Genomic DNA, 115,343 nt, shown 5'->3' with positions numbered 1-115,343 from the left:
CGTTACAAGCTGAATTAGCGGCCGCACAGGCAACCATTGATGGGCAAAAAGAGAGCGTTTTGCGTGCTCGCGCTGATATGGAGAACGCAAAGCGCCGAGCTGAAGCCGAAGTATCTAAAGCTCGTAAATTTGCACTAGAGAAATTTGCTGGTGAGCTGTTGCCCGTGATCGACAATCTGGAGCGAGCTATCCAAGTCGCTGACGCTGAAAACGAGGCCATTAAACCGTTACTCGAAGGCGTTGAACTAACAATGAAGTCTTTCTTGAGCACGGTAGAGAAAAACGGGCTGTCGCTGATTGATCCGCAAGGAGAAGCGTTTAATCCAGAGCTGCATCAGGCAATGTCGATGCAAGAGTCTGCGGATGTTGCGCCGAACACGGTCATAGCCGTGATGCAAAAAGGCTATCAGATCAATGGTCGCTTATTACGCCCAGCGATGGTCATGGTTTCACGCGCACCTGACGGTGGCGTAGACACTCAGGTTTAATTGATTATTTAGCAACTTTTTTTGTGGGACAGATTGAAATTAGTGCAAAAGGCCCCACAACTAATGCAGGTATTTGAAACAGTTTTTGGAGACACACAATGGGTAAAATCATTGGAATCGATTTAGGTACAACAAATTCATGTGTCGCAGTTCTAGACGGCGACAAAGCGAAAGTTATTGAAAACGCCGAAGGCGATCGCACAACCCCATCGATCATCGCTTATACAGAAGACGGTGAAACGTTAGTGGGTCAACCGGCAAAGCGTCAGGCTGTTACTAACCCGAAAAACACTTTGTTCGCGATCAAGCGCTTGATTGGGCGTCGTTTTGAAGACAAAGAAGTGCAGCGCGATATCGACATTATGCCTTTTAGCATTGTTAAAGCAGACAATGGCGACGCGTGGGTTGAAACCAAGGGCGACAAAATGGCGCCACCACAGATTTCTGCTGAAGTCTTGAAGAAAATGAAGAAGACGGCTGAAGATTTTCTGGGTGAAGAAGTTACGGGTGCAGTTATCACTGTTCCTGCTTACTTCAATGACTCACAGCGTCAAGCGACTAAAGACGCAGGTCGCATCGCCGGTCTTGATGTGAAACGTATCATTAACGAACCAACGGCCGCAGCCCTTGCTTACGGTATGGACAAAAAGTCTGGCGACAATGTAATTGCCGTTTATGACTTGGGTGGTGGTACGTTCGATATTTCAATCATCGAAATTGATGAAGTTGACGGCGAGCATACCTTTGAAGTACTGGCGACCAATGGTGATACGCACTTAGGTGGTGAAGACTTCGATAACCGCATGATCACTTATTTGGTTGATGAGTTTAAGAAAGACCAAGGCGTAGATTTACGTAAAGATCCATTGGCGATGCAGCGCTTAAAAGAAGCCGGTGAGAAAGCCAAGATCGAGTTATCTTCTGCGCAGCAAACCGAGGTTAACCTACCGTATATCACTGCTGATGCATCAGGTCCTAAGCACTTAGCGATAAAAGTGACGCGCGCTAAACTTGAATCTTTGGTTGAAGATATGGTGAAAGCGTCGCTTGAGCCAGTTAAACAAGCACTTGCTGATGCCGACCTATCGGTCAGCGATGTAAAAGACATTATCTTGGTTGGCGGTCAAACGCGTATGCCATTAGTGCAAAAGTACGTGACTGAATTCTTTGGTAAAGAGCCACGTAAAGACGTTAACCCTGATGAAGCGGTTGCGGTTGGTGCTGCGATCCAAGGCGGCGTATTGTCGGGAGAAGTTAAAGACGTTCTCTTGCTTGACGTTACTCCGCTGTCGCTGGGCATCGAAACCATGGGCGGCGTAATGACTGCGCTGATTGAGAAAAATACGACCATTCCAACCAAGAAGTCGCAAACGTTCTCAACGGCTGAAGACAATCAGTCAGCAGTAACCGTACATGTATTGCAAGGTGAGCGTAAGCAGGCACAAGGGAACAAGTCTTTAGGGCAGTTTAACCTTGAAGGTATTCGCCCTGCAGCGCGCGGTGTGCCGCAGATTGAAGTAACTTTCGACATCGACGCCGACGGTATTTTGCACGTCTCTGCCAAAGATAAAGACACGGGCAAAGAGCAGAAGATCACAATCAAAGCGTCTTCTGGCTTAAGTGATGATGAAATCGAAAAAATGGTGCAAGACGCAGAAGCTAACAAGGAAGCGGATAAGAAGTTTGAAGAGTTAGTGCAAACCCGTAACCAGGCCGACGGTATGGTTCATGCGACGCGCAAGCAAGTTGAAGAAGCTGGTGAAGCATTGTCTGCAGATGAAAAGGCGAAGATTGAAGAAGCGATCAGTGATTTAGAGTCTGCAATCAAAGGTGAAGATAAAGAAGCCATTGATGCCAAGACCCAAGCATTGGTTCAGGCCTCAGCTAAGTTGATGGAAATCGCCCAAGCGAATGCTCAACAAGCCGGTGCGGAGCAAGCCACTGATGCCACTCAAGAGAAGTCGCAAGACGATGATGTGGTTGACGCCGAGTTTGAAGAAGTTAAGGACGACAAAAAGTAATCGCGAGTCGGTAAGACTTACGAAACAGTTGCAAACACAGGCGTAGCAGATTTCTGCCTACGCCTTTTTGCTGAAATAAGGGCGAAGCCAGTAGTACAAGGTAGGATAAGCACGAAATATGTCAAAACGAGATTACTATGAAGTTTTAGGTGTTGATAAAGGCGCTAGCGAACGCGAGATTAAAAAAGCGTACAAAAAGCTCGCGATGAAATATCACCCTGACCGCACGGCAGGGGACAAAGCACTGGAAGAAAAATTCAAAGAAATCCAAGAAGCTCATGAAGTGCTTACGGATGAACGCAAGCGTGCCGCGTATGATCAGTATGGTCATGCCGGCGTTGATCCAAACCGCGGTGGTGGTGGTTTCGGCGGTGGTGCCGATTTTGGTGATATCTTTGGTGACGTCTTCGGTGACATCTTCGGTGGTGGACGTGGTGGTCGTCAGTCGCGAGCGCGCTCTGGCGCGGATTTGCGCTACAACCTTGAAATGACTCTTGAAGAGGCTGTACGCGGCAAAGAAGTTGAAATCCGCGTGCCAACGCTGGTGGGTTGTGATGTGTGTGATGGTTCCGGGGCGAAAAAAGGTTCGAGTCCAACAACCTGCCCAACCTGTCATGGTAACGGCCAAGTACAGATGCGTCAGGGCTTTTTTGCCGTTCAGCAAACCTGTCCGACATGTTCGGGTAAAGGCAAAATTATCAGTGACCCATGTAACAATTGCCGTGGTCATGGTCGCGTAGAGAAAACCAAGACGCTATCAGTGAAAGTACCAGCAGGTGTTGATACGGGTGACCGTATTCGCCTCAGCGGTGAAGGAGAGGCAGGGGAGCATGGTGCTCCAGCCGGTGACCTGTATGTGCAAGTGCATGTAAAGGAACATAAAATCTTCACACGCGATGGCAATAATTTGTATTGCGAAGTACCACTTAGTTTTACTACGGCAGCGCTGGGTGGAGAGCTACAAGTACCGACATTGGACGGTAAGGTGAAACTGAAAATAACACCCGAAACCCAAACCGGTCGCATGTTCCGTTTACGTGGCAAAGGGGTTAAATCTGTGCGCAGCGGTGCAATTGGCGACTTGATGTGTAAAGTGGTGATTGAGACGCCAGTGAACCTGTCGGCACGCCAGAAAGAGCTGTTGAAAGAGTTAGACGAATCTATGGGTAGTGGCTCAGATGCTGCTAAGCACCGTCCGAAGGAGCAGGGCTTTTTTGATGGCGTGAAGAAATTCTTTGATGACCTCACCAACTAAAGTGGTGTTATGAATGGCTCTAGAAGGCACCCCAAGGGGGTGCTTTTTTATTTCAAGTTCGTGCATCAATGAAACTTCGACCAGTTGTATAGGGTAATTTATCGTTAGCGTTAACCCAAATCGAAGAAAGTTGAGTAAAAGCTTATACCCCTGTAATCTTTCGCAATAATTACTAATCAGTTAAGGAAAAACGATGAAAAAACGTTCGGCACTAATACTCTCAGGTTTAATCGCCGCACTCTCATTCACGGTGAGTTCAACAGTTTCTGCGGAAATGGCAGCTAATGAACGTCAAGCGGCAAATGCAGTTAAGTTTCGTCAAGCACTATTGCAACTAGTTCGCAGTAATATGCGGCCACTCGGCGGTATGGCCAAAGGTCAAATTCCCTTTGATACCGAAGTGATGCAAACCAATGCTGTTCGATTAGAACAGTTAGGCATGATGATGCCAGATTACTTTGCTCTGAATACAACTGCTTTTGAGCTTGATACCGGTGCGTTGCCAAAAATTTGGGACAACATGGACGACTTTAACGCTAAATCAGCTGAGATGGTGAGTGCAGCACAAGCCTTGCAAACGGCCGTTGCTAGTGGTGATGAGGGAGCTTATCGCAAAGCCATTGGTGGTGTAGGCGCTACCTGTAAAGGTTGTCACGATAGCTACAAAGCTGATTAATTTCGGATAGCAGGTTCACCTGTAATTGTTATCAGCAGTTCCTAGAGTTTTTGGAATTGCTGACATTACTCTATCGAATGCGTCAGCCAATGAAACACCGTGGTGTAAAAGGTGTCCAAATGCAGGGGTTTGGTCACGAAGCCATTCATTCCTGCTGCCAAGCATGTGCGTTTGTTTTCCTCAAACGCATTACCTGTGAGTGCTACTATCGGCACGGAGGTGCCTAACGGTAATTCACGTATGCGGCGAGTCGCCTCTAGGCCATCCATACGGGGCATTTGAACATCCATTAATATAAGGTCGACGTGCTGGTTTTGGACGTACTCTATGGCTTCCACTCCGTTACTTGCAGTGCTGCTATCAATATCAACGAGGGTCAAAAATTCTGCAAGCAGTTCAGCGTTCATATCTTCATCATCTACAATCAAGACATGTTTGCTATCTAACGCGAGCAATTGCTCTTTAGGGTCGAATGCGTGTTCCAAAACTTCGTACTGAACTGATGCGGTTTTGTCGAGGCTTATATCAAACCAAAAAGTACTGCCCTTTCCCACAGTAGAGGTTGCCCCAACATCGCCGCCCATTAAGTGGGCGATACGCTTGGTAATCGACAAACCTAGTCCGGTACCTTGATATTGACGAGTTAGTGAGTTGTCGGCTTGTTCAAATTCATTAAACAGGCGCGGCAGCACTTCGGGTTTGAACCCTATGCCAGTATCTTCAACTTCTATACGAATATTAACGCTAGATTGAGTATCCGCGACTACACGAACACGCAACGTTATTGTGCCCGAGTCAGTAAATTTTATGGCGTTACTTGTTAGGTTTAAGATTGCCTGTTTAAGGCGAATTGCGTCACCTTTTACGTCCGTAGGCAACTCACCCAAATCGGTGATAAAACTCAATCCTTTCTCGTTTGCTGAAACGGACATTAACCGATAAATATCATCAAATACTTCCTGCAGGTTGATAGGCTCGTGGGCGATATCAAATTTACCGGTCTCAATTTTGGAGATATCAAGCACCAGATTGAGGATTTCAAGCAAATGTCGACTCGCTGTTTCAATAGTATCAATGCGAGTTTGTTGCGCCCCAGAGAGGCCATCCTCGCGCAGGAAATGAGCCATTCCGATGATGATATTTAGCGGTGTGCGGATTTCATGGGTAATATTCGCTAAAAATGCAGTTTTAGCTTTACTTGCTGATTCTGCTTGAGTTTTGGCAAGTTCCAGTTCTTTTGTGCGTGCAGTTACTTCTTGTTCTAACGCTTGTTGGCGTGTCGCCCGCTCTTGCTCTGCCTTTACCCGTTCAGTGATGTCACGTGTGCTACAAAACAGCATTGGTTGGCCACTAATCTCTAGTGGAAAGGCACTGACCTCTACAGGATATTCTTGCCCGTTGGCGTTACAGTGCTGTGTTTCAAATTGAACACGCTCACCATTTTTTTGTATGTCTGCAATAATGTTCGCTATTTCAGCTGAAGAGTATTTTTTGTCCCATGCACTAACCGGCATGCCGATCGCTTGTTGGCGATTAATACCTAACATATCGCACCAGGAATCACTGCATTCTTGGGTTACTCCATGGCTATCCAGAATCGTGATCGCATCACTGGCATTGTGTAAGATGGCTTGATAGCGTGAGGTTTGCTCCTGCAGTTGTTGTTCGATCGCTTTTTGTGGTGAGATGTCATGAAAGTTAATACTCACGTGACTCAGATTATTGGCGTTATCAAACATCGGGACTGCGTTTACAAGGACCCAAATGCATTCCTTGTTCAGTGGACTAATGATCCCAACAGTCATATTGTCCACATTTTTTAAGGTTTTCAGTGCCTGCGATATTGGATATTGCTCGACGGGCAAAGCATCACCAAATTCATCTACAAAATGCCATGTGGGATCAAGCGCAGTACGCCCCCACATTTGATCTTCTGTTAATCCCAATAATTCCGATGCGCGTGGATTGCAGTACATAACACTGCTGTCGGGCGCATGAATAACAACCCCAGTTCGAAGTGTTGATAATATGTAAGATTCACTAACTGCTTTTTGTAGCGCCATCAGCTCGCATACTCTATTGTGGGGGCTACGTAGCCCATTCCAGCATAAGCAAAAGATACAGGCAGACTAACCTCATTTAATAGATATAGATCAATTTGGGTAGATATGAAACCCTTACATGCTTGGAAATGTCTGCTGATAGTCCATTTGCTCTATATAAACTCAGTAATAAAATTCAGGTTCAGGTGGTAAAACCTCGATGACGAAGTACACAATTGCAGCTACTACGATGGCAACTAAAAAAGCTCGAAGCAGTTTCGAAGAAACAATGCCAACGTCTTCTTTGAGATATTTCTTACCATTCACCATTGCTGTAATAATCGCTTGGCGCTTATAAAACTGGTAACCGAGTGCCGCGATAATGTGCAGAGCAATAAAGATCAAGAGTAAATCAAACAGCTGGAAATGAATAAACTCCATCACGGCGAGCCATTCGCTACTCGCCACGCTACGATAGGGGCCTTCGGTGAATATATCGTCACTAACAAAAAGTCCGCTAATGGCCTGCAGCGCAATGAGTAAAAGCATACAAATAACAGCCCAGCTACCGATAGGGTTGTGTCCGGGAAATGTGGGAGAATCTCGGTGCAACAATGTTTTACTATACGTCAGTCCCTGGGTAGGAGAGAGCCTGAGTTGATTGAACTTAGCATAGCGAGTACCCACCACTCCCCATACCAACCGGAACAAAATTAAGCCGAGTAAAGCATAACCTATCCGAACATGCCAGATGATAGCGTTATCAAACCATTCAGCCGATGCCCATTGGAACGCAATACCAATAATCAATAAACCGTGGAAGAGTCGGGTAGGAAGATCCCATATTAATTGTGCTTTCATTTATTTCTCTTCATTTATTGCTTAAGCCATTTAAGTCTACGGATGCATCAGCCAAACGCCAAGGTGTTTGAACATTGAATGCCGGCCTTATTCAATTAGCCTTGCAATTCTAATAGTGCCTGCTGCGCTTTTTCTGCGTTATTAGCATGTACAAAGATATGGTCATGGAAGTATCCGGCTATTACGTTCGCACTTATCTCGTATTTTGCTAACTGCTGCGCGATAGCAGCCGTCAGTCCCACTGCATCTAAGCTAGAGTGAACTTTAAGCGTTATGCAACGAAACACAGATGCGTAGGCGAGATGGTGCCTAATGGCTTGCAGTTTACTGATCACCAACGTCATGCCTTCATCTTCCATAAACATGGCTTTAGGTTCAAGCTCTGCATAATCACCATACTTGCCGTTCTCAATAGTAACGAAAACATAATGTTCATGCGTCAAAGTAGGCCGTATCGTCTGCAACATTTTTTGTAGGTTAGTTTCACCCGGCATTTGAAATCCCGTAAGTCGTCAAATTTAAGTCTTTATCAAGGCGCATATTCTATTTTTTAAATGGAATATCCTTGCCGTGCATTTCACGTTGCACAGCGATACGTTGGTTTTTACCTAAAATAATCCGGATCTGATTAAAGGTTTCTTGGGCCAGAATACGTCGCTCCCGTCCATTCCAAATTTTTTGGTACAGGCGTTTCACTGTTTTATTGGTATCTGGCGAGCGATTAACCAACGCATTGGCTAACGTAGTTGCGGCATCAAGCGGTTGCTCATGAACCTGGGTAATTAGGCCAATATGTAGTGCCTCATGTGCACTTATGGTGTCACTCGTCATGGTCAAGCGCATGGCTTGATCCAATCCAACGCATTCGCGCAGCGCGGGCGTGCCGCCCATATCAGGGATTAAACCCCAGCGACTTTCCATGATGGCTAATGTGCAATCCGAAGACGCGATACGAAAATCGCCGCCAAGTGCGATTTGCATACCGCCACCCCAACATTTGCCATGTAAGGCCATGATCACAGGTATATCTAAGCGCCGCCAACCGATACTCACACGTTGTGCCAAATTGGCGTTTCCGGGTAACCATTTCCACAGTAGCCGCAGCGCATTTTGACCACTGGATAATACCGATTTTATATCCAGTCCAGAACAAAAGCTGGCCCCTTCGCCGCTAACAACAACAGCACGAATCGATTGGTTTTTGTGAATACGGTCAATGGTTGTATCGATGGCAAAGAACATGTCCATATCTAATGCGTTATGTTTATCAGGACGGTTCAATTTAACATAGGCGAGTGGACCTTCAATGGTTAAAGTAACACGCTCTGGCATTCTCAAAGCTCCTTTATTTGATCACAATCAAGTCGGTTTGCGGCGCGATCAAATATTCGGCCCCAACTGGAGTTACCACTACCATTTCTTCAACTGAGATGGTTTTGGTTTTACCATTGGCTAAATGCCAACTATGAAAACCGTCAAACGCAAACGTCATTCCAGCACGTAATTCGCGTTGTGCCGCTGGTCGCACACTGACAGCTTTGGAGCCGCCCAAATTAGGGCCTGTATCATGTGCTACATAGCCGACAGGATGGCCGGTACTCCACATGACAGAAAGTGATCCGTTTGCCTCCATCACCTCTCGTTGGGCTGCATCAACGTCGATTCCCTTGACGCCTGGACGCATGGCTGCAAATGCAGCATCGCGACCCTGCTTTGCGCTTCGCCAATAGTAAGCGATGTCTTCTGGTAATGTTTTTTCACCCTCTTTTAGGACATATGCGAAGCGCTGAATATCAGTGACCCAACGATCGAATACACGAATACCGAAGTCAGTTTGGATGACATCGCCCGCTTGAATAATTTTGTTTGTTGCGTGCGAATGACCACGATCGCTCCCTGAATTCACATTCGGATTTTGATCCGGCGCCCACGCATCAGTCACTCCGGCATCACGCATTTTTTGCTTCAGAAAGGCAGCTACGTCAGCATCGGTGGTTTTACCGGGTATAATGGTCGCATACGCTTCGAATTGCCACTGCGCGGTGAGTGCAGCAGCTTGCCGCATAATCGCAACTTCGGCAGGAAGTTTTATCGAAAGCCACTGATAAACAAGTTCGTCGGAAGACATCAGACGATCGATAAATTTGGGTTTGAGTGCCTGAGTGAGTGCTAAATATTGGCTGTGACTTAAGCCGTCGGCTTGAGCGTTTTTCGCTGATGTATTGATTGCAATTCGTTGAAAATCTTGCTGATGGATGAACTCAACCGCAGTTGCAACGGCTGAACCACTGCGCGCGATCGGTTGCACTTGATCGAGTAACTGTAAATCGGCAAGTGCAGTAGCTTCCCCGACCGGTGAAAAGGCGATGGAATGAAATTTGTCGCCATTCAAGTAAAAAAGAAAAACAGCGGTTTGCCCGGCGTTTTCACAGCCAATATGGTCGGCGAGAGGGTCGTTATTATTTTCTCTGCACACGACTAACCACGCGTCCACATTTGCTGTCTTTAAAGCGTTCGGTAGAAGCTGTTGGATCCGCTGCTTACGGATCTCCGGCCAAGGCGAAGGACCTTTAAAATTGAAACTAGTAGTAATATTCGCTTGAGCTGAAGCTGAATAAATAAACATTAATCCGATAACGAACATCACCAGTTGGCGCAATCCCATGGCAGCAATCCTCCATAAACAGTTGTGGGAAATCTCAAGAAACCGCTGAGGCAATGCAGGCGGTAAAATCTTGTGGTTAAACGTAAATGTGTCAGTTTATGTTGATAGCTGCAAGCACAAACCAATCACAGCCAATTACATCCACCGTTGGTTCGGGTTTGCAGCCGCCTTTAAGGCCTTTTCAAGTAAAAGAATAGCGTCAGACTGTTTTAGCATCGGAATGGTAATTGGCGCTGAGGCGAAGCCAAGCTGGGCGGTGGCAAGTTGATGGCGTTGTTGCAGCCAACTGACATTAAGTTGCGTGTATTGCATTTTATGCCAAGGGGCAACAACAATGGTATGACCGAAAAGTCCAGAGCGCACATAAAGCTGCTTATCGTCAAAGGCAAAGCCCCAGCGATACCAACGCAGGATAACCAATCCTTGCAAGATTATTGGGACTAATAAAAGCGCGACAAATGGCAGCTTAAAATTAACCTCTAGATTGATACCTAGTGCAAGCAGTGCTGAAAGGCCAGTGAAAACGAGTGAGTGTTTGAGCATAAAGCGGCGGCTAATAGGCTGAAAAGAAATATTCTTTGGTGGTGTATGGTTAAACGCGAGTTGGCCTAAGTCCTCGGCCTGAGCCGGCGTAATGGAAGGTACCAGCAGCGACTGTTTTTCGTCGCCTGGCATGGCAACCGGACGAGCCAATTGTTTGTAGGTTAGGTTTACGCGGCCAAACAGTCCATCGAGCCAAGTTTGACGGTACTCTATATGTTGAATACGCAACAAATTCAGGCTCACTTGCCGGCGCGTGAAAAGGCCACTCTGCTGTTGCAAGCGCTGTGCCCGTAAGGAAAGCCTGAAGCCATAAAAGTTGATAATTGCGCCAGCAACAGAAAGTAGGGTGACGATAACCAAAAGCAACATGCCGGTTAATGCTACGGTCAGACTTACTAATAGCAGGCCGTGTTCATTGATCGCGTATAGGGAGCGCAAATCAATGGTGGTCATTGAGCTATCCATGTACTTCACCGCATCATCAATAAACGGGGATAACAAGCCTAAAAAGATCCACACTCGATTATTGCTCATGCCATGAATAATTAGATCAGAAATGTGGCGTTCTAAAAGCTGCCTATTAGTGTCGAGAGTATTCTCTTTTGGATCGGAAGCGGCGTCCGTAGAGTTGCCAGAATACGCGGTTATCCAATCACTTAGCTTATCTGCCTGTTCTTTTGCCATTGCCACAATGACACCCTCATCTTTGCCAGAGCCTGCGGTATCCAGAGTAACTACACGCATATCATGCAAACGGTAATAGATGGGTTGGCTTAAGCGAACATCTTGAATTTTATCGAAGGGTAGGTTGAGTTTTACCCGTTTGAGCAGGCCCTTGTGGATCTCTACATGTTGCTCATGGACTCGAAATCGGAAGGCCAAATAATTAGCAATAATTATCCCAATGCCTACAGTCACAATCATGCCAAGCAGCAGCAATACTCGCGTCGGGTTTTCAGCAAAGGTTGAACGTAGTGCTATGGCCAGTGGGATCAAAAATACTAAATTACTCACGCCAATTCGTAAGGCTTGTTCAGTAAAATATAACAATGCCACAGGGTGTACGCGCTGCCATTGCATTAGCATTTTACTGATTACCTTGCACTTCAGCACTACTGATTTGATCAGCCTGTTGTGAAATTTGGGTGCGCAACTGATGTGCAGTGTCGCTTGGTAAACCGGGTACGGTAAAGCTTTGCCAGCCGCTGCCTGCGGAGTAAATATGCAATCTAGCGAGGTCTAGCCAGCGCTCAAGCGGTCCTTGGGTGACTTCCACGTGTTGCACCCGCCCAATAGGTTGAGAAATAACTCGGCTAACCCAAAGCCCAGTTGAAAAGTGAATATCATGCTCACACACTGCGTAATATTTGCGCTTGTCAGCAAGCCAGCCAAGACTAATGATGAGCACACCGATTGAAGCAGTCAGATTAAACCAAAGTAGAGGGTGCTCGGATAAAATGCTGGGAATGCGAAACCATGTTTGATTAAAAACAATGACTAAGGCAAGTAACAGGGTGAGTAAACTTACCACGCGCAGTCCCAAGCGAGCTAACGCATAAGCTGGATTTAATGCCTGTCTAGGTAGCTCAGATAAAGTTGTATAGTTAGCTGATTGAGTTGGCGTTCCGGACATCATGCGATGGTCATTAGCGGTTACATTCAAGATAGAGTGACTATATCAGTAATTCATAATTTGAACGTAAACAATACTGTAAAATAGTGTTTTTTTAGGCACAATAAAGAAAAACAGAAGGAAGCGTAATGAATATTGCAATTTTAGGTGCGAATGGCAGGATGGGCAAAGCCTTGCTTGATGTCGTGAACGAGGATCAGCAAGTGCGGCTGAGCGCTGCATGTGTGCGTGCAAATTCAACCTATTATCAACAACCTATTGCGCAATCTTCGCTGCATTACACCACCATCAACGAAGCATTGTCTGAGGATGTTGACGTAGTTATCGATTTCACTCTTCCAGATGCTTTGCAGGGACATTTACAGCAATGTGTTGAAGCCAATAAGCCAGTGGTAGTTGGTACCACCGGTTTACTATCTCAACAATCCGCAGCCTTAGTCGCCGCGGCGCAACAAATACCCGTGGTTTTCGCCGCAAATTACAGCGTTGGTGTAACGTTAATGACTAAACTGAGTCGAATGGCAGCTAGTGCGTTAGGAGATACTGCGGATATTGAGATTATAGAAGCACATCATCGGCATAAACGCGATGCGCCATCGGGTACAGCCAAAGCAATTGGTGAAGCAATTGCCGATGAATTACAAATTGACCTGGAGCAACACGCAATATACGGCCGTGAGGGCGATACTGGTGAGCGTGATCAGAAGACCATCGGCTTTTCAACCATTCGCGGTGGAGACATCATTGGTGAGCACACGGTATTATTTGCTGATAATGGCGAACGTCTGGAAATTACTCATAGAGCCAGTAGTCGTCAAACCTTTGCCTTAGGGGCCGTAAGGGCGGCAAAATGGGTGGTAGGAAAAACACCAGGTTTGTATGACTTAGAAGACGTATTAGGGATTAAATAACCGCTGGTTTTGGGGGTTTTGTTAAAAAGTTTTTAATAAACGCTTATTTTTAATAATTATCTCGATTAACCTAGATCTGTCCAGGTGCTTGCTATATACTCAGCGGAATTTGCCAAAAATCTGCGTTTTGCGCCATAAAACGTGTTTTGATTAGCTGCAAAGACCCTTAGTAAGTAACGGATTCGTTACTTATGAACTGTCACGTATCGGGTTTAGCTGGCCCGGTGCATGAGTTAACTTATGCTTGGAGGTTGACTTGGCTAATTCTGCCCTGCTAGTGCTTGAAGACGGTTCCGTTTTCAAAGGCACTGCCATCGGAGCTGACGGGCTCACGGTAGGTGAAGTGGTATTTAATACGTCTATGACGGGTTATCAAGAAATACTAACTGATCCATCTTATACCGAACAAATCGTCACTTTAACGTATCCCCATATCGGAAATACCGGAACCAATGAAGAAGACGTTGAATCAGACAACGTTAGTGCCAAAGGCCTTATCATTCGTGACCTCCCACTTCTTTCCAGTAACTTCCGCAGTACCCTTTCTCTCTCCGATTACCTTAAACAACACAATATTGTGGCCATTGCCGATATCGATACACGTCGTTTAACGCGGATCCTACGCGATAAGGGTGCACAGAATGGCTGTATTATCGCGGGTAGTAATCTGGATGAAAAACAAGCGCTAGCCGAGGCTAAAGCCTTTCCCGGTCTTAAAGGGATGGATTTAGCCAAAGTTGTTACGATCAAAGAACAACAAGCTTGGACGGGTAATACATGGGAATTGGGCGTGGGTTACAAGCCGACGCCAGAGGTTACCAATTATCATGTAGTAGCCTACGATTTTGGGGCTAAACATAACATTTTACGAATGTTGGTGGAACGGGGGTGCAAAGTGACTTTAGTGCCCGCCACGACATCTGCAGAAGAGGTATTGGCGCTTAATCCCGATGGCGTATTCCTATCTAACGGACCGGGAGACCCTGAGCCTTGCGATTATGCAATAGCTGCGATTAAAGTCTTCTTGGACAAATCGGTACCTGTATTTGGTATTTGTTTGGGGCACCAACTGTTGGGCCTAGCATGCGGTGCAAAGACGGTAAAAATGAAATTTGGTCATCATGGCGCAAACCATCCAGTTAAGGATTTACGCCGCGGTGTGGTGATGATCACCAGCCAAAACCATGGTTTTGCAGTCGATGAAGCGAATTTACCAGACTGTCTTGAAGTCACTCATGTGTCGCTATTTGATGGTTCTCTACAAGGGATAGAGCATAAAACAAAACCTGCCTTTAGTTTTCAGGGGCATCCTGAAGCAAGCCCAGGTCCACAAGATGCTGCTCCCTTGTTCGATCACTTTATTGAATTAATGTCTAATCAACATCGTCAGGACAAATAACGCATGCCAAAACGTACCGACATAAAAAGTATTCTTATCATCGGCGCTGGCCCGATAGTTATCGGTCAGGCCTGTGAGTTTGATTATTCAGGTGCGCAGGCTTGTAAAGCCCTGCGTGAAGAGGGGTATCGAGTTATCTTGGTGAACTCAAACCCTGCTACAATCATGACTGATCCCGAGATGGCTGATGCAACCTACATTGAGCCTATTCATTGGGAAGTTGTGCGCAAGATCATCGAAAAAGAGCGTCCTGATGCGGTATTACCTACCATGGGTGGGCAAACGGCACTTAACTGCGCACTTGATTTGAACAAGCACGGTGTGCTTGAAGAGTTCAACATAGAATTGATTGGTGCTTCTGCTGAAGCAATCGATAAGGCAGAAGACCGCGAACAATTCGACAAGGCAATGAAATCCATTGGTCTGGAATGTCCACGCGCTGAAATCGCGCATACGATGGAGCAAGCCCATGATGTACTGACGCGGATCGGCTTTCCTTGCATTATTCGTCCTTCATTTACTATGGGCGGCACCGGTGGTGGGATCGCGTACAACATTGATGAATTTAATGAGATCTGTGCGCGTGGTTTGGACCTATCACCCACCAGTGAACTCTTGATTGATGAATCATTAATTGGCTGGAAAGAATATGAAATGGAAGTGGTACGCGACAAAAACGATAACTGTATTATCGTGTGTACCATTGAAAATTTCGATCCTATGGGCGTGCATACTGGTGATTCAATCACCGTAGCGCCAGCACAAACCTTAACGGATAAAGAATTTCAGATTATGCGTAATGCTGCGATGGCAGTACTGCGTGAAATCGGCGTAGAAACGGGTGGTTCAAACGTACAGTTTGGTATTGATCCTAATACTGGGCGTATGGTTATTATTGAAATGAATCCACGGGTTTCTCGTTCTTCGGCCCTGGCATCTAAGGCGACCGGTTTCCCAATCGCTAAAGTAGCAGCCAAGCTTGCTGTCGGTTTCACCTTGGATGAACTTGCTAACGATATCACTGGCGGCGCTACACCGGCTTCGTTTGAACCGGCGATTGATTATGTTGTGACTAAAATCCCACGTTTTAACTTTGAAAAATTTGCCGGTGCAAATGACCGCTTAACCACGCAAATGAAGTCTGTGGGTGAGGTGATGGCGATTGGTCGGAATCAACAAGAGTCTTTGCAGAAAGCGTTGCGAGGATTGGAAGTGGGTGCCAATGGACTCACTCCTATATTGGATTTAGAAGACCCAGATGCACGTACCAAAATTGTATACGAGTTGCGTGAGCCGGGTGCTGAACGAATTTGGTATATCGCTGACGCGTTTCGCATGGGTATGAGTATCGATGAAGTCTTCGAGTTAACTAACATTGATCGCTGGTACTTGGTGCAAATTGAAGAACTAGTGCAACTAGAAGCACTGGTTGAGCGTATTGGTATATCAGCCATGGACGCAGATTTAATGCGCAAGTTAAAGCGCAAGGGATTTGCTGACTCACGTTTGGCAGAGCTAACCAATGTTGCGGAGAGCGACATTCGCGATATTCGTGCTAAATTCGATATCTTCCCCGTGTATAAGCGAGTGGATACCTGTGCAGCAGAGTTTTCGACCAGCACAGCCTACATGTATTCGACCTACGATGAAGAGTGTGAATCACAACCCAGTGATAAAGACAAAATCATGGTGTTGGGTGGAGGCCCGAACCGCATCGGACAGGGTATCGAGTTTGATTACTGCTGTGTGCATGCAGCATTATCGATGCGTGAAGATGGTTATGAAACGATTATGGTTAATTGTAACCCTGAGACTGTTTCCACTGATTATGATACCTCTGATCGTTTGTATTTTGAGCCGGTTACACTCGAGGATGTGCTCGAAATTGTCCGGGTTGAACAGCCCAAAGGGGTGATTGTGCAATACGGTGGTCAAACGCCGTTAAAATTAGCCCGTGCGTTAGAAGAAAATGGCGTTCCAATTATCGGCACCAGTCCCGACGCCATCGATCGCGCTGAAGATCGTGAACGTTTCCAGCAAATGGTTAATAAGTTGGGCTTAAAACAGCCAGCGAACGCGACCGTTAGTAATATGGAAGAAGCACTGGTTAAAGCTGAAGAAATTGGCTTTCCGTTGGTGGTGCGTCCGAGTTATGTATTGGGCGGTCGTGCGATGGAAATCGTGTATGACCTTAAAGATCTGAGACGTTATTTGAACGAAGCGGTAAAAGTCTCGAATGACTCGCCAGTACTGCTGGACCGCTTCTTGGACGATGCCATCGAGGTTGATATCGACGCAGTATCAGACGGTGAAACAGTGGTCATCGGTGGGATCATGGAACACATCGAGCAAGCCGGCGTTCACTCAGGTGATTCGGCATGTTCTTTACCTCCTTATTCTTTGCCTAAGACCATTCAAGATGTCATGCGTGAGCAAGTGCGCGCCATGGCATTGGAACTCAATGTTGTTGGCTTGATGAACACGCAATTTGCGGTCAAAGATGGTGAAGTGTACTTGATTGAAGTCAATCCGCGTGCGGCACGCACTGTACCGTTTGTGTCTAAGGCTACAGGCGTTCCTTTAGCTAAGATCGCCGCGCGAGTGATGGCGGGTCAATCGTTACAAGCACAAGGCTTTACCGAAGAAGTGATCCCACCATTTTACTCAGTGAAAGAAGTGGTCCTACCGTTTGCCAAGTTCCGCGGTGTAGACCCATTGCTAGGGCCTGAAATGCGCTCTACCGGTGAAGTCATGGGAGTTGGTGATTCTTTTGAAGAAGCTTATGCTAAGGCCAATCTTGGAGCCGGTTCACCTGTGCCACAAAATGGTAAAGCCTTGCTTTCAGTACGCGAGCATGACAAACAGAAAGTCATTGAACTGGCCAAAGAGTTAGTGGATAAAGGTTTTGCTATAGAGGCCACACGTGGTACAGCTACAACCTTATATGACGCTGGTATCATGAGTACTGTAGTGAACAAGTTATCAGAGGGTCGCCCTAACATTGTCGATGCCATTAAGAACAAGACATATACCTATGTGGTTAACACCACCGAGGGGCGTCAAGCTATTAATGACTCGGTGTATATTCGTCGTGAGGCACTTGCAAGCAAGACAACCTATACCACCACGTTGAATGCGGCATTCGCTACTATCCGCGCGAAGGACTTTGATGACCGCACTAAAGTGGCGTCGGTGCAAGAACTGCATGAACGGGTAAAACATCGCTCGTAGAAGAGTGACAACGTAGTAAAATCAGAGTATTCTACTGGTCGTGGAAGTGCGCTTTTTTAAGCGCACTTTTTTATGAGAAGAATAAAGAGAGAGAAGCAATGAGCCAATACCCAATGACCGCAGAGGGTGCACAAAAATTACGTGATGAACTGCATGAATTGAAGACCGTACGTCGGCCGAAAATCATCGAAGCAATTGCTGAAGCACGTGAGCATGGCGACTTAAAAGAAAATGCCGAATATCACGCCGCGCGGGAGCAGCAAAGCTTTTGTGAAGGGCGTATTCAGGATATTGAAGGTAAGCTCTCTAATGCACAAATTATCGATGTCACCAAAATGGAAAACACCGGAAAAGTCATATTCGGTGCGACTGTGACTATTCTGAATTGTCAGACAGACGAAGAGACAACCTATCGTATCGTGGGTGATGATGAAGCAAATATTAAGAAAAACTTGATTTCAGTGAATTCACCTATTGCCCGCGGTTTGATCGGGAAAATGGTCGACGATGTAGCGAATATCCAAACTCCGGCGGGAACTGTAGAGTTTGAAATAGTGGAAGTGGAATACATTTAATTAGCTTTGCATACTAGGCAAAAGCACAAAATGTTTGCCTAGCTTGATGTATATTTTTAGGCTACTAGATAACAGCAGCTCTATTGAAAGTCCGATATGCGTATGCGCTATCGGGCTTTTTTATGCTCTGCACATTGTGTTGCACTCTAGCGCACTGCATTCAAAGTTATTAGCAATTCGAGCTTATAAAGCAGGCTTGTTGCCTTTACCTGAGTGCAAAGAATGATCCCTGCGAATAACCCCAACACCAATTATACTGGCACAGACAATCGCAGCATAACTCAGGATCGGTTCTTGCGCGTTAACCAGCCATTGTTGTGTTTGAAATAATAGCATGCCGATACAAACGCTCATCCACAGCATAATTTTAGATTTTAGGTCACGTGACTTTGCCATTATTAATGTGACAAACAGTAAGGCTATGCAGTAAAAAAAGGGAATTAAAGCCACCAAAAATGCAGTATATTCGTTGCGCAAAGTGTTTGTCTCTTGAACGAACAAGTGCATAAAAAATGCAGCAAAAATGCTTAGTGTTAGTAAAGTTATAGTAAGGCTTTTTTTCATTGAGTTTACACGGCGGTTTGCACCACCATTCTTCCATAGTTAAAGACGGTTTTTATCCAACGCCATATTATGCTGCTCCATAAGGGCAAATCCTCCGTTATTCGCGGCATAACCCAAGGCATTCATGCCAAGTCCGAACGCCCAACCGCCGATAATTCCACCCGAGCCAGCACCCGAAACGGCTTCAATCGCTGTGTTATCAATTTCTTCAATCGTTGTGTTGTTAGTATTCATAATAAATCCTTTTAAGTTTTAATGGGTGCTCATTCACCCATCGCTAATACTATGTATTATGCTCAACTATAAAACTGATCTAATGGCTAGATTTTTTTGGATCCTGCAGTCTCCCCTTAGCAAGGAAGCCCATGTAGCGTGTAGTCTCTCGTTTGTCTAGAGGTACAAGGTCTGAGTTTTATTTATGCAGCCTAAATTGTCGCTGGTATGCCTATAGCTTACTCGGTAAAGTATTCGCAATTGGGTTAGAAAATGGTACGCGCATATTGACTACTACCTTTGACTGTTTCTTGCGTTATTTACGCAACTTACAGGTTTTAATAAACAAGATTGAAAGAGCAACACCAGAGCCTGATAGCCTATTGTCAGCACGTCTCCACCCAAGCATGTTGCCACTACGTAATCAGATCCAAATCACGGCGAATTTCCCGTTGCGGGCCTTGTGTCCGCTCCTTAATACAGCTGTAGTGTCGTTTGATAATCAGGCGCGAACCTTTACCGATATGCAATTGCAGGTGGCCGAAACGATACACTATATTGAGTCCCATGCAGGCAATATCTCAAACACTAATGTGTTGATCAAAGACTCCGCTGGTTCAGCGACCATTGAGATGCCAGCGATGGAATACTTGAATTTATTTGCCTTACCTAATTTTTATTTCCACTTTTCCATGGTGTATGCCATTGCTAGGGCAGAAGGTATTGCGCTGACGAAGGGGGATTTCGATGGGATCCATGCATATCCCACGGGGTTTAGTTTTGCATGATTGGTTATCTAATTAATAACAATATGTGAACTAACGTAGATGAATGAAATAGCATCAGAAGCGCTCCAGCAAAACATCGAGAAATTAGGCTTTCACGTGCAGCGTAATTATTTTGATGCTAGCGAGCTCAATGTCTTAACCAATATAGTCGAACGTTTTCATCAGGCATGGATCCAAGATAATCAGGCGTTTTATCACCAGCGAGCAATAAACTCTGCGCATTTAACAGCGGCAAAATATCTGAACGAGTCAGAACGCTTGATTCTTTTTCAGTTTATTGGCAGTGAAAAGGTTAACCGCATAGCACAGCAAATAATGTCGCAGGGTTATGCCTTTATGAATACTCAATTATTTTTCAATCCAGTGAATGCAGACCAACCCAACTATTGGCATAGAGATGGACAGTATCATTTGAACCTAGAGCAGCAACAAGGGAGTTTGCAGGGACCTGAGGTGTATCACCTGCGTATTCCGCTCTTTGCTGAACCGGGTATTGAGCTGGTTCCAGGCACTCATCGACGCTGGGATACGCCACACGAATTAGCGGTGCGTTTGCAGCAGAAGGGGCATTGCAATTATGAGCCATTACCTGATGCTCAGGCTCTTCCACTCGGTCGAGGTGATTTGCTGATATTTAATGGTAATTTGATCCACCGTGGACTGTATGGAATGAACCGGATGGCACTGGATATTCTATTTTGCCATCCTTGTCCCGAACTTTTGCAGTTTGTAGATGATGATTGCTTACCCCCGCAAAGCCTTATTAATAAACTCGAGAATCCAGCAGCATTTATAGCGACTCAGCGCGCGCGGAATGGTTTATTGATTAACCGTCATGGCGTTTAGCAGTACGCGAGCACGCTTGGCTTCATTCTCAGGAAAATGCTGCGATAACCATTTTAATTGTTCATTCTCCGCAATCGTTGAGTATGCTCCATATAGAGATTTAACTCTTTGGGTAAAGTTGCCTCTTTGCTCCCACTGAGTGGCTACACGGTTAGCAACTTCATCGCCAAACTCAGCTTGTACTAATGCAAGGCGGTGCTCATTAGATCCACTCTCTGATTCTAAAGCTTGCAATGACTGAACTGCTAACGTGGGTTCAAAGGCTTGCTTTTGCTGCGAAGGTAAGGTTGCGAAGTGCTGTTCAATCAACCCGGTTTTCTGTTCTCTGTTCAACGTTGGATCTGCAGCAATCTGTAAACGTTGCAACGCTTGCGCATCAATAGCGTTGTCTTGACCGAATAATACCTCGACTTCATGTGCGGAAAAGTGTTGATATTGCAAGTCAACAACTTGCTGCAAGCGCTGTGCGACTTCAGTATAGACCGCCGAGTAATTTACACTGGACTGCTCAACGTTAAATAGTTCAGCTTTGTAATCAATATAACGAGAAAATAAAGCCAAAAATTCAGAGCAGGCGGCGATAGTCAAGTTTTGTCGGTCGCAGTACTGCTTAGCGTGGTCTAATAATATTATCTTGGTGGTAGCATTCGCATTTAACAACAAACCATCATAAACATCTTTTAGTTCACTACTCAGTTTGAATGGTTGGCCTTCAGTTACTTGCAAACCCGGTAACACAGCGACGTCTGTTTTGTGAGGTGGAGTAACGCGCTCGTTTGCAACTGTTAAGCTATTAATGGCGACAGTTTCAGGCGTCCTTACTTTCACGATAACTAGCGCAACGAGCACTAAGCTCGCTGCGCTAACAATCAACCGGAAACGCATAATGTTTACAGTCCCATCTGTTTGAGACGGTTGCCGTGGCGTAAGAAAACGCTTACTGGATCTGTCTCAAATAAGTGATGAATGCCTAGTGTTTGGTTTACTTCATCCAGATGATTCATACGATAGTTATCTTTTAACACGTAGCCTAAATGAGAACTACAGGAAGACACCAATCCATCGCTGGGTTCATTGAAAGCGAGACCAAGGATTGCCAAAACCGGGTCAGCAATATCAAATACATTGGTGTATGTGGATGCACCGCTCCATGAGAAGTAATAAACGCCATTCTCTGCCAATAAGTCACCGTCGTTGGCGCAATATGCCGAAGGCATTCCCTCCGGATAGCGTTGATTAAATTGTAAAGTGCGCTCGGTGGTTAAGGCCTCTAGCGCAGCGATGGTATCTGTCGGTAAATTTCCAGGATTGCTACCAGAAACTAATTCCAAAAAGTTAGTAAATGCATTGGCAACAGTACCGGCTACAGACTCTAGGCCCGAACCACTAGGAATTTTATTGCGTACAATGTCAGCAACGTTTGACCCCCAATTCACGCCTGCAACAGAGCTAGCTGAAGCCACATATTGTGGTGCTACACTGGCAACGTAGCGAATTGTAGGGCCGCCGTGACTATGGCCAATTAGATTGACTTTTTCCGCGCCTGTGTAGGCCAATACCGCCTCCACGTAAGCTAATAATTGTTCACCACGGATTTCCGTTGAATTCGCGGGTGAAACAGTTGCAACAAATACCCGGGCACCGTTTGCAGCTAGTTTGTTGGGAACTTTGTAGAAATAATCAGCCCACAGAATGTCATCAAAGCCGAACAAGCCATGGACTAAAACAATCGGATATTTCGTTTTTGCATAGGTGCCAGCCATGCTGGTTGGTGCTGCGACAACCAGCGTAAGCGTCATGACTAACAGAATAAATAGCTTTCTCATTGGTATACCTTTGTTCTAATTATGTAGGGTTTGGTGGTATGACGTCTGACCACCAGTTGTTAATGATTCGTTATTTTGTTAACAAGATCAATACAAATTGATCTTAATAACGCTTCAATTGAAGTGGCGCAGGATAAATGGAGGGTAATTCAGGTAAAAAAACGTGCTTTTTGGCGATTTTCTGATATACAGCAGATTCTTTCTCTCGGTAATTTTACCGGGTAGTTTATTTTGCTGTTTATGAGAATACTGTGTCAGCGATTTTTGACTTACATGCACACCTTGGTGGCAATACCACGCACGACGATCTTTTTGCTGCGATAGCGACTGATATTGAGCAACAAGGCTATAGTATTCGACCTGGCGCTTTACCACTTGAGATTGGAGATGCTCTGTTAGAGTGCCAACAATCCTTAAGTCAGCAAGAATACACTGATGCGGGTATTGGGCGTCGCGACGAGTACACTAAAAACGACTTTGTGCGAACGGACGAAATCTGTTGGATCACCGGTGAGTCAGAGGCGGGACAGCGCTGGCTCAATTGGGCGTCTGGTCTACAGCGGTATCTTAATCGACGCTTGTTCTTAGGGCTTTTTTCCTTTGAAAGTCATTTTGCCCACTATGCCCCCGGTCATTACTACAAGCGGCACTATGATGCTTTTCGCGGTGAAATGAATCGAGTGTTGAGTGTCGTCGTGTATTTGAATCCTGGTTGGGGTAATGAAGATGGGGGGGAATTGGTACTTTATGGTGACGATAATGACCACACAGGTACTAAAGTCGTTCCTTTGTTCGGTACTGTTGTAGTATTTCTTAGTGAGGAATTTCCCCATGAGGTATTACCAGCGCTACGCGATCGCCACTCTGTCGCAGGTTGGTATCGCGTGAACGCCTCTATTAACAACAAAATCGATCCACCCAAATAAGATGTCATTGCTTTGGCTGACTCCGGGACGCACCTGTGAGAGATGTGACCAACTGGTCAGCCAATATCACGAGAAAACTAGCGATTAAGATCCTGAATCGCTTTTTCTAAAGCAATGGTACGATCGTTGGTAAAAGCATCCTCACCGAGCAGATCTTCTAAACCCAAACGTTTCAGCTTTTCTTCTGCTTTACGCGTTTTCATCACTACATAGACAGCTTTATCCAGCTCTTTTGCTTCCTGTACCACGTTTTCAATCGACAGCGAGATGGTGTCATCGAGCATCGACACGTCACTTAGATCAATAATAATGACATCGTGATCAGGAATACTCGCGCGTTCGCGAGCCAATGCTTTTGATACGCCGAAAATCATCGCGCCACTGAGGTAAAAGAATAAAATCCTTCCATCACCTAAGTTTAACAAGCGTTTTTGTTCGCGGGTGAGTGGCAGTTTGTCATCCATATCACTGATGGCTCGAATGTTTTTCGATTGGCTGGCACTTAACTTTTCAATGGTAATCACATTGGCAATGAACACGCCAATACCGACCGCAATAATCAGATCGACAAAGACAGTTAAGAGCATGACCGCGTACATGATCAAGGTAGAATGGAAAGACACCCGATGCGCTCGTTTGATAAAGCTCCAGTCAAGGATATCAACCCCCACTTTAACCGCGATACCAGCTAGTACAGCGAGAGGAATATTGCCGATAAGTGACGCCGCTCCAAAGATTGCAACGACCAAAACACCCACACGAGTCACACCTGACAGGGGCGTTTTTGCTCCGCTTTGAATGTTGACGACCGTACCCATGGTGGCACCTGCACCAGGCAAACCGCCAAACAAACCAGACATAATGTTACCCAAGCCTTGACCAATCAACTCTTTATCAGACTTGTGTTCGGTACGTGTCAGGTTATCAGCGATCACTGACGTGAGCATCGAATCGATACATCCCAACATACCCAAAACCATCGCATCGACGAGCATGGTTTGAAATTGTTCAGCAGTGAACGTAGGAAGCACTAAAGAGGGGAGGCTGGCATTAATCTCACCAATCCGCTGAATCCCATCGTAATCAAAAAATATCACCGAAATGAGTGAAACTATGACTAATGCATAGAGCTGTGGCGGAACAAATTTACGCCAGCGCTGTGGTGTGAGGAATAAAATGGCTAAGGTGATAACCGCTAATGACAATTCGCCCCAGTGAATATTGGCTAAAAGACTTGGCAGATTTAGCAAGGTGCCGCTAACACCACCTGCGGGTGCAGATTGGCCTATCAGAGGAGCAAATTGAATGATGATAAGGATACAGCCTATCCCAGACATAAATCCGGAGATAACGCTGTAGGGCATCAAAGTAATGTATTTCCCTAGTTTTAATAGGCCAAAGGCAATTTGAAATAAACCAGCCATCATCACGACGGTAAAGGCCATTGCCAAACCGTTGTCGGGATTGTCGGCAATCAATGTAGTTACCACGGCGGCCATCACTACCGTCATAGGACCTGTTGGCTCTGAAATGAGGGTCGATGTGCCCCCAAATAATGCGGCAAATAGACCAACCAGGATAGCACCATATAAACCAGCTTCTGCACCAGCGCCCGACGCTACACCAAAAGTCAGCGCCAGAGGCAGTGATACAATGGCTGCTGTTACTCCACCTAAAACATCGCCGCGTAAATTTCGCGTATGCAGCTGATTGATAAAACTCATCACGCTCTCTTCTGGTTTTCGTTGTCACCAATTATAAAGACTGGCAAATATAAATCTATATAAATTTAATCTTATTTTATATTTATAAATATAAATTCAATGGGTTTACTTACCTTTTACCACTACGCCATCTTTCATAACGAATGGCACATTTTCCAGCAAGCCAATGTTGTCCAATGGATTACCCGCCACCGCGATGACATCCGCATACTTGCCAACAGATATGCTACCCAGACTGTCTTGTTGCTTAAGCAGGGTGGCAGAATTGATGGTGGCGGCTTGAATGGCTTGCAGGGGTGTCATGCCGAAGTCGACCATGCGCTTAAACTGTTTTCCATTGTCACCGTGAGGGTAGACGCCTGCGTCTGAACCAAACACCATGTTCACGCCAGCATTAACGGCTTTTTTAAAGTTGTCGCGTTGACGTTTCCCAACAATTCGTTCTTTGGCTAAGCTTTCTTCGAGTATGCCGGCCTTGGCACCTTCACCAAGGATGTACTCGGTAACGTAGATGTCCATAGAAAAATAAGTACCATGCTTTATCGCCAATTCAATACCTTCATCGTCCAACAAACTGACGTGTTCTACCGAGTCAACCCCGGCCTTTATGGCTGTCTTGATCCCTTCTGTTCCGTGGGCATGCGTAGCAACTGTTAGCCCGCGCATATGCGCTTCTTCTACAAGGGCTTGCATTTCGGCCAAGCTATATTGCTGTACGCCAACCTTAGTGCCTTTTGACAACACTCCGCCGGTGGCACAAAACTTAATCACGTTAGCGCCATATTTAATGTTCTCTCTGACTTTTTCACGCACCGCCCATGGACCATCAGCGACACCTTGCCCCTTAACCGCGTATTCGGCTGGCAACAAATTGTTATCACAATGCCCACCAGTTACACCAATCGAAGGGCCAGCCACAAACATGCGCGGCCCAATGATATCGCCGTCTTGAATCGCATCACGCAGTGCAATATCGGCATAGCCCGGAGCGCCGACATTGCGCACAGTGGTAAAACCTGCAAGCAGGGTTTGTTCAGCGTGTTTGACCCCAGTAATAGTGGCTCGTGGCGTAGAGACGGCTAAACGTTTATAGCCATGCAAAGCAGCGTCACTGGTTAAGTGCACATGCATATCCATCAAACCCGGTATTAAGGTATGTCCACTAAGATCAACTACGCCGACATCCGTGGGGATAGGATCTTTCTTGTGGTTACCCACCGCAACAATCTTACCTTCTCGAATAATCACCAGTGGGTTGTTGACGATTTCGCCGTTGATGACATCAATTAACGCGGTTGCTTTAATTGCGGTGTTCGCAAAGGCTGAATGGCAGAGAAAAAGCGTAATAATGAGTGCGATGATATATTGCATGGTGACCTTAATTGCAAAGTGCTGACATAAGTTCAGCAGTATAGCAGTCGACCGATGATCAACAATGGGTTAACTGGTACGACGATCCAGCCAAATAGCAATGGCAGCAAAGATCAGAAAAATCAGCCAAGCACTGGCATCACCAAAGTATCGATAAGGTGTAGTGCCTTTGACTAATCGAATAGTATGTTGAGTCGTAGCTCTTTCAAATTGGGGAATGCTAGCTTCAATTTCTCCACGGTGATTAATATAACCGCTGATCCCATTATTCGTGGAGCGGATCACCGGCAGGCCGAGCTCTTTCGCTCTGATTTGCGCAATCTGCATGTGTTGAGATGGGCCATGGGAGCGGCCAAACCAAGCATCATTGCTAACCGTCAAGATGACATCAGTCGCAGGATATAAATTAGCGCGGACTTGCCGCGGGAATGCGATTTCAAAACAAATGGCAGGCGCAATGTGATAGCCATTGGCAATGAGATTGCGCTGTTGAAAGTCGCCGCGATCAAAACTCGACATTGGTAAATCAAAAATCGGGGCTAACGCACGTAACACAGACTCGAAGGGCACAAACTCACCGATTGGCAGCAGATGATGCTTGGCGAACCGGTTATTATGATTGTATCGATAGTGCCCAGCGCTATCTTGTGGATCCTTTTTTCCGAGCACAATCAGGTTATTAAAGACTTGCTCGGTTTCGAAATTGTAATTCACAATCCCGGTCACCAAGGCGGAGTTATGTGCTGCGGATATCTGATCTATTTCATGAATGTAATCTTGTGCTAAAGATTCCAATTTCGGTATTGCGGCTTCCGGCCATACAATAAGTTCATTGCCCAACAAGGGTAGAGTTTGTTCGGCATAGGTGCGCATGGTCGGAGCGTCTTGCTCGGGGACCCAGCGTAATTCCTGTTTGATGTTGCCCTGTACCATTGCAGATTGAATTGTCTTACCTGATAGGGGAGTCCAATTAATTTGGTCGAGTAGATAGCCACTGGTGAATGGTATAGCGAATACAATAGCCATGGGCAACCAGCGCTTGCGTAACAACAGCTGTGCATTGCCTGCGCACACAAGAATGATGAGCGCACTCACACCGGTTTCACCGATGACCGGTAACCAACCCGCCAGTGGTGAGTTCAATTGGCTATAACCAAGAGATAGCCATGGAAAACCAGTCAATACCCAACTGCGCAGCCATTCAGTGAAAAACCAAGCAAGTGGTAGCACAAGTGGCCAACGAGGGGGAGTGCTGAGTTTAGTGGTGATTTTAAGTGCCAAGGCGGGGTAGAGCGCTAGATACCCACATAAAATAGCCATTAAACCGATGGAAGCCAACAAAGGCAGACCGCCGAAATCGGCAATACTGACGTGAACCCAACTCACACCAGCGCCAAACCAACCTAGACCAAACCAGCCCATCAACCAGGTTTTACTGTAATTTTGTTGGGCAAAAATAACCGCCAAGGCAGCTGTCAGAGCAATCGGTGTGATCCACCAATAGTTAAAGGGTGCATATGCCAATGTCAGCAACGCACCCATTAGGAACACACACAGATAAGTTAACAGCTTGTGCAGGGCTTACTCTTCCGTATTGACCGCCGTATCACCCTCTTCGGGTAACATGACTTTAAGTTGTTGGAGGCGACGTTTATCAGATTGGGTAACCTTAAATAATAAGTTACCGACACTGATCTCCTCGCCAGTTTCCGGCATGTGACCAAAGGCTTTTAGCACAATACCGCCAATCGTATCGGCTTCTTCTTCACTAAAAGAGGTTTCAAAAAACCGGTTAAACTCGTCCAGCGCAGTTAACGCCTTCACAGAATAGGTACTCTTATTCAGCGGACGAATATCGTCAGTGCTGTCTTCTTCAACATCGAATTCGTCTTCAATTTCCCCGACGATGAGTTCAAGGATATCCTCAATGGTCACAAGCCCGGATACGCCGCCGTACTCATCAACCACAATAGCCATATGATAGCGCTGTTGACGGAACTCTTTGAGCAACACATCCACGCGTTTGCTTTCAGGCACTATTACCGCTGGGCGCAATACGTCGCGCAGTGAAAACTCCTTACCGGGGATAAACGCGTAGGCGAGCAAATCTTTGGCCAATAAAATGCCTTCGATATGGTCTTTATCTTCACTAATAACAGGAAACCGCGAGTGGGCTGAATCAAGCATTAAGGGGAGAAATTCTTCTACGCTTTGGTCGATATCGATGGTGATCATTTGTGCGCGAGGGATCATGATTTCTCGTACACGCATATCGTGGACGCCGATTACACCTTCGATCATTTCGCGGGTTTGTGGGTCGATAACCTCACGGGCTTCGGCTTCTGAAATGACTTCTTTTAAGTCTTCTTTGCTTTTCGGTTCTCCACCAAAAGGTTGTAGTATCTTATCGAACCAACCTTTCGAAGAAGAACCGCTGGTAGAGTGCGGGTTGTCGTCGCTCATGTTTAACGTACTTACTCAATTGTGCCGTTGTCGGCTGTTAATAGTTAATGATCTTGGTAGGGATCGTCAATCCCTAATTTTGCAAGTAAATGTGTTTCGAGGCTTTCCATCTCATTTGCTTGCTCTGGATCAATATGGTCAAAGCCTAATAAATGCAAGACACCATGGATACACATGTGCGCATAATGATGTTCGAGTTGTTTCGATTGCTCGCGGGCTTCGCGCTCAACCACGGCTGGGCATATTACCAAATCACCATAAAAGTTAATCTCTACTTCTGGTGGGCATTCAAATGGAAATGAAAGCACATTGGTGGGTGAATCTTTGCCGCGATATTGGCTATTTAGTTGTTGTGACTCTTTGGCTTCAACTAACCGAATGGTAATTTCACCTTGGCTAATCTGGTTGGCAACAAGGGCTGCAGATGCCCACTGCGCAAAATTTTCTGCGCTTGGAATTATCGCATCACAAGCGATTTGCAGATCGACAACGTTGGTCACGATTCAATATTCTTCAAACGAGCTTGCTCGGCATCATACTCTTCGTACGCACCAACAATTCGCGCAACAACCGGATGGCGCACAACGTCGTTGGCGTTAAAGAAATTAAACGACAATTCTTTTACGTCCTTCAACACATCAATCGCGTGACGCAGACCTGAGCGAGCATTACGCGGTAAGTCAATTTGCGTAATGTCACCGGTAATGACAGCTTTACTGTTAAAGCCGATACGGGTCAGAAACATTTTCATTTGTTCGACTGTCGTGTTTTGGCTTTCATCCAAAATGATAAACGCATCGTTCAAGGTGCGACCACGCATGTACGCTAGCGGCGCAACTTCAATAACATTACGCTCAATCAGTTTTTCGACTTTCTCGAAACCCAGCATTTCAAACAGCGCGTCGTAGAGCGGGCGTAAATACGGATCAACTTTTTGTGATAAGTCGCCCGGTAAAAAGCCCAGTTTTTCACCGGCCTCTACCGCCGGACGCGTTAACAGAATGCGGCGGATCTCCTGGCGCTCAAGTGCATCCACTGCACAGGCTACTGCTAAATAGGTTTTACCTGTACCAGCCGGACCAATACCAAACGTGATGTCATGATTAACAATGTTAGCGACGTACTGTGATTGATTAGGGTTGCGTGGTTTGATGACCCCACGCTTGGTTTTCACGTGCACTTCTTTGCCGTATTCACCAGCTTCAGCGCGCTCCAAACATTTGACTTCCTGGATGGCGAGGTGGACTTTTTCAGCTTCAAGCTCAGGGATCCGACCTTTGACCGGCTGAGTTTCAATGTACAGTAACTTCAGCAATTCACCAGCACCGCCCGCGCGCATCGGCTCACCAATGACTTTGAATTGGTTGTTGCGATAGGTGATCTCAACGCCTAAGCGCCGTTCGATTTGCTTGATGTTATCATCAAAGGGCCCACACAGACTCGATAGACGTTTCTGGTCTTCTGGCTCAAGGATAATTTCGTTACTAGTAATATTGCTCACAGTACCTCGTATTTACGCTGGTAGAAATTGACTTACGCCTATTGCGTCAGGCGCAAGGGCTGATTCTTTTTGCATGATACTTTGCGGGCTTACCGCTACGCGCAATCCCATGTCTTGTTCACGGCGCACGACGTCACCGCGCAGTGAATTAGCAAACACGTCCGTGATCTTAATGTCTACGAACTGACCGATCATGTCTGGCGTGCCTTCAAAATTGACTACTCGGTTGTTTTCAGTGCGTCCTGAGAGCTCCATTGGATTCTTCTTCGAAGGCCCTTCGACCAATACTCGTTGTTCAGTATCTAGCATATTCCGCGCGATGCGTAATGCCTGTTGATTAATGCGCTGCTGTAACAAATACAAACGTTGTTTTTTGGTGTCTTCACTTACATCATCAACAGCATCTGCCGCGGGCGTGCCTGGTCGGGCACTGTAGATAAAACTGAAGCTGAGGTCGTAATCAATGGCTTGGATCAAATCCATGGTCGCTTCGAAATCAGCGTCAGTCTCGCCTGGGAAACCAATGATAAAGTCAGATGACATGCTGATATTAGGGCGAATTTTACGCAGCTTGCGGATCTTGGATTTATATTCAAGCGCGGTGTGGCCGCGTTTCATTAAATTAAGGATCCTATCTGAGCCGCTCTGTACCGGTAAATGCAAATGATCGACGAGCTCAGGAATGGTCTCGTAGGCGGCAATAATATCGTCAGTAAATTCGACCGGGTGCGACGTGGTGTAGCGAATGCGGTCAATGCCGTCAATAGAGGCCACCAATTCTAGTAATTCTGCAAACCGGCAAATGCTGCCATCATGTTGCTCACCACGGTAACCGTTAACATTTTGCCCCAGTAGATTAACTTCGCGCACACCTTGCTCGGCCAACTGGGCAACTTCTAGCAGTACATCGTCCACCGGACGGCTAACTTCTTCACCGCGGGTGTAGGGTACAACACAAAAAGTACAATATTTTGAACACCCTTCCATGATCGATACGAAGGCCGTTGGCCCTTCCGCACGAGGCTCTGGTAGGCGATCAAATTTTTCAATTTCAGGAAAACTAACATCAACCACCGCCTTTTCACCGGCTTGGATCTGTTCAATCATTTCAGGTAAGCGGTGCAAGGTTTGTGGGCCAAATACCAAATCAACATAGGGCGCGCGTTGGCGAATGGCGTCGCCTTCTTGCGAGGCAACACAGCCACCCACGCCAATGATCAGGTCGGGTTTGCTTTGCTTTAAGGTTTTCCAGCGGCCCAATTGATGAAACACTTTCTCTTGAGCTTTTTCACGGATCGAACAGGTGTTTAACAGGATGACATCGGCGTCCTCTGCTTCTAATGCTTCTGTGAATCCATGGGTACTGTCGAGCAGATCGGCCATTTTCTCCGAATCGTACTCATTCATCTGGCAACCCCAGGTTTTAATAAACAGCTTTTTGCTCATATAAATTTACGGCTCAAATAATTCAGTAATTGTTTGCTTTTACAGGGATTTAATCAGGGTGTGAATCGACGACACCTGACCCTATTAAAAAACGTCAAAATAGCCGCGTATTATACGCTGAAAAGGGGCTTGCTGCCAAGCAAATCACCAAAACCAGCGTTGCCGGATGGTTATGTTGGCTGCCCAAATGATAATCAATGAACCGACGAGTAGCGGTGGGGTAATAGGTTCTTGCCAGGCAAGAGCGCCAATGATCGCAGCGAACAGCAAACTGGTATAAGACAATAGGCCAATTTTTACCGGTGATGCTAAAGCAAACGCTCGAGTCATTAGCAGTTGACCAACGGCAGCGAGCAGACCCATGGCAGTCAATCCAGGTAATACTGAGAGCAGAATGGGTTGCCAATACATGAGCATTGGGATGAGCGAAATTAGGGTCGCAATGCCAGTAAAATAAAAGACGATGCGTAGCGATGGTTCACTGATGGTAAGTTTACGGATAGTGCACTTTGTAGTGGCAACCAAGATCGCACATCCAAGAGCTATTATTGAGGCATCAATGGGGTAAGGCTGCATAGCATCGGGCTTGTTCAGCAAGATAAAAGCAGCGCCCACGAAGCCGATAAAAATAGCGAGCCAGGTTTTTAGTTGGATGAATTCGCGTAGCCAAATTCGGGCGATGATAGGGACGATAAAAGGTGCCAATAACAATGTCATCATGGCTTGAGTCAAGGTTAAGATGGTTAGCACATAAAAGAACCCGTACATGGCAAGCATGCCACAGAGACCGCGAAATAGGTGTAAACCAAACTGCTGTGTTTTTAGCAATTGAATAGAGCGACTCTGCCCTTGTTTTATCAGGATTGGGAGGATGACAATTAATGCGCTGGCATTGCGAAAAAAGACCAACTGAGTTTGATTCATGTCCGCACTGAGAAATTTAACTAAGGCGCCGACCAAGGCAAAGCATAATTCAGCGCAGATCAGGCAGAGTGCACCGATTAGCAGAGGCGAAAGCGTGAGATTTTTGCAGGACATGATACGGTGCAGGGTTAAAACCATCCTAGTCATAGGCAGGGGCGGTGTTTTACTTCATAATGATTATGACTACAAGTGATTAGCGAGAAGATGTTGAATATAATTGTGGTTGGTGGCGGCATGATAGGTGCTGCTACAGCGCTTGGCTTATTGCGCCAAGGTCACCGCGTTACCTTAATCGAACAGCACTTACCTGAAGCTTTTGCGCCAGAACAAGAGCCGGATATCCGCATGTCGGCGTTGAGCCTGAATTCTGTGCATTTGTTAGACAGCTTGGGGGCGTGGAGTGCGATCCAGAATATGCGCTATCAGCCTTATTCGCGCTTAACCGTTTTCGAAAACGCGCGCGATGAAGACGCTAAAACCCATTTTGATGCAGCAAGCATTCAGCAACAATGGCTGGGTTATTTTGTCGAAAATAGAATTACCCAACTGGGTTTGCATGCCGTATTGCAAGAGTTTGCTAGTAACCTCACTTGGGTGACTGATTCACGCATCAAAGCCATCAATGTGCAAACAGGTCAGGTTACCTTGGATAATATGGAGCACCTTCAAGCCGACTGGATTATAGGAGCTGATGGGTCTAACTCACAAGTACGACAATTAGCGGGGATCGGTCAAACCGGCTGGCAATATGGTCAGCAGGCGATGGGGATTATTGTTAAAACACCGTTTACCGCAACGCATGAAACGTGGCAACAATTTCGACCACAGGGGCCAATCGCGTACTTACCTATGTACGGCTCATACGCAGCGCTGATTTGGTATGACCAACCTGCCACGTTAGAGCAATTACTTAAGCTCAGTGACGATGGGTTATTGGCGCAAGTGGGGGCGACTTTCGGGGCGCAATTTAACGAGTCTGTACTCATTAATAAAGCCCGCTTTCCGCTAACCCGCTCGCATGCCAATGAGTATGTCAAAGGGCGCGTTGTTTTAATCGGCGATGCGGCACATACCATTAACCCATTAGCTGGGCAGGGTGTGAATATTGGCTTTAAAGATGTCGAGACGTTACTGCAGGTATTCGCTACTCATCATGAACCTTCCAATGCAGCCCTAATTAACCAATATCAGCGGCCAAGGCGATGGGCGAATGCGCTTATGATGACCACAATGGATGCGTTTTATATGGGCTTTAGCAATGATAATCCGGTCTTGAAACTGGCGCGAAATGCGGCATTAAAAGTCGCAGATAATGCCGGTGTATTAAAGCAACAAGTACTAAAATATGCAGTAGGTTTATAAATGGAATTGTTAATTATTTTAGCGGTTTTATTCGCCGCACTATTCATAATTGTACCGTTAATTGAGCGCTCAAAGGTACGCATTAGCGATGAAGAAACCAGTAAAATTTCGCGCTGGATATTCCCGTTGATTATGATTTTACTGGTCGTGCAATTATTTATGTTTATGTTTGATTAAGACCGCCAAGTTACCTCACCTGTAGCATGACATTGGTTTTAGGTTTGTCACTGCAATAGTTGTTTGGCGCTTATTTGCGCCAAACATGGTCTTCGTTCTCGCCTTGGATCTGACAATCACCTTCGGCATATTCGGGCAATTCTCCGCGATCACGCTTGCTAAAATAGTCTCGACTGATTGAGACGATGGTTGGGGTTAGCCAAACAATGGCAATGATGTTGATCACGGTCATCAGGCCCAATGCCATATCGGCCATGGCCCAGACTTGCGGCAAAGCGGCCATCGAGCCCCACAAGATCATCAATAAATATCCAAGTGTGTAAAATGCTCGCCCAAATTTATTATCCAAACGGAACATGTGTAAGTTACTTTCACCATAGGCGTAATTGGCCACCACTGACGTAAATGCAAACAGCGTAATGGCTGCGGCAACAAAGTCTTCTCCACCATTGCCAAGGTGTGATGCCATCGCGGTTTGCGTTAAGCGGATACCTTCCATTTGTTCACCTGATGAACCGCCCGCAAGGAGGATGATAAAGGCCGTACATGTACACAAAATCATCGTATCAATAAACACCCCTAACATTTGCACATAACCTTGCGATACGGGGTGGTTAGGGTAGGGGGTGGCACTCGCGGCAGCATGGGGCACACTTCCTGAGCCCGCTTCATTAGAATAAAGACCGCGCTGGATCCCGTTTTTAACCGCTGCTGCAAATGCTCCAGCGGCCGCTTCTGTCAGTCCAAAAGCACTTAGAATGATGTCTTTCAGTACAGCGGGAAGTAATTCAATATTCATGAAGGTAATGGATAGCGCAACCAGCACATAACCAATGCCCATAAACGGTACAATCCATTCAGCAAACCTGGCAATCGCACGCAACCCCCCAATGACGATCAGTCCTGCGACAAGAATAATAACCAGCCCTGAGTGCAAGGTAGGGATGTCATAAGCATTGTTCAATGCATCGGTGATAGTATTGGCTTGCACAGCGCTGAAAATAAAGCCGTAACCCATAAATAAACACAGCGAAAACAGTACGGCTAACCATTTTTGTTTTAAACCTTGTTGAATGTAATAGGCCGGTCCGCCGCGATATTCACCATTGGCATCTTTTACTTTATACAGCTGACCGAGTACGCTTTCGGCAAAGCCTGTCGCCATACCCAAAATAGCGATTACCCACATCCAAAAAATGGCACCTGGACCACCTAACGAAATGGCAACGGCCACACCAGCAAGGTTGCCCGTGCCAACGCGGGCGCTGAGGCTAGTGCACAACGCTTGAAATGAGCTGATACCGGCTTTGTCACTGCGCGTGCTGCCGCGCATAATTGAAAACATGTGTACGAAGTGTCGAATTTGGATCGCGCCTAAACGCCAAGTAAACCAAATACCACAACCCAGCAGCATATAAATAAGGACTTGGCCTTCGCCCCATAGAACGTTATTGATCCCGTCAACAATGGTGTTGATCACGCGCACTTCCTATTTTTCTTATTAATTCAGAGTAAAAGTCTGCCGTTGATTACCAGTGAAGTCTAGAACCGATTGGCATATCAAGGAACTTATTATACAAGGACTTTAAGTACGTGGTTCACTCGAAGACGCTTGGTCAGTCTGAAACCATAGGTAGTAATGGATGTGTTTCGTCCGGATACAAAAAAGCGCCGACAATGCGGCGCTTATTGTATGGCTGGGGTAGCTGGACTCGAACCAACGAATCGCGGGATCAAAACCCGCTGCCTTACCAACTTGGCTATACCCCAATTTGTGTTGTAACGCGACTCTAGCCACATTACTAAAAAGTGGCTGGGGTAGCTGGACTCGAACCAACGAATCGCGGGATCAAAACCCGCTGCCTTACCAACTTGGCTATACCCCAACAATGGTGCGGAAGGAGAGACTTGAACTCTCACGCCGTGAAGCACTGGAACCTAAATCCAGCGTGTCTACCAATTCCACCACTTCCGCATAGACAACTTCCTACAAAAGTAGAAAGTGGTGGCTACGGCGGGACTCGAACCTGCGACCCCATCATTATGAGTGATGTGCTCTAACCAGCTGAGCTACGTAGCCACGTGGAAACTCCGTTTCGGAGTGGCGCGTATTATGCTGATTAGGGTATTTACCGTCAACCCCTTTTTCGCACTATATGCAAGAGATATCACCGTTTGCACATAATCTAAGCAATTTAGCCACTGTAAACGAGAGTTGGTTCGCTTTACGGCGAAAGGAGAGCTGCAAAAAAGCCATTAACACTCGATTATAAGGGCTATTAATTGGCGAGTTTAGCGACCCAATCTGAATGGGAGTCATTAGCATTCGGATATTGTTCGAATAATCCATAAACCACTTTGCTGTGCTGGTTGGCGACAATAGTTTGGTTAATTAACGCTAATTTCTCAACGGATTGAGAATTTGTTGAAAGGGCAATGACATGCACGCTATCGGTAGCATATAACGGACTGACCTGTCGCATGCACTGGGAACTTTGGGAATCATTGAAGTGCGTGCAGTAATAGTCAATGATGCTAGTCCCAAAGAAAAGCAGGTCAAGGCGCTTCGCTGCAAGCATGTCATAAAGCTGGGGACGATCGATGGTCTCATAAATATTTTCAAAACCGAGTGAACGCGCGAGATCGGCCTGTACTGAATTGGCTGACACTCCAACCATCATAGTTTTGGTATCAATATCACTGAATTGTTTTATGCTGCTGCTTGATTCTACGAATAAGGCTGAACCTTCAGTGATTAACGGAACAGAAAATATCGCCCATTGTTCTCGGTCTTTCGTTCGCAATGCACCAAATACTAAATCTACCTTTTCATTTTGCAGCAAAGACATAGATGCTCGCCATGAAGAGGGGTAAAGCTCCAAGGAGAACCCTGCTTTTTCTGCTGCATATGAAAATAATTGCCAGGATAAGCCGTAAGAACTGGAGGCTTCTACATAGCGTTCGTGATCTTCAAACACAGCGATACTAAGTGTATTGCCAGAATTGTCTGACCCACTAGTATCCCCGCTGAAAAACATTAGGACAGTAACTAAAAATACTAACACCTTGTCGCTCATCGAAGAAATATCCAGTGATTCAAGAACCAGTGCTAAATTGCATGAATGTAGTAAACAAAGAAGTCGTAGATTACTACTATTTTGGTGTGATTAACAATCACTCGTTGGTTGGATAAACTTGGGTTGAGCGTTTTAACAGATATAAAAAAGCCCCTGAACAGGGGCTTTAGAATGACTGGGATGGTTTAAACATTAAAACGGAAATGGATAACATCACCATCTTTAACAATATAGTCTTTGCCTTCAAGGCGCCACTTGCCTGCATCTTTAGCACCTTGTTCACCCTTGAATTCAATGTAGTTGTCATAGCCGATTATTTCAGCACGGATGAAGCCTTTTTCAAAATCGGTGTGAATTTTACCCGCAGCTTGCGGTGCCGTTGCACCTTCAGGGAACGTCCATGCGCGAACTTCTTTAACCCCAGCGGTAAAGTAAGTTTGCAACGTTAATAGGCTGTAGCCTGCGCGGATCACGCGGTTAAGCCCCGGTTCGGATAAACCCATTTCGTCCAAGAATTCGGCTTTTTCTTCATCATCTAATTCAGCAATTTCCGACTCAATCGCTGCACAGACGGCAACAACTACGGCATTTTCTGTTGCCGCAATCGCTTTTACTTGGTCAAGGTATGGGTTGTTGTCAAAGCCGTCTTCATTAACGTTGGCAATGTACATGGTTGGCTTTAACGTCAGCATATTCATGTAGCTAATGGCTGCGAGTTCTTCTTTACTAAGTTCAAGTGAACGTAATAGCAAACCTTCGTCTAAATGCGGCTTAATTTTTTCAAGTACCTTAAGCTCGTACTTAGCATCATTGTCACCACCTTTGGCCCGTTTAGCTACTCGGATCAGGGCTTTCTCGGTGGTTTCTAAATCGGCCAAAGCTAATTCGGTATTAATGACGTCAATATCGTCTTTAGGGCTCACTTTACCTGCTACATGGACAATATTTTCGTCGTCGAAACAGCGTACAACGTGACCAATAGCATCGGTTTCACGAATGTTAGCCAGGAATTTATTACCTAATCCTTCACCTTTCGAAGCTCCTTCCACCAAGCCGGCAATATCAACGAATTCCATGGTGGTGGGGATCACGCGTTGAGGCTTGACGATTTCAGCCAGAGCGGTCAAGCGCTCATCGGGCACTGGCACCACTCCAGTATTCGGTTCAATTGTACAAAATGGAAAGTTAGCGGCTTCAATTCCCGCTTTGGTTAAGGCGTTAAACAGTGTTGATTTACCTACATTAGGTAAACCTACGATGCCACATTTGAAACCCATAATTGTTTCCTATAAACAGTAGTTTGCTGCGTGTTAGCCGACTTTAAAAGAATGTAAGCGCTGCTGTGCAGCGGTTAAATCCTGCTTTATCAGTAATTCGGTACAACGAATTGCTTCATCAATAACTTCGTCCATTGCATTTTTTTCAGCAGTGGATGGTTTGCCCAATACAAATCCAGTCACCTTCGATTTGTGACCAGGGTGACCGATACCTATGCGCAAACGTAAAAAATCTTTGTCATTACCCATTTTACTGACGATATCTCGCACACCGTTTTGGCTAGAGCTGCCACCGACTTTAAATTTTGCCACGCCAGCAGGGAGATCTAACTCGTCAAACGCAACCATAATTGACGAAACAGGTATTTTGAAAAAATTAGCCATAGCTGCGACTGCTTGACCGCTGCGATTCATAAAGGTTGAGGGATACAGTAAACGGATATCTTGGTTGGCAATCGAAATTCGAGCCGTTTGTCCGAAAAATTTGCTTTCTGGGGTGAGTGATTGACTATAACTCTGTGCTAGCTTCTCTAGAAACCATGCACCGGCATTGTGACGCGTTTGTTCGTATTCGGGGCCTGGATTGCCCAGGCCCACAATAAGGCGAATATCGGCCAAAGGAATTATTCCTCTGTAGCCTCTTCGTCACCTTCGCTAGCTTCTGCATCATCAACAGCTGCTTTCTTAGCTTTCTTGATGGTGATTACCGCTAGGTTATGAGCTTCGTCATCTTTGGCTAGCTCAACAGATTCAACACCTTTAGGAAGAGTGACGTCTGATAAGTGTAACGTGTGGTCCATCTCTAGGCCGGCAACATCAACTTCGATGAACTCAGGCAAGTCTTTAGGTAGACAAGTGATTTCGATTTCAGTTACGTGATGCTCTGCAATACCGCCAGATTTAACTGCAGCAGACTTCTCTTCGTTAATGAAGTGAATTGGTACATTCGTGTGTAGTTTTTCGCCAGCAATTACACGTTGAAAGTCAATGTGCGTTACTTTTGGCTTGAACGGATGGCGTTGCATGTCTTTAACAAGCGCCTGAACTTCTTTACCTTCAATATTCAAAGTAAGAATGTGTGAGTAGAACGCTTCAAAATCTTGTGCTTGGATAACTTTGTTATGCTCAAGAGTTAGGGCTAAAGGTGCTTCGTCACCACCGTATAGGATCGCAGGAACTTTATCCGCGTGACGTAGGCGGCGGCTCGCACCTTTCCCCAAGTCAGTACGGACTTGCGCATCCAAATTAAAAATTGCTTCAGACATTAAAATGTCTCCAAAATAAAAAGTTTAAGTACCGTGCGTACTTGCGACCAGCACGCACACATTCGTCCAATAATATAGGGACTCCCCAAAAAAGGGCGGCGAATTCTAACACTTTGCATTGTGATTAACAACGAGCAATTTGCTAAGTCAAACTGGGCCATCCATTGCAGGGTGTTGAACCGCATTTAACTTCCGGTATTGCAGCGGCGTATACCCCGTATCCCGCTTAAATGCGCGGCAGAAATAATTGCAGTGGCTAAAACCCAGTGCCTCGCTCAATGCTTCTACGGGTAAGTTGGAATACATCAAGCGCCGCTTGGCTTCAATATGTATCCGCTGCTGGATCATCTGGCTCGCGGTTTGGTGCATCTGTTGTTTGCACAAGACATTTAAATGTCCGGGGGTGACGCCCAACATTGCTGCGTATTCTTGCACATGATGGTATTGACTGAAATGGCGATCGAGCAGGGTTTTAAACCGCATGATCGTTGTGTGATTCAATGGTTGTGCGGTGCCGTGATAATGTTCACTAAACCAGCGATTAAGTTGTATTAATAACGCCGCACATTGATAGGCCAACAGGCTTTCTGAATCTTCTTGTAATTGACTCAATTCACTTTGCATCTGCGTAAACTGTTGTTTGAGCCAATCTTGCTGCGATTGTTCCAAAAGCAGGTCTGGGTTGGCCTGGGAACCGCGAAAAAATTGCAACTGGTGCAGTAGCAACGGATCAGAAAAGTAGCGTTGAAAAAATTCAGCAGGGAAAAACAAGCAGATACCGCTTAAATTGTTGACGTACCAGCGCCGGATCTGACCAGGGGAAGTAAACAGCAACTGACCGGGTGTTAAAGGATATTGCTTGTCATCCAACCAAAACGCACCGCTACCACCAGTAATCAAAGTAACATCGTAAAAAGTTAACTGATAGGGCTCGACCGTGCGCGCGAAGGCTGGCATCGCTCGAATTTCTGCGACATCAATTAAAAGCTCTCGACCATACTTGTGGCGATTAAAGTCAACGGTACGAGCATTGACCGGTAAGGAATAAATAGAAACAGTCATTAGTCGCGTTTTTTCGACGATATAATCGAAAAGTATCATTATTTCCACAACTTGCATATACCCCAAACGATTGTCTGTCGCTACAGTTAATTAAAGTCAAAATTTAACTCTTAAGGGCTGATATGTGTTTTTATTCGTTGCTTCTAGGTTTTCGAAGGCTAGGTCTAGCCTTGATTTACTTCGGGATGGTGTCATCAGGGATGGCCTCAGAATGGTTGCCCGAAGATGATGGCGTAATAACTGTTCAAGAAGGGAATTCACTTGAATATCGGTTTGAGCGGGGTTTTTTAGACTATCAAGGTGATGATTTTTATAATGGGATCATTGAATTTGAACTAAAGCCAAGTGCTGATCGCGCCTTCTTTTACATCTATTTTCGCAGTGACGACAACAATCAGTCAGAAGTTATTTATTTACGTACACATAAATCGAGTGCGCCGGATACTGTGCAATACTCACCGGTCTTCCAGGGACGCAGTGCATGGCAGCTCTACCATGGTGACAGTGGTACAGCCGCAGCGTCTCTAATTGCTAATGAGTGGAATCAGATCCGGATAAAGGTAGAAAACCAGCGTTTATCAATGTGGGTAGGCAATATGCAACAGCCTGTATTTGATAATCTACTCCTCAAAGGTGCTGAGCGAGCCGGAAAACTGCGCTTGCGCGGCAATATTCCAAACGCCTCACAAGCAAAATTAACTGGTATGGTGCGCAATATCCAAGTGACTCATTTGCCGCGCTCACAGGGCATTGCAATAAGTGCAGCTAGCATTCCACCAGGTATGCTAACCGGGTATCGTGTTTCACCAGCATTTAAAGCAACCAAGGATGCTTACACTCGTATCCCTGAAATGCTCAATGACGCGCATTGGGCATGGGTCCCAAGTAATCAGGAGGGCATAGTTGAATTTCTCAAGCATCGTGCTGTCCCGGCCGGCAGTCGAACATATGCAGTGGTCGCAGAAGTCGAGTTAGATGCTGTTGCCGCAACCGTATGCCCGATTAACTTAGGCTTTAGTGATACCTTAACGTTAATACATAATCAGCGCCCATTGTTTTTTGCAGATGCCAGTTATCGGTATGCAGCGAACCGCCAAGAAGGTTTGTTGCATTCGCAACAAGCCACTGTTTATGTGCCACTTGTGAGCGGGCTGAATACCTTACATGCAATTGTCGCTGATAGTTTTGGCGGATGGGGGCTGGCGATGCAATTGTTAGACTGTGAAGGGGTATCAGTTGTTACACCGCAACAAAGTTCCGGCGCTATTGCGGTTAGTTCTGTCGCACACTCAGCGGTAACCGATGATACTCGATTGGCCGAGCACAGACAGCGTGATGACTCGCGTAAACCAGACTCGTTGGTTAGCTTGGTTGGGACTTTACCGGGTGATACCGTGGTTGAACTGGCTGCTGGATCAGGTTACTACGCGGCTATTTTGTCGCGGGTTGTTGGTAACCGCGGACACGTTTTGGCCATTGACCCGGAGAAAATATTTACCGCTTTTCCTTCAGCGAGGGAGACGTTTTCCTCATTCTTGAAGGAAGATCCGCTGACTAATACACAGTATTCAGTACAACATTTTGATGAGCTGGAATGGTCGCTACCAGCAGATTCCGTGTTTATGAATTTGTATTACCATGACACTGTTTGGACTGGCGAAGATCGTACTAAAATGAATGCTGCTATATATGCTGGACTAAAGCCTGGAGGTCGTTATGTGATCGTTGATCATAGTGCTGCTGATAATGCGTCAGTTGACGATTTCCAGCGTCTGCACCGCATGGATGCCAGTAGAGTTATTCCCGAAGTGGTCGCTGCAGGATTTCAATTAGTGACGACAAGTTCAATACTGGCCAGTCAAACTGATGACTATTCACTCAGCGTGTTTGATGCCGAGGTGCGTGGCCAAACCGACCGTTTTATTTATCTGTTCGAAAAGCCACTTGATAAATGAATAGTTTGAGAGATACCGCTGTGCTGATTTTGTAAAGCAAAAAAAAAGCAGGAACATAACATCAAGTTGGCTACACTTTAGCGAGCATTAATTGACTCGGTAGTTGAAGTATGAAATGGAACAGCACATTTTTGTGGATCGTAATAATTGGATTTTGCTGCAGTGGAATAGTCCATGCACAGCAGACGAGTGCGGTTGCAGCAGCCAATAGTAACCAGAAGGTCGCATTGGTTGGAGGGCGTTTGATTGATGGATTTGGTCATCAACCTATCGCCAATAGTGTGATTTTAGTTGCTGATGGCGTTATTCAGGCGGTGGGTAGTGTTGGTGCGCTCGCGGTCCCAAATGACTATACCGTTATTAGTACTGAAGGCCACGATGTGTTGCCCGGCTTGTGGGAAAATCATGCCCACCTGATGCTAACCGGGCATGCCGATTATGAACATTGGCGCAAACATTATACAGATCGTTTGGCGAGCGAAATAATGCCAGCGTCAGCTGTGCAACTGTTGTTAGCGGGAATAACCAGTGTACGTGATCTTGGTGCCCCGCTAGATGATTCATTGCAGGTACGCCAGCGCATTCAGGAAGGTCAAATTCCTGGGCCGAATTTGTATATTTCGGGCCCCTTCATTCAAAAAGCACCTTATCCAGGTACATCTCATTATCGCTGGGGCGTTGATGGAATTGAAGATGCGCGCGCGAAAGTTAACCAGTTGGCTGATGCTGGCGTTGATTTTATCAAACTTGTTGATCAAGACAGTATGACTGAGGAAGAGGCAAAGGCTGTTATTGATCAAGCGCACGAGCGCGGACTGAAGGTCATTGGCCACAGTCATCGTCCGAATGAGATTCGTCGTGGGCTAGATTTGGGTATTGATAATTTTGAACATACCGGTCTCACCACCGCTCCAGAATATCCCGCTGATGTCATGCAAGCGCTTAAGGAGCGAACAGCGCGAGGTCGAGTAGCGGGAGGACCTTTATTTTGGACGCCGACGGTAGAAGGGCTGTGGAACTACGATTTAACCGTTGCTAATCCTGAGCGACTGGATAATCCATGCTGGCATCGAGGGTTAGCTGCAGATACCATCGCTGATATTCGTCAATCGCTCGCGGCTCCTGGTCAACTGGCGTACATGCAATTAACTCCGCTGCGCAAGCCAACGCTAAAGCGCAAGATCCAGCAATTGCGTGACGCTGGAGTGGTTTTTCTTACCGGTACCGACAGCGGGATCCCTACCAAATTTCATTGTCAAAGTACTTGGAACGAACTTGCTGTTTGGGTCTACGAGATGGATATTCCTGCAATGGATGCGATCCGCGCAGCAACCTACTGGCCAGCTGTGTTTATGGGCGTTGATGATAAGTTTGGTACAGTAAGTGCCGGTAAAGTTGCCGATATTATTGCCGTGAAAGGAGATGTGTTGCGTTACATTAACCTTTTACAAGATGTAAATATGGTGATGAAGGGGGGGACTTTATACAAGTACGAAGGTATCCCGATAGAAGAGCAGCTATAAAAGAATTGGTAAAGTGACGTGTAAAACGTCACTTTTTTCGTCGCGCAGCTGTTAATACGTCAACGAAGATCGACTAATATTGGTTTATTCATCACCATATAAACGTATTAACTAAGAAGTTAACAAATCCTTGCGCTAATTCTTCGCCCTTACGCTCTTTTGCGGCCTTGGCTCTGGCGTCAACGCAAGCATATTCTAGTTTTGCATCTTGCGTTTTGGCGTAAACATCTCGTTGTTGGTCGATAGTGTAACATTGGGCAACTCGATGTTCGTTTGAATTGACACTACACGCGGATAATAAGCATAGGCCGCAACAAAATAAGCTATAAAATAGCCGTTGGCGACGTGGCATTACATTTCGTCCGGTGAGGCAGGGCGTTTTGTCACCCCTGATTCATCGACATTACTAATTGATTCAACCTGCATGACTGTACCGAATTGGGTGGTGGTCATCATGTCGGGCATGGGAGTGCCAGTTACGGTTAAGCGTAATGCGTGGCGATGGTATTGCTTATCTAATCCGTGCAATACCCATTTGCTACCGTCATCACCGATAAACGCATAAAACCCACCCTCAAAAGGTTTAAACTCAATTTGGCCACTCAAGGTCATGGTTGCGTCCTCCTTAACTTCCTTGATTTCTGTCACAGGTGCTTCGACTGCACTGTCAGTTTGCTCGTCTGCCGTTACTGTTGGCGTTGATTCTTCGCTGTTGCAAGCTGCAATAGCAAAGACTAACAAAACGGGAATGGTCCACTTCAAGGATGAATTCATGTGCATTAATTTTTTCCTTTTTATTGCCTCTATTAACAAATTAGCGCAATTAAGCCAGAAACACCACGTGAAAACACGGCTCTTTCCAGCCATTCAGATTTGATTCAGTTTTTTCCCGTTATTCTCGGAAGCTAAAACAAGAAGGATAACTTGGTAATGAAGAATCAGGGTAACAAAAGCAACATACTGGGCAAGGTCTTGATCATCTGCTGTTCAATTTTTACCGGTGTAGCGCATAGTGCAAACAATGCCATACAAGACGTTGAGAATATTGATGTCGAAGGCCAGCGATTAGAGGCGCTGAGCAAGAATGTTACTGCATACGGTTTGAATATGGAGATGGGCCTTGAAGCACTGCATGCTAATAATTATGAACGTGCACTCGTTCGATTAACCGAAAGTGCTAAACAGGGTAACAAGATCAGTCAGTTTTACCTCGCCTCAATGTATTTTAAGGGGCTAGGTGTTCCGATTGATAATCGCCAAGGCTGGTTGTGGCTAAACGTCGCTCTAGAGCAAAAAATTCCGCAATGGCGATTCGCCTATCGGCAAATTGCTGATGCTATACCTGGTGAGTATCAGGCCCAATGGCAGCCGTTGGTTGAGGAGTATGTTGATAAATACGGCGCAAAGGCGACGGATCATGCGTGTCGGCCTCGCCGCGAAATAGGCAGTAACCTGGTACATATTATTTGTGAGCGGATCTCTGATGGTACCTATGAGCACCGTCAGTGGCGAACATTACAGCACCTTTTTTTCGATGTTAAATGATGTTCTTTTTTTTGTTCTCTGGCGTCTGCAAGTAGCGTTATAAGAATGTAATCGGAGTTACTCATGCAGACAAGACAGATTGGGTTGTTGCCCGAGAGTTCGTTTTACTAAAAAATAAAAAAGCGGCTGATAAGCCGCTTTTTTTGAGATCAATTTTTGCCCTAAGCTGAGCAAAAATACTTAGTATTCGAACATCGCTGAAATTGACTCTTCGTTGCTAATACGACGAATCGTTTCGGCAAGCATTTGTGACAAGGTCAGTTGTTTAACCTTATTCAACTTTTGCATCTCTTTGCTGAGTGGAATTGAGTCAGTAACAATAATTTCGTCAATCACAGAGTTACGCAGATTTTCACAGGCGTTGCCGGAGAAGATAGCATGTGTGGCATAAGCGTAAACGTTACGGGCTCCATGGGCTTTGAGCGCTTCAGCTGCTTTCGCTAAGGTGCCGCCAGTATCAATCATGTCGTCAACAATAATACAGTCGCGGTCATTAACATCACCGATGATGTTCATTACTTGAGCAACGTTCGCTTTAGGACGACGTTTATCGATGATCGCCAAATCCGTATCGTTGAGCAGTTTTGCTGTGGCTCGGGCGCGCACAACTCCACCGATATCAGGTGATACTACGACCGGTGAGTGGAAGTCACGTCGACACATATCATCTAACAAAATTGGCGTGCCGAAGGCGTTGTCCACGGGAACGTCAAAGAACCCTTGGATTTGCTCAGCATGTAAGTCGATAGTCAGTACGCGATCCACACCTACGTTCGACAGAAAGTCTGCAACAACCTTGGCGGTGATGGGAACCCGAGCTGAGCGCACGCGGCGATCTTGACGAGCATAACCAAAGTAGGGGATTACCGCAGTTATGCGGCCCGCTGATGCCCGACGCAAAGCGTCAATCATCACTATCAGTTCCATCAAGTTATCATTGGTGGGGGCACACGTGGACTGGATAATAAAAACGTCCGAGCCACGGACGTTTTCATGAATTTCAACACTGATTTCACCGTCGCTAAAACGACCGACACTGGCGTTACCCAGTTTAGTGTAGAGTCTATCGGCAACTTTCTGGGCAAGCTCCGGTACGGCATTACCGGTAAATAGCTTCATATCTGGCACGTGTCTATCCTCAGTGCATTTGTTCATGATGTGGCTGGGGTAGCTGGACTCGAACCAACGAATCGCGGGATCAAAACCCGCTGCCTTACCAACTTGGCTATACCCCAATAAATTTGCTTAATGACGCGCTACTCATATTACTCACTAACACGAGTTATCGTCTGTTTTTCCAGTTCTGCCAGTAATGGCGACTGGTCAACCCCTTTAGCAACAAAGCCTTGCCACTGAGAGGGTAATGCATTTAGAGCATTTTCCGCCGCAGTTTTGTGGTTGAAAACAGCAAATACGCAGGCACCTGTGCCCGTCATTCGCGACGGTGCGTAGTTTATCAACCACTGTAATAAATTTGCAACTTCGGGATAGCGATTAATTACGAGTTCTTGGCAATCATTGCGGGTTTGCGCAAATTCGTAGTCACTGGCATGTATCTTTGCGCTATTGCGAGGAAGTTCTGGGGCGGCAAATATCTCGGCGGTTGAAATATGGCAGCCAGGATGTGCCACTAAATAATATTGCGATTCAATATGCATGGGCGTTAAGTCTTCGCCGACACCATTGGCAAAGGCGGTATTTCCGTGCACAAAAACCGGAACATCAGCTCCCAACTGCAACCCTAATGCCGCAAGATCTGCCACATCAAGACCGCAATTCCAGAGTTTATTTAACGCGCGTAACGTGGTCGCAGCATTCGACGAACCGCCGCCAATCCCGCCCCCCATGGGTAATACTTTTTGCAGCTGAATACGACATCCGAGCCGGGTTCCCGCCCTTTGCTGCAGCAAGCGCGCTGCTTTGATAATTAAATTGTCCTCATCTGCTACGCCAGGAATAGGGGTTTCAAGTTTAATATCGGGGGACTCAGGCGTTATTGTAAATGCGAGATGGTCACCGTAATCAAGCATTTGAAATACGCTTTGTAGTTCATGATAGCCATTTGGCCGTTGCCCGGTTATATGTAGAAATAGGTTAAGTTTTGCCGGCGATGACCACCAGATCATAGGATCTCCCATTGATTGACTTTTAACTTAAGTGACAAGTTTTGCTGCTGCCGGATGGTCAATAATTGTGGTAGAACCGTTTCTTGCGATTGCGTGTATTGGGTGTAATCGACTTGCCATTGCGGGGAATTATCTAGCACTTGCAACTGTTCAATTAAACCTTGCTGGTTGCGTCTTACTATGTCGTTTTGCCGCGCGATACCCTTCACCCAAAATTGCATGTCGGCGACCGGGATCGGCCAACCACTTACCTCGTAAATCAAGGTCTCGGCATCATTATGCTGATAGATTTCACCATCCGCCTCTAGTGTAACAATGCCCTCATTAACGGAGAGTGAGAGTAGGGTTACGCCAACCAAGTTGCTAAGCACAAGGTTATAATCATCGCCGCGCTGTTGCCAGCGTAGGTACGCTGAAAACGATTCCTGCTCACTCTTAAAGGCAAGACGGCCACTCAAATTCCAATGGGTCATTGCGATCAGACGCTGATCATTTGCTGTGATATTTATTAAATCGGGTAAACGGGGCGGCGTTTTACAAGCGCTCAACGTAAACAGCGCAAAAACGGCAATAACTATCAGTCGACGCATATAAAACTGGGCATCCTAGCGCTTGTGAATCGGTTTAGGAATACAATATATCAGCATTGTAAGGGTGTTGGGAAATAACAATGGAGCTGCTCGATGATTGCGCTTGTCTTAGTTGCTCTTATCGCGCTCACTCGTTGCTTCAAATGGTAAGTTATTCTGCTTAATTCCGCGGCTCAGTACTTTCATTCAATAGGGGTTTTTCGTACAATGCCGGGGCTTTCAGTCACATCAGTACTCAATGACCTTAATTGCACTCGGAATCAATCACAAAACAGCACCTGTCGCGTTGCGCGAGAAAGTTGCGTTTAATGCCGATAGTCTCGTCGAAGCGTTATTGTCTTTGAAGGAAAAACGTCAAGCGAAGGAAGCTGTGATTGTTTCCACCTGCAATCGCACCGAAATATACGCGTTTGCCGAGAACGAAGATTCTGAAGCGGGAGCAACGGCGTTACGGCACTGGTTAGCCGAGTTTCACGCACTCAATGATGCTGCAATTGAGCGCCATTGCTACACCTACTTTGGCGACAATGCGGTTCAACATATGATGCGCGTGGCCAGTGGTCTGGATTCGTTAGTGTTGGGTGAACCGCAAATTTTGGGGCAAGTGAAACAGGCCTTTAATGACGCCAAACATACGGGCGCAGTAGGCAATGGGCTTGAGCGGTTATTTCAATACACGTTTTCAGTCGCTAAGCGGGTTAGAACAGAAACTGAGATAGGTAACAATGCTGTTTCTGTTGCCTATGCGGCTGTGCAATTAGCTAAACATATTTTCGCCAAATTAGATAAACAGACCGTGCTGTTAGTGGGGGCTGGTGAGACTATAGAATTAGTTGCGCAGCATTTAAACGAGCAAGGTGTAGCGAAAATCATGGTCGCGAATCGCACGTTAGCACGTGCTGAATCACTCGCCCAGCAGCTAAGCGCAGAAGCATTGACGCTGGCACAACTTCCGACCCATTTGGCCCAAGCCGATATTGTAATTACCAGTACAGCGAGTCAACTGCCACTGATCGGTAAAGGCATGGTAGAACATGCACTGAAAGCGCGTAAAAACCGGCCTATGTTTATCGTCGACCTTGCTGTCCCTCGTGATGTTGAGGTCGAAGTTGCGGAACTGGACAACGCATTTTTATATACTGTGGATGATCTGCAGCACATAGTTGAGGAAAATATTGCCACTCGGCAAAATGCAGCTGAAGCGGCTGAAACACTGATACTGGAGCAATCGAGAGCTTATGAGGCGTGGTTGAAAAGTCGCGACTCTATTGATTTAGTCCGCACTTATCGGCAACGCAGTAAAGAGCAGGCGGATGCCATACTGAGTAATGCTCGCCAGCAATTGATTGAAGGCAAAGATGCTGATCAATTGCTTCAAGAGCTGACACATAAATTAAGTAATTACCTGATGCATGCGCCAACCAAAGCGCTAAATGTTGCCATTGAACGCAACGATGAAGAACTAAAACGGACGTTGTCAGATGCCTTTGAGCTTGAGACACCACCGCACAACGAGAAGAACTAAGAGAGTCACATGAAAGAATCTGTGGTAGCGAAATTAACCTCATTGGTCGAACGCTTTGAAGAGGTACAAGCATTATTAAGTGCTCCAGAGGTGATCTCGGATCAAGAACGCTTTCGCGCATTGTCAAAAGAATTTTCGCAATTAGAAGGGGTCGTTAAGGCGTTTAATCAGTACCAGCAAGCACAAGAAGACTTGCAATCAGCGACCGAAATGATGAATGAAGATGACGCTGAAATGCGGGAGATGGCACAAGAAGAATACAAGGCTGCTAAAGAGCAAATTGAGGCGCTTGAGCAAGACTTACAAATTTTGCTATTACCGCGTGACCCAAACGATGATCATAACTGCTTTATTGAGATCCGTGCCGGAGCGGGGGGCGATGAGGCGGCTATTTTTGCGGGTGATTTATTTCGTATGTATAGCCGCTATGCTGAGACCAAGGGATGGCGTATTGAAGTTGTCAGCGCTAATGAGGGCGAGCACGGTGGGTTTAAAGAGGTTATCGCCAACGTGTCCGGAGATGGCGTTTACGGCATCCTAAAATTTGAATCCGGCGGTCACCGGGTGCAGCGTGTCCCTGAAACTGAGTCGCAGGGCCGCATTCATACCTCAGCCTGCACCGTGGCTGTGCTGCCAGAAGTGCCAGAATCAGAAGCGATTGAGATCAATCCAGCAGACTTACGAATAGACACTTTTAGAGCGTCAGGAGCGGGTGGTCAGCACGTGAACAAAACTGACTCTGCCATTCGCATAACGCATATACCAACCGGTGTGGTTGTGGAGTGTCAAGATGAGCGTTCACAGCATAAAAACCGCGCCAAGGCGATGTCAGTATTAAATGCGCGATTAAATCAGATTGAACAGGACAAACGCGCAGCTGAAGAAGCCTCTACACGCAAAAGTTTGGTCGGGAGTGGTGACCGTTCAGAGCGCATCCGGACCTATAATTTTCCGCAAGGTCGCGTGACGGATCATCGAATTAACCTAACGCTTTACAAATTAGATGATGTTATTGAAGGTGATTTGAATGCGTTGTTAGAGCCGATTCGTCAGGAGCATCAAGCGGATCTACTTGCTGCACTCGCGGAGGACTAATTTTCATGCGTTTGGATCTCGCTCTACGTGAGAGCCGTCAGCGTTTGGCATCTAACGGCATAGATTCGGCGCCACTAGATGCCAGAGTTTTGCTCAAAGCCGTTCTAAAATGTGATGACCGGTATTTATTTACCTACCCAGAACAGCAGCTCACTGAAGCACAGCAACGCCAGCTAGCGAGCTCTATTGAGCGACGTTTGCAGGGGGAGCCAATTGCTTACATCACGGGGCTGCGGGCATTCTGGGATTTTGAGCTTAAGGTCTCACCAGCCACGTTGATCCCGCGCCCAGAAACTGAAGTGTTAGTTGAAACTGCATTGCAATATGTTTCTCGCGACGATGCAGTAATCTGTGACCTGGGTACCGGCACCGGCGCCATTGCGCTAGCTTTGGCCAAAGAACGGCCCAGTTGGCGTGTTGTCGGTGTAGATAAATCACCTGAGGCGGTATCCCTTGCGCAATTTAACTGTGCGCAACTAAGTATTACGAACGCAACATTCAGCTGCAGTGATTGGTTCAGTGCACTGCACGCACAGCGCTTTGATTTAATTGTTTCGAATCCGCCTTATGTTGAGCCTGATAGTCCCTATTTGGCCCTTGGTGACGTACGTTTTGAGCCTCACAGTGCACTTACCGCGAACGACAACGGATATGCAGATTTGGCGCAAATTGTGCGTCAAGCACCTGAGTTTCTTGCTAATGACGGGTGGTTAATGGTAGAACATGGATATCAGCAGGGCCCTAGAGTACAAGCGTATCTGCAGGACGCTGGTTTTCAGTCCATCGAGACGGTATGTGATCTACAGCAATTACCGCGGGTTACGATAGGTTCCTGGTTTTCGCCGCAATAATAATAAGTAAAGGCAACAAGCATGAATGATGAACTGTTATTTGTTGATGAACCAGACGAGATTCCAAGCGGTCCCGTTGAGGTCTCAGTCGACCGCTGGAAAATTTTAATCGTTGATGATGAACCTGAAGTTCATGCAGTTACTAAATTAGCCCTGAGTGACTTTGTTTTTAATGGCAAAACATTAGAGTTTGTCAGTGCTTATTCAGGCGCAGAGGCAAAACAAATTTTCCAAGAGCAACACGACATTGCTGTGGTGCTGCTCGACGTTGTAATGGAAGAGGATGACTCTGGCCTTAAAGTCGCCGAGTATATTCGCGATGAGTTACACAATCATTTTTGCCGCATTATTTTGCGCACCGGCCAACCCGGTCAAGCGCCTGAAAAAGATGTCATCATCAACTACGACATTAACGACTACAAATCAAAAACAGAACTAACTGCACAGAAGCTATTTACCGTAGTTATATCAGCGTTGCGTTCTTACAACGATATTATCGTCATCGAAGAAAATCGCGCTGGCCTGCAGAAAATTGTTGAAGCTTCTTCAGATTTGTATTGTGCACGCTCGCTTGAAACCTTTATTCAAGGGCTCGTGCAACAGTTAGCGTCGATCCTGGGATGCTCCAAAGATGCTGCCTATATTACCAGCGCAGTAGCCACGCCAAAACCGTTCTATCAGTCTAACTCAGACGAGTTATTTATCTTTGTTGGTAATGGAGAATACGCTAATTATGAGGGGAAGCCGTTGACCGAGGTTGTCAATGGTCAGCAACTAACGACTTGTCAGCAGGCACTTGAGCAAGAGGATATCGTATACGGCGATGACCATTTAGTTGCGTTTTGTCACAGTAAATCGAAGCGGGGTTCATTGTTGTATTTATCTGGTTTGCCACGCAAACTCAGTCAAAACGATAAATTGTTAGTTGATGTGTTCGCGCAGAATGTGCAATACGCCTTTGAAAACGTGCTTGCCACGCGTGATATCGAAGATACACAGCAGGAAGTCATAGAGCGTTTGGGCGTAGCGATGGAGCACGAAACCGTTTCGGGTGAGCAGTTACAGCGCATGCGCTTGATGTGTGAATTAATGGCTCGAGAACTGGGGTTTGATGAGGCTCATGTGGATCGTTTTAGTATGGCTGTTCCTTTACATGATATCGGTAGCACTAAAGTACCGCATGCAATCATTCAGAAGCCAGAAGAACTCAGTGAGGACGAGCGCGAGCAAATAAAACGCCATACGCAATTTGGTTTTGATATTTTGAAGGATTCTGAACGCCCGGTGATCCAATTGGCGGCTGTGTTAGCTCACCAACATCATGAACGCTGGGATGGGCGCGGTTATCCGAAAGGTTTAAAGGGCGAAAGTATTGCTATCGAAGCTCGCATCACAGCGCTGGCTGATGTGTTTGATGCACTTTATAACAAACGCCCACATAAAGACGCTTGGCCGTTAGAGCGTGTTGTCGAGCATATTCAGGAACAGAGTGGTAAGCATTTTGATCCTAAACTAGTGAATATTTTAATGGCAAATCTTGACGCCATTACCGCCATTCAGGCAAAGCATCCCTGTTTAGATTGAGGCGAAGGAGCCCCCTATGTATATGATGATGAAACATCTTCATCTGACCGCTATTGTGATTAGCATCTTATTGTTTGTCCTGCGTTTTGTGTTAAAGCAAATGAACGCTGGGATGTTACAGCAAAAATGGTTACGGATATTACCGCATATCGTTGATACAGTTTTATTGGCTTCTGCGTTGGTATTGTGCGTTTTGCTTAGCCAATATCCGATTGTCAACGGATGGTTAACGGTAAAACTTGCTGGCGTAATTGCCTACATTGTTTTTGGCTTACTCGCGTTAAAGAAAGCCGAGACCAAAGCCGGTCAATGGGGGGCTTTTATTGCTGCGCTTGTGTGTTTGGCAATTACCGCCAAAGTTGCGATCACTAAACAACCCTTATTCTTTTGAGGCGCAATATGATCACTCATGTCAATGTTGCTGATATTCGGGTCGCTAATGATGCACCGATGGTGCTATTCGGTGGTATGAATGTATTAGAATCGCGCGATCTTGCCATGCGGATCGCTGAACACTATGTCGAAGTCACACAGAAGTTAAATATTCCTTATGTTTTTAAGGCATCATTTGACAAGGCCAACCGTTCTTCTGTGCATTCATACCGAGGGCCGGGGTTAGAGGAAGGTCTTAAAATCTTCAGCGAGATAAAGCAGCAATTTTCGGTACCGGTTATTACCGACGTTCATGAACCTTATCAGGCTGCTCCAGTCGCTGAAGTTGTCGATATTATCCAGTTACCTGCTTTTTTAGCTAGACAGACGGACTTAGTGGTTGCAATGGCGCAGACTGGTGCTGTGATCAACGTGAAGAAGCCCCAGTTTCTAGCCGCTCACGAAATGCGTCACATTATCAAGAAATTTGCTGAGGCAGGAAACGAAAACATTCTGTTGTGCGAGCGCGGTAGTTGTTTTGGCTACAACAACCTAGTCGTAGATATGCTTGGCATGGACGAAATGAAGTCGTATGCACCGGTAATTTTTGATGCAACCCACGCGTTGCAAAAACCCGGTGGTCGCAGCGACTCTGCTGATGGGAGGCGCGCACAAGCGGCGCAATTAGCTAGAGCGGGTATGGCTTTAGGCATTGCTGGATTATTTATCGAAGCTCACCCGGATCCTAATCAAGCCCTATGCGACGGTCCATGCGCCTTGCAATTGGATAAATTAGAGCAGTACCTCGCACAAATGCAAGCCGTAGATGAACTCGTTAAGCAGTTCGCCCCTCTGGATACGAGCGCTAAATCTTAAGTCTGTGAGCGTGCTGAGGCACGCTCACGCGATCACGCCTTTGACTTTTTAATTTATTCGCCAATGACAACTTTAAATTGATTGCGTGGCAACGCTTGGCGAGCAAGGTCTAGGTGCTGTTCGATTTGATGTTGCACTGTTGATTGCTTCAACATGGCAGCAATTTCCTGTTGCATTGCCGGCATCTCAAGCGCCTGTAGGTTCTGTTCGATGTTTTCTGCAATAGCAATATGCAGTTCTTGATGGTTTAGCATTGCATAATTGTTAGCATTTGCGAGTGCTGGCAATGATGCGCTCAAACCAATGGTCATAAGAGAAAGAGTAATAATAGCTTTTTGCATGATCTTTTACTGTATTTAAGTTAATTTAATTTGTTAAAAATGTGTGTTATTTTTAACATTCGGTTAAATAAAAAAATCTTTATTTATAAGGGTTTATATTTAAAGTTGGGTAAATTATACCCAGTTATTTAGTTTATTAAATTGACAAAAATTAAAAATAAAGATTAGAAAAACTAATCCATCTGTAGCATAATTGTCACGCTATTAATTCATTGAGACTGGTATGAATCGACGCTTGCCCCCGTTAAATGCGCTAAAAGCGTTTGAAGCTGCTGCGCGTCATCTAAGTTTTACTAAAGCGGCTGACGAATTATTTGTCACTCAGGCTGCAGTCAGTCACCAAATAAAGTCGCTGGAAGAGTACCTCAGTATGAAACTTTTCTTGCGCAAGAACCGGGCGTTGCTGCTTACTGAAGAGGGGCAAAGCTATTACCTAGAGTTGCGCGATGCATTTCGGCATATGCAAGATGCGACAGAGCGATTGTTAGCGAAAGGTGCTAAAGGCGCATTAACTGTCGCAACTCCGCCGAGTTTTGCGAGTCAATGGTTGATACCGCGTATCAGTCGTTTCTCCCAACACAATCCGGATATAGACGTGCGTATTAAAGCGGTTGATCACGACGAAGGCTTTTTACAAGCAGATACCGACATCGCCGTATATTATGGGCGGGGTCGCTGGTCTGGTTTGCATGCCGAACCGTTACATGCTGAATATCTTACACCGTTATGTTCACCACTGTTACTCACCAGTAATAAGCCTTTAGAGGTCTTAGAGGATCTTAAATTTCATGTACTGCTGCATGACTCAAGCCGCGAAGGTTGGATTAATTATTTACGGCAATTCAATGTGAAAGGGGTTAATGTCAATCAAGGTCCGATGTTTAGTCACTCAATGATGGTTTTACAAGCCGCAGCCTTAGGTCAGGGTATAGCCTTAGGCAATACGATTTTGGCTCGTCCTGAGATTGAGGCAGGCCGTTTGGTTGCTCCCTTTGCTGAGAAACTCAAGAGTAAAGATAGTTTTTATTTGGTCTGTGAAGAAAGCCAAGTGGACTTAGGTAAGATTGTTGCGTTCCGCGAATGGATCCACAACGAAGTTGATTATGAAAATGATGCAATGCTTTAAACCACCAACGGGCAAAAAAACGCACCTACAAATAATTTTAGCGCATGGCGCTGGCGCGGGCATGCAATCGGAATTCATGCAAGCTATGGCAAATGCGCTGAGTCAGCGAGGCGTGCTAACCTGGTTGTTCAATTTTCCTTACATGCAAATTCAAGAGTCCACGGGAAAGAAACGTCCACCTGACCGCGCACCCAAGCTATTGGACGCGATATCGCAGGTACTCGAGCAAGTGACCAGCGAGCCCGAGTTTGAACCGACAACTCCGTTGTTGCTCGGTGGCAAGTCAATGGGCGGCCGCATGATGAGCATGTGGGCGGCGGAACAGGCAACGACAGCAGGGCCAATCAATGGCGTTGTCGCACTGGGTTACCCCTTTCACCCACCGGGTAAACCAGACAAACTGCGCATCGAACATTTTTCACAACTGCCCTGTAATATTCTGATCATTCAGGGAGAGCGCGACACGTTTGGTAATCAAGCCTGCGTTGCGCAGCTTACATTACCAAGCTTGGTAAACGTGCGTTGGCTAGCCGATGGCGATCACAGTTTTAAACCGCGTAAATCGTCGGGCCTCACACAACAGCAACATATTCTTCAAGCTGCCGATTGGATAGCACAATGGTAAAACAACAAGTAACAGCCGCACGATTTTTGCTGATTGCGGCGATTTGCTGTGGCATAGCCGTTATAATGGGGGCGTTTGCCGCTCATGGACTCAAAAATATTTTATCAGACCAAGCATTGGCGACGATCCGCACAGCAGTGTTATATCAATTCGTGCATGGATTGGCACTGTTAGGTTGTGCTTTAGCGTTGGCACACCAGCTATGGTTTGCTGTTGAACGTAGTATTCGCATCGCGGGCTATTGTTTTATCAGTGGTACTATTTTATTCAGTGGCAGCTTATATGGGCTAAGCGTGTTTAACTTGACGTTTCTGGGGCCGGTAACGCCGCTTGGTGGAGTCGCATTTATATTTGGCTGGGTAGCCCTTATTATCAGTAGCACGCAGTTATTGCGACAATTGAGGCACTCTAATGACTAGTTCATCGGCGCTCTTAGCGTATTGTCGGGTGGGGTATGAAAAAGATGTTGCTGCTGAATTAACCCAAGTTTTGGCTGCACGCGGCGTCTACGGATACCCAGTTTTACAAGCCGGTGACGGTTATATACACTTTATTTTGCCGGACCTTTCCGCGCATGATGTTATTGCTGAATTAGCCGTCAGCGATTTGATCTTCGTGCGACAATTATCCGCTATTCTAGCTGAAATCGAGTCATTTCCTCTGCAGCAGCGTGTGGAGGCGGTCACCGCAGCATTAGACGAAGCTATGTTAGTCGTGCGCGAAACCAAACCAATCCCCAAGGTCATGGGGCGTTTAGAGGTTGAATATCCGGATTCTGAAAGTGGTAAAAGCGTGGCTCGCTTTGCTAAGAAATTTGCCGTACCGCTGCGCCAAGCCCTCCGGCAGCAGCAGCGATTGACAAGCAAGGAACGCCTTGATTTGCCTTGTCTTCGAGTATTTATTGATGATTTTGAGCGCTGCTTTATTAGCTATTCAACTCCACAAAAGCACTCACCGTACGTTAATGGTATCCACCGGCTAAAATTCCCACCGGCGGCACCAAGCCGCTCAACACTTAAGCTGGAAGAGGCGATCCTTGATCTATTGACCGACGCTGATCGACAGGCCTTGTTTCGTGAAGGTGCGCGAGCGGTCGACTTGGGGGCATGTCCGGGCGGTTGGACCTATCAACTGGTGCACAGAGGTATGCATGTCGAGGCGGTAGACAACGGTGCAATGGCAGATTCTTTAATGCAAACGGGGCAGGTAAGCTATTTTGCTGCTGATGGTTTTAAGTACAAGCCACAGTACGGCAGCGCACAGTTATTGGTTTGCGATATGATAGAGCGTCCTGATCGTGTGGCTGTATTAATGCAACAATGGTTACAAAAAGGCTATGCGCAGGCAGCTATATTTAATCTGAAATTGCCGATGAAAAAACGCTATGACACGGTCGTCGAGTTATTGGCTGGATTGCGCGACGGTTTAGCTAGTTCGTTTCGGGTCCGCTGCAAACAGCTTTATCACAATCGCGATGAAGTTACTGTAAGCATTATGCCAAAACATAATAAGTAGCGAATTAAAGTGTTTGCGAGCAGATAAACCACTTTTTTTCACAATAAGTGCAAAAAAAGTATAAAAGTCATCCAGAAATCCTATATAATCCCGCCCGTTTTTTTCCTTGAACCAATAATGAAGTAGGGCTATGTCAGACTTATCAAAATACAGAAATATCGGTATTTTCGCGCACGTTGATGCCGGAAAAACCACTACGACCGAACGTATTCTAAAGCTTACCGGTAAAATTCATAAGACCGGTGAGGTTCACGATGGTGAATCAACGACCGACTTCATGGAGCAGGAAGCAGAGCGTGGTATCACGATCCAGTCAGCAGCAACGACCTGTTTCTGGAAAGATCACCGTTTCAACATTATCGATACTCCTGGACACGTTGACTTCACTGTTGAAGTTTACCGTTCATTGAAAGTACTTGACGGCGGTGTGGGTGTATTCTGTGGCTCTGGTGGTGTTGAGCCGCAGTCAGAAACCAACTGGCGTTATGCGAACGAATCTGAAGTAGCACGTATCATCTTCGTAAACAAACTTGACCGTATGGGTGCGGATTTCTACCGCGTTGTTGGTCAGGTTAAGAAAGTATTGGGTGCAAACCCACTAGTTATGACGTTGCCAATTGGTATCGAAGACGATTTCGTTGGTGTAGTTGACGTACTTGAGCGTAAAGCCTACGTATGGGATGACTCTGGTCTTCCAGAAAACTACGAAGTTCAAGATATCCCTGCGGATATGGTCGACAAAGTTGAAGAGTATCGCGAGCAATTAGTTGAAACTGCTGTTGAGCAAGACGACGACTTAATGATGGCGTATATGGATGGCGAAGAGCCTTCAATTGAAGACCTTAAGCGTTGTATCCGCAAAGGTACTATCGCGCTAGACTTCTTCCCAACATTCTGTGGATCTGCGTTTAAGAACAAAGGCGTGCAGAACGTACTTGACGCGGTTGTAGATTACCTACCAAGCCCAACAGAAGTTGACCCTCAGCCGTTGACGGATGAAGAAGGTAACGAGACGGGTGAAGTTGCAACCGTTTCTGTTGATGAACCACTGCGTATGTTGGCGTTCAAAATCATGGACGACCGTTTTGGTGCCTTAACCTTCGTACGTATTTACTCTGGTAAGTTGAATAAGGGTGATACCATCCTTAACTCTGCAACAGGTAAAACTGAGCGTGTAGGCCGTATGGTAGAGATGCACGCGAATGAGCGTACTGAGCTGTCATCTGCGCAAGCCGGTGACATTCTAGCAATTGTGGGCATGAAGAATGTACAAACAGGTCATACTCTGTGTGATCCTAAAAATCCTTGTACGCTAGAAGCCATGGTATTCCCAGAGCCGGTAATTTCTATCGCCGTTGCACCAAAAGATAAAGGTTCAACCGAGAAGATGGGTATCGCTATAGGTAAGATGGTTGCTGAAGATCCGTCGTTCCAGGTTGAAACAGATGAAGATTCAGGTGAAACCATCCTTAAAGGTATGGGTGAACTTCACTTGGATATTAAAGTTGACATCTTGAAGCGTACTTACGGTGTTGAGTTGAATGTGGGTCAACCACAGGTTGCATACCGTGAAACGATCACACAGCCGGTAGAAGACAGCTACACGCACAAGAAGCAGTCTGGTGGTTCTGGTCAGTTCGGTAAGATTGATTACCGCATTCGTCCAGGTGAGCCTGGCAGCGGCTTTAAGTTCGAATCAACGGTTGTTGGTGGTAACGTTCCTAAGGAATTCTTCCCAGCGATCGAGAAAGGCTTCAAAGGCATGATGGAACAGGGGGTTCTTGCAGGGTTCCCAGTACTTGACGTTGAAGTTGAGTTGTATGACGGTGGATTCCACGCGGTTGACTCATCAGCGATTGCGTTTGAAATCGCAGCGAAAGGCGCTTTCCGTCAATCAATTCCTAAAGCTGGTCCACAGTTGATCGAGCCAATCATGAAAGTTGACGTATTTACACCAGAAGATCACGTTGGTGATGTTATTGGTGACTTGAACCGTCGTCGCGGCATGATCAAAGATCAAGAAGCGGGCGCAACAGGCGTACGTATCAAAGCAGATGTACCTCTTTCAGAGATGTTCGGTTACATCGGTCACCTGCGTACTATGACTTCTGGTCGTGGTCAGTTCTCAATGGAGTTCAGCCACTACTTACCTTGCCCACAAAACGTGGCTGAGAAAGTTATCGAAGAAGTTAAAGCGCGTGACGCGAAGAAATAAGGTCATAAATTGACTACCCAAAGGGCTCCTTACCGGAGCCCTTTTTTTTGCGTTGAGCAGAGAGTGTGGATTGACGCTAATTGCCTAACTAAGAGGCTTTTTCGATCTGTTTCTTAAGGCTTTTGCGGTAATTGCGCATTTGCTGAAGCACAGCTTTATTATCGCGCTGACTGGGTAGCTTGCGATATTCTGATTGCACATAGGCGCGCGTGGCTTCGGCAAAAATTTTGGCTATCGTAGGCGGTAAATCAGTGCGTACTTTAGCTAAGTATTCTGTGGCACCCAACGTACCACGTTTAATGCCAGTCAAATTTTCGATCAGTTGGTTACATTGATGATAGGCCGTATTCATTGGATACGCGTCATGTCGACGTAGCTGCGGCAGTATATATAAACCCAGCAATAAACTGATGATCATGACCGCACCTACACCTATCATCGATAATTTTTGCGCGGTTAGCTCGCCAAACCACTGTTGCAAGAGATCGTACTGTTGTTGACTGTCAAAACCGAGGATCCACTTGCTCCACTGATAATCCATTTCTGCAAACCATAATCGTAATTGATTAAACAGTTCGATATTCTTTAAGCGCGCAAGTGAAAGTGGTGCATCCTCCAAAAAGCTACCTTCATCCTGCATCGCATGCTCTAAACCAAACTCAATGCGACCCGGTGAAACCCATGCGGTTGGATCCAAGCGCACCCATCCGCGTTCATCGACCCAAGCTTCAACCCAGGCATGTGCGTCATATTGATGCACACTAATAACGTTGGGACTCAATTCTTCACCGCCCTGATAACCGGTTACCATGCGAGCGGGGATGTCTGATAAACGTAAGATGTAAGCCAGTGCGCTTGCATAGTGGGCACAGAAGCCAGCCTTGTGTTCAAACAGGAATTGGTCGACGGGGTTGGTTGGCATCGGATTGGGCTTTAACGTGTAGCGAAAACCAGAGCTGATGAAGTGCTCTTGTAATGCTTGGAGCAATGATTGGTTCTCAGGGTATTGCTGACGCAGCTCTGCAACCCATTGCTGGGTCTGTGGGTTGCCGCTCTGCGGTAATTGACGGTTGATGCGTCGGTCCACACTAAATAGCGTTTGATTCAGCGGTTCAGCATAATACGACTGCACACTGTAGCGCATGGGAGAGACTACCGGCCTTGAAGCTAGCAACTGATATTCATGACCATGTTTGATTTGGGTGTCTCCCATTGCACGGGCACGCGCAATATCGAGCGCAAAAAGCCAACGTTGATGGGAGGGTTCTGCGATGACTTCGTATTGCCAAAATGGTCCATCCAGCTCTGGGGTAAATTCTCTTCTGGCTTGCTGGTATTGACGGTTGAGTTGGCGTCGCTGAGAAGCAATAGACCAAGTTTTGCCATCAAAGGCCTCAAGCGTCATTACCCGCCAATAACGTTGATAATTCGGTGGTGGCGAGTTAGTGAAGATGGCCCGAAAGGCTAAGTCTGTTGATTGGCTGAGTTCGGCAAAATCACCAGGTGTTACGCTATCTGATAGCCCCGTCATTGCACCTTTACTGGTAGGCATTTGCCAAAGTGGCGGTAGCTGAGGGAGTATCAAGAACAATGTTACTGCTATCGGCAAAGCTTGTGCGAGCATCATGCCAATAGATTTTACGTGCCTTTGCAAGGTTAAACTGGGGGCATTGAAACTGTGCAGGCCTGCTAAAACGAGCAAAGTGATCATGACATACAAGAGTGAGTAGGCAATGCCTTGTTGAAAAATAAAGCCACAGCCAATCAAAAATAGCAGTGTTGCCGCCAGTTGACGAATGTCTTTCTCCGCGTTGATCCGCATCAGCTTAAACGCACAGGCCATCACTAATAGATTAACCATCGTTAGCAGCAGACCCAACTGTAAACTAAACCACGCAAGGGCTATAGCCGCCAGCACCGCCAAGAGATTAATACTGCGATTGGTTAGGGGCTGATAATTAGGCCGTGCAAACAAAACCACGCGGGTGATCGTAGCACTGGCCGCCAAGATCAAGATCCAAATTAGTAATGGCGTAACCATGGTTGCAGTTATTAGTGCATACGCAATCGCTAGTATGAGTACACATAAACTGCGTTCAAGTGAATGAGCGTTAGCCGATTGATTTTCTAGCGTAGATGTCATGCTTAGTTTCCTGGTGAGTCAGGATAATAGGCAAGTGCGCGCAGGCATGCGAGCCTGTGACCTTCGCCCTGCTCGGGTGGAATTTGCATGTTGCCCAACTGCAGACCAAAACGCACATTTTGCTGACTACACTGGTTTACTTGATAAGCAAGTTCTGACAGAGCATGTTCTAAATTGCCAGAGTCAATGACGGCTAAGCGCAGCCAACCGGAGGCCGATGTCGTAGATTCAAAACGTTTGCTCAACCATTGTTGTTGCTTAGCGACTTGTTTCCATGCCACCCGATTTATATTGTCTCCAGCAACATATTGACTTAATCCGGCAAAATCCTCTGATCCCGCGGTGGTTAGGGCATTACCGCCTTCTTCTAAGGCATCGGCCTGCTGGATCAAGTTAACCTGACAAGGCTGCGGTTTTGGAAAAACCACTACTTCTCGGGCAAAGTCCAGATGCGTCCAGCAACGAAATATACCTAACGGAAAGTAACTTTCGAAGGTCAAGCGCGGTAAGTGATGAACTCCACGCTCAAGCAGCTCATAGCGATATGTGTTCTCGTTTGCGGTATCCAGATCGATACTTTGCTGAGCGGTATTGTTCAGCACTGAGATTAGCAAACGGCCATGTGCGCGTCGCCTTTGATTAGGTAGTTGAGTTGTCAGCTTGAGCTTTACAGTGTCGCCTGCATAACCAGCAGGGAAAGAGGTAATCGCCAGTTGCAGTCGGGCAAAATTCCAATAACTCGCATGCAAGTTGATCAGCAAAACACCGACTAACCAAAAACACAAAAGCAGCATTAGATTGTTTTGGTAATTGGTGCCAAGAATGAACAAACTGATACACAGTGCTACAAATAACCAGCCGAATCGACTGGGAAAAATAAACACATTCTTAAGATCAAGTTGGTGGCTTGCAGCTGGCGGGATGCGCTTATCAAGCCAACGTAGCCAACGTTCTTGCAATCTTATTTTTAATGCAGCAACCACGGGTAGTCAGTTGCTCAAATCAAGCAGCAATTGGATCGACAGCGGCCAATAATTTTTCACTTACCCGTGTCGATAAGTCGGCCTCACTATTCGGTAGGCGCAATCGATGCTCGGCAACGGCAGCAAAAATCTGCTGTACATCTTCTGGCATGACAAAATCGCGACCTTCCATCCACGCCCATGCTTTGGATGCGCGCAAGAGTGCTTTGCTCGCACGCGGGGACAAGGGATTGGTATACAGTCCTGATTCGCGACTATGGTTGACTAAGCGAAGTATATATTCGATGACGGCGTCTGAGCTGTGCACTGTATTAACTTGCTGCTGCCATTCTTGGAGTTGTTGCGCTGATGCAATTGGGGCTAGCTCACTTGGTTGCTGTTCCAATAGCATTTGCTTCTCTGCTTGCCAATTCGGGTAACCGAGCGTGATCCGCATTAAGAAACGATCGAGTTGTGATTCGGGTAACGGATAAGTGCCGGATTGATGCATTGGGTTTTGCGTCGCAATGACAAAAAAGGGTGATGGAAGCGGATAGGTTTCGCCATCTAGACTGACCTGCCGCTCCTCCATGGCTTCAAGCAAAGCACTTTGGGTTTTAGGGCTCGCGCGATTGATTTCATCAGCGAGTACCACTTGGCTAAAAATTGGTCCTGCATGAAAGGTAAATTGCTGTTTTTGCACGTCGAAGATATTAGCACCAAGCATATCCGCAGGGAGTAGGTCTGAGGTGAACTGAATACGTGAATACTCCATACCGAACAAGTTAGCAAGGGCGTGCGATAGAGTAGTTTTTCCCATACCAGGAAGATCTTCTATGAGTAGATGGCCATGGCTCAGTAAACAACTGACAGCCAGCTTAGTCGCATGGGTCTTACCAATAATGACTTTATCCAAAGCCGAAATAATAGGAGTAATTGTGTTATTCATAGACAGCTCTTTTTTGCGCATCTTTAAACTTTAGCTGAGTTTTGCCGCTTGATCAGGATTTCCTTTTGATACCGACGTATGGGTAAATCGGATTATTGTCATGATTTTATCTTTTGCTATGCCTATAATAGGTGCCAAAAAATAACAAGGACTTGCATGAAAACCATTACCATTGACGACGAGCTTTATGCCTTTATTGCGGCGCAAACCAAATATATTGGTGAAGACGCTTCTGATATTTTACGGCGTTTGTTGTTACCCGAGGATGCAGCACAAACACAACCAGTGGCAAGTGCGTCACAAAAGGTTGAGGTAGCCGAAGCCAGTGCTACCATTGTTGCCTCTTCTGCTGATGCTGCTGTATCTGCAGCACCAATGACTGCAACGTTTACTCCGGATAGTAAGGCACTTGCGCAGTGCAATACGGTAGTTGAACGCTTTTTGCTGTTGCTGGGTGAATTACATACTCATCATAAAGCCGACTATTCGCGTGTATTGGCAATAAAAGGTAAAGGAAGAGATTATTTTGCTATCACCAAAGAACAATTGCTAGCCACGGGTAGCAGTACCAACCCCAAAGCGATCCCTGGTTCAGATTATTGGGTGGTAACTAACAATAATACCGGCAAAAAAGCGGCGATCCTGCGCCAAGTCGCTGAAGTACTCGGCTACTCTCCATCTCAGCAAGACGCAATTATTGCAGGATTAACCCAAGCGTAAGACACTCATAATAAGGATACTACTATGGCCATTCATCCGCAGGCAGGACAACCCGCTGACCCAGCACAATTGGTTAATGTCGCTAAACTCGTCAGTGATTATTATACCATCCAACCTGATGTTGATGATCCGCGCCAACAAGTAGCCTTTGGCACTTCGGGGCATCGCGGCAGTGCATTTCTAGCGTCCTTTAATGACCTGCATATTGCGGCAATATCGCAGGCGCTCGCGGAGTACCGACAACAACAGGGTATCACTGGACCATTGTTCATTGGTAAAGATACCCATGCACTTAGTGAGCCTGCACATGCCACCGCGCTGGAAGTTTTGGTCGCAAATTCAGTTGAAGTTGTGATCCAAGCGGATGGCGGATTTACTCCAACGCCAGCCATTTCGCATGCAATCTTAAGTTTTAATCGCGGCAAAACTACGGGTCTGGCTGATGGGGTTGTTATAACCCCGTCACACAATCCCCCCGAAGATGGCGGATTTAAATATAACCCGCCGCATGGTGGCCCGGCTGACACCAATGTGACCAATATTATTCAGGCACGCGCAAACGCAATTATGCGAGACGGGGGGCGGGCGATTAAGAGGGTCAGTCTGAACGCAGCTATGCAATCAGCGAAAGTCACCGAAACCGACTTTGCCAAGCATTACATCGACACTTTAGATCAAGTAATTGATATGCAAGCCATCGCAAACGCTAAGATCCGTATGGGCTGTGACCCGCTCGGTGGGGCGGGTGTTGCCTATTGGGATCGGATTGCACAGCAGTATGGATTAAATATTGAAGTGGTTAACCCGCAGGTTGACCAGCGCTTTGCTTTTATGCGGCGTGACAAGGATGGCAAGTTACGAATGGATTGCTCATCACCCTATGCAATGGCTGGCCTCATCGATATGGCACAAAGATTTGATGTGGCGTTTGGCAATGACACAGACTTTGATCGCCATGGCATCGTTACGCCCAGCGCCGGACTGTTGAATTCGAATCATTATCTCGCCGTCGCCATCGACTATTTGTATCAACACCGTCCGCAATGGTCAGAGCGATTGCTAGTGGGTAAAACCTTAGTTTCTTCAAGTATGATTGACCGCGTATGTACTAATCTAGGACGTGGTTTAGCTGAGATGCCAGTAGGCTTCAAGTGGTTCGTTGATGGGTTAACTCAGGGGACAATCGGTTTTGCTGGCGAGGAAAGTGCAGGGGGGATATTCCTGCGCCGCGATGGAACACCATGGGCGACGGATAAAGATGGCTTTATCATGTGCTTGCTAGCAGCTGAAATTTTGGCTGTCACTGAAGTTGATCCAGGTCAGCGCTACGCTCAATTGACAGAACAGTTTGGTACTCCCATGTATACTCGTATTGACGTAGCTGCTGAATTAGAGCAAAAGCAGGCATTATTACAAATGCAAGCCGACGTGGTTACCAGTGAAACGTTAGCTGGCGAAAAGATTACCCAGATCCAGACTCATGCGCCAGGAAACAATGCCGCCATTGGCGGGGTTAAAGTGTCCACCACCAATGGCTGGTTTGCCGCAAGACCCTCGGGTACGGAAAACGTGTATAAAATCTATGCTGAAAGCTTTTTAGGTGAAACTCACTTACAGAAACTTCTGTCTGAAGCACAAAAAATCGTGGACGATGTAATAAAGTAACTTAATACAAAGAGGTTATTACAAACGTATTCAATCAGTAAATGTTAAATAAATGTTAAATGTGGCTAAATTTACGCCAAAAAACAGGTGATTTAACAAAGAATTAACAAAATAACGTTTTTTTCATTGCTATATTGTTGGGTAAGACATTATCGAACTGTTGTTTAATTACAACTTTGTCAATTCACATGAGTAATGAGAGCGCATTATGAACACAAAAGTTGCATCACCGCGTCGGTCTAAGACCAATGCTGCAGTCACTTCATCAGTGGGCACAGCTACGCCAGCATTGAGTAAAGGCGAACTCAAATCAGCGATCGTCAAACATTTACACTGCTCGTTGGGCACCGATGAGAATAAAGCGAATAACCACGCTTGGTGGAAGGCAACTTGCGCCGCCATTCAAGAGCTTGTTCTAGAGGGCCTAAGAAAAACCCAAAAAGCTCACTATTTTAATGATACCCGTGCAGTGCACTACTTCTCAGCTGAATTCTTGATGGGGCGTTTGTTGTCAAACAACATGCATAATTTGGATTTGTTTGAAACTGCAAATGAAGCGCTTACCGAGCTTGGCGTTAATTTGAGCGATGTGCTTGAAGAAGAGCCAGACATGGCGCTTGGTAATGGAGGCTTAGGTCGTCTTGCTGCGTGCTTTATTGACTCGTTAGCGACAATGGAAATGCCTGCGATTGGTTATGGTATTCATTACGAGCATGGCTTGTTTCGCCAGGAAATTCGCAATGGCGCACAAATTGAACGTCCAGACAGCTGGCGCGATTATGGTAATCCTTGGGAAATTTGTCGCCCAGAGTCTATTCAAGAAGTATCTCTTTATGGTTACGTTGAAACTAAGTACGGTGAGAATGGCCGGATCCAAAAAGAGTGGCACCCAGGTAGCATCGTTAAAGGGGTTCCGTGGGATATTCCAGTAGTTGGTTACGGCGGTAAAACCGTCAATGTGTTGCGTTTATGGCAAAGCCAATCCTCAGATTACTTTAATTGGGATGTATTTAATGCGGGTGGTTATGTCGATGCACAACGCGAAAATGTGCAAGCGGAAACGATTTCTAAAGTGCTTTATCCGAATGATGAAACAGAGGCGGGTAAAGAGCTTCGCTTGATCCAACAGTATTTTTTCTGTGCTTGCTCACTGAAAGATATTATTCGACGTTATAAGCGTGCCCATGGAGACGATTGGAGCCGGTTTACTGACCAAGTGGTTATTCAACTTAACGATACGCACCCTGCGATAGCCATCCCCGAATTAATGCGAATATTGGTCGATCGAGCTGAGCTTGATTGGGACAAGGCTTGGGAAATTTGTACCAATACTTTCGCTTATACAAACCATACACTGTTACCAGAAGCGTTGGAGAAATGGCCAGCACGCATGTTAGAAAAGATCTTGCCTCGCCATTTAGAGATCATTTACGAAATCAATCATCGTTTTATGACGCAAGTGGAAAAGCAATGGCCTGGCAATAATCAAATCAAAGCTAAACTTTCAATTATTGAAGAAAGTAGCGAAAAGATGATCCGTATGGGTAACTTGTCGGTGATTGGTTCTTTCCGTGTTAACGGAGTAGCAGAAATCCACAGTAAACTAGTTAAACAAAATTTGTTTCCTGAGTTCGACCAGTTATGGCCAAAGAAATTAACCAATGTGACTAACGGTATAACCCCACGGCGCTGGTTAAAGGCCTGTAATCCTGCGTTATCCGCGTTGATTGATAAGAAAATCGGTGACCATTGGCCAATGGACCTAGATTCGCTCACTGGCTTAGCTGCATTTGCTGATAATAAGGCATTCCAGAAACAGTTTATGCAAGTGAAGCAAGATAATAAGGTTGCGCTTGCAGCAACAATCAAAGAGTTAACCGGGCTTAGTGTTAACACTGATGCTATTTTCGATATTCAAATAAAACGTCTGCATGAATACAAGCGTCAGCACTTGAATTTATTGCATATACTGGCGCTTTATCGTCGTTTATTGGAAAACCCTAGCTACGATATCCATCCTCGTGTATTTATTTTTGGTGCTAAAGCTGCGCCGGGTTACAAGCTAGCTAAGGACATTATCTATGCCATCAATAAGGTGGCCGACAAGATCAATAACGATCCAAGGGTTAATCAGAAGCTTCAAGTCGTCTTTTTGCCCAACTATCGGGTGTCGCTAGCGGAAAAAATGATCCCCGCGGCGGATGTGTCTGAACAGATTTCTACGGCCGGTAAAGAAGCTTCAGGTACCGGCAATATGAAGTTGGCGCTAAATGGTGCAGTGACCGTAGGGACTCTAGACGGGGCGAATATTGAAATTGCTGAAGAAGTTGGCGAGGACAATATCTTTATCTTTGGACTTACTGTAGATGAAGTGACCGCATTAAAGCAAAAGGGTTATAGTCCAGATGATTACTACTATAAAAATAGTGAAATTAAAGCCATATTGGACTGGCTGGAAAGTGATTACTTTACCCCGGGCAAACCCGGTGAATTAGCATCGGTTAAGCACAGCCTGTTATCGGGCGGCGACCCATATTTGTGTTTAGCAGACTTTGAATCCTATTCGGCGGCGCAGCAGGCCGTTGACCAAGCGTATCGAGATAAAGCCCGTTGGGCAAAAATGGCGATCATGAATACAGCGATGATGGGCAAGTTTACCTCTGATCGCTCAATCAAGGATTATGTGTCTCGAGTATGGCAACTAACCCCTTGTAAAGTGGACGAATAGTTTACAAAAAAGGCGGTAACCCCGCCTTTTTCGTTTAAAAATTCAGCACATGAATAGCGAGTGCTAGTCAAAGCATTACTTTCGCTTTACACTCAGTAAAAATTGCCAATGAGCCGCGATGTTCCTTTGAGCCGTATTCATCCAAAATTAAATGCGATACCTAATCGCTTCGCATTTATCCATTGTATCGAGCAGTGCGCAGAACAACATGATGCTATCTCGATCATGCTTATTGACGTGGTTCGTTTTTCCGATGTGACGACCAGTTTTGGTACTCACATTGGCGATGAATTCCTACTGTCTATCGCCAATCGCATTGGGATGTTGTTCAAAGATGCACAGGTATTAGGCCGGGTCAGTGGTGATGTATTCGCCTTGTTGTTTGCCGGGCAGCTGTCAGAAACTGAATTGCTGAGAAAGTTTGAGCACCTCGTTGAGCATTTTAAAACCCCCATCCAGCGCGCAGATCATTCCTTTATTGCCGATTTTAATGTGGGCTCGACTGCCAGTAAAACCGGCAAATTCAAAATAACCGATTTTGTCGCCCGTGCTGAAGCTGCGTTAAAGCAAGCGAAGCAAAATAAGTATCAAAACTTTGCTTTTCTGCAAGACCGTAAAGATCAGGTCAGTGCGCGTAGTCTGACCCTTAAAGCGGATCTCCAGCGGGCACTTGATAATAGTGAGCTAGAGCTGTATTTTCAGCCTAAAATTCAGCTCAATAATTTGCAAATCATTGGCGCTGAATGTTTATTGCGTTGGAACCATCCCTTAGATGGTGTGTTGTTTCCTGGGCCATTAATTGAGGCCGCTGAGTCTTATAACATGATGAATGAATTAGGTTATTGGACGATTGAAAATGCATTTAAGCAAATGCGGCGGTTTGCCCAAGAGGGCCTTATATTAACCTTGTCGGTCAATATCTCGCCAACGCAACTTTACGATTCTCGTTTAGTTTCTTATCTCCAACAGTTTTCAACCACCTACGAAATTCCATTATCACGCTTTGAACTAGAACTGACTGAAGACGTGGCTTTATCCAACAGTTTAATGGTGAAGCGTCAGTTAGATGAGCTGCGACACTTGGGCTTGTCGATATGTATTGATGATTTTGGAAAGGGTTATTCTAACCTTTCGTATATTCGAGAACTGGCGATTAATACGCTTAAGATCGATAAAACCTTTGTGCTTGAATTAGAGCAAGACACCATTAATCAAGCCATTATTCAAGCGGTTAAATTGATTGGAGATGCTAAAGGATGCCAGGTGGTCGCCGAGGGCATAGAGTCAGTTCATCATTTACATGTACTGCGAGAGGTAGGTATTGAGCAGGGGCAAGGCTTCTTGTTTACCAAAGCATTGCCATTTGATGAGTTTGTGCAATTCGCACACACGGATATCTCAGTCGGCACATCTCCACTGCATTCGCAAAGACAGTCTTCATAAGCCTTACTTCAGCACTAGAATCAGTTACCATACACATACATGAGTCATTATGTGGAAACTATGGAACTTATTAATCGTATTAAGCTCGAGGGCTTTTTAACGCTAAGTCGGCAAGAGCCTCAGCATTTTAGCAATCCAGTGAACACGAACTTATCTGACGGCACTAGCGTGATCTGTCATGCGGAAGGGGTCATTGAGTTTAGCCCTCCTAAACCTGCAGCTGAGGAGCCCCGCGCTATCGTGTTGTCCTGTGGTATTCATGGTAATGAAACCGCACCAATCGAAATCCTCGATGCGCTGGTGCAAGATTTATTGGCAGGTAAGTCAACATGCGCGCATCCGGTTTTGTTTATTTTTGGTAATTTGCCAGCAATGGATATTGCCGAGCGGTTTTGTGAAGAGAATATGAATCGCTTGTTTTCCGGCGCGCACAGCGCTGGTCCAGGACCCATTAACCCAGAGCGGGTGAGAGCCAAGCATTTAGAGGAACTAGTAGCGCAGTTTTATCGGCAGCACGAGGCGATAACGAGTCGTCTACATTATGACTTGCACACCGCTATTCGTGCCTCAAAAAATGAGAAGTTCGTGGTCTATCCGCTGCTTCACAACCGCCAGCACAGTCGCTCTCAACTTGCATTTTTAGCCGATTGTGGGGTGCGCACGATTTTGCTTTCTGAAAGCCCTACAACAACGTTTAGTTATTTTTCTTCAACGCAGTTCAACGCGCACGGGTTTACGGTTGAATTAGGTAAAGTGCGTGCCTTTGGAGAAAATGATATGAGCCGATTTGCTGATGCCAAGCGTGCCATAACTCAACTGGTGTGTGACCCGAACTACCAAGCGCCAGCGATTGCTTTGCAGGATTTACTAATTTACCGTGTCAATCAAGTGATTAATAAACAGCAAGATGACTTTACTTTGCATTTTGCCGACGACACCGCTAATTTCACCGATTATCCGAAAGGCACGGTCCTCGCTTCAGAAAATGGTGCAAAGTATGTTGCTGAATATGACGGAGAAGCAATCGTGTTTCCTAATGCCAGTGTAGCTAAAGGACAACGGGCATTGCTAACCGTTATTCCCACAGAGCTGAGCGTGCTTGATGACTAAGGGATTTGAACTCGACTCTCGCTTAGCCAATGATTGCGAACATTTGCATTCATTGCCATTGTGTGAGCTGTTACTTAATAAGGATGCCAATTATCCTTGGTTAATTCTGGTTCCACGCATTGCAGGAGCAACTGAGTTACTCGACTTAGACGACGCTGAACAGTTACAGTTGCTGAGAGAAAGTAACGCGATTAGTCGCTTCTTGCAGGCTAATTTTAAGCCCGATAAGCTTAATATAGCGGCGCTAGGGAATGTGGTAAAGCAATTGCACATTCATCACGTAGCGCGTTTTGTTAATGATGCGGCGTGGCCAAAACCGATATGGAATGCAGTGCCTGCAAGGCCCTATAATCAAGCAGAAGTGACTAAAATAAAACAACAACTACAAGACTATTTAACTTTGAAGGAACTCGTATGATTGTAACTACTACCAACCAGCTACAAGGCAAAAATATCGACAACTATTACGGCATCGTAGTCGGTGAAGCTGTGATGGGCGCTAATCTATTCAAAGATCTCTTTGCCTCTATTCGTGACATTGTCGGTGGTCGATCAGGGTCCTATGAGGATGAACTCACCCGCGCGCGCAAAATTGCGTTTGCTGAAATCGAACAAGAGGCTCGAATGCTAGGCGCCAATGCAGTGATTGGTATTGATATCGATTATCAGGTAATTGGCGATAAAGGCAGTATGTTGATGGTTAGTATTGCGGGCACGGCAGTGCGTTATTCAGACGCTTAAGCGCTGAGAATTTTTTTGCTGGCAGAGCGGTCTTGTTACTAACTATCTGAAAAAAAGAAATAAGGGATTACAATGGCGAAAAATGTGTACGTACCACCGAAAGTCTGGACCTGGGATAAAGCTAGTGGCGGCAAGTTTGCTAATATTAACCGGCCAATCTCAGGGGCTACTCATGAGCAGGAGCTACCGCAAGGAAAACACCCATTGCAACTATATTCGGTAGCCACACCAAACGGAGTAAAGGTAACCATTTTGTTGGAAGAGTTGCTCGCAGCGGGTGAACACGGTGCCGAATACGATGCTTTTCTGATTGATATTATGGACGGTGCTCAGTTTTCATCAGGATTTGTTGCGGTAAACCCTAATTCTAAAATTCCAGCTATGCTAGATACAAGCACGCAGCCGGCCACTCGTCTCTTCGAATCAGGCTCGATATTGCTCTATTTGGCCGATAAATTTCAGCGCTTTATTCCGGCTGATCCTTCGCTACGAGCTGAGTGCATGAATTGGTTATTCTGGCAAATGGGAAGTGCGCCGATGTTGGGGGGCGGGTTTGGCCATTTTTACGCTTACGCTCCGGAAAAATACCAGTATCCAATCGACCGTTACGCTATGGAGGTGAAACGGCAATTGGACGTGCTTGATAAGCACTTGGCTGGTCGAGAGTTTATCCTGGGTGATGAATACAGCATCGCGGATATGGCCATTTGGCCTTGGTATGGCGCTATGGTCTTGGGTTATTTGTATGAGGCTGCTGAATTTCTAGATGTCAAAAGTTATTCGCACCTGTTGGCTTGGGCCGAGCATATTGCTGCTCGACCTGCGGTTAAGCGAGGTAAAATGGTCAATCGTACGTGGGGAGATCCTGCGGGGCAATTACACGAGCGACATGACGCCAGTGATTTTGACACGCAAACGCAAGATAAAATCGGCACGGATACAAACTAACTGTCGCCTTTAACAACAGCCGCTATTGCGGCTTTTGTTGGTCTTTTTGCGCTTTGTTTGCTTCCGATAGGCTTGATTTAAACGGCATCTTCGCCGAATGCTTAAGCAGCATGATATTACTTAAAATAACTGCCAATACGATGACAATAATTAACACTACCCACCATAGGTTCATAAAATAGGGCTCCCTTTGTTAAGCACGTAGCGGTGATATATTTCATCGAAGTGTGCCTCGATTGTTTGCCACCCCAGTAAATCACTGTTTCGTAATAGAGTGCTGAGCGCCTGTTTATCAAAGGCATAGGCTATCTTGTCGGCAATTGGGCGATAGCTTAAGTGCCAAGGCTCAGCGCCGATGCCACCAAGGTAGCGTTCATATGGGCGGAAGAAGTTAAATTGTGGCGCATGCGTATCGAGCCAAACACTGAGTGTCGCACAGGGGCCGTCGCCGCAATACTCCGCACTAATAAGCTCAAATTCACCTTCCCAGTGGTCCACAGCAGTTTTGTCATAGACGTCGATATCCGTTCCCCAATGATGTCTCGATGCGCCGGGTAGGGCAGACCAAAGAAGAATGGCATGCATTTTTTCAGTATCACTTAGCGATGCAGGATCGAGTATCTGGTTATGCTCATTGCGCAACGCGAGGTCACCTTGCCATTTGGCATTCCAGATGGCGCACTGACGCTCAAAACTGCGATACGAGCTAACCAACTGAATATCAATGCCGTCAATGCTAGCGGCTGTTTGCATGGCTTGAAAGGCCGCGCAAGTATCAGGCAACAACCAGTGGTTACCACCCGCATTGATCATGCGTGAATTGTCGAGGCCAAGGTAATGTTCGGGTTTCACGGGAGTAACAACTCGACTAACACGCCTTCGTAAAATTCAGCGAGCCGATCCAAATCAGCGATTTTTACGTGTTCATCCACTTTGTGAATACTGGCGTTGACCGGACCTAATTCGATTACTTGTGCGCCGGTTGGTGCAATAAAACGCCCGTCTGAGGTTCCACCAGCAGTCGAAAATGTTGGTGTGGTGCCGGTGTTAGCGTGAATTACCGCTTCAACTGCATTAACCAACTCACCGCGTTCGGTCAGAAAGGGTAAACCGTTATAGGTCCATTCAATACTGTAATCCAAGCCCTGTTGATCAAGAATGTCAGTCACGCTCTGGGTGAGAACATCAGCGGTAACTTCAGTTGAATAGCGAAAATTAAAACATATATGACATTCACCCGGGATCACATTACCTGCGCCAGTGCCTGCATTGATGTTAGAAACTTGAAAACTGGTTGGCGGGAAATCGTCATTCCCTTCATCCCACTGTATTTCCGTTAATATTGTCAATGCTGGTGCGACTGCATGCACCGCGTTATGCGCTAAGTGTGGGTAGGCCACGTGACCCTGAGTCCCGTGCACCACCAAATCACCAGTAAGTGAGCCGCGCCGTCCGTGCTTAACTACGTCACCAACGAAAGCAGTACTGGAAGGCTCGCCTACAATACACCAGGTAATCTTCTCATTGCGCGCCTCGAGGGTGTCGATAACCCGGGTAGTGCCATTGATGAATGGCCCTTCTTCATCACTGGTCAGCAGAAAAGCAATAGAACCTTGATGATTGGGATGCTGTGCAACAAAGCGTTCGGCCGCAATTACCATTGCGGCGAGGCTTCCTTTCATATCGGCGGCACCACGACCAAACAGCATGCCATTGTGTTCGGTCGGTTCAAATGGTGGAAATGTCCACTTAGTCTCTGGTCCGCTGGGCACCACGTCAGTATGCCCGGCAAAACAAAACACCGGTTCTGCAGAACCCTTGCGCGCCCACAAATTGGTAGTATCTTCAAACACCATGGTTTCCAATTCAAAGCCTAATGCGGCAAGGCGCTCACCAATCAGCTTTTGACATTCGGCATCCTCTGGTGTCACAGAGCGTCGCGCAATGAGTTCTTTAGCTAAAGCCAGTACATCGCTCATTGATTGAATACCTTGGCGTAACTATCGGCTTTGAATCCAACCATAACGTTATCGTTGTGGTAGAGCACCGGGCGCTTGATCAAAGTCGGGTGTTCAGCCATTAACTCCAGCGCACGCGCAGTATCAAGGTTTTGCTTTGTATGCTCATCAAGCTGACGGAAGGTAGTGCCGCGCTTGTTCAATAAAACCTCTATCCCCACCTGTTGCTCGGTGGCTTTTACCCAGTCGGTACTGATCCCATCTTTGCGAAAATCATGAAACTGATAATCAATGTGCTGTTGTTCGAGCCACTTTTTGGCTTTTTTTACCGTATCGCAATTGCTGATACCATAGAGAATTGTCGTCATAATATCGGGAATATCTCTGGTTAAACTTGGATTGTCATAAGCGTATCAGTAAGCGCTAATATCTGCTTACCTTTTATCGCTTGTGGTACGTTCAATTCGATTGATCTTACCGGATTTAAAACGGTGATTACCAGACCAATGTCAGCATTGATTTGACGCCATGTCGGCGGATCGAAATCCATAAAACAAGCACCAAATGGTATTTGTTCATTCAGTTGATAATGGCGTTTTACGCGCACGCCATGCAGCGCATGAACCGAAGGGCAAAAGCTTAACGCCAGTTGTAAACCATTATTTGCTTTGAGTTTTATCTCATCACCCGTGGCTGAAAATGCCAGGATCCGAGCATCAAAAGGCGCAAATAGCTGATAACCGCTCACCCTAATATAGGCTCCTCGGCCTAGCAAACCTAAGGCGTATAAATGAGCGGGAGCCTGTGTTAGAGGATGTAGTGTACCTGTGCACGGCGCAGGAATAGTCAGTAGCGCTCGGGCGTTTTCTGCATCGGCCATTAACGATTCACACTGTAGCCATCATCTTCTAGCGCTTTAATTGCGGCTTCCAGTGACTTTTGTTTAACCAAGAAATAATCGGTTTCAAAGGTCGAGAGCACAAAAATGCTGACTTTCGCTTGTGCTAAGACATTGCAGATTTTTGCCATTATACCAACCATCGATAGACTTAACGGGCCTAGAACTTCTAAGGTTCGCCAATCGCCGTCGCTTTCATCGGCTTCAATGGCAATGGATTCAGGAACAACAATAGAGAGTTCATCTGCGGTTTTACCCAAAAAATAGAGTGGCGATTGCAACACTTCCGATGGTATTTGCGCATCTGGTGGAAGCGTATGGATCACCATGGTGTCAGGTAGAACGGCTAACGTTTGCTTGGGCATAGTTCGCGTGTGTCGGACTAATCAGAACAACAGGTTAGCACACCTTACTGCATGGAATGAAGAGCCCGCCGCGACGGATTTGATCTGTACCAATAAAAAGCCACTTAGTGGCTTTCGATGGGATAAATGGTACGTGTCAGAGGGCCTTGGCAAAGTTCGTGAAAGTCGTCTGCTAGTTGTTCCGTCATCGCGAGCACTTGCTGCCAATAGGCAATCCGTTGTTGCGGCTCAAGTTGACTAAAATCCTCACGGTCGGGAATTTTTCCGAATGGTAACTGCGCCACAAATTCATTCGAAGGTACTAACATTACTACATTGTCATAATTACTTGCACTGACCGGTCGCGGTAATGATTTATCAAACCAACCGGCGCGCGGAGAAGAGCTAAAGTGCGGATACAACACTAAGCCGTTTGCACTATCAATCTGGAGGTCAAAGTGATAGTCAATGATCCCTCCATCACGATACATACCTCGAGGAGCCCCCGGTATGTTTTTGATCCCTTGCATAACTAACGGAATAGAACCAGAAGCAAGCAGCGCAGGCTTGAGATTATCTGCATTAAAGTCGACGTGAGTAGTCTGAAAGGCATTGTGATCATGAAAGCGAAAATCACTGGACGGGGATTGAAACACAAAGCGTTGATACTGCGGTTTTAGCCAAGTACGGGTAACTTTATTGCTTAGGTAACTGCGTGTAAGCCCAATGAGTTGTAGCAGTTTTTTCTCTGATGCCACCAATCCCTTAGTCTTGGCAACGATAAAATGGGCTTTCATTATCGGGTTATGAATGATTTCCTCGACATTTTCATTAGGTACTACGATGTCCAATAATGCGCGGGCTTTACTTGTGATCTCTGCGGGTGTTGGTTTTTCTGAGTAAGTGGTCGTGGAATAATGCTCAGCCAAACGACAAATTGCAGCAACAGGATCTTGCTGTGCAAAGCATGCTGAGCGGAAAGCACCTGCCGATGACCCGACTAACTGTAGAGGTTGTTGGCGAGAGCGAAAGAACTCGCCAAACAGATATTTGTCGAGGCCAAACAGGGTAAACCATTTGGGGCCACCTGAAGCGCCTAAAAACACAGTAAAAAGATTCGGATCAAATCCTTCGTTTAGAAGTCGACGAGCAGCACTTTTGCCAGCGTAGATTGTTAGCATAGATTCATTGGGTCAAAAACGTTTGCACTATCATAGCCGCAACTTACATAGGTGTTAAACTGTAAGTAGACACTTGCAGGTAAATTGAACTCAGGTATTATTGTATAAACCACAAAAAGAGTGCGTGTCATGGAAAAGCACCAGATCCTCATCGTAGAAGATGATCCCGTCAATATTAATGTTCTGATTGCAACATTGCGCGATCGGTTTGTGTTATCCATCGCTAAATCCAAAGCTAAGGCATTGTCGATTTTGGAACAGAAGCCCATCGACATTATCTTGTTGGACCTTAATTTACCGGATGGCAACGGGTTGGAAATCTGTCAAGCCGTGCGCGAGGGGCGAGATACTTATTCGCAACCCGCTATCATAGTGATGACCGGCAGCGAATCTACCGATGACGAAATACGGTCTCTTGAGCTCGGTGCGAATGACTTTATCTCCAAGCCTGTGCATAACCGTATTTTGAATGCACGCATCGATATTCAAATTGATTTATTGCGCAAGACACGCCTGCTTAATCAGTTAGCGCGTATTGATGGTTTGACTGAAGTTGCCAACCGGCGCGCGTTCGATGAAACCCTAGTACGTGAATGGCATCGGTGTAAAAGAGCAAGACAACCCCTATCTTTGCTATTGGTGGATGTTGATGAGTTTAAAATCTATAACGATACCTATGGCCATACCAGTGGAGACGCTTGCTTACGGAAGGTAGCAAAATTACTCACTGATGTGTTTAAACGTGCATCTGATTTAGTTGCGCGCTTTGGTGGTGAAGAGTTTGCTGTCATCATGCCGAATACCTCGCAGCAGGATGCGCTTGCGCTGGCAAACATTGCCCTTGGCAAAATGGTTGAGATGAATATTCCACACAGTGCGTCTTCGGTACATGATGTGGTTACTTTTAGCGGCGGTTTGATCACCACGTTTCCAGTAGATATTGACCTAAGCGCAGATGAAATCATAGACCAAGCCGATTCGCAGCTCTACGCCGCTAAAAATGAGGGTAGGGCGAGGATCATGCCTGCACTCACTCGAACGCTGAGCGAAAAGGTCGGCTAGTTACGTTTAAACGGTTTAAGTAACTGTTCAATGGGTTCTGGCTTGTGCAGGCCAAAGCCTTGAAGGTAGGCTATTTCCATAGTGCAAAGAATATCTTTGGCAGCAACTGTTTCAACGCATTCGGCTACCACTTCGATGTTTTTGGCGACAGCAATGCCTACAATAGACTCAATCATCTTCTGATTGACGATGTCATTCTCTAAGTCACGCACAAACATACCGTCAATTTTTACGGTATCAATGGACAACTCTTTTAAATATTCATAAGACGATGTGCCAGTGCCAAAATCGTCTAGTGCAAATTCACAACCCAAACCTTTTAAGTTCTGAATAAAATCTTTAGTGGCTTGCAGGTTGCTGATGGCGGATGATTCAGTGATTTCTATACACAATCGCTCACCAGCGACTTGATGTTCTTGCAGGAGCTGCTGTATAAATTTTGCCGCTCCCTCTTTAACAATAAATGAACCGCTCACGTTAACTGATAGTTGAATATTCTGCGTGGTGGCTAATGCGGCAACGCTGTGAGAGATAACGTAACGATCAATCGCGTCGATAATATTAAATTTTTCTGCCACAGGAATGAAATAGCTGGGCGGCTGCAATCGGCCAGAGGAATCAATCAAGCGGGACAAAACTTCAGCCTTGCGCAGCGTTTCACCGCCGTCGGAAAATATACCTTGCGCATACAATTTGATACGCGATTCATCAATGGCTTTACGTATAATCGGGACTAAGCGCATTTGTTGTTGCGTTTTGTCCACGTGTGCTCTGGTTACGTTGTAAATTGATATTTCGCCACCGCCCTTGAGTTTGCTTTGATAGCACGTACGTTCGGCGACACTCATTAAATGCGAGACCGAATCGATACTTTCATCGACCTCCACCAATCCCATACTGACATTGTGGACAAATTTTTCATCCATCCATTCAAATTCATAGCATTCCAAGGCCTGCTTGATAGCGCGCACTTTTTGGATCGCAAAACCCATGTCAGGTTGCTCAAAATAAATGGCAAATTCATCACCGCCGATGCGGGCCACAATATCCTTGTTGTCGAGTTGCCCACGTAGAGTTTCAGCGAGTTGGCGTAACAACTCATCACCAGCGACATAACCGCAAGTGTCGTTAACAATTTTAAATTGGTCTAAATCAATTAAACATAAGAAAGCCGTTTCATGTTGTTGCGTGGAAGCTAAGCACTCAGTGAGTTTCTCCTCCAAGGCAAACCGGTTGTACATGCGGGTAACAAAATCATGATGGGATAGAAACGATAGCTTGTCTTGTAAACTGCGACGTTCGTTAATTTCTTTGCGTAAATTGCTATTTGCAGTGACCAGTTCGCGCGTGCGAGCCTCGACCTTTTTCTCCAAACGTTCGTTGGCTGAACTTAGCAGGATGTTGGTTTCATCTAACGCCTTTAAGGTAGATGCGAGTTTTAAATGTGTCATCACACGGGCTTGCAAAGCATCACTGTCAACTGGCTTGACAATATAGTCAACACCGCCGACGCTAAATGCCTCGGCGGTATCCTGTTCACTCCCAGTTAAAAACATAATTGGAATGTGTGAGTATCCTTCCATGGCCTTAATTTTCTGACAGGCTTCTAGACCAGACATGCCGGGCATATTGATATCGAGTAAGATGAGATCGGGTGTTTCTTCTTTTAGTATAGACAACGCTTTTTCACCGCTATTGGCTACTAAAATTCGGGGATCGAGAATCTGCAGTTGTTGCGTGATGACTCGCAGTGTTATCGGATCATCGTCTACGGCAAGAATTGTAAAACGGGATAAATCATTCATTGCTTTTCATCTATTAACGATAAGGCCAGATCATAATCAAAAACGTCTAAGGCATTAATCAAGGCTACTTTTTGCTCACTACTTAAAATGCTTTCGTCTAGGCTTTCAACTGCAGAAAGTAACTCAGGGGAGAGTATTTCACTGCGTTCTAAGTGTAGTCTAAGTTCATTCATTACGTTAGACGATGGTATCTGTGTAGGTATCGCTGTAACACTCTGGTTTGCATACAGAATAGCATGTGCGTCATTAATCGAAGCTTGCGCTAAATCAACAAAGCGTTGCAGGGATTCCTGTGTCACATTGCCATCTTTAACCTGGCCTTCGAATGCCTGACAATATTCATATAAGCGCATAAAGCCCATATTGCCGCTACTGCCCTTAACGGTATGTACAAGGCTATAAAGTTCAGCTCCTTCAGCGCGGGTTTGTGGGATTTTGACTTGCTGACCTATATCAGCATACTGCGCAACGTATACGCTCAACGTTTTTAGATACAGTGGCTTTTGTTGACTGAGGCTGGGTTGATGTTTACTCCAATCCATAGTGGCAAGGTCATCAGGGATTGTTAATGTATCATTATCTAATGAGCCCTCAGATGCTGCATTGTCTGGATCAGTAGCGGGACGCGGAGAAAAAGATTCACTGGCATGCAAAGCTTCTATCAGTTTGTCACGTAAAACGTCGATTTCAATCGGCTTGGGAATATGATCGTCCATTCCCGCTGCTAAACATTTCTCGCGGTCGCCTTTTAGTGCGTTGGCGGTCATTGCAATAATGGAAATGCTTTTATTTTCAGGGCCAGCCTGACCCTCTCTAATTAATTTAGTTGCAGCATACCCATCTAAAACGGGCATCTGGCAATCCATCAATACAGCTACATAGTACCCTGGCGGGTGCTGATTTAGCATGTCTATCGCTTCTTGTCCGTGTTTCGCATGCTCACAGGCAAGGTGAAGCGTACCCAATAAACCTTCTGCCACCATTTGATTCACTTGGTTATCCTCAACCAGAAGAACTTTTGCATCGCTGGGCCATTCAATTGAAGTAGGATTATTTTTGTGCAATCGCTGCAAGGCATGTTCAGAAACAAAAACGCCTTTCTCGTCGCCTTGTTGATTGACCGAAATGAGTGCTATTGCGTTGAACAAGTCACTCGTTACAACCGGTTTAGTAAGGCAACCATCCAATCCTAGACGCGCTAAGTCAGCACTGGCGATTTGGCTTGATACCGAACTTAACATAAGGATTGGCAGCTCTTTGTTAGTAAAATGGTGGCGAATAGACTCAGTAAGTGTCAATCCATCTTTATCAGGCATGTGCATATCAGTCAGAACTAAGCTGAAATCTATGCTCTTTTGCTGGTTACCAGCGTTTTGATTAATCCGTAGAACATCCAGTGCTTCATCCACGTGGTGTGCGGTAACCACTGATGCTCCCCAGTTTTCAAGATGGGCGGATAAAATATCTATATTGGTCTGGTTGTCGTCCACAACCAGTATTTTCCAATTTTCCAGACTGATCGACGGTAACTCTGAAACCACAGCGTCAGTGTTTTGCAGCAAGACACTAAATGCAAAGCAGCTGCCTTTACCATATTCGGTATCAACCGAAATTTCACCGTCCATCAAATTGACTAATCGCTTACAAATCGCTAGTCCTAATCCGCTCCCGCCATAGTTACGCGTGGTAGAACTGTCAACCTGTGAGAACGATTCGAATAAACTGCCGATCTTATCTTCGGGGATCCCAATACCGGTATCCTTCACGGTACATTGTAAACGGTTCTGTCCACCGTCTTTGACCAATGAAGCTTCAACATGAACCTCGCCATTCTCGGTAAATTTAATCGCGTTCCCAATTAAGTTAGTCAGAACTTGGCGGATCCGTAGCGGATCACCCGCAACAAAATCTACATTGATATCGGATACATCCACTAGCAGCTCTATGTTTTTACTGTCTGCGCGAATCGCCAAACTTTGTGCGGTTTCTTCGATCAATTGACGCAGGTTAAAATCAATGCATTCAATGCTCAGCTTGCCTGCTTCTATTTTAGAAAAGTCGAGAATATCGTTTAGTACTGAAAGTAGGGCATCGGCGCTGCTTTTCGCTACCTTAACTTTTTGTCGTTGATCCGCGTTAAGTGTTGAGCGATTCAACAATTCCAGCATACCAATGACACCGTTCATGGGAGTACGTATTTCATGCGACATACGGGCCAAGAATTCACTTTTTGCACTGTTGGCGTTGTTAGCCTGTTGGGTGGCTAACTTCAATTGTTGTTCGGCCAGTTTACGTTGGGTAATGTCGCGACTAACGCCGAGGATATAATCGCGATGATCATCAGGTAACTGAAACACCGATTTACGCGTTTCAAATAAGATTTGGCTACCATCCTTTGTTGCTGTCCAACGCTCACTGATACGAGCCGTTTTGTTTGCTAAGGTTTCTTTATCGTCCAGCAAAAATGCATTGGCTTCAGCGCGGCTGTAAAGTTCGTTGTCGTGTTTACCTTCAACCTCGGCAACCTTCAATCCAAGCAGATTGGCAAAGGCCTGATTGACCCTAAAATAGTGACCATCATCGGTTTTACAAAAAATAGGATCGGGGATGGAATCGAACACAGTGCTGATTAGGGTTCGTTCACTTTTTAACTGATCTGCAGTTCTGCGCAATTCAGCCGTTCGCGCAGCTACTTCAACTTCCAGTGCTTTGGCTGAGGATTTTATTAATTTGGTCGCTCGGTTATAAAATACAAAAAGCACACCGCCCAGAGCGAAGGTAAAGCCAATAATAACCGCTAGTAGTGAAACCACAGTAGAGCGGGCACTAAAATAAGGGCGCATAGCTTCACTTACGTCAATTTCGGCGGTTATCCCAAGTGCAAGAAAATCTAAATAAGCCCACACGCCAATTACAGGTACACCGCGGTAATCTCGATAACCTTCGAGCTTCATGCCGCTCTCTCCCTTAATAACCTTTTGTGCCATGAGGGTAAGAGGTTGCTCTGAACGTCGTAACTCAGCTGACCGACCGGCAGTCAAATCGACGCCGGGGTTTTTGACGTCAACGGCAAGAATCGATGACGTCCCAGAGGGAATTAGTTTAGCGTTGACTAGATCAGCGATGAATCTGCTTTCAGATGCCAACATTCCGTCGGTGTTAATAAGATAGGTTTCTCCCGAATTACCTAATCTGCCTAACTGGGTAATTGATGATAGCTCAGCTTTTGGCGAATGGTGTGATGCGAGTAATGCGACAACCTCACCGTTAACCATGATAGGAGCTAGAAAGTGAGAGGTAATAAAGTCGCTTTGCTTAACCACCTCTTTTGTCGGCGGGATATATGCAGGTTGTGCATCTTCTATTACCTTGGCAACAAGTTCAGGATACTGCCCAATAAACACAGGAGTCTCCTGCCCAGCATTGTTCGCGGTGGTTATTACACGGCGCCCATCTAACTGCAGAATATCAAAGCCATTATGACCCTGCAGACGCTGCAGTTCGAAAAAACGAGTATGTAGCAATTCATCTAAAATCGCGCGCTCGGCTGGCGACGTCGCTGGGTCTATAAGCGTTACAACGGCTTCTCCCACACCTTCAGTTGAGGCGGCTTCGGTGATTTGTAAGACGTTATTGTCATACCATAACTGGAGGGCGGTAGTGGTGGTTTCTAGTACGACAGTAAGTGCGTTGCCGACCTCATTGCGTACATTGTCGCGGATTTTAATGAGCGCATAGCGCGTAACAAATATGGAAACGATTATAAGAGCAACAGCTGCGATAAGTGCGATTCGCAGGAGGCGAGTGTTACTCCTATCCAGGCTTTTATTATTCAACGTAAAGACTGCTCGTAATTTCTCATTACTAAAGACTGTAGCAGTAGCTTCTAGCGCACGTCCAGTGTTTGCCCAAGCTAAAATTAAAGACCCACACAAAAACCAAGAAAAATACGTAAAACTGCTTGCAGAATGAAAATCGAATCGCTAACATACGCGCCGCTTAGTCAAGCACGCCTATGCGTCTATAGCTCAGTTGGTTAGAGCGCTACCTTGACATGGTAGAGGTCCCCTGTTCGAGTCAGGGTAGACGCACCACTTTCCTTCGTCGTTCATATCTTTAGCAATTAAACTGATTTTGATTCTGTTTACAAACTTAAACTAAATAGAAAGCTGATAAGCACAAATACTCACAGAGCTGGCGAGGTTGAGCGAGTCAATGGTACCAGTTCCCGGGATGGTGTAGGGCTTTGCGTTAAATTGGCTGAGTGCTGCATGGGGAACGCCACGTGCCTCATTGCCAAATAAGTAGCATTCAAAATCGGCAAAACTGGGTGTGCTGACGGCACTGCCTTGCAAATCTAAATAAGCAAAGTTAGCAAAACGCTCCGGCAAAGTTTCAAGCGCTACATCAAACTCGATGGGTAAACTAAATATAGCGCCCATACTGGCACGTACCACTTTTGAGTTGTAGGGATCCACACTGTTCGGACTAAGCAGTAGTTTGAATTGTCCAAACCACGCCAATGTGCGAATGATGGTACCAAGGTTACCAGGGTCTTGGACTTCGTGCAGATAAATACAGCGTTTGGGTTGCTTATGTGTGGCCTCTATGTTCGCTTTTGCTCGTATGAGGGGAACTTTCGCAATCATCCCTTGGGGAGACTTGGTATCACTGAGTTGGGCCATTTGTTTATCGCTGACCACAACCATTTCAAACCCTGCTGTTAGCTGCTTGGCCCATTCATGGTTTGACTCAGTCACATATAGGGTGATTTCGCTAGCTTCATCTGCGTGGTGAACCGTTTTCTGTAGCTCTAATATGAGGTGTTCACCCTCAACCAAGTAGTAGCCAAATTGAGATCGATACTTCTTTTGATGCAGTTTTTTGACATCGTCAAGCTTCATAGGGGAGAGCCCGTTGTGCAGTGCGAGGTTTGTAATTCGAGCCCGTGAGTATACAATGTTTGCCGTTTTAGCGATAGCAACAGAAGACGCACCCCATGGCCCGATCAAAGACCAGTAAAAAATGGCTGGATGAGCACGTTAACGATCCTTATGTAAAGAAAGCGCAAATGGATGGTTATCGCTCGCGTGCGAGCTACAAACTCATCGAAATCAATGAAAAAGACAAATTGTACCGACCAGGCTCAGTAGTGATGGACTTGGGTTCGGCGCCGGGAGGATGGTCACAAATCGTTGCACCTGTGGTCGGTGAGTCAGGGCGTGTCATCGCGTCTGATATCTTGCCGATGGATTCGATTATCGGTGTTACGTTTATTCAGGGCGACTTTACCGAAGAAGCGGTGTACGAGGAAATTCTCCAAGCACTCGATGGTACTCCGGTGGATACAGTGATTTCAGACATGGCGCCAAACTTAAGTGGGGTTAAAAGCACGGATCAATACACTTCAATGTATCTGGTTGAGTTGGCACTCGATATGGCCCGTAATGTATTAAAACCGGGTGGAAGCTTCTGCGCCAAAGTGTTCCAAGGTGTGGGCTATGATGAATACATGAAAGACGTACAACGCTCGTTCGATAAAGTTATTGTGCGTAAACCGGCTGCCTCGCGACCGCGATCGCGCGAAGTGTACTTGGTTGGTAAGGGTTTTCGCGGCTAACGTTCAAGCATCGGCAGTTTGTTTGCTATGCCGTTCCATTCATCGGCATCCGCCGGTGGTGCTTTCAACTCATTAATGTTTGGCCATTGTTCACAGAGTTCTGCATTGATAGCCAGATAGGGCTCTTGACCTGGCGGCAGCGCGTTATCCTGAAAAATCGCCTCCGCTGGGCATTCAGGCACGCAGAGCGCGCAATCAATACAAATGGCTGGATCAATCACCAAAAAGTTGGGCCCTTCAAAGAACGCATCGACGGGGCAAACCGCGACGCAATCGGTGTATTTACACTTAATGCAATTGTCGGTGACTACAAAGGTCATGCTAGGAGAATGGGTTTGTTAGGATAATATGCCGAATAGTGTAATCCAGCCTTGTTAAAACACAAGTTCCTGTTGTTTCCTAACCCGCTAAAAACCTAGTTTAGCTACCTAATTGTGGGTATCTGATTTACACTACGCGTCTTTGCGAAGATGCTATCCAATCTATATATGAGTAAGTTTACATGTTGCGTTTAACCGATATTCAACTCCCCCTGGATCACGATGAGTCAGCGCTCGAGCAGGCGGTGTTAAGCAAGCTTAACATTCCTCCTAGTCAGCTACTGTCACTGAATGTTTTCAGGCGTGGTTACGACGCGCGCAATAAGCGAGATATTAAACTAATTTATACCCTGGATTTGGACGTTGAAAATGAAGCAGCGTTATTAGAACAATTTTCCCCGCAACAAGGGGTGCGCCAAACCCCTGATATGGAATACAAATTTGTCGCTCAAGCGCCTGCTGAATTGCATGAACGCCCGGTCGTCGTGGGGCTGGGGCCGTGTGGCTTATTTGCTGCGCTGATTTTGGCGCAAATGGGGTTTAAACCAATTGTTTTAGAGCGCGGCAAAGCCGTACGTGAACGTACCAAAGATACGTTTGGCTTTTGGCGCAAGCAGCCCCTTAATCCTGAATCCAATGTGCAATTTGGCGAAGGCGGCGCGGGGACTTTCTCTGACGGAAAGCTCTACAGCCAAGTTAAAGATCCCAAGCACTATGGCCGTAAAGTACTGCATGAATTTGTGGCCGCAGGTGCTCCCGAAGAAATTATGTACGTGAGTAAACCACACATAGGAACCTTTAAACTGGTGAATATGGTGGAAAAAATGCGTCAGCAGATTTTGGATCTTGGGGGCGAGATCCGTTTCAGTACTCGCGTTGAGAAGTTGGATTTAGACAGTGCGCAAAACCAACATAAAGTGAAAGGGCTGCATCTGTCTAATGGTGAATATTTGCCCTGTCAACATGTGATCTTAGCGGTTGGGCATAGTGCACGCGATACGTTCCAAGCCTTGTATGACCAAGGTGTTTACATCGAAGCCAAGCCTTTTTCTATTGGTTTTCGCATCGAACATGAGCAGAGCATGATTGACCGCTGTCGCTTTGGTGATAATGCGGGCAATCCAATCCTTGGCGCGGCTGATTATAAACTGGTCCATCATTGTAAGAATGGTCGCTCGGTTTATAGCTTTTGTATGTGTCCGGGGGGAACAGTGGTGGCTGCGACATCCGAGCCGGGGCGCGTAGTAACCAATGGCATGAGCCAGTACTCTCGCCACGAACGTAACGCCAATAGTGCCATTGTCGTGGGGATTGAACCTGAGAAAGACTATCCGGATCATCCACTCGCGGGGATTGATTTGCAACGCAAGTTGGAAGAATTGGCATTTGTAGCAGGGGGTGAAAATTACCATGCACCCGCACAATTGATTGGAGATTTCCTAAAAGGTAAACCAAGCTCAGAATTGGGTGAGGTTAAGCCATCTTACACGCCGGGAATTACGCTCACAGATTTAAGCAAGGTTGTTCCTGAGTTTGTCACCGAAGCCATACGCGAAGCGATCCCAGCCTTTGACCGTCAAATCAAAGGTTTTGCCAAAGCCGAAGGGTTATTGACGGGCGTTGAAACGCGCACGTCGTCTCCTGTGTGTATTAAGCGTGGCAAAGATTACCAAAGTATTAATGTTGCAGGGCTTTATCCCGCAGGTGAGGGAGCGGGTTATGCGGGTGGCATCTGGTCAGCCGGCATTGATGGCATTCGTGTGGCTGAAGCTGTTGCCTTGTCTGTAGTAGATAGCGCCAACCAGTAAATACTCATTAACCGCGATTTTTTTTCATGCGTCGGCTTTGTTCGGCGCGTTTCTCAGTGCGTTTTTCTTTACGCTCTTGTTTGTCTGGCGTCGCTGAGCCTTCTTTGAAACGCTGTTTGCGTTTGGCTTTGTCAGCCGCCTTTTTTGCCGCGGCTGCAGCTATTTCAATTTTTTCTTGGACGAGCATTTCAGGAGTTTCAAGGCTGATCCTGCCAAGCTTTCCTGACTGCAATTCATTTAACAGAACTTCACAAATTTTGTGAAGGTTGACTCTGCCACCACTCATGATGGCACCGCGCTTTTTGGCGGCAGCTTCCAGAAATTCGATTTCGGTGTCGGGAAGTTCATCCAGTTTAAAGTTCTGCTTCATTAATTCAGGATAGGCTTTAATTAAATAATCAGCTGCGAAAAAGCCTACGTCGTCATAGTCCATCGCGGTATTTTTGACCGCGCCTGAAGATGCCAACCGATATATGGAATGAGGATTTTCAAGCTTTGGCCATAAAACTCCTGGCGTATCGTGTAACACAATACCATTGTCTAAACGGATCCGTTGTTGGGCTTTGGTTACTGCCGGTTCATTACCGGTCTTCGCTATCACGCGGCCTGCCAAAATGTTGATTAACGTTGATTTGCCGACATTCGGGATCCCCGTAATCATGGCATTAATGGCTTTCACCGAAGCATCTTTATCGGCGCAAATACGGCGAATGATCTGCATGATTTGCTTACTTTCGGCCGGTTTATCACTCGAAGTTGTAATGGTGCTGACACCGCGTTCACTTTCTAGGTGCGCTTGCCAGCGCGCGGTGATTTCAGGATCTGCCAAGTCATATTTATTGAGGATTTTGAGGCAAGGTTTGTCGCCACGAATTTTGGCAATTTCGGGGTTTTCACTGGAGTAGGGAATACGCGCATCCAAAACCTCAATGAGGATGTCTACTTTACTCAGAGATTCCTTAATCTCTTTTAGGGCTTTGTGCATATGCCCAGGAAACCACTGTAACGCCACTCGAACTGCCTTTTCACCAAAATAAAGCGCTATTGTACTTTATTTATCGGTAAATATTTCAACTCTATTGATCAGATATAGATCGGTCACGGTTGCCCAGCGATACAAAACTACAGTTCACAACGATGTTATCTAGTGCTAATTAAATAAGAAAGCTGATGATCTTGCTTTTATCCTATGTACTAGCACATCAATGCGCAGCACTTTATTAACAAGAATCCTACTCAAACTATAATATTGAGACCAACTTGCGATACAGGCAGACGACTGGGCTAGATAAAATTTCTGAAGTCAGTAACGTTTATGCGTCAAAAATTTTCAAAACTATCAGGATTATTGTGAGATGTTTAAACGTACTTTATTAGCCGTTAGCGTATCTCTGTGCGTGTTTGGTTCCACGCAGGTTTTAGCCCACAATCACAGTGCTCAGTTAACTGAAACTGCAGCAGAAAATAAGGCAGCGCTTTCGGCATCAGAAAAAGCCAACGCGCTGTTTGATGAAATTTTTATGCAGGGTGTTATGCGCAGTCCGATGTATCAGTCTTATCTTGGGATCAAAGATGATCAGGACAAGTGGGATGACCTATCTGATGAACGTGCGCAAGAAGATTTGGCGTTGACCAAAGAGAATCTGGCCCGTGTAAACGCACTGGATGAGTCTGAGTTGGATACTCAAACCCGCGTCAGTTTGCAGCTGATGAAACAGAGGCTTGAACGAGAAATCGCTGATTACAAATGGCGTTTATATAATTATCCTGTCAACCAAATGTTTGGTTTGCACTCCAGTGTCGCTTCCTTATTAATCAATCAACATCGCATTGCTACGGTTGAAGACGCTGAGGCATACATCAGTCGTTTAAACGGACTGCCAGTGCTTTTCTCTCAGCTGATTGAAAATCTAAATCAGCGTGCAGACGCTGGGATCATCGCACCTAAATTTGTCTATCCACATGCAATTAATGCCAGCCAGAATATTATCACTGGTGCGCCGTTTGAAGATGGCAAAGACAGTACACTGTTGGCTGACTTTACTGCGAAGGTTGATAAGCTCGACATCGCTCAAGCTCAGAAAGAATCATTGGTTCAAGCCGCAAAGCAGGCATTACTCAGTTCTGTTAAGCCAGCATACGAGAGCCTAATTAGCGCACTTAATAAGTTGGAAGCAAAGGCGGACACAAAAGACGGTGCTTGGAAGTTTCCTGATGGAAAGGCTTTTTATAATAACGCGTTAAAACGCACGACCACGACTGATCTGACGGCTGCTGAGATTCATCAAATCGGCTTGGATGAAGTTGCTCGCATTCATGATGAAATGCGCGAAATTATGCAAAAGGTGGGTTTTGAAGGAACCCTCAACGAATTCTTTGTGCATATGCGTGAATCTGAGCAATTTGTTTACCCTAGCACTGACGAAGGTCGCGCACGCTATTTGAGCGAAGCAACTGCTTGGATCGATAACATGAAGACGCGTTTGGATGAGTTGTTTATTACCAAGCCGAAAGCTGGGCTTATCGTAAAAGCCGTAGAGCCTTATCGTGAAAAGTCTGCGGGTAAAGCCTTTTATCAACAGCCCTCGATGGATGGAACTCGCCCGGGTACTTACTACGCAAATCTGTACGACATGGCGTCAATGCCGACCTATCAAATGGAAGCGTTGGCTTATCACGAAGGGATCCCAGGTCATCACATGCAGATTGCGATTGCTCAGGAGTTAGAGGGATTACCAAAGTTTCGTAAATTCGGTCGTTACACGGCTTACACCGAAGGTTGGGGTCTTTACAGTGAGCTAGTGCCGAAAGAGATTGGCTTGTATGAAGATCCGTATTCCGACTTTGGCCGCTTAGCGATGGAATTATGGCGCGCCATTCGTCTGGTGGTAGATACGGGTATTCACGCAATGCAGTGGACGCGAGAGGAAGGAATCGATTTCTACGTCAATAACTCTCCTAACGCCAAAGCGGATGCAGTGAAAATGGTTGAACGCCATGTGGTTATGCCGAGCCAGGCTACCGCTTATAAAATCGGTATGTTGAAAATACTGGAATTACGTGCCAAAGCACAGCAAGCGCTGGGTGACAAGTTTGATATCCGCGAGTTTCATGACGTTGTGTTAGCAAACGGTCCTGTACCGTTGAATGTATTAGAGCAGTTTGTTGATAGTTATATCGCAGAGAAAAGCTAAGTTATAAAACTGACGTACAATCCTAAAACCCCAGAAGGTTGCTGAAAAAGCCCGATAGATATCGGGCTTTTTGTTTTTATAATGGGGCAGGAAACAGCGTTACCATGAACCATACATTGGATTAGGCAGCATAATAAACGTGTCAGCATGTGACTTCAGGATCGCCTGAATGTCTGCATCGTCTTGGGTCACACCTTCCAGATCTTCAATATTGTCACCTACTTGCATAACAATGCGCGCTGCAGGCAAGTTTTGTCCGCGCGAACTGGCAGATTGATAGCACTCGGCCACGCCGTCTCTGATCTGTTGTCGGCGCAAGTCCTTATCATTGATTATCGTCGTGTGATTAATACTGGTCTTATCCGCTTCCACGCGCCCTAATAAGCATGTATTGTCGGTGGTTAGCGGCAAGTCGAGTGCGAGTAGATTATTCCACGTGTATTGATCCAACGAGCGATCGCGGTTAGTGATCAGCGCTAGACTACCACCTTCGTCCAACACCGTTTGAATAAAGCTTTTTGCACCTGGGACTAACGTTGCCGCTTCTTCTTTTACCCATGCAGCCCAACTATCTGAGGTGTAGGTCTGACCGCTACGATCGAGGCGGACCTGATATTGGCTATTGTCCAGAACAGTTTCATCAATATCCATCACGACAACCCATGGTGTGTCTTGGGACGTGAGTCCTTTGATAGTCTGTTGAGCTTGCCGGTAGGCCTTTTCGGTCAATAACGCATATTCCTTACTTGTGGTCTGCCATTTCACTGCACTGGAAAGCGGCAGTTGTGGTTTCTGTAACACGAAACTAATTGCACAATGGTCGCTGAGCATTTTCTCTGGCTGCATATCTTTAAATAGATGAGCTTTGGAGACCAAAGAACTCTCATCTACAGACATGTTGCCAACGAAGATATGATCAATCGGCGCAGGATAGTAGGGGTGACAACCGATCATCGAGCCCGTAGTGTTGACTAAGCTCGATGCAGAGTCATCGGTATTAGTGGTCAACATGCGGGTCAGGTGATTGTACGGTGCGGATAGGCGGTGATTAAAATCACCCAAAACCACGTAGGGTTGCTGCAGTGCTTCTTTGCTTTCTACCCATCCATCCAGCAGTGGTGCTTGCTGCGCAAAGGTTTTACAGGCGTCTGAATCTGCGCGCGAAAAGTTATCAACGAAGCAGCCGCTTTTCATGTGCACATTTAACACGCTGATTGTGCCAAGTGGGGAGGCAAGCTCAAGCTCTAAGCCATAACGCAGTCCGGGTGAATCCAAACCAAAACTAGCAAGTGACTTAGCATCAAGAACCTCAATACCTTTGCGTACGGCAAACGCGACCTTCTGTTGTGTTGATGGTGCTTGTGAACCCCGACAACTATAGGCCTCACTGTCTGGGCGTTGCGAGATAAATATTTGCCATTCATTACTGGGGAATAGTTGCTCAACGGCAGCTATTGAAGCGACTTCCTGTAACGCTACAACGTCAGCATTGAGCGTTCGAGCATAGTCTTGCAGCTCATTAAGTTCAGCCAGACTTCGTGGCTTACAGCCTTGATTGATTGGGTATGCTAAGTGTTCAACGTTCCAAGTAGCGAATGTCAGTGTATCGTTTGTTTGACTAACTGCGGTCGCTTCTGTTGATGAACTCACTTGGTTCGAATGTGCAGTTGATTGACATCCTGTGATGAACAAAACTGCACCTATGGCAGCTGCAACACTAGCACGTTTGCCAGATAACATTTCTTTTCCTATTGGTTGGGTCTCGGGTGGCAACATAGCGTCCACCTGAGAATTAATCAGTCGAAAAAATGTTATAATGTAACAACTGGGCGTTGCAAGTTATTTTCGGTGTTAGCATTAGTTTGGAATAACGCTGAGTGTAATTGCAGCGGGTCAAAATGCGAAAGCACACTTTTTTGCACACTGGTTGGCATTACATTGATAAATTCGCCAGTAGCGCGATTAAACACGTATTGCTGCTGCCAATGATCTAGATTTCGCATAACTGCCTCAACCGCACGTACTATGAATTGTGCTTCTTCATCAGTGTTGGTTGGATGCAGAGAAACCCTTACCCAACCGGGCTTGTCAGATAAGTCGCCCTGGTCGATTTTTCCTGTTATTGACTCAGAATGTGCTTTATCGACGTTGAGTAATATGTGGCCATAAGTACCGGCGCAACTGCAACCGCCCCGCGCCTGTATCCCGAATTTGTCGTTCAGTAACCGCACCATCAAGTTGTAATGGCAGCGGGTTGAATAAAAAGACACAACACACAGGCGCTCGTGCACGTCAGGCTCGAGAAGATATATGTCATCAATAGCGTTAAGTCCTGACATTAAAATGTCGGTAAGTTGTTTCTCACGCCGTGCCATTTTATCGATGCCCATGGCTTCTTTCACTTGAATAGCCAAAGCTGCGCGTATAGTTTGCAGAAAGCCCGGGGTACCGCCGTCTTCGCGGACTTCGATGTCGTTATAAAAGCCCTGTTGGCCCCACGGATTGGTCCAGGTAACGGTTCCTCCACCCGGTTGATCAGGCACTTCCGTTGCGTACAGGGAACGGTCGAAAATCAGCACCCCGCAACTTCCCGGACCACCTAAAAATTTGTGTGGTGAGAAGAAAATTGCATCGAGCTTTTGCAGCGGATCAGTTGGATGCATATCGATCGATACATAGGGAGCGGAGCAGGCGAAGTCGACAAAACAAAGGCCGCCATATTGATGCATGATTTTGGCAAGTTGGTGATAATCGGTGCATATACCGGTTACGTTACTGCATGCAGTAAAAGAGCCTATCTTTAGCGCTCGATGCTGATGTTGTTTCAAGAGTGCGTGTAAATGTTGTTGACAGGGCTGACCGTTATCACCACGACGCACAACTTCAACATCAACGTCGCACGTGTTCCATGTAGTTTGATTTGAATGATGCTCCATGTGCGTAACAAAAACCACTGGACGCGTTGGATCTGAGGTGGACTTTGCTAGTTGTTTAGGAACCCGTAGCCCCATCATGCGTTGCAATTTGTTGATTACTGTTGTCATTCCTGAGCCCGCACAGATGAGTGCGTCATTGTCATTAGCGTTGACATGGCGCTTAATGATCCCTTGTGCTTCATGATAGGCCAACGTCATAGTTGAACCAGTCAGGTTGGTTTCTGTGTGTGTATTGGCAATATAAGGGCCAAGCGTTTCGCTTATGAAATTTTCAATTGGCTGATACAAGCGCCCACTCGCTGTCCAATCCGCGTATAGGATATTTAATGCCTTATCGGTTGTTTGAAGTGCGAAATCATGACCAATAGTATTCTGACGAAATTTTTCAAAATGTTGAGCTAGCATTGGACCATACAAACGAGAGTCTAAGAATGCTGAAAGTGTATGTGTATCTGTAGAGTAATTTTTTACAAATTATCTACCTGATCCCGAAGCAGATTGAAAAAATATACTTGTATAATTTATTTTGGTAGAAAATATTACCAACAAATTGTTTTCATGTAGTCCGGAGGCTTTGTTTTCGATTGGTGACATAATCCGTTACTGTATTTGCGGTTGAAAAAAAGTCGCGACGCTAGCATATTTTAGGTTAACCAACTTGCTAGGAATTCTTTTGTCTAACATAGTGGCTGTAATAGTCTTCATGTTCGCCTTGGTCAGCAATCAGGTATTCGCGCAACATGATGAGGCTGTGCTAGCACAGAGTGAGGTGATAAAAGCGCTAGCGAATCTGAAAAGTGTTATTGACCAGCATTATTTACCTGTTGAAAAAAGCGAGAGGCTGAATATCGCATTAACTCGCGCTCTGAAGAACCGAGAATTTGAAGGCCATTACCCATTTGGTCGGTTGAAAAGGAAACTAGAATCTTTGCTGTTTTCAGTCAGCCATGATCCCAGTTTTGAGATCCTCTTTCGGGATGAGCATGAATCGCCAACCAACTTTTCCACTAGCTACTTTCCCGGTGCAGTTCAAGCAAGGGTGAACGCCAACAATCTTGGCTATTTGGCCATTGATGGAGATTTTGTCGAAAGTGATTGGCAAGACATCTTTGATAGTTCGCTAACGTTCGTTAGCGGTAGCGATGCTTTAATTATCGACCTCAGAACGGCCGGGCATAGTTCTTTATCCTTTATCACTTTTTTACTTGGTTATTTTGTTCCGAGCGGAGAACCACTCGCCAAGCTTCATCTAAGTCACGGTGAATACTTAATAATCCGATCTAAAGGCGCACATAATCCAGTGGCGCAAGATATCCCGATATTCATTCTCACGAGTCCATTTTTAGCCGGCGCTTGGGAGCTTTTCTTAGATAGATTAAAAAGCGAGGGTCGTGCAACTATTATAGGAAAACCTACCATGGGTTTAAGCCAACTAACGCGGACAGAAGCTATCAGCCAGCATTTGAGTGTAACTCTGCCTTATGCCGAAATACTCAATCCTAAAAACCAAGACAGTTGGAATAATACCGGTGTGCTACCAGATGTTGAAAGTTTGTTGGAAGACGCTTTGGCAGAGGCTGAGCGACTCATTGGTCAAACCCTTATCAGATAGCGATATGCCGCAAAAATCCAGCCACAGCTAGAAATGCGTTCAGTTAAAGTATTGAATGCGTATGCAGAGCTTCTAAGCAAGAACTAAACCTCGTCGCTGGTTAACGGGTTACTTAAAAATCCACCACAACAGGCTTATTTAATTAACAGAATTTTGTTTGAATTAAATTAAACAAGAAATTTCTTTTTATATTTGCTATACTTACCAACGGGTCAACGGAATTTAGGATGTTTTTTTACTGTTTTATAACGCGCTAATCGCGGTTGTTGCAGCACGGCAAGTTAATCCTTTGCCAATACATTTCTCAAACTACGCAGACCCTTGTTTTAAGTGAGTAAAAGCAGAGGGCATTGTGAAACTACCAAAATTTTTCAAACGTAAATATCCCTATTCACCGATTGCGTATTTAGGTCGCAAAAATGTAGAGCGGATCTTTGGTGCGCGGATCATCAAATATAAGAAGTTGGAGAAAATCCAAGCGGAAGATGCGAGTAACGAATCTGCGTTAGACGAGCGAAAGCGCGCGTAATTCCAACGCACGAAAGGAATCTCTTTTTACCTGTCGCTCATTGCGCGGTGACGGTTATCGCACAACGTGAAAACAAGTCTTGCCACAACTCAATATGCTCTCGCACAGCCGCTGAGTATATATCGTGAGCATCAATGCGCTGTTGTACGCTATCCAGCAATTTAGGCGATAGATTTGGCGCTTTTAGTAATTCAGTAAGCACCGGTGATAGCTGGTAATGATAGGTGTTGACTTGTGCTGCCAGCGGTTGAATTTGCTCAGCAAAAAATAGCATAAACACATTTCGTAAAATCTCCGCTCGTTGTGCGCCGTCGGTGCTTTTACAATTCAACTCTTTGAATAACGGAGCCAGCCATGCATTAATCGTCTGCAGGCTCTCAGCGAGGTGCGATTGGGTGCGCCACAATTTAGCGGGTAGCCGATGTTGCAGTAAAGACTGCAGATGCTCCTCTAATTGTTCACTTTGTACTGCCAACCTGGATTGTTGTGGATTTACGGCTGTTAAGTACTGCAAAGCGGCAATGGTAGCGTGCAATCCATCAGAGCTATCACCAGCAAATACACCTTGCGCCTGAGAAAACGCTAGTATCAGTTCATCGCTGGTTTGTAATAGATTTGCGTAGTTGGCGCTCAACTGAGACTGTTTCGCAAAGGCCAACTCTCGTAGTTGCTTTTGCACAGATTCATCGGTCGCCGTGTCAGCACATTCTTGTAGTGCCTGGGTAACAGTTACTTCATAGACAAAACGTTGTGAAGGTGGTTGGGTTTTACCCAAAGCAGTATTGCGCTCTGCGACCAGAGTCGAAAGACGACAATTGGGTAAATTGAGGAATTCGCGCACATTGAGACTGAGTGATTGCACTTCCTGTCTAAGCTCGGCTTTGCTTGGAAAGGTTTGAGTAGGCGTGAAATTGACGTTTGGAGCCTTGTCATCCATGACTCTGGCAAGGCGTTCTACGTACTCATCTAACGTTGTAGAGACACGATTAGGGGAACAACCCGTCAAGCAGGAGAGGGCAAGACATACGAGAAGGAAAAAGATTGCTCGAGCGCGCTTTAGTGTCATTGTTGTTTGAATGTGGTTAAACATCATGTCACAAGATACGCACTAAATATCAGTTTCGACCAATTAGGTCGCGTTTATTCGTTTTCCTTTATTCGTGAAACCAGCGTTTCAACCATGCCTTGATAGGTGTCTCCAAACATTAACCAATGATTCAAGGCGTGCGGTAACTGATAGATGGGCCGACGACGCTCGAGCTCCGAGCTTGCCGGTAATTGTTGGTGATAAGCAGAAAAAAAGACTTTGGCAAAACCACCAAAAAGTTCAGCCATCGCCAAATCACATTCCGGATCACCAATCCATATAGCTGGATCAAAAATGACGGGAGCCGATGCACTAAAGCCAATGTTGCCGTGCCACAAGTCACCATGTAACAAACAAGGCTGTGGTTGATGTTGCGCCAGTTGTTGCTCGACTAATTGCAAAACGGCCGAGTTGACAACCTTTGTCGCGGCCTTGAGTTGACGCAAATAGTATTCGATCCGATTTTGCAGGAAGAAGTCACTCCAATTGGCGTTAGTGGAATTGATCTGTTCAGTAGCACCTAAGTAATTATTGGTTACCCAACCATACTGGCTCGCGTTCCCATCAAAGCATTCAGGTAAAGGAGAGCCGTGTAGTAACGCTAACTGGGTGCCAGCGTCCTGCCATAACTGCTGCGATGGTGACTTAAAGCAAATGTACTGGATAACTAAATATTCATAGTCTTGCTGATTTTCAGAAAATTCGCCATGGCAGAGCACGCGTGGGCATTGCACGGTTTGAGTTGACGCTAGCGCGCGCAATCCCTCTGCTTCGCAGGCGAGGGGGCTCTTACCGGCCTGAGGTTGTTTACCGGTGCTTAATTTAACAAAAAAGCGGCGTTGACTACCCTTTAGCACATAGCTCACATGGTTATGCTGATGGTTTACTTGTTTTGCACTATCACAAATGAAAACGTCACCGATAGCGGTGCTAATTGTATCGCTGATAAAATGCCACATACCTGCGTTCTCGCAATGCCTGAACTTCAAGTATGGTCAACATTGCTAAATGTGTTAATCCAGTTCGATCTGAAAAACCATTCTGTTATGCCTATATCGTTTAAGGTCGATAACGAACAATTTGCAATGGAAGAGTGGAAGGCCTTGCGTCACAGGGAATTGAGGTTATAATCGCCAGCTCTTACACCCCTCGTATGGGTGTTTTTTATTGCCTTAAATTTTTAATTGAACAAGTGGCGCAGAGTAGGCGTCACCACTGTGTAGGATCGAACATGCCTGTAATTACTCTTCCGGATGGAAGCCAACGCGAATTTGCTAACCCTGTATCTGTTTTAGACGTTGCCATGGACATTGGGCCTGGTCTTGCCAAAGCGACCATCGCCGGTCGCGTCAATGGTGAACGGGTTGATGCCTGTGATCTTATCGAAAATGATGCGAACTTGAGTATCATTACCGCAAAAGATGAAGACGGGTTAGAAATTATTCGCCACTCGTGTGCCCACTTAATAGGCCATGCGATAAAACAACTTTATCCAGATGTAAAAATGGCGATTGGTCCGACGATAGATAATGGATTCTATTATGACGTGGATTTGCCAGAGCCACTGAGCAATGAAGACCTAGCTAAAATTGAAAAGCGCATGCTTGAATTAGCTAAAACCAACTACGATGTGGTTAAAAAGAAAGTCTCTTGGCAAGAAGCTCGCGATGCGTTCGCTGCGCGCGGCGAAACCTATAAAGTTGAGATTTTGGACGAAAATATCAGTAAAGACGATCGTCCGGGGTTATATCATCACGAAGAATATGTGGATATGTGTCGTGGTCCACATGTGCCTAACATGCGTTTTTGTCATCACTTTAAATTAATGAAGGTAGCTGGCGCGTACTGGCGTGGTAACTCTGACAATAAAATGTTGCAGCGTATTTATGGCACTGCGTGGGCTGACAAGAAGCAACTTAAATCCTATTTGCAACGTTTGGAAGAAGCCGAAAAGCGTGATCACCGTAAAATCGGCAAGTCGTTAGACCTTTGGCATTGGCAGGAAGAAGCGCCAGGCATGGTATTTTGGCATAGCGATGGTTGGTCAATCTACACTGAGCTTGAGAAATTTATCCGTGAAAAGCAGCGTGAATATGGCTTTGGCGAGGTTAAAGCTCCGCTGATGATGGACCGCTCGTTATGGGAAAAGTCAGGACACTGGGATAAATATGCGGAAAACATGTTTACCACTGAGTCGGAAAAACGTGAATACGCCATCAAACCAATGAACTGTCCAGGTCACGTCCAGATTTTCAACCAAGGTTTAAAATCCTATCGTGATCTACCGTTGCGTTTGGCTGAATTTGGTTGCTGTCACCGCAACGAACCGTCAGGCGCGCTGCATGGCTTAATGCGTGTGCGTGGGTTTACCCAAGATGATGCGCATATCTTCTGTACTGACGAGCAGATTGAAAGCGAAGTGTCTAGCTGTATCCAGATGGTTTATGAAGTATACAAGGTGTTTGGCTTTGAAAATATCGCGGTTAAATTATCGACCCGCCCAGAAAAGCGTGTCGGTTCGGATGAAACTTGGGATAAAGCTGAGCAAAAGCTGGCCGATGCACTAAAAGCGAATAACATCGAATTCGATTACTTGCCGGGTGAAGGCGCGTTCTACGGTCCGAAAATTGAGTTTACGCTTTACGATTGTCTCGATAGGGCATGGCAGTGCGGAACAGTGCAGCTTGATTTCTCAATGCCAGGGCGTTTAGGCGCAACCTATGTTGCTGAAGATGGTGAGCGTAAAGTCCCAGCGATGATCCACCGCGCAACTTTGGGTTCGCTTGAACGTTTCATTGGGATTTTAACCGAAGAGTATGCCGGCTTTTTCCCAACGTGGTTAGCACCTGTTCAGGTCGTTTTGCTTAATATTACCGATAAACAAGCGGAATATTCGCAAAAAGTAACGAAAAAGTTGCAGGAATCTGGGTTTAGAGCAAAGTCTGACTTGAGAAATGAGAAGATAGGCTTTAAAATCCGCGAGCACACTTTACACCGTGTGCCGTACATGTTGGTTGTGGGTGACGCTGAAATGCAAGATGATGCAGTAGCAGTTCGCACTCGACGCGGCGAAGATTTAGGTAAAATGTCAATTGATGCATTTATTCAAATGTTGCAAAAAGACGTAACCGCAAAAGAAATAAAGTAGCCAATACGTGTACTTAGGGTTTGGAGAAGTTGAGATACTTCTAGCCAAACAGACGATTTAGTTTTTGGAGGAATAGCACATTAAAGGCGCTAACAATAAGGCTCAGGGCGATAAAGCCCGCATTAACGACGAAATTACAGCACGTGAAGTGCGTTTGATAGGAAGTGAAGGCGAACAGGTTGGGGTAGTCTCAATTGCTGAAGCTCAACAGGCAGCAGATGAAGCGAGTCTGGACCTAGTCGAAATCAGTCCGAATGCCGAGCCGCCAGTCTGTAAAATTATGGACTATGGCAAATTCCTCTTTGAGAAAAGTAAAGCTCAAAAAGAGCAAAAGAAAAAACAGAAGCAAATTCAGGTCAAGGAGATTAAATTTCGCCCTGGCACTGATGAAGGCGATTACCAGGTAAAACTGCGCAACCTGCGTCGCTTTCTAGAAGGTGGAGATAAGGCTAAAGTCACAATCCGTTTCCGCGGACGTGAAATGGCCCACCAAGAGATTGGTATTGATTTACTAAACCGCGTTAAAACGGATTTAGAAGACATTGCCAACTGCGAGTCTTTTCCTAGAAAGGTAGAGGGTCGTCAGATGATCATGGTGCTCGCCCCAATTAAGAAGTAGTAGTGGTTTAAAGTACAATCGGTTCTGCACCCGAACGTCACCCTGCTGCATATTTTAACTAGGCAAAATACGACTGCACGTATCAGGCCTACATTTAACAATGCGGAGTTTTAGCAATGCCTAAAATGAAATCAAACAGCGGTGCTGCGAAGCGTTTTCGTAAAACAGCTTCTGGCCGCTTTAAAAGCAAGCAGTCTCACTTGCGTCACATTTTGACCAAGAAGAGTACTAAGCGTAAACGCCATTTACGTGGCAAAAAATTGGTTCATGACGCGGATACTAAGCTTATCCAACGCATGTTGCCTTACGTTTAAGACAAGGAGACTGACTAATGGCTAGAGTAAAACGCGGTGTAATTGCACGCGCACGTCATAAAAAAGTTCTGAAGCAGGCTAAAGGTTACTACGGTGCCCGCAGTCGTGTTTATCGCGTAGCTGTCCAGGCAGTTACTAAAGCAGGTCAATACGCATATCGTGACCGTCGTCAGCGCAAGCGTCAATTCCGCCAATTGTGGATTGCACGTATCAACGCTGCGGCACGTCAAAACGGTATGTCTTACAGCCGTTTCATTAACGGTTTGAAGAAAGCATCTGTTGAAATCGATCGTAAGATCCTTGCGGATATTGCGGTTCACGACAAAGCGGCATTCAGTGCACTTGTTGAAGCAGCCAAAGGCGCTTTAGCATAATCTATTAACCAATAGGTTTAAGTTCTTTCATGGAAACGGCGAGCAGGAAGCTCGCCGTTTTTTTATGCGTGGCATTCATCACTACTGCTGAGTCAATTGAGCGATTAAATGTCATTATCCCTCATTGCCAAGCCCCCCGTTTTTTTATACATTTGCCAGCCCAATTGTTGGTGTTAAGTATCAGGGAAGAAACATGCAATTTCAGTTATATATTCACTCCAAAGTTAATGCTCTTGTGCGTAACTTAACGTTTGTGATGTGCGCGCTAGTGTCCCTCCCACTGGCCGCTACGGAGGATTTAACTGGGTGGCATGTCTATCACTCAGACAACCTCAATCTATACAGCGATCATGAGCCAGAGGTGGCATTAGGCCTGCTTGAAGATTTAGAGGTTTTTCGCGCCACGATTATTCAATTGGTTAAAGGAAGTCATCGCACTAACATGCCTCCTGTTGACGTCTTTCTATTTAAAAATAACAATATTTGGCAGCACTTACCCTACGCAAATTCAGCTTCTGCAGTATTTGTTGATATTGTTTATGGCCCAAGAATGGTCATTGGTCCTGCTGGAGATGAAAATCGATTATCCAAGCTGTATCACGAGTATGTGCATTATCTGGTCGCGAACACAGCACCCATCAAATACGCCGATTGGTACAATGAAGGCATCGCGACATTTTTTTCTACGGCGGTCATAGGCAAAGATTTTGTTTATATCGGTCAAGTACCTGAGTACGAGGCGGAAACGTTGTCACGACGTGGTATGGTCAATCCCGATGATTTGTTCGCCGTCAATTCAGTATTTGATAAATCTAACCGTTTTAAGCAAAAATTTTATGCAACAGCGTGGCTAGCAACCCATTATTTTACGCTCGGCGCGCGCAATGGATTTCCTAGCTATTACGCCGCAAATGCACAATTCTTAACCCAATTGAGTAATGGAGTCGACGTCGATACGGCATTCTCACAAAGCTTCCCGATTAGCTTTAAAGACTTAAAACGTGAGCTTCGCGAGTACGCGCGTAGCGATAGAAAAGATGGGTTAGTACTGGAGCGCCCTAAAATCACCGGTGATATTCGCCATTCAGCGATGACTCCGGTTGAGGTCATGTCAGTCTTATCACCCGTATTGGGATGGCGAGAGCCGAATGGATTGGGTGCAACGTTTTTGCAGCAAGCGGCCGATGCGGGCGTACCCTTTGCTGCCTCGGTTGCCGCTATACATGCAGCGCAACGCAAGGACAGTGAGAAAAGCCAGGCGTACCTACAACCGTTACTTGAGCGCGACGACCTAGATGCCAACACGCAATACAATATTGGTAGTACTTATCGAGCATTGTCGCAACATGCGTATGACATGGGTGAATTAGCGCTCGGGCATGAGTATCGCCTGCAAGCTTTGCATTGGTGGCAGGTTAGTGTAGAACTGCAGCCATATTTACCGAGTATGACAGCGCTTGCTATGTATCATGCGCGGTTTAGTGACGAGTCGGAAGCGAATGCTGCTATCGATGCATTGCTTGCTTCATCACAACACATAAATGCGGTAATGGGTGCTGTGCGGGCTTACATGCAGATAAATAACTACTCATCAGTTCGCGAGTTGTTAATGAAAGCGCAAAGTATGGTCGGCCACGACCGTGAAATATATGCCCAGATCCAAGCGCTCATCGATACCGTGTCGGCGGCCACAAAAACACGCTAAAAAAGTCAGCAGATAGCGCTTGTTGACGTCGAGCGAGAATAAGTTTATTCAAGCGCTCCACTAAATTGAGGAATTCCCCAATTTAACCACGATTTAGCGGCATCTAGTCCTAGCACTTCGGCGTGATTCTTGTGTAAAATACGCAGCTTTATTTTGCACGCTTATACGCACGCTGAGATGCGTTCACCGCTAGAGGGTACTATGGATCTAGATGCGATCATCAATGAAGCTAAAGCTTTGATTGATGTCACTGATAATGTGGCCAAACTCGACGAAATTCGTGTCGAGTTTATGGGTAAAAAGGGTAAGTTAACCGAACAGTTAAAGAGTCTCGGACAATTAAGTCCAGAAGAGCGCCCTGCAGCTGGGCAACGGATCAATCAAGCCAAACAAACGATCCAAGGCTTATTATCTGAGAAAGGGCAAGCGTTAAAAACCGCTGAATTAAATGCCAAACTCGCTGCAGAACAGGTTGATGTGAGTTTGCCTGGGCGTGGTCAAACGGCCGGCAACTTACACCCTGTATCGCGAACCATAGCACGTATTGAAGGGTTTTTCGGTGATCTGGGTTTTGAAGTGAAGACTGGCCCAGAAGTCGAAGATGGCTTTCACAACTTCGATGCACTAAATATTCCGGCGAATCATCCTGCTCGAGCCGATCATGATACCTTCTATTTCTCGCCAAATATCATGTTGCGTACGCAAACCAGTGGCGTGCAAATTCGTACCATGGAAACAGAAAAGCCGCCGTTGCGAATAATCTCCCCGGGCCGTGTATATCGTAACGATTACGACCAAACCCATACGCCAATGTTCCATCAGGTTGAAGGCTTAATGGTTGACAAAGCCATTAGTTTTGCTGATTTGAAAGGCATTTTGCATGACTTTTTGCATCATTTCTTTGAGGAAGACCTGCAGGTTCGTTTCAGACCGTCATATTTCCCGTTTACGGAGCCATCTGCAGAGGTTGATGTCATGGGCAAGGATGGCAAGTGGCTGGAAGTTTTGGGCTGCGGAATGGTGCATCCTAACGTGTTGCGAGCGGTCAACATCGATCCAGAAGAATACACCGGTTTTGCCTTTGGTATGGGCGTCGAACGTCTGACCATGTTGCGCTACGGTGTAACCGATTTACGCGCATTTTTCGAAAACGACATGCGCTTCTTAAAGCAGTTCAAATAAGGGGCGATTGCGATGAAATTCAGTGAAAAATGGTTACGTGAATATGTTAATCCTGCACTTGATAGCGAGGCCTTATCTGAGCAGTTAAGCATGGCTGGCTTAGAGGTTGATGGTATTGATCCGGTTGCCGGTGATTTTAGTGGTGTTGTGGTTGGTGAAGTGGTTGAGTGTGGTCAGCACCCTGATGCAGACAAATTACAAGTAACCAAAGTTAACGTGGGTGAGAGCGAATTATTGGACATCGTATGCGGTGCGCCGAATTGTCGCCAAGGACTTAAAGTTGCAGTAGCTAAAGTCGGTGCTGTTTTACCCGGTAACTTTAAGATCAAAAAAGCAAAATTACGCGGTCAGCCGAGTTTCGGTATGCTTTGCAGTTTTAGCGAATTGGGGATGGGAGAAGATCATTCCGGCATCATCGAATTGCCTGCTGATGCACCGATTGGTAACGACATTATCGACTATTTGGATTTAGATGATCGCATCATTGAAGTTGATCTGACACCAAACCGCGCGGATTGTTTAGGGATGCGGGGAATCGCACGCGAAGTGGGCGTACTGAATAATCTTGATGTAAAAGTGCTTGAGTTTACTCCGGTTGAAGCAACTATCGATGATGTTCGAGCGATTGAATTAGCCGCTCCAGATGCTTGCCCACGCTATTTAGGCAGGGTTATTAAGGGGATAACACTTGATGTCAAAACGCCGTTATGGATGGTAGAAAAACTCCGTCGTAGCGGTGTGCGCAGTATTGACCCTGTGGTTGATGTGACTAACTACGTGTTACTGGAACTCGGCCATCCAATGCACGCATTCGATTTAAATGCCATTGATGAAAAGGTTATTGTACGTCACGCAAACGTCGACGAGCAGTTAACTCTGCTAGATGAAAGCACAGTAACCCTGAAGCAAGATACTCTGGTGATTGCTGATGCAAGCAAAGCACTGGCGATGGCGGGTATTTTTGGCGGTTTACACTCTGGTGTAACCAATAAAACCCAAGATATTTTCCTTGAATCAGCATTTTTTGCACCAGATGCAATTATCGGTAAAGCGCGCCAATACGGTTTGCATACCGATGCATCGCATCGCTATGAGCGTGGGGTCGATCCCCAATTACAGCGCACAGCGATGGAGCGCGCGACCCAGCTATTGGTTGATATTGTCGGCGGGCAAGCGGGTCCGATTGTTGAAGCAGTTGCTGCTGAATATTTACCTAAAGCAGCCGCAGTAACATTGCGCAGAAGTCGCCTGGATCGCGTCTTAGGTCACACCATAGCTGATGAAAAAGTGACTGAAATACTAACGCGTTTAGGCCTAGACGTAACGTTCGATAATGATGAGTGGAAAGCGCAAGCGCCAAGTTATCGATTTGATATTGCTATCGAAGAAGATCTGATTGAAGAGGTTGCGCGGGTATACGGTTATAACAGTATTCCGAACAATTCACCGCGCGGTTCTCTGGCTATGCTACCCAGTCAGGAAGCAAAACAGCCGTTACAACAGTTAAAAACCGTATTGTTGGAACGTGGATATACCGAAGCCATTACATATTCTTTCGTCGATCCAAAACATCAAGGTGCTTTATTCCCTCAACAAGAGGGCTTGGTATTACCGCATCCGATTTCCAGCGAAATGTCAGTAATGCGGGTTAGTCTATGGACAGGTTTATTACAGGCGGTTAGCTATAACCAGAATCGCCAGCAATCGCGGGTGCGCTTATTTGAAACGGGATTACGGTTTATTCCCGATGCTGAAGGTGAAAACGGGCTGCGCCAAGAGCAAATGATTGCGGGTGTAATAGCAGGTCATCAATTACCAATGCATTGGGAAAGCAAAGAACAGAGCGTTGATTTCTTTGATATTAAGGGTGATGTGGAAGCGCTACTAGCGCAAACCGCGTTCCACGGGAAAGTGGATTTTGTGGCTTGCACTCATTCTGCATTGCACCCAGGTCAAGGTGCTGAGATTCGCCTAAACAATCAGGTAATTGGCTGGATCGGTGCGATCCACCCACAATTTGAGAAACAACTAGGCTTAAGCGGTCGAACATTTGTGTTTGAACTTTTTGTCGAAGCTGTGACTCAACGTGTAATACCGCAAGCGGTTCCAATTTCAAAATTCCCTGCGAATCGAAGGGATATTGCGATTGTGGTAGATGAAACTGTGAATTTTGGTGACATACGTAGGTATGTAGAAAAAATTGGCGTAAATCAATTAGTTGACCTAAACTTGTTCGATGTGTATAGAGGTAAAGGTATTGAACCGGGTAAAAAAAGCCTTGCCCTGTCGCTTACGTTGCAAGACACCAGCAAGACGTTAGAAGAAGCCGAAATACAAAAAGCGGTGGAAACAGTAGTTGCAGGTCTTGAATCACAATTTAGGGCTGCGTTGAGAGAGTAACAAGACAATGGCATTGACCAAAGCTGAAATGGCGGAACACTTGTTCGAAAAGCTAGGTATGAACAAGCGGGATTCCAAGGAACTCGTTGAAGCATTCTTCGAAGAAATTAAATCTTCGCTAGAGGCCGGTGAGCAAGTAAAGTTGTCAGGGTTCGGCAACTTCGATCTTAGAAGTAAGAACGAACGACCTGGGCGAAACCCTAAGACGGGTGAAGACATTCCGATCAAGGCGCGTCGTGTGGTGACGTTTAGACCGGGGCAAAAGCTCAAAAGCCGGGTTGAAAACGCCAAGCCAACAGGTCAATAGATTAGGTTTTGCAATCAGCATAACCGCTTATGTAAAGAGCCTACTGCAGAGTAGGCTTTTTTGTGTATTGTGCTGTTGCGACTGGTGAGGGTGATTGGATCTTTGTGTTATTCCGTGTAGTAGGTAGCATTGACGTGATAACCTTTGGGTAACAAATTAGCTCAAAACAGGTAGTGTTATTTTCAATGTCCAAGTCCTCGCGTTTTTTGCTGCTTTTTCTGATAATTTTAGCGACTTTTATTATCACTGTTATCATTAAGCAGCCGTCTCAGCCGTCTCAGCCGTCGCAGCCTGCGCTCTCAGTAGAAACCTTGTTTGCTGCCAGCGACGTCCGAGCAGGGCTCAAAGAAGCGTTCGAACATCATGATGAAAATGCTTTTATGCATTGGCAAGAGCAACTTTTAACTGCGGCGTTACAGGTTGGCTATAAGGAAGAGCAATTAAGGTTTTTAAGCGGTGATCGCGGTTTAGAATATATTAAATTCCGTGCTGCTCGCATGCTATTTCAAGAGGCGATTGAAAAAGCTTATGTCAGTGGTGATGCTTTTGAACCCATCGCTGCACGATACCCTCAGGCAGAAGATTTGTTTGCTGATGTTCAAGCCATGTTTACGGCGCGTAATCAAACTCTTGATGGAATTGCTACTGCTTTGCTGCAAGCCGCAAAAGACGATCCATCACTGGGCTCATTGACCTTACAGCAAGCCCAGCAGCACGCACTGGAACTTTGGCAACAAAAACTCACACAAGCGGCTACGGAATCAGAGTAAGGCTATGCTCAGGCGCCCCCGGTAACAGCGGTGTGGCTTCAGCATTGATATAATCACTAAAGCCATGCCGATAAAATGGGCTCAGCGGATGGCCCGACTGACCACCCGGTATAGTTAAAATGGCATGTTGCTCGCGACCTGGTTGCACCGTGAGGCGTTGCGATGCGCCATGAGTACCGTTTTGTACTGCAGGCAGAAAACTGTCTCCAAAACCTGCCACAGTGGGCATATCCAGTATTGGAGCTAGAAATGGCATTACCCGGCTGAAGGGATGCTGTACTCTAAGCGCGTTCACTTTGCCCCAAGTTAATTCTGCAACAGCACCAGTATCACCGTCGGCATATTGAGCGAGTAATTCTTGCCGCATATTGCGATAGGTGTCGAGCAAAAAAGGTAAATAATCGGAATAGGGAGCGGGTAACCAGTCAGCAGGTTGTTGTTTTAGAATGGCATTGGTTGCGGGCTCTAAATGCCGGAATACCGGGCTTAAACTCAACTCATGCTCATTGAGGTAGCTTTCAAGGGGAGCAAATAACGCGTTAATGACTGCACTACGGAATTTCCGCGTTAGGGTATAGCCGACAGAATCGCTGCATGCGCAGGCTTGCCACGCATCGAGCAAAGCGATGTCTTCGGCAAATTCATTTGGGCTTTGTTGCAACGTATTAACCAGAAAGGCCTGCCAAGAGGACAAGAAAACAGCGGCATTGTCTTGTTGAATTTGGTAAAAGGCAGCTTCATCGTAAACTTCTTGCTCGAACAAGCGATCGCGGATTTGCATGCCACGTGCCCCAAGCGCATATCCGCCGTCACCAAATCGGCTAAGTTCCTCGGTACCGATAACTCGTGCATTGGCAGTCCATAGACGTTGATTATCAGGGTTGATCACTGCTGGCAACTGTAGTTCTCTTGTTGTCCACAGGGGGGATACATCTTGTTGTGCGATTGCTTGATTGCTAGGTGTCGGGCGGGCAGTAACAGCACCGGCTGGCATCCAGCCGATAGAGCCTGCGCGATCAGCGGCAACCATGTTTTGCACAGGAATGCCCATTTGAGTCGCAATATCGCGGGCAGCGGTTAGTGTTTTAGCTGTGTCCAAATCCAAGTGTTTTAGATTTACGGCATAGGGCTGATGCGCCACCCAGCGCAGAGCATAGTTTATTCCATCAACCTTGCGGACCGGTCCAAACTCGCTTATAGCGAGCTCCACGCTGTGTTCGGCATCAGGAGTTCGAATTTCTTCAGCGTGCGTATCGACCGTCGTCGCTGGATCTAGTCGTACCCAATCCGTATTGTCGAGGTTTGCATTGGTAAAGCCCCAAGCAACATGCGTATTACTGCCAACGATAATACCTGGTGTGCCGGGTAAGCTTACGCCGTGGAGCTCAACGGCTTCATTGTTTTGACTATAGCGCAATGACAAGCGATACCAAATAGGGGGTACGCGTAACCCTAAATGCATATCATCACTGACCATTGGCGTGCCGGATTGGGTTAAGCTTCCGCTGACCGCCCAATTGTTGCTGCCTATATCGATTGGCTCGGGTATAGTAATTGAAGCTATTTCTGCGTTAGCCGGCTTTTTAATAGCGGGGATATCTAAGGGCACCGGAAGTGTAACTTCCGAGTAATCCAGTGCGGCCTGATAGTTACTGGGTAGCAAGATAAAATCCAGCATGGGTTGTCCGTAATGCTTGGCTATTTGGGTCAAAACAAGATCGCGCTGTACTTGCCCATTCTGTAGGTCAATGTACATGCTATAAGACACCAACAAGCTATCTTCTGCTAACCAAGGCTTAAAGTCTGCGCCCAGCAAGAGGTATTCAAACGGTAGAACCGAATATTGGTTTACCGCGTTATTAACCCCATTCGCATACGCATCGAGCACTGCTCGCTCGTTCTCACTCAGAAGTTTGAGGGCTTGTTGTGCGCGTTGACGAAATTGATGGAAACGTGCACGGGTATCAACGCCTACAGCTGCGTCACCAAATAATTCAGCAATTTCTCCGGCACCACTGCGGCGTAACAAATCCATTTGAAACAAACGATCCTGCGCGTGCGCAAACCCAGTCGCATAGGCAGCATCAACGCGATTTTGCGCAGTTACTAAAGTATGACCTTTGGCATCACGCTGTATATTCACTTTAGCTGACACCGCAGCATTAATATCACTGTCGAGATCAGGGAGACTTAAGAACAAGGTTATGTAGATCAAACCAACGGCTGCAAAAAGGCAAAGAACAACAGCAAGGAGGATGCGTTTCATAGTATTTTTTCGTATAGTCTCAACTTGTTATGTCATCCTAGCGATGCAATTCGCGAATGCAAAGTTTTTAATCAGGGAGTCGTGCTATTTTGGGTCCGGTAATGCTTGATATTGAAGGCACGTCATTGTCATCAGAGGACAAGGAGTTGCTCAAACACCCCCTAGTGGGCGGCCTTATTCTTTTCAGTCGCAACTATCAGTCTCCCGCTCAATTATCCCAACTTGTACAATCAATCAGGCAGTATCGTTCGGACATTTTGCTGGCTGTCGATCAGGAAGGCGGGCGAGTGCAACGTTTTCGAGAAGGCTTTAGCGCTATTCCGGCAATGGGGCAACTGCAGTCTTTAGCTGCATCAGCGCATATCGCACCGGATGAATTAGCCAAGGCCTGTGGTGCGATTATCGGTTACGAGTTAACCCAATTGGATATTGATATTTCCTTTGCTCCGGTTCTCGATATCAATGGTGTTTCTGAAGTTATTGGGGATCGGGCTTTCGGTAGCAGCTGCAGTGAGATTTTACCCTTGGCGAGTGCGTTTATTCTTGGGCTTCGCAGTATGGGCATGTGTGCGATTGGTAAACATTTTCCGGGGCATGGTTCGGTGCGAGCGGATTCACATATTGCGATGCCCGTTGATCCTCGTGCCCTAAGCGAAATAGAGTCTACTGATATGCCCGTTTTCAAGCAGCTGATCAAGCGCGGCTTTTTGCAAGGAATGATGCCAGCCCATGTGATTTACTCGCAAGTTGACGATCAACCGGCGGGATTTTCAGCCGTTTGGCTGCAACAAATTCTGCGGCAAAAGTTAGGCTTTAATGGGGTTATTTTTTCTGATGATTTATCCATGCAGGCGGCGACCGTCGCCGGTGGACCGCTGCAACGCGCGCAGGCAGCGTTGCAGGCAGGATGTGATATGGCCTTAGTGTGTAATAACCGCGATGCAGTAAAAGAGGTACTGGATGGACTTAAGTGGTCAGCAACAACGTCGCATTCGGTCGCTCGTCTGCGCGCGCAAAAGGTGCCGTGTACGCATAAAAAACAGTTGTACGATGCTGCGCAGCACACCTTACATCGCGCTACAGGAGCAGATTGAATGACAGATGTTGTACAAAGCTGGGTTAAATGGCCAATGTTTCTTCTTGCCGTCCTCTTAGCCTTGGTTACTTATGTTGCGCTGAATGTGCTTGAGCAACCGGCGCCAATCGTGATGACAGCTGCGGTAACGGTATTAGTTGGAACCTTATGGGTAACAGAAGCATTGCCAATACCGGTGACTTCTTTAATCCCATTTGTCGCATTTCCTCTGGTCGGCGTTCTCGACCACAAAACCGCCGCCTCAGCCCTAGGTAATCACGTCATTGTGTTACTGATGGGAGCATTTATGCTGTCCAAAGCGCTGGAAAAATCCGGTGTGCATGTGCGTTTAGCATTTAATATGCTCAAACTGACCGGCACGCATAGCGCAAGGCGCATTGTTTTAGCTTTTATGCTCACTGCTGCTATTTTAAGTATGTGGATTTCAAACTCAGCAACAACTTTGATGCTAGTGCCATTGGGTTTAGCCGTGGTGGCACACTTGCAGCAACCTCGTTTGGCAATTGTGCTGCTTTTGGCAATTGCGTATGCAGCTAGTCTTGGCGGCGTTGGCACGCCAATAGGTACACCACCGAATATTATTTTTATGAGTGTGTATGAGGAATTCACTGGTAAGCAAATGTCCTTTCTGGATTGGATGCAATATGGTGTACCCATTGTTGTAGTCGCAATTCCATTAATGGCATTGTGGCTAACCCGTGGCATCGGTCGACTTCCGGTCTCTCCTATACCCCAGCAACCGCCTTGGGCAGCAGCAGAGAAGCGAGTGCTTAGCGTATTTGGTGTCATTGCTTTAGCTTGGGTGTTTCGACCTTATTGGTCTGCGTTTTTTAATGCTCCAGGCATTGGTGATAGCACTGTGGCATTGCTAGGCGTGGTGCTAATGTGTTTGATCCCATCGGGTCATACCGATCCAGAGACGCAGAAACCCAGTTATCTGCTTGACTGGCAAACGGCGCAACAGATCCCATGGGGAATGCTGTTGTTATTTGCTGGCGGGATCTGCATCGCCAGCGCTTTTACCGCCAGTGGATTGAGTCAACTGATCGGCGAAGGGCTATCTGGCTTTACGGCTTTACCGTTAATTTTGCTAGTCCTTGCGATTTGTTTAGCAGTGAGCTTTTTAACCGAGATCACATCCAATACAGCCACTGCTACCCTGTTAATGCCGATATTGGCTAGTGCTGCAATGGCCAATAATATTGATCCTGCATTGCTAATGATCCCTGCGGCGATCAGTGCCAGTTGTGCGTTTATGTTGCCCGTTGCAACCGCACCGAATGCGATTGTTTATGGCACTGGTAAAATTGCGATTTCAACCATGGCAAAAGAGGGGGCAGCCTTAAATGTCATGGTGGCGATTGTAGCCGCGATTGTGATCAGTCTGCAGTTTTAAATGTTTCTGCAGAACTATTTTAGTGGTGCTCAATGCATCAGATATTCACTGGCGTTGTTTAAAGCAAAAAATGAGTAAAATACAGTGCTGATTTAACGTCGTTATCGTTTGGTCCTAAACATTAATATCAGTTACACCTAGGCGTAAATTGCACCAGCGTGCCAACACAAACAGGTAATCAGACAAGCGGTTGAGATATTGCAGAGCTTCAGAAGCCACTTCCTGTTCATGGTGTAAACGAACTAACGAACGCTCTGCACGACGACAAACCGTGCGGCACACATGAGCATGGGCTGCAGCTTGGCTGCCACCGGGCAAAATAAACTGGGTTTGTGGCGGCAAATCCTGTTGCATTGAATCTATGCCATTCTCGAGGACTACTACTCTCTCGTTAGCCAGTTGGCTACTGTCTGAAATGGCAAAGCCGATGGTAAAAAGGTCGCGTTGCACATCAGTAAGCAGTGTAGTGACAGATGCCAACGCATGATCTGTGCGTAGCTGACTGGCCAATAAACCTAACTGCGCATTCAGCTCGTCTAAACTGCCGTAGGCATCAAGGATCACATCATCTTTAGCGACTTTGCGAACGTCTCGGGTGTAAACCTGAGTAACACCTGCATCACCTTGCTTAGTATAAATCTTCACTCGACATCAACCTCATTTAGCTCTGTTAGTGCCTTAGGCTCGGGCCTGTCATGGCGACGAATTTGCACGATTACGCCGAATAGAGGGTGATCAAAATAATGAACCTGTTGGCTGATCACGCGGCGTAACTGTTTTAGTGCAATAGCCTGAAACTGGGGCTTGGCTTGCTGCTCATCACTGGCAATTGAGCGCTGGTAAACAAGGTCATTATCGATGTGTAAATACGGCACGCGATTGATGTATTGTAAATAGATTTTAAACGTTCCTTCCACTTGCCAAAGCGGGTTTTGGTAAAGAGCGATGGGGTCATTCTCTAAATCTTCAGTACTGAGTATTTGTTCCACGATGTCAGCGGGCACTGGTGCGTTTAACGCTGTCTCGA

At 46.1% G+C, this 115,343-nt stretch carries 105 protein-coding genes and 6 tRNA genes (2 of these 111 cut by a window edge); 53 read left to right on the top strand and 58 right to left on the bottom strand.

Annotated features, from left to right (window positions below; translation table 11 throughout):
* The 4 genes from grpE to CSH92_RS14575 all read left to right on the top strand — a co-directional run.
* Nucleotides 1-488: the 3' portion of a nucleotide exchange factor GrpE gene (grpE, locus tag CSH92_RS14590; protein ID WP_100658381.1), read on the top strand. 154 nt of this gene lie to the left of the window's left edge; 488 of the gene's 642 nt are visible here — the last part of the coding sequence; its start codon lies beyond the left edge, outside the window; its stop codon occupies nucleotides 486-488.
* Nucleotides 489-586: 98 nt separating this feature from the next.
* On the top strand, nucleotides 587-2,509 hold the full coding sequence (gene dnaK / locus CSH92_RS14585; protein ID WP_100658380.1) for a molecular chaperone DnaK: 1,923 nt from the start codon (nucleotides 587-589) through the stop codon (nucleotides 2,507-2,509).
* 118 nt (nucleotides 2,510-2,627) lie between these two features.
* The gene (dnaJ, locus tag CSH92_RS14580) at nucleotides 2,628-3,764 is read left to right on the top strand and encodes a molecular chaperone DnaJ (RefSeq protein ID WP_100658379.1); all 1,137 of its coding nucleotides are present in this window, start codon (nucleotides 2,628-2,630) and stop codon (nucleotides 3,762-3,764) included.
* Nucleotides 3,765-3,957: 193 nt separating this feature from the next.
* Nucleotides 3,958-4,440: a c-type cytochrome gene (locus CSH92_RS14575; RefSeq protein WP_100658378.1), complete on the top strand. Its 483-nt coding sequence runs from the start codon at nucleotides 3,958-3,960 to the stop codon at nucleotides 4,438-4,440.
* A gap of 65 nt (nucleotides 4,441-4,505) precedes the next feature.
* On the opposite strand, the gene CSH92_RS14570 is transcribed toward CSH92_RS14575, so the two are convergent.
* The 7 genes from CSH92_RS14570 to CSH92_RS14540 all read right to left on the bottom strand — a co-directional run bounded on the left by CSH92_RS14570 (nucleotide 4,506) and on the right by CSH92_RS14540 (nucleotide 12,187).
* Nucleotides 4,506-6,503 carry a PAS domain-containing hybrid sensor histidine kinase/response regulator gene (locus CSH92_RS14570; protein ID WP_100658377.1) on the bottom strand — a complete coding sequence of 666 codons (1,998 nt, stop codon included), beginning with the start codon at nucleotides 6,501-6,503 and terminating at the stop codon, nucleotides 4,506-4,508.
* 162 nt (nucleotides 6,504-6,665) lie between these two features.
* Nucleotides 6,666-7,343 (bottom strand): cytochrome b/b6 domain-containing protein, encoded by a 678-nt coding sequence (locus CSH92_RS14565; RefSeq protein WP_100658376.1) that lies wholly within the window; start codon nucleotides 7,341-7,343, stop codon nucleotides 6,666-6,668.
* 95 nt (nucleotides 7,344-7,438) lie between these two features.
* Nucleotides 7,439-7,837, bottom strand: coding sequence for an ACT domain-containing protein (locus tag CSH92_RS14560; RefSeq protein ID WP_100658375.1), 399 nt, complete (start codon nucleotides 7,835-7,837; stop codon nucleotides 7,439-7,441).
* 49 nt (nucleotides 7,838-7,886) lie between these two features.
* Nucleotides 7,887-8,675: a crotonase/enoyl-CoA hydratase family protein gene (locus tag CSH92_RS14555; protein ID WP_100658374.1), complete on the bottom strand. Its 789-nt coding sequence runs from the start codon at nucleotides 8,673-8,675 to the stop codon at nucleotides 7,887-7,889.
* Between the two features lie 13 nt (nucleotides 8,676-8,688).
* Nucleotides 8,689-10,008 carry a M24 family metallopeptidase gene (locus CSH92_RS14550; protein ID WP_100658373.1) on the bottom strand — a complete coding sequence of 440 codons (1,320 nt, stop codon included), beginning with the start codon at nucleotides 10,006-10,008 and terminating at the stop codon, nucleotides 8,689-8,691.
* A gap of 135 nt (nucleotides 10,009-10,143) precedes the next feature.
* Nucleotides 10,144-11,637, bottom strand: coding sequence for a PH domain-containing protein (locus CSH92_RS14545; RefSeq protein WP_100658372.1), 1,494 nt, complete (start codon nucleotides 11,635-11,637; stop codon nucleotides 10,144-10,146).
* Nucleotide 11,638: 1 nt separating this feature from the next.
* Nucleotides 11,639-12,187, bottom strand: a complete 549-nt coding sequence (locus tag CSH92_RS14540; protein ID WP_100658371.1) for a PH domain-containing protein — start codon at nucleotides 12,185-12,187, stop codon at nucleotides 11,639-11,641.
* Between the two features lie 125 nt (nucleotides 12,188-12,312).
* Between CSH92_RS14540 and dapB the strand changes: the two genes are divergently transcribed.
* From dapB to greA, 4 genes are all read left to right on the top strand, one after another.
* On the top strand, nucleotides 12,313-13,095 hold the full coding sequence (dapB, locus tag CSH92_RS14535; RefSeq protein WP_100658370.1) for a 4-hydroxy-tetrahydrodipicolinate reductase: 783 nt from the start codon (nucleotides 12,313-12,315) through the stop codon (nucleotides 13,093-13,095).
* Between the two features lie 256 nt (nucleotides 13,096-13,351).
* A complete protein-coding gene (gene carA / locus CSH92_RS14530; RefSeq protein ID WP_100658460.1) occupies nucleotides 13,352-14,494 on the top strand; it encodes a glutamine-hydrolyzing carbamoyl-phosphate synthase small subunit in 1,143 nt (380 codons plus the stop codon).
* A 3-nt stretch (nucleotides 14,495-14,497) separates the two neighbouring features.
* A complete protein-coding gene (gene carB / locus CSH92_RS14525) occupies nucleotides 14,498-17,725 on the top strand; it encodes a carbamoyl-phosphate synthase large subunit (RefSeq protein ID WP_100658369.1) in 3,228 nt (1,075 codons plus the stop codon).
* A gap of 98 nt (nucleotides 17,726-17,823) precedes the next feature.
* On the top strand, nucleotides 17,824-18,300 hold the full coding sequence (gene greA / locus CSH92_RS14520) for a transcription elongation factor GreA (RefSeq protein ID WP_100658368.1): 477 nt from the start codon (nucleotides 17,824-17,826) through the stop codon (nucleotides 18,298-18,300).
* A 183-nt stretch (nucleotides 18,301-18,483) separates the two neighbouring features.
* Here greA and CSH92_RS17065 read toward each other — a convergent pair whose 3' ends face one another.
* Entirely contained in the window at nucleotides 18,484-18,636 is a 153-nt protein-coding gene (locus CSH92_RS17065) for a hypothetical protein (protein WP_164084759.1), read from the bottom strand.
* A 267-nt stretch (nucleotides 18,637-18,903) separates the two neighbouring features.
* Entirely contained in the window at nucleotides 18,904-19,098 is a 195-nt protein-coding gene (locus CSH92_RS14510; protein ID WP_100658366.1) for a hypothetical protein, read from the bottom strand.
* Between the two features lie 152 nt (nucleotides 19,099-19,250).
* Here CSH92_RS14510 and CSH92_RS14505 point away from each other — a divergent pair, with 152 nt between their 5' ends.
* Nucleotides 19,251-19,865: a DUF1993 domain-containing protein gene (locus CSH92_RS14505; RefSeq protein WP_100658365.1), complete on the top strand. Its 615-nt coding sequence runs from the start codon at nucleotides 19,251-19,253 to the stop codon at nucleotides 19,863-19,865.
* 39 nt (nucleotides 19,866-19,904) lie between these two features.
* Nucleotides 19,905-20,711: a phytanoyl-CoA dioxygenase family protein gene (locus CSH92_RS14500; RefSeq protein WP_100658364.1), complete on the top strand. Its 807-nt coding sequence runs from the start codon at nucleotides 19,905-19,907 to the stop codon at nucleotides 20,709-20,711.
* Here the strand turns inward: CSH92_RS14500 and CSH92_RS14495 are convergent.
* Nucleotides 20,685-21,596 (bottom strand): lipase chaperone family protein, encoded by a 912-nt coding sequence (locus CSH92_RS14495; protein WP_100658363.1) that lies wholly within the window; start codon nucleotides 21,594-21,596, stop codon nucleotides 20,685-20,687. The genes CSH92_RS14500 and CSH92_RS14495 overlap by 27 nt on opposite strands.
* A 5-nt stretch (nucleotides 21,597-21,601) precedes the next feature.
* Nucleotides 21,602-22,537: a lipase family alpha/beta hydrolase gene (locus CSH92_RS14490; protein ID WP_100658362.1), complete on the bottom strand. Its 936-nt coding sequence runs from the start codon at nucleotides 22,535-22,537 to the stop codon at nucleotides 21,602-21,604.
* 251 nt (nucleotides 22,538-22,788) lie between these two features.
* Here CSH92_RS14490 and CSH92_RS14485 point away from each other — a divergent pair, with 251 nt between their 5' ends.
* Nucleotides 22,789-23,463 carry a 2OG-Fe(II) oxygenase gene (locus CSH92_RS14485; RefSeq protein WP_100658361.1) on the top strand — a complete coding sequence of 225 codons (675 nt, stop codon included), beginning with the start codon at nucleotides 22,789-22,791 and terminating at the stop codon, nucleotides 23,461-23,463.
* 77 nt (nucleotides 23,464-23,540) lie between these two features.
* On the opposite strand, the gene CSH92_RS14480 is transcribed toward CSH92_RS14485, so the two are convergent.
* The 8 genes from CSH92_RS14480 to CSH92_RS14445 all read right to left on the bottom strand — a co-directional run bounded on the left by CSH92_RS14480 (nucleotide 23,541) and on the right by CSH92_RS14445 (nucleotide 33,006).
* A complete protein-coding gene (locus tag CSH92_RS14480) occupies nucleotides 23,541-25,187 on the bottom strand; it encodes a SulP family inorganic anion transporter (protein WP_100658360.1) in 1,647 nt (548 codons plus the stop codon).
* A 105-nt stretch (nucleotides 25,188-25,292) separates the two neighbouring features.
* Nucleotides 25,293-26,558, bottom strand: a complete 1,266-nt coding sequence (locus CSH92_RS14475) for a Xaa-Pro dipeptidase (protein ID WP_100658359.1) — start codon at nucleotides 26,556-26,558, stop codon at nucleotides 25,293-25,295.
* A gap of 69 nt (nucleotides 26,559-26,627) precedes the next feature.
* A complete protein-coding gene (lnt, locus tag CSH92_RS14470) occupies nucleotides 26,628-28,100 on the bottom strand; it encodes an apolipoprotein N-acyltransferase (protein ID WP_164084758.1) in 1,473 nt (490 codons plus the stop codon).
* 39 nt (nucleotides 28,101-28,139) lie between these two features.
* Entirely contained in the window at nucleotides 28,140-29,021 is an 882-nt protein-coding gene (gene corC, locus CSH92_RS14465) for a CNNM family magnesium/cobalt transport protein CorC (RefSeq protein ID WP_100658357.1), read from the bottom strand.
* A 44-nt stretch (nucleotides 29,022-29,065) separates the two neighbouring features.
* Nucleotides 29,066-29,521 (bottom strand): rRNA maturation RNase YbeY, encoded by a 456-nt coding sequence (gene ybeY, locus CSH92_RS14460; RefSeq protein WP_100658356.1) that lies wholly within the window; start codon nucleotides 29,519-29,521, stop codon nucleotides 29,066-29,068.
* Complete coding sequence (locus CSH92_RS14455) at nucleotides 29,518-30,522, bottom strand: PhoH family protein (protein WP_100658355.1); 1,005 nt, start codon at nucleotides 30,520-30,522, stop codon at nucleotides 29,518-29,520. The genes ybeY and CSH92_RS14455 overlap by 4 nt, the downstream gene beginning before the upstream one ends.
* 12 nt (nucleotides 30,523-30,534) lie before the next feature.
* Entirely contained in the window at nucleotides 30,535-31,968 is a 1,434-nt protein-coding gene (miaB, locus tag CSH92_RS14450; RefSeq protein WP_100658354.1) for a tRNA (N6-isopentenyl adenosine(37)-C2)-methylthiotransferase MiaB, read from the bottom strand.
* Nucleotides 31,969-32,112: 144 nt separating this feature from the next.
* Nucleotides 32,113-33,006 carry a DMT family transporter gene (locus CSH92_RS14445; RefSeq protein WP_100658353.1) on the bottom strand — a complete coding sequence of 298 codons (894 nt, stop codon included), beginning with the start codon at nucleotides 33,004-33,006 and terminating at the stop codon, nucleotides 32,113-32,115.
* Between the two features lie 90 nt (nucleotides 33,007-33,096).
* Between CSH92_RS14445 and CSH92_RS14440 the strand changes: the two genes are divergently transcribed.
* Together CSH92_RS14440 and CSH92_RS17140 are read left to right on the top strand one after the other, a co-directional pair.
* A complete protein-coding gene (locus tag CSH92_RS14440; RefSeq protein ID WP_100658352.1) occupies nucleotides 33,097-34,254 on the top strand; it encodes an FAD-dependent oxidoreductase in 1,158 nt (385 codons plus the stop codon).
* The gene (locus tag CSH92_RS17140; RefSeq protein ID WP_164084757.1) at nucleotides 34,255-34,431 is read left to right on the top strand and encodes a hypothetical protein; all 177 of its coding nucleotides are present in this window, start codon (nucleotides 34,255-34,257) and stop codon (nucleotides 34,429-34,431) included.
* A gap of 70 nt (nucleotides 34,432-34,501) precedes the next feature.
* On the opposite strand, the gene CSH92_RS14435 is transcribed toward CSH92_RS17140, so the two are convergent.
* The 10 genes from CSH92_RS14435 to CSH92_RS14390 all read right to left on the bottom strand — a co-directional run bounded on the left by CSH92_RS14435 (nucleotide 34,502) and on the right by CSH92_RS14390 (nucleotide 41,112).
* Nucleotides 34,502-35,911: an alanine/glycine:cation symporter family protein gene (locus tag CSH92_RS14435; protein ID WP_100658351.1), complete on the bottom strand. Its 1,410-nt coding sequence runs from the start codon at nucleotides 35,909-35,911 to the stop codon at nucleotides 34,502-34,504.
* A gap of 214 nt (nucleotides 35,912-36,125) precedes the next feature.
* A tRNA-Gln gene (locus tag CSH92_RS14430) sits at nucleotides 36,126-36,201 on the bottom strand.
* Between the two features lie 40 nt (nucleotides 36,202-36,241).
* A tRNA-Gln gene (locus CSH92_RS14425) sits at nucleotides 36,242-36,317 on the bottom strand.
* Between the two features lie 4 nt (nucleotides 36,318-36,321).
* Nucleotides 36,322-36,406 (bottom strand) — tRNA-Leu (locus tag CSH92_RS14420).
* 28 nt (nucleotides 36,407-36,434) lie between these two features.
* Nucleotides 36,435-36,511 (bottom strand) — tRNA-Met (locus tag CSH92_RS14415).
* 199 nt (nucleotides 36,512-36,710) lie between these two features.
* Nucleotides 36,711-37,496, bottom strand: a complete 786-nt coding sequence (locus CSH92_RS14410; protein WP_164084756.1) for a substrate-binding periplasmic protein — start codon at nucleotides 37,494-37,496, stop codon at nucleotides 36,711-36,713.
* Nucleotides 37,497-37,693: 197 nt separating this feature from the next.
* Entirely contained in the window at nucleotides 37,694-38,785 is a 1,092-nt protein-coding gene (gene ychF, locus CSH92_RS14405; RefSeq protein WP_100658349.1) for a redox-regulated ATPase YchF, read from the bottom strand.
* 33 nt (nucleotides 38,786-38,818) lie between these two features.
* Nucleotides 38,819-39,403, bottom strand: a complete 585-nt coding sequence (gene pth / locus CSH92_RS14400) for an aminoacyl-tRNA hydrolase (RefSeq protein WP_100658348.1) — start codon at nucleotides 39,401-39,403, stop codon at nucleotides 38,819-38,821.
* 5 nt (nucleotides 39,404-39,408) lie between these two features.
* Nucleotides 39,409-40,050, bottom strand: coding sequence for a 50S ribosomal protein L25/general stress protein Ctc (locus tag CSH92_RS14395; RefSeq protein ID WP_100658347.1), 642 nt, complete (start codon nucleotides 40,048-40,050; stop codon nucleotides 39,409-39,411).
* A 147-nt stretch (nucleotides 40,051-40,197) separates the two neighbouring features.
* Nucleotides 40,198-41,112 (bottom strand): AraC family transcriptional regulator, encoded by a 915-nt coding sequence (locus CSH92_RS14390; RefSeq protein WP_164084755.1) that lies wholly within the window; start codon nucleotides 41,110-41,112, stop codon nucleotides 40,198-40,200.
* A 200-nt stretch (nucleotides 41,113-41,312) separates the two neighbouring features.
* On the opposite strand from CSH92_RS14390, the gene CSH92_RS14385 reads away from it, so the two are divergent.
* Together CSH92_RS14385 and CSH92_RS14380 are read left to right on the top strand one after the other, a co-directional pair.
* Entirely contained in the window at nucleotides 41,313-43,067 is a 1,755-nt protein-coding gene (locus CSH92_RS14385; RefSeq protein WP_100658345.1) for a hypothetical protein, read from the top strand.
* Between the two features lie 110 nt (nucleotides 43,068-43,177).
* A complete protein-coding gene (locus tag CSH92_RS14380; protein ID WP_100658344.1) occupies nucleotides 43,178-44,590 on the top strand; it encodes an amidohydrolase family protein in 1,413 nt (470 codons plus the stop codon).
* 91 nt (nucleotides 44,591-44,681) lie between these two features.
* Here the strand turns inward: CSH92_RS14380 and CSH92_RS14375 are convergent, their stop codons facing one another.
* Nucleotides 44,682-44,942: a hypothetical protein gene (locus CSH92_RS14375; RefSeq protein WP_100658343.1), complete on the bottom strand. Its 261-nt coding sequence runs from the start codon at nucleotides 44,940-44,942 to the stop codon at nucleotides 44,682-44,684.
* Nucleotides 44,942-45,364: a ribose-phosphate pyrophosphokinase gene (locus CSH92_RS14370; RefSeq protein WP_164084754.1), complete on the bottom strand. Its 423-nt coding sequence runs from the start codon at nucleotides 45,362-45,364 to the stop codon at nucleotides 44,942-44,944. Before CSH92_RS14370 ends, CSH92_RS14375 begins: the two co-directional genes overlap by 1 nt.
* A gap of 156 nt (nucleotides 45,365-45,520) precedes the next feature.
* On the opposite strand from CSH92_RS14370, the gene CSH92_RS14365 reads away from it, so the two are divergent.
* Nucleotides 45,521-46,135 (top strand): SEL1-like repeat protein, encoded by a 615-nt coding sequence (locus tag CSH92_RS14365; RefSeq protein ID WP_100658341.1) that lies wholly within the window; start codon nucleotides 45,521-45,523, stop codon nucleotides 46,133-46,135.
* 180 nt (nucleotides 46,136-46,315) lie between these two features.
* Here the strand turns inward: CSH92_RS14365 and CSH92_RS14360 are convergent, their stop codons facing one another.
* The 4 genes from CSH92_RS14360 to lolB form a co-directional block, all read right to left on the bottom strand.
* On the bottom strand, nucleotides 46,316-47,263 hold the full coding sequence (locus CSH92_RS14360; protein WP_100658340.1) for a ribose-phosphate pyrophosphokinase: 948 nt from the start codon (nucleotides 47,261-47,263) through the stop codon (nucleotides 46,316-46,318).
* Between the two features lie 31 nt (nucleotides 47,264-47,294).
* A tRNA-Gln gene (locus CSH92_RS14355) sits at nucleotides 47,295-47,370 on the bottom strand.
* 30 nt (nucleotides 47,371-47,400) lie between these two features.
* The gene (gene ispE, locus CSH92_RS14350) at nucleotides 47,401-48,273 is read right to left on the bottom strand and encodes a 4-(cytidine 5'-diphospho)-2-C-methyl-D-erythritol kinase (RefSeq protein ID WP_100658339.1); all 873 of its coding nucleotides are present in this window, start codon (nucleotides 48,271-48,273) and stop codon (nucleotides 47,401-47,403) included.
* Nucleotides 48,258-48,851, bottom strand: a complete 594-nt coding sequence (gene lolB / locus CSH92_RS14345) for a lipoprotein insertase outer membrane protein LolB (protein WP_100658338.1) — start codon at nucleotides 48,849-48,851, stop codon at nucleotides 48,258-48,260. Before lolB ends, ispE begins: the two co-directional genes overlap by 16 nt.
* 238 nt (nucleotides 48,852-49,089) lie before the next feature.
* Between lolB and hemA the strand changes: the two genes are divergently transcribed.
* The 6 genes from hemA to kdsA are packed head-to-tail and all read left to right on the top strand — an operon-like array spanning nucleotide 49,090 to nucleotide 55,154.
* Nucleotides 49,090-50,376, top strand: a complete 1,287-nt coding sequence (gene hemA / locus CSH92_RS14340; RefSeq protein WP_100658337.1) for a glutamyl-tRNA reductase — start codon at nucleotides 49,090-49,092, stop codon at nucleotides 50,374-50,376.
* A 9-nt stretch (nucleotides 50,377-50,385) separates the two neighbouring features.
* The gene (prfA, locus tag CSH92_RS14335; RefSeq protein WP_100658336.1) at nucleotides 50,386-51,471 is read left to right on the top strand and encodes a peptide chain release factor 1; all 1,086 of its coding nucleotides are present in this window, start codon (nucleotides 50,386-50,388) and stop codon (nucleotides 51,469-51,471) included.
* Nucleotides 51,472-51,476: 5 nt separating this feature from the next.
* Nucleotides 51,477-52,322, top strand: coding sequence for a peptide chain release factor N(5)-glutamine methyltransferase (prmC, locus tag CSH92_RS14330; RefSeq protein WP_100658335.1), 846 nt, complete (start codon nucleotides 51,477-51,479; stop codon nucleotides 52,320-52,322).
* 21 nt (nucleotides 52,323-52,343) lie between these two features.
* The gene (locus CSH92_RS14325) at nucleotides 52,344-53,906 is read left to right on the top strand and encodes a DUF3369 domain-containing protein (protein WP_100658334.1); all 1,563 of its coding nucleotides are present in this window, start codon (nucleotides 52,344-52,346) and stop codon (nucleotides 53,904-53,906) included.
* A 16-nt stretch (nucleotides 53,907-53,922) separates the two neighbouring features.
* Nucleotides 53,923-54,297 carry a SirB2 family protein gene (locus tag CSH92_RS14320; RefSeq protein WP_100658333.1) on the top strand — a complete coding sequence of 125 codons (375 nt, stop codon included), beginning with the start codon at nucleotides 53,923-53,925 and terminating at the stop codon, nucleotides 54,295-54,297.
* Nucleotides 54,298-54,305: 8 nt separating this feature from the next.
* Nucleotides 54,306-55,154, top strand: coding sequence for a 3-deoxy-8-phosphooctulonate synthase (gene kdsA / locus CSH92_RS14315; RefSeq protein ID WP_100658332.1), 849 nt, complete (start codon nucleotides 54,306-54,308; stop codon nucleotides 55,152-55,154).
* A 53-nt stretch (nucleotides 55,155-55,207) separates the two neighbouring features.
* On the opposite strand, the gene CSH92_RS14310 is transcribed toward kdsA, so the two are convergent.
* Entirely contained in the window at nucleotides 55,208-55,495 is a 288-nt protein-coding gene (locus CSH92_RS14310; RefSeq protein ID WP_124916967.1) for a hypothetical protein, read from the bottom strand.
* A gap of 223 nt (nucleotides 55,496-55,718) precedes the next feature.
* On the opposite strand from CSH92_RS14310, the gene CSH92_RS14305 reads away from it, so the two are divergent.
* The 5 genes from CSH92_RS14305 to fusA all read left to right on the top strand — a co-directional run bounded on the left by CSH92_RS14305 (nucleotide 55,719) and on the right by fusA (nucleotide 60,976).
* The gene (locus CSH92_RS14305) at nucleotides 55,719-56,621 is read left to right on the top strand and encodes a transcriptional regulator GcvA (RefSeq protein WP_100658330.1); all 903 of its coding nucleotides are present in this window, start codon (nucleotides 55,719-55,721) and stop codon (nucleotides 56,619-56,621) included.
* Entirely contained in the window at nucleotides 56,605-57,246 is a 642-nt protein-coding gene (locus CSH92_RS14300; RefSeq protein WP_100658459.1) for an alpha/beta family hydrolase, read from the top strand. The genes CSH92_RS14305 and CSH92_RS14300 overlap by 17 nt, the downstream gene beginning before the upstream one ends.
* Nucleotides 57,240-57,665 carry a DUF423 domain-containing protein gene (locus CSH92_RS14295; RefSeq protein WP_100658329.1) on the top strand — a complete coding sequence of 142 codons (426 nt, stop codon included), beginning with the start codon at nucleotides 57,240-57,242 and terminating at the stop codon, nucleotides 57,663-57,665. Before CSH92_RS14300 ends, CSH92_RS14295 begins: the two co-directional genes overlap by 7 nt.
* On the top strand, nucleotides 57,658-58,761 hold the full coding sequence (gene rlmM, locus CSH92_RS14290; protein ID WP_100658328.1) for a 23S rRNA (cytidine(2498)-2'-O)-methyltransferase RlmM: 1,104 nt from the start codon (nucleotides 57,658-57,660) through the stop codon (nucleotides 58,759-58,761). Before CSH92_RS14295 ends, rlmM begins: the two co-directional genes overlap by 8 nt.
* A gap of 130 nt (nucleotides 58,762-58,891) precedes the next feature.
* The gene (gene fusA / locus CSH92_RS14285; protein WP_100658327.1) at nucleotides 58,892-60,976 is read left to right on the top strand and encodes an elongation factor G; all 2,085 of its coding nucleotides are present in this window, start codon (nucleotides 58,892-58,894) and stop codon (nucleotides 60,974-60,976) included.
* Nucleotides 60,977-61,064: 88 nt separating this feature from the next.
* On the opposite strand, the gene CSH92_RS14280 is transcribed toward fusA, so the two are convergent.
* The 3 genes from CSH92_RS14280 to CSH92_RS14270 are packed head-to-tail and all read right to left on the bottom strand — an operon-like array spanning nucleotide 61,065 to nucleotide 65,030.
* The gene (locus CSH92_RS14280; protein WP_100658326.1) at nucleotides 61,065-63,119 is read right to left on the bottom strand and encodes a transglutaminase TgpA family protein; all 2,055 of its coding nucleotides are present in this window, start codon (nucleotides 63,117-63,119) and stop codon (nucleotides 61,065-61,067) included.
* A gap of 2 nt (nucleotides 63,120-63,121) precedes the next feature.
* Nucleotides 63,122-64,102 carry a DUF58 domain-containing protein gene (locus CSH92_RS14275; protein ID WP_100658325.1) on the bottom strand — a complete coding sequence of 327 codons (981 nt, stop codon included), beginning with the start codon at nucleotides 64,100-64,102 and terminating at the stop codon, nucleotides 63,122-63,124.
* 19 nt (nucleotides 64,103-64,121) lie between these two features.
* The gene (locus tag CSH92_RS14270; protein WP_100658458.1) at nucleotides 64,122-65,030 is read right to left on the bottom strand and encodes an AAA family ATPase; all 909 of its coding nucleotides are present in this window, start codon (nucleotides 65,028-65,030) and stop codon (nucleotides 64,122-64,124) included.
* A 156-nt stretch (nucleotides 65,031-65,186) separates the two neighbouring features.
* On the opposite strand from CSH92_RS14270, the gene CSH92_RS14265 reads away from it, so the two are divergent.
* The 8 genes from CSH92_RS14265 (at nucleotide 65,187) to yghU (ending at nucleotide 74,385) form a co-directional block, all read left to right on the top strand.
* Nucleotides 65,187-65,750, top strand: coding sequence for a hypothetical protein (locus tag CSH92_RS14265; protein WP_100658324.1), 564 nt, complete (start codon nucleotides 65,187-65,189; stop codon nucleotides 65,748-65,750).
* A gap of 24 nt (nucleotides 65,751-65,774) precedes the next feature.
* A complete protein-coding gene (gene pgm, locus CSH92_RS14260; protein ID WP_100658323.1) occupies nucleotides 65,775-67,415 on the top strand; it encodes a phosphoglucomutase (alpha-D-glucose-1,6-bisphosphate-dependent) in 1,641 nt (546 codons plus the stop codon).
* A gap of 208 nt (nucleotides 67,416-67,623) precedes the next feature.
* On the top strand, nucleotides 67,624-70,143 hold the full coding sequence (locus CSH92_RS14255; protein WP_100658322.1) for a glycogen/starch/alpha-glucan phosphorylase: 2,520 nt from the start codon (nucleotides 67,624-67,626) through the stop codon (nucleotides 70,141-70,143).
* Nucleotides 70,144-70,251: 108 nt separating this feature from the next.
* On the top strand, nucleotides 70,252-71,586 hold the full coding sequence (locus tag CSH92_RS14250) for an EAL domain-containing protein (RefSeq protein ID WP_164084753.1): 1,335 nt from the start codon (nucleotides 70,252-70,254) through the stop codon (nucleotides 71,584-71,586).
* A gap of 60 nt (nucleotides 71,587-71,646) precedes the next feature.
* On the top strand, nucleotides 71,647-72,696 hold the full coding sequence (astE, locus tag CSH92_RS14245; protein ID WP_240612829.1) for a succinylglutamate desuccinylase: 1,050 nt from the start codon (nucleotides 71,647-71,649) through the stop codon (nucleotides 72,694-72,696).
* Complete coding sequence (locus CSH92_RS14240; protein WP_100658320.1) at nucleotides 72,689-73,114, top strand: HIT domain-containing protein; 426 nt, start codon at nucleotides 72,689-72,691, stop codon at nucleotides 73,112-73,114. Before astE ends, CSH92_RS14240 begins: the two co-directional genes overlap by 8 nt.
* Nucleotides 73,111-73,437, top strand: coding sequence for a heavy metal-binding domain-containing protein (locus CSH92_RS14235; RefSeq protein ID WP_100658319.1), 327 nt, complete (start codon nucleotides 73,111-73,113; stop codon nucleotides 73,435-73,437). Before CSH92_RS14240 ends, CSH92_RS14235 begins: the two co-directional genes overlap by 4 nt.
* Nucleotides 73,438-73,509: 72 nt before the next feature.
* Nucleotides 73,510-74,385 carry a glutathione-dependent disulfide-bond oxidoreductase gene (yghU, locus tag CSH92_RS14230; protein WP_100658318.1) on the top strand — a complete coding sequence of 292 codons (876 nt, stop codon included), beginning with the start codon at nucleotides 73,510-73,512 and terminating at the stop codon, nucleotides 74,383-74,385.
* A gap of 22 nt (nucleotides 74,386-74,407) precedes the next feature.
* Here yghU and CSH92_RS14225 read toward each other — a convergent pair whose 3' ends face one another.
* From CSH92_RS14225 to CSH92_RS14195, 7 genes are all read right to left on the bottom strand, one after another.
* The gene (locus CSH92_RS14225) at nucleotides 74,408-74,560 is read right to left on the bottom strand and encodes a DUF2897 family protein (protein ID WP_100658317.1); all 153 of its coding nucleotides are present in this window, start codon (nucleotides 74,558-74,560) and stop codon (nucleotides 74,408-74,410) included.
* Entirely contained in the window at nucleotides 74,557-75,237 is a 681-nt protein-coding gene (locus CSH92_RS14220) for a M15 family metallopeptidase (protein ID WP_100658316.1), read from the bottom strand. Before CSH92_RS14220 ends, CSH92_RS14225 begins: the two co-directional genes overlap by 4 nt.
* Nucleotides 75,234-76,364, bottom strand: coding sequence for a succinyl-diaminopimelate desuccinylase (gene dapE, locus CSH92_RS14215; RefSeq protein WP_100658315.1), 1,131 nt, complete (start codon nucleotides 76,362-76,364; stop codon nucleotides 75,234-75,236). Before dapE ends, CSH92_RS14220 begins: the two co-directional genes overlap by 4 nt.
* Complete coding sequence (locus CSH92_RS14210) at nucleotides 76,361-76,711, bottom strand: ArsC family reductase (RefSeq protein ID WP_100658314.1); 351 nt, start codon at nucleotides 76,709-76,711, stop codon at nucleotides 76,361-76,363. Before CSH92_RS14210 ends, dapE begins: the two co-directional genes overlap by 4 nt.
* A 20-nt stretch (nucleotides 76,712-76,731) precedes the next feature.
* Complete coding sequence (locus CSH92_RS14205; RefSeq protein ID WP_100658313.1) at nucleotides 76,732-77,223, bottom strand: PTS glucose transporter subunit IIA; 492 nt, start codon at nucleotides 77,221-77,223, stop codon at nucleotides 76,732-76,734.
* Nucleotides 77,223-77,606 (bottom strand): ACT domain-containing protein, encoded by a 384-nt coding sequence (locus CSH92_RS14200; protein WP_100658312.1) that lies wholly within the window; start codon nucleotides 77,604-77,606, stop codon nucleotides 77,223-77,225. The genes CSH92_RS14205 and CSH92_RS14200 overlap by 1 nt, the downstream gene beginning before the upstream one ends.
* A gap of 104 nt (nucleotides 77,607-77,710) precedes the next feature.
* Nucleotides 77,711-78,766 (bottom strand): patatin-like phospholipase family protein, encoded by a 1,056-nt coding sequence (locus tag CSH92_RS14195; protein ID WP_100658311.1) that lies wholly within the window; start codon nucleotides 78,764-78,766, stop codon nucleotides 77,711-77,713.
* A gap of 129 nt (nucleotides 78,767-78,895) precedes the next feature.
* Between CSH92_RS14195 and CSH92_RS14190 the strand changes: the two genes are divergently transcribed.
* Nucleotides 78,896-79,828: a GGDEF domain-containing response regulator gene (locus tag CSH92_RS14190; protein ID WP_100658310.1), complete on the top strand. Its 933-nt coding sequence runs from the start codon at nucleotides 78,896-78,898 to the stop codon at nucleotides 79,826-79,828.
* Here CSH92_RS14190 and CSH92_RS14185 read toward each other — a convergent pair.
* Together CSH92_RS14185 and CSH92_RS14180 are read right to left on the bottom strand one after the other, a co-directional pair.
* Nucleotides 79,825-81,633: a two-component system response regulator gene (locus CSH92_RS14185; protein ID WP_100658309.1), complete on the bottom strand. Its 1,809-nt coding sequence runs from the start codon at nucleotides 81,631-81,633 to the stop codon at nucleotides 79,825-79,827. The genes CSH92_RS14190 and CSH92_RS14185 overlap by 4 nt on opposite strands.
* Nucleotides 81,630-85,469, bottom strand: a complete 3,840-nt coding sequence (locus tag CSH92_RS14180) for a response regulator (protein ID WP_124916966.1) — start codon at nucleotides 85,467-85,469, stop codon at nucleotides 81,630-81,632. Before CSH92_RS14180 ends, CSH92_RS14185 begins: the two co-directional genes overlap by 4 nt.
* A gap of 181 nt (nucleotides 85,470-85,650) precedes the next feature.
* On the opposite strand from CSH92_RS14180, the gene CSH92_RS14175 reads away from it, so the two are divergent.
* Nucleotides 85,651-85,727 (top strand) — tRNA-Val (locus CSH92_RS14175).
* A 63-nt stretch (nucleotides 85,728-85,790) separates the two neighbouring features.
* On the opposite strand, the gene CSH92_RS14170 is transcribed toward CSH92_RS14175, so the two are convergent.
* Nucleotides 85,791-86,537, bottom strand: coding sequence for a TrmH family RNA methyltransferase (locus CSH92_RS14170; protein WP_100658307.1), 747 nt, complete (start codon nucleotides 86,535-86,537; stop codon nucleotides 85,791-85,793).
* 95 nt (nucleotides 86,538-86,632) lie between these two features.
* Between CSH92_RS14170 and rlmE the strand changes: the two genes are divergently transcribed.
* Nucleotides 86,633-87,253 carry a 23S rRNA (uridine(2552)-2'-O)-methyltransferase RlmE gene (gene rlmE / locus CSH92_RS14165; RefSeq protein ID WP_100658306.1) on the top strand — a complete coding sequence of 207 codons (621 nt, stop codon included), beginning with the start codon at nucleotides 86,633-86,635 and terminating at the stop codon, nucleotides 87,251-87,253.
* On the opposite strand, the gene fdxA is transcribed toward rlmE, so the two are convergent.
* Nucleotides 87,250-87,573 carry a ferredoxin FdxA gene (gene fdxA / locus CSH92_RS14160; protein WP_100658305.1) on the bottom strand — a complete coding sequence of 108 codons (324 nt, stop codon included), beginning with the start codon at nucleotides 87,571-87,573 and terminating at the stop codon, nucleotides 87,250-87,252. The genes rlmE and fdxA overlap by 4 nt on opposite strands.
* A gap of 182 nt (nucleotides 87,574-87,755) precedes the next feature.
* Here fdxA and CSH92_RS14155 point away from each other — a divergent pair, with 182 nt between their 5' ends.
* Nucleotides 87,756-89,381 (top strand): NAD(P)/FAD-dependent oxidoreductase, encoded by a 1,626-nt coding sequence (locus CSH92_RS14155; protein WP_100658304.1) that lies wholly within the window; start codon nucleotides 87,756-87,758, stop codon nucleotides 89,379-89,381.
* A 7-nt stretch (nucleotides 89,382-89,388) separates the two neighbouring features.
* Here CSH92_RS14155 and ylqF read toward each other — a convergent pair whose 3' ends face one another.
* The gene (ylqF, locus tag CSH92_RS14150) at nucleotides 89,389-90,393 is read right to left on the bottom strand and encodes a ribosome biogenesis GTPase YlqF (RefSeq protein ID WP_100658303.1); all 1,005 of its coding nucleotides are present in this window, start codon (nucleotides 90,391-90,393) and stop codon (nucleotides 89,389-89,391) included.
* A 343-nt stretch (nucleotides 90,394-90,736) separates the two neighbouring features.
* Between ylqF and CSH92_RS14145 the strand changes: the two genes are divergently transcribed.
* Nucleotides 90,737-92,575, top strand: coding sequence for a DUF885 domain-containing protein (locus CSH92_RS14145; RefSeq protein ID WP_100658302.1), 1,839 nt, complete (start codon nucleotides 90,737-90,739; stop codon nucleotides 92,573-92,575).
* 99 nt (nucleotides 92,576-92,674) lie between these two features.
* Here the strand turns inward: CSH92_RS14145 and CSH92_RS14140 are convergent, their stop codons facing one another.
* Both CSH92_RS14140 and CSH92_RS14135 read right to left on the bottom strand, forming a co-directional pair.
* On the bottom strand, nucleotides 92,675-94,315 hold the full coding sequence (locus CSH92_RS14140) for an HAD family acid phosphatase (RefSeq protein WP_100658301.1): 1,641 nt from the start codon (nucleotides 94,313-94,315) through the stop codon (nucleotides 92,675-92,677).
* 71 nt (nucleotides 94,316-94,386) lie between these two features.
* Nucleotides 94,387-95,916, bottom strand: a complete 1,530-nt coding sequence (locus CSH92_RS14135; protein WP_100658300.1) for an aminotransferase class V-fold PLP-dependent enzyme — start codon at nucleotides 95,914-95,916, stop codon at nucleotides 94,387-94,389.
* A gap of 268 nt (nucleotides 95,917-96,184) precedes the next feature.
* Between CSH92_RS14135 and CSH92_RS14130 the strand changes: the two genes are divergently transcribed.
* Both CSH92_RS14130 and CSH92_RS17135 read left to right on the top strand, forming a co-directional pair.
* Nucleotides 96,185-97,123 (top strand): S41 family peptidase, encoded by a 939-nt coding sequence (locus CSH92_RS14130; protein WP_124916965.1) that lies wholly within the window; start codon nucleotides 96,185-96,187, stop codon nucleotides 97,121-97,123.
* A gap of 352 nt (nucleotides 97,124-97,475) precedes the next feature.
* Nucleotides 97,476-97,652: a hypothetical protein gene (locus CSH92_RS17135; protein WP_164084752.1), complete on the top strand. Its 177-nt coding sequence runs from the start codon at nucleotides 97,476-97,478 to the stop codon at nucleotides 97,650-97,652.
* A 37-nt stretch (nucleotides 97,653-97,689) separates the two neighbouring features.
* Here CSH92_RS17135 and CSH92_RS14125 read toward each other — a convergent pair whose 3' ends face one another.
* Both CSH92_RS14125 and CSH92_RS14120 read right to left on the bottom strand, forming a co-directional pair.
* Complete coding sequence (locus CSH92_RS14125; RefSeq protein WP_100658298.1) at nucleotides 97,690-98,745, bottom strand: DUF3080 family protein; 1,056 nt, start codon at nucleotides 98,743-98,745, stop codon at nucleotides 97,690-97,692.
* A gap of 47 nt (nucleotides 98,746-98,792) precedes the next feature.
* Nucleotides 98,793-99,698 (bottom strand): fructosamine kinase family protein, encoded by a 906-nt coding sequence (locus CSH92_RS14120; protein WP_100658297.1) that lies wholly within the window; start codon nucleotides 99,696-99,698, stop codon nucleotides 98,793-98,795.
* A gap of 272 nt (nucleotides 99,699-99,970) precedes the next feature.
* Here CSH92_RS14120 and thrS point away from each other — a divergent pair, with 272 nt between their 5' ends.
* From thrS to CSH92_RS14070, 9 genes are all read left to right on the top strand, one after another.
* A complete protein-coding gene (gene thrS / locus CSH92_RS14110) occupies nucleotides 99,971-101,887 on the top strand; it encodes a threonine--tRNA ligase (protein ID WP_100658295.1) in 1,917 nt (638 codons plus the stop codon).
* Nucleotides 101,888-101,966: 79 nt separating this feature from the next.
* Nucleotides 101,967-102,506: a translation initiation factor IF-3 gene (infC, locus tag CSH92_RS14105; protein ID WP_100658294.1), complete on the top strand. Its 540-nt coding sequence runs from the start codon at nucleotides 101,967-101,969 to the stop codon at nucleotides 102,504-102,506.
* Nucleotides 102,507-102,622: 116 nt separating this feature from the next.
* Nucleotides 102,623-102,820: a 50S ribosomal protein L35 gene (rpmI, locus tag CSH92_RS14100; RefSeq protein WP_100658293.1), complete on the top strand. Its 198-nt coding sequence runs from the start codon at nucleotides 102,623-102,625 to the stop codon at nucleotides 102,818-102,820.
* 17 nt (nucleotides 102,821-102,837) lie between these two features.
* Nucleotides 102,838-103,194, top strand: a complete 357-nt coding sequence (gene rplT / locus CSH92_RS14095; protein WP_100658292.1) for a 50S ribosomal protein L20 — start codon at nucleotides 102,838-102,840, stop codon at nucleotides 103,192-103,194.
* A 193-nt stretch (nucleotides 103,195-103,387) separates the two neighbouring features.
* Entirely contained in the window at nucleotides 103,388-104,899 is a 1,512-nt protein-coding gene (locus tag CSH92_RS14090; protein ID WP_100658291.1) for a DUF1570 domain-containing protein, read from the top strand.
* A 201-nt stretch (nucleotides 104,900-105,100) separates the two neighbouring features.
* Nucleotides 105,101-106,081 carry a phenylalanine--tRNA ligase subunit alpha gene (gene pheS / locus CSH92_RS14085; protein ID WP_100658456.1) on the top strand — a complete coding sequence of 327 codons (981 nt, stop codon included), beginning with the start codon at nucleotides 105,101-105,103 and terminating at the stop codon, nucleotides 106,079-106,081.
* A 12-nt stretch (nucleotides 106,082-106,093) separates the two neighbouring features.
* Nucleotides 106,094-108,481, top strand: coding sequence for a phenylalanine--tRNA ligase subunit beta (pheT, locus tag CSH92_RS14080; RefSeq protein ID WP_100658290.1), 2,388 nt, complete (start codon nucleotides 106,094-106,096; stop codon nucleotides 108,479-108,481).
* A gap of 7 nt (nucleotides 108,482-108,488) precedes the next feature.
* Nucleotides 108,489-108,788: an integration host factor subunit alpha gene (locus tag CSH92_RS14075; RefSeq protein WP_100641703.1), complete on the top strand. Its 300-nt coding sequence runs from the start codon at nucleotides 108,489-108,491 to the stop codon at nucleotides 108,786-108,788.
* A 185-nt stretch (nucleotides 108,789-108,973) separates the two neighbouring features.
* On the top strand, nucleotides 108,974-109,558 hold the full coding sequence (locus CSH92_RS14070; RefSeq protein ID WP_100658289.1) for a hypothetical protein: 585 nt from the start codon (nucleotides 108,974-108,976) through the stop codon (nucleotides 109,556-109,558).
* Here CSH92_RS14070 and CSH92_RS14065 read toward each other — a convergent pair.
* A complete protein-coding gene (locus CSH92_RS14065) occupies nucleotides 109,542-111,824 on the bottom strand; it encodes a penicillin acylase family protein (protein ID WP_100658288.1) in 2,283 nt (760 codons plus the stop codon). The two genes, CSH92_RS14070 and CSH92_RS14065, sit on opposite strands and share 17 nt — an antisense overlap.
* 101 nt (nucleotides 111,825-111,925) lie before the next feature.
* On the opposite strand from CSH92_RS14065, the gene nagZ reads away from it, so the two are divergent.
* The gene (gene nagZ / locus CSH92_RS14060) at nucleotides 111,926-112,918 is read left to right on the top strand and encodes a beta-N-acetylhexosaminidase (protein ID WP_100658287.1); all 993 of its coding nucleotides are present in this window, start codon (nucleotides 111,926-111,928) and stop codon (nucleotides 112,916-112,918) included.
* Complete coding sequence (locus CSH92_RS14055) at nucleotides 112,919-114,316, top strand: SLC13 family permease (protein WP_100658286.1); 1,398 nt, start codon at nucleotides 112,919-112,921, stop codon at nucleotides 114,314-114,316. It abuts the gene before it with no gap.
* Nucleotides 114,317-114,430: 114 nt separating this feature from the next.
* Here the strand turns inward: CSH92_RS14055 and CSH92_RS14050 are convergent, their stop codons facing one another.
* Both CSH92_RS14050 and CSH92_RS14045 read right to left on the bottom strand, forming a co-directional pair.
* Nucleotides 114,431-114,961 (bottom strand): cob(I)yrinic acid a,c-diamide adenosyltransferase, encoded by a 531-nt coding sequence (locus CSH92_RS14050; RefSeq protein WP_100658285.1) that lies wholly within the window; start codon nucleotides 114,959-114,961, stop codon nucleotides 114,431-114,433.
* Nucleotides 114,958-115,343, bottom strand: the final stretch of a protein-coding gene (locus CSH92_RS14045; protein WP_100658284.1) for a CsiV family protein. The gene runs 1,210 nt beyond the window's last position; 386 of the gene's 1,596 nt are visible here — the last part of the coding sequence; its start codon lies beyond the right edge, outside the window — the gene reads right to left on this strand; it ends in the stop codon at nucleotides 114,958-114,960. Before CSH92_RS14045 ends, CSH92_RS14050 begins: the two co-directional genes overlap by 4 nt.

Origin of the sequence: Neoalteromonas flava (assembly GCF_002807685.1) — a bacterium.
GTDB classification, from domain to species: Bacteria; Pseudomonadota; Gammaproteobacteria; order Enterobacterales; family Alteromonadaceae; genus Alteromonas_E; species Alteromonas_E flava.
Note: the sequence above shows the minus strand (reverse complement) of the source record. Positions and strands in the feature narration are given on the sequence as shown.

What these genes read in the sequence shown, in the direction of transcription:
- dnaK (WP_100658380.1), top strand. Translation starts at nt 587, where the DNA reads ATGGGTAAAATCATTGGAATCGATTTAGGTACAACAAATTCATGTGTC.
- dnaJ (WP_100658379.1), top strand. Translation starts at nt 2,628, where the DNA reads ATGTCAAAACGAGATTACTATGAAGTTTTAGGTGTTGATAAAGGCGCT.
- CSH92_RS14575 (WP_100658378.1), top strand. Translation starts at nt 3,958, where the DNA reads ATGAAAAAACGTTCGGCACTAATACTCTCAGGTTTAATCGCCGCACTC.
- CSH92_RS14570 (WP_100658377.1), bottom strand. Translation starts at nt 6,503, where the DNA reads ATGGCGCTACAAAAAGCAGTTAGTGAATCTTACATATTATCAACACTT.
- CSH92_RS14565 (WP_100658376.1), bottom strand. Translation starts at nt 7,343, where the DNA reads ATGAAAGCACAATTAATATGGGATCTTCCTACCCGACTCTTCCACGGT.
- CSH92_RS14560 (WP_100658375.1), bottom strand. Translation starts at nt 7,837, where the DNA reads ATGCCGGGTGAAACTAACCTACAAAAAATGTTGCAGACGATACGGCCT.
- CSH92_RS14555 (WP_100658374.1), bottom strand. Translation starts at nt 8,675, where the DNA reads ATGCCAGAGCGTGTTACTTTAACCATTGAAGGTCCACTCGCCTATGTT.
- CSH92_RS14550 (WP_100658373.1), bottom strand. Translation starts at nt 10,008, where the DNA reads ATGGGATTGCGCCAACTGGTGATGTTCGTTATCGGATTAATGTTTATT.
- CSH92_RS14545 (WP_100658372.1), bottom strand. Translation starts at nt 11,637, where the DNA reads ATGCTAATGCAATGGCAGCGCGTACACCCTGTGGCATTGTTATATTTT.
- CSH92_RS14540 (WP_100658371.1), bottom strand. Translation starts at nt 12,187, where the DNA reads ATGATGTCCGGAACGCCAACTCAATCAGCTAACTATACAACTTTATCT.
- dapB (WP_100658370.1), top strand. Translation starts at nt 12,313, where the DNA reads ATGAATATTGCAATTTTAGGTGCGAATGGCAGGATGGGCAAAGCCTTG.
- carB (WP_100658369.1), top strand. Translation starts at nt 14,498, where the DNA reads ATGCCAAAACGTACCGACATAAAAAGTATTCTTATCATCGGCGCTGGC.
- greA (WP_100658368.1), top strand. Translation starts at nt 17,824, where the DNA reads ATGAGCCAATACCCAATGACCGCAGAGGGTGCACAAAAATTACGTGAT.
- CSH92_RS17065 (WP_164084759.1), bottom strand. Translation starts at nt 18,636, where the DNA reads ATGCTATTATTTCAAACACAACAATGGCTGGTTAACGCGCAAGAACCG.
- CSH92_RS14510 (WP_100658366.1), bottom strand. Translation starts at nt 19,098, where the DNA reads ATGAATACTAACAACACAACGATTGAAGAAATTGATAACACAGCGATT.
- CSH92_RS14500 (WP_100658364.1), top strand. Translation starts at nt 19,905, where the DNA reads ATGAATGAAATAGCATCAGAAGCGCTCCAGCAAAACATCGAGAAATTA.
- CSH92_RS14495 (WP_100658363.1), bottom strand. Translation starts at nt 21,596, where the DNA reads ATGCGTTTCCGGTTGATTGTTAGCGCAGCGAGCTTAGTGCTCGTTGCG.
- CSH92_RS14490 (WP_100658362.1), bottom strand. Translation starts at nt 22,537, where the DNA reads ATGAGAAAGCTATTTATTCTGTTAGTCATGACGCTTACGCTGGTTGTC.
- CSH92_RS14480 (WP_100658360.1), bottom strand. Translation starts at nt 25,187, where the DNA reads ATGAGTTTTATCAATCAGCTGCATACGCGAAATTTACGCGGCGATGTT.
- CSH92_RS14475 (WP_100658359.1), bottom strand. Translation starts at nt 26,558, where the DNA reads ATGCAATATATCATCGCACTCATTATTACGCTTTTTCTCTGCCATTCA.
- lnt (WP_164084758.1), bottom strand. Translation starts at nt 28,100, where the DNA reads ATGGGTGCGTTGCTGACATTGGCATATGCACCCTTTAACTATTGGTGG.
- corC (WP_100658357.1), bottom strand. Translation starts at nt 29,021, where the DNA reads ATGAGCGACGACAACCCGCACTCTACCAGCGGTTCTTCTTCGAAAGGT.
- miaB (WP_100658354.1), bottom strand. Translation starts at nt 31,968, where the DNA reads ATGAGCAAAAAGCTGTTTATTAAAACCTGGGGTTGCCAGATGAATGAG.
- CSH92_RS14445 (WP_100658353.1), bottom strand. Translation starts at nt 33,006, where the DNA reads ATGTCCTGCAAAAATCTCACGCTTTCGCCTCTGCTAATCGGTGCACTC.
- CSH92_RS14440 (WP_100658352.1), top strand. Translation starts at nt 33,097, where the DNA reads ATGTTGAATATAATTGTGGTTGGTGGCGGCATGATAGGTGCTGCTACA.
- CSH92_RS17140 (WP_164084757.1), top strand. Translation starts at nt 34,255, where the DNA reads ATGGAATTGTTAATTATTTTAGCGGTTTTATTCGCCGCACTATTCATA.
- ychF (WP_100658349.1), bottom strand. Translation starts at nt 38,785, where the DNA reads ATGGGTTTCAAATGTGGCATCGTAGGTTTACCTAATGTAGGTAAATCA.
- CSH92_RS14395 (WP_100658347.1), bottom strand. Translation starts at nt 40,050, where the DNA reads ATGTCTGAAGCAATTTTTAATTTGGATGCGCAAGTCCGTACTGACTTG.
- CSH92_RS14390 (WP_164084755.1), bottom strand. Translation starts at nt 41,112, where the DNA reads ATGACTGTTTCTATTTATTCCTTACCGGTCAATGCTCGTACCGTTGAC.
- CSH92_RS14385 (WP_100658345.1), top strand. Translation starts at nt 41,313, where the DNA reads ATGGCCTCAGAATGGTTGCCCGAAGATGATGGCGTAATAACTGTTCAA.
- CSH92_RS14380 (WP_100658344.1), top strand. Translation starts at nt 43,178, where the DNA reads ATGAAATGGAACAGCACATTTTTGTGGATCGTAATAATTGGATTTTGC.
- CSH92_RS14375 (WP_100658343.1), bottom strand. Translation starts at nt 44,942, where the DNA reads ATGCCACGTCGCCAACGGCTATTTTATAGCTTATTTTGTTGCGGCCTA.
- CSH92_RS14370 (WP_164084754.1), bottom strand. Translation starts at nt 45,364, where the DNA reads ATGAATTCATCCTTGAAGTGGACCATTCCCGTTTTGTTAGTCTTTGCT.
- CSH92_RS14365 (WP_100658341.1), top strand. Translation starts at nt 45,521, where the DNA reads ATGAAGAATCAGGGTAACAAAAGCAACATACTGGGCAAGGTCTTGATC.
- ispE (WP_100658339.1), bottom strand. Translation starts at nt 48,273, where the DNA reads ATGGGAGATCCTATGATCTGGTGGTCATCGCCGGCAAAACTTAACCTA.
- lolB (WP_100658338.1), bottom strand. Translation starts at nt 48,851, where the DNA reads ATGCGTCGACTGATAGTTATTGCCGTTTTTGCGCTGTTTACGTTGAGC.
- hemA (WP_100658337.1), top strand. Translation starts at nt 49,090, where the DNA reads ATGACCTTAATTGCACTCGGAATCAATCACAAAACAGCACCTGTCGCG.
- prfA (WP_100658336.1), top strand. Translation starts at nt 50,386, where the DNA reads ATGAAAGAATCTGTGGTAGCGAAATTAACCTCATTGGTCGAACGCTTT.
- prmC (WP_100658335.1), top strand. Translation starts at nt 51,477, where the DNA reads ATGCGTTTGGATCTCGCTCTACGTGAGAGCCGTCAGCGTTTGGCATCT.
- CSH92_RS14325 (WP_100658334.1), top strand. Translation starts at nt 52,344, where the DNA reads ATGAATGATGAACTGTTATTTGTTGATGAACCAGACGAGATTCCAAGC.
- CSH92_RS14320 (WP_100658333.1), top strand. Translation starts at nt 53,923, where the DNA reads ATGTATATGATGATGAAACATCTTCATCTGACCGCTATTGTGATTAGC.
- kdsA (WP_100658332.1), top strand. Translation starts at nt 54,306, where the DNA reads ATGATCACTCATGTCAATGTTGCTGATATTCGGGTCGCTAATGATGCA.
- CSH92_RS14310 (WP_124916967.1), bottom strand. Translation starts at nt 55,495, where the DNA reads ATGCAAAAAGCTATTATTACTCTTTCTCTTATGACCATTGGTTTGAGC.
- CSH92_RS14305 (WP_100658330.1), top strand. Translation starts at nt 55,719, where the DNA reads ATGAATCGACGCTTGCCCCCGTTAAATGCGCTAAAAGCGTTTGAAGCT.
- CSH92_RS14300 (WP_100658459.1), top strand. Translation starts at nt 56,605, where the DNA reads ATGATGCAATGCTTTAAACCACCAACGGGCAAAAAAACGCACCTACAA.
- CSH92_RS14295 (WP_100658329.1), top strand. Translation starts at nt 57,240, where the DNA reads ATGGTAAAACAACAAGTAACAGCCGCACGATTTTTGCTGATTGCGGCG.
- rlmM (WP_100658328.1), top strand. Translation starts at nt 57,658, where the DNA reads ATGACTAGTTCATCGGCGCTCTTAGCGTATTGTCGGGTGGGGTATGAA.
- fusA (WP_100658327.1), top strand. Translation starts at nt 58,892, where the DNA reads ATGTCAGACTTATCAAAATACAGAAATATCGGTATTTTCGCGCACGTT.
- CSH92_RS14280 (WP_100658326.1), bottom strand. Translation starts at nt 63,119, where the DNA reads ATGACATCTACGCTAGAAAATCAATCGGCTAACGCTCATTCACTTGAA.
- CSH92_RS14270 (WP_100658458.1), bottom strand. Translation starts at nt 65,030, where the DNA reads ATGAATAACACAATTACTCCTATTATTTCGGCTTTGGATAAAGTCATT.
- CSH92_RS14265 (WP_100658324.1), top strand. Translation starts at nt 65,187, where the DNA reads ATGAAAACCATTACCATTGACGACGAGCTTTATGCCTTTATTGCGGCG.
- pgm (WP_100658323.1), top strand. Translation starts at nt 65,775, where the DNA reads ATGGCCATTCATCCGCAGGCAGGACAACCCGCTGACCCAGCACAATTG.
- CSH92_RS14255 (WP_100658322.1), top strand. Translation starts at nt 67,624, where the DNA reads ATGAACACAAAAGTTGCATCACCGCGTCGGTCTAAGACCAATGCTGCA.
- CSH92_RS14250 (WP_164084753.1), top strand. Translation starts at nt 70,252, where the DNA reads ATGAGCCGCGATGTTCCTTTGAGCCGTATTCATCCAAAATTAAATGCG.
- astE (WP_240612829.1), top strand. Translation starts at nt 71,647, where the DNA reads ATGGAACTTATTAATCGTATTAAGCTCGAGGGCTTTTTAACGCTAAGT.
- CSH92_RS14240 (WP_100658320.1), top strand. Translation starts at nt 72,689, where the DNA reads ATGACTAAGGGATTTGAACTCGACTCTCGCTTAGCCAATGATTGCGAA.
- CSH92_RS14235 (WP_100658319.1), top strand. Translation starts at nt 73,111, where the DNA reads ATGATTGTAACTACTACCAACCAGCTACAAGGCAAAAATATCGACAAC.
- yghU (WP_100658318.1), top strand. Translation starts at nt 73,510, where the DNA reads ATGGCGAAAAATGTGTACGTACCACCGAAAGTCTGGACCTGGGATAAA.
- CSH92_RS14225 (WP_100658317.1), bottom strand. Translation starts at nt 74,560, where the DNA reads ATGAACCTATGGTGGGTAGTGTTAATTATTGTCATCGTATTGGCAGTT.
- dapE (WP_100658315.1), bottom strand. Translation starts at nt 76,364, where the DNA reads ATGAGCGATGTACTGGCTTTAGCTAAAGAACTCATTGCGCGACGCTCT.
- CSH92_RS14210 (WP_100658314.1), bottom strand. Translation starts at nt 76,711, where the DNA reads ATGACGACAATTCTCTATGGTATCAGCAATTGCGATACGGTAAAAAAA.
- CSH92_RS14205 (WP_100658313.1), bottom strand. Translation starts at nt 77,223, where the DNA reads ATGGCCGATGCAGAAAACGCCCGAGCGCTACTGACTATTCCTGCGCCG.
- CSH92_RS14200 (WP_100658312.1), bottom strand. Translation starts at nt 77,606, where the DNA reads ATGCCCAAGCAAACGTTAGCCGTTCTACCTGACACCATGGTGATCCAT.
- CSH92_RS14195 (WP_100658311.1), bottom strand. Translation starts at nt 78,766, where the DNA reads ATGCTAACAATCTACGCTGGCAAAAGTGCTGCTCGTCGACTTCTAAAC.
- CSH92_RS14190 (WP_100658310.1), top strand. Translation starts at nt 78,896, where the DNA reads ATGGAAAAGCACCAGATCCTCATCGTAGAAGATGATCCCGTCAATATT.
- CSH92_RS14185 (WP_100658309.1), bottom strand. Translation starts at nt 81,633, where the DNA reads ATGAATGATTTATCCCGTTTTACAATTCTTGCCGTAGACGATGATCCG.
- CSH92_RS14170 (WP_100658307.1), bottom strand. Translation starts at nt 86,537, where the DNA reads ATGAAGCTTGACGATGTCAAAAAACTGCATCAAAAGAAGTATCGATCT.
- rlmE (WP_100658306.1), top strand. Translation starts at nt 86,633, where the DNA reads ATGGCCCGATCAAAGACCAGTAAAAAATGGCTGGATGAGCACGTTAAC.
- fdxA (WP_100658305.1), bottom strand. Translation starts at nt 87,573, where the DNA reads ATGACCTTTGTAGTCACCGACAATTGCATTAAGTGTAAATACACCGAT.
- CSH92_RS14155 (WP_100658304.1), top strand. Translation starts at nt 87,756, where the DNA reads ATGTTGCGTTTAACCGATATTCAACTCCCCCTGGATCACGATGAGTCA.
- CSH92_RS14145 (WP_100658302.1), top strand. Translation starts at nt 90,737, where the DNA reads ATGTTTAAACGTACTTTATTAGCCGTTAGCGTATCTCTGTGCGTGTTT.
- CSH92_RS14140 (WP_100658301.1), bottom strand. Translation starts at nt 94,315, where the DNA reads ATGTTATCTGGCAAACGTGCTAGTGTTGCAGCTGCCATAGGTGCAGTT.
- CSH92_RS14135 (WP_100658300.1), bottom strand. Translation starts at nt 95,916, where the DNA reads ATGCTAGCTCAACATTTTGAAAAATTTCGTCAGAATACTATTGGTCAT.
- CSH92_RS14125 (WP_100658298.1), bottom strand. Translation starts at nt 98,745, where the DNA reads ATGATGTTTAACCACATTCAAACAACAATGACACTAAAGCGCGCTCGA.
- CSH92_RS14120 (WP_100658297.1), bottom strand. Translation starts at nt 99,698, where the DNA reads ATGTGGCATTTTATCAGCGATACAATTAGCACCGCTATCGGTGACGTT.
- thrS (WP_100658295.1), top strand. Translation starts at nt 99,971, where the DNA reads ATGCCTGTAATTACTCTTCCGGATGGAAGCCAACGCGAATTTGCTAAC.
- rpmI (WP_100658293.1), top strand. Translation starts at nt 102,623, where the DNA reads ATGCCTAAAATGAAATCAAACAGCGGTGCTGCGAAGCGTTTTCGTAAA.
- rplT (WP_100658292.1), top strand. Translation starts at nt 102,838, where the DNA reads ATGGCTAGAGTAAAACGCGGTGTAATTGCACGCGCACGTCATAAAAAA.
- CSH92_RS14090 (WP_100658291.1), top strand. Translation starts at nt 103,388, where the DNA reads ATGCAATTTCAGTTATATATTCACTCCAAAGTTAATGCTCTTGTGCGT.
- pheS (WP_100658456.1), top strand. Translation starts at nt 105,101, where the DNA reads ATGGATCTAGATGCGATCATCAATGAAGCTAAAGCTTTGATTGATGTC.
- pheT (WP_100658290.1), top strand. Translation starts at nt 106,094, where the DNA reads ATGAAATTCAGTGAAAAATGGTTACGTGAATATGTTAATCCTGCACTT.
- CSH92_RS14075 (WP_100641703.1), top strand. Translation starts at nt 108,489, where the DNA reads ATGGCATTGACCAAAGCTGAAATGGCGGAACACTTGTTCGAAAAGCTA.
- CSH92_RS14070 (WP_100658289.1), top strand. Translation starts at nt 108,974, where the DNA reads ATGTCCAAGTCCTCGCGTTTTTTGCTGCTTTTTCTGATAATTTTAGCG.
- CSH92_RS14065 (WP_100658288.1), bottom strand. Translation starts at nt 111,824, where the DNA reads ATGAAACGCATCCTCCTTGCTGTTGTTCTTTGCCTTTTTGCAGCCGTT.
- nagZ (WP_100658287.1), top strand. Translation starts at nt 111,926, where the DNA reads ATGCTTGATATTGAAGGCACGTCATTGTCATCAGAGGACAAGGAGTTG.
- CSH92_RS14055 (WP_100658286.1), top strand. Translation starts at nt 112,919, where the DNA reads ATGACAGATGTTGTACAAAGCTGGGTTAAATGGCCAATGTTTCTTCTT.